This is a genomic window from Corynebacterium sp. HMSC067D03, assembly GCF_001811185.1.
Lineage (GTDB): Bacteria > Actinomycetota > Actinomycetes > Mycobacteriales > Mycobacteriaceae > Corynebacterium > Corynebacterium coyleae.
This window is the reverse complement of the sequence record NZ_KV803780.1, coordinates 38,707-154,049: the sequence shown is the minus strand read 5'-3', so window position 1 is coordinate 154,049 and position 115,343 is coordinate 38,707. Positions and strand designations below refer to the sequence as shown.

Below are 115,343 nucleotides of genomic sequence, written 5' to 3'. Positions count from 1 at the left end.
CGATCGCGCACCTGTCGCTGGCGTTTCTTGCGCCACACGCGGATCAGGTATTGCTGCCGATGGTGGCGCTGCTCAATGCGATCGGACTAGTGGTGATTTACCGGCTTGACCTCGCCGAACGCCCTGGATACGGGCCTTTGGCAGAGCGGCAGATGATGTGGTCGCTTGTCGGCGTGGGGCTGATGGTGCTCACCCTGCTCGTCGTGCGCGAGCACCAAGCGCTGTCGCGGTACTCGTACCTGCTAGGCCTGGTTGGCCTAATTTTCCTGGCGCTGCCACTGGTGTGGCCGCAGCCGGAAGGCCACGCGGATGCCCGCATCTGGCTGTGGCTTGGTCCGTTTTCTATCCAGCCGGGTGAGTTTTCCAAGATCCTGCTGCTGATCTTCTTCGCTCAACTGTTGGCGCAGAAACGCGCCCTGTTTACGGTGGCGGGTCGCAGGTTCCTGGGGTTGACGTTCCCGCGTGTGCGCGACCTCGCGCCGATTCTGATGGTGTGGGCGATTGCCATTTTGATCATGGCGGCATCCAACGACTTCGGTCCGGCGCTGCTCCTGTTCGCCACCGTGCTGGGCATGGTGTACTTCGCCACCGACCGCATCTCCTGGCTGGCCATCGGCCTGGCCCTCGTGGCCGTCGGTGGCTACGCGGTGTACCAGGTGAGCGGGAAGATTCAGGAGCGCGTGGCCAACTTCATCGACCCGTTCGCAGACTTTGAAGGCATTGGCAACCAGCCCGCCAACGCCCTGATCGGCCTGAGCTGGGGCGGTATGACCGGCACCGGTTTGGGCTACGGCCACCCAGAACTCGTGCCGGTGGCGCACTCCGACTACATCCTCGCCGCGATCGGCGAAGAGCTCGGCCTGGTCGGTATCGCTGCCGTGCTGTGTCTGTTCGCCATCTTCATCACCCGCGGATTCCGCACGGCGATGCAGGTGCGTGACTCCTACGGCAAACTGCTGGCTGCGGGCCTTGCGCTGACGATTGCGATCCAGATCTTCGTCGTCGCCGGTGGCGTGTCTTCCATGATGCCGATGACAGGCCTGACCACGCCGTTTATGTCTGCCGGTGGTTCGTCGGTGATGGCGAACTACATCCTGCTCGGCTTGCTGCTGCGCATCTCTAGCAGCGCGAACCGCCCGGCGGAGTACGACGAAAGCACACAGCGACGCCAGGTGGTGGGTGCCCGATGAACAAGTCGATCCGTTACGGCGCCGTCGTCTCCCTGCTGCTGATTACCGCGCTGCTTGTGAACTTCACCATCATCCAAACCATGCGTGAAGACGAATATGCCCAGGACCCGCGCAATTCCCGCACGGTGATGGAGCTCAAGCAGATCAACCGCGGCAACATCAAGGCCGGAGATCTGACGCTTGCAGAGTCGTTCAAGAACGAACAGACCGGCTACTTCCAGCGCACCTACCCGAACATGCCGTGGTCCTTCGCCCCGGTGGTCGGCTACGTGTCCGACCAGTACGGCACCGCCCAGCTTGAGGCGGGGCTCAATGGGGAGCTCACAGGTGAGGGTGGGTCGTCGTCACGCTTCCTGCGCACCGGGCTCGAGGATTCGAAGAAGGGCGACGATGTCGAGCTCACCATCGACCCGAACCTGCAGGCGCTCGCGTTCGACCAGCTTGCTCAGCCGGGTTACAACGGTGCTGTGGTGGCGCTGCGGCCGTCGACGGGCGAGGTGCTGGCCATGGCCTCGACACCGAGCTACGACCCGAACGAGATCGCCAACCCTGCTACTGCCGGCGACACGTGGGCGCGGGTGAACAACGACCCGGGCCGCCCGCTGCTCAACCACGCAACGCAGGAGCAGCTGCCGCCGGGATCGATCTTCAAGATCATCACGACTGCCGCTGGCCTGCGCAACGGCTACACGCCAGAGTCGCCGCTGACCGGCGACGCGCAGATCATCCTGCCGGGCACCGACAACCTGCCGCTGACCAACTACGGCGGCCAAGCCTGCGCGGGCGGCGGCCAGGTGCCGCTGCGCACCGCGTTCGGCTTGTCGTGCAACACCGCGTTCGTGCAGATGGCGCTCAACCTTGGGCCCGATGCGCTTCGCGACGCCGCCGCCCGCTTCGGCGTCGGCCAACAATACGACCTCGGCCTGCCCAACGCGGCAGGTTCCCTGGGTGACCTGCCCGGCGCGGCGGAGCTTGGCCAGTCCGCGATCGGCCAGCGCGACGTCACCATGACAGCCCTGCAGGCTGCAGTGATGACGGCGGCGGTGGCGAATAAGGGCCAGCGCATGAATCCGTTCGTGGTCAAGCAGGTGCGTGACGCCAACGGCAAGGTTTTACGTGAAACAAAGCCGAAGTCGCTCGGCGAGGCCGTAACGGAAGAGGAAGCCGCAACGATCACGGACTTGATGTACGGGTCTGAGCGCTGGACGTTTGGCTACGACGGCAACGGCTTCGCCTCGAAGACCGGTACCGCCGAGCACGCCGAGGGCGCCGCCCCGCACGTGTGGTACGTGGCGTTTGATCCGCAGAAGGACGTGGCGGTGGCGGTCGTCGTCAAGAATGGCGGCAACTTGGGCGAAGCCGCGACCGGCGGCCAGGTCTCCGGACCGATTGGCCGCGCCGTACTGCGCGCTGCACCAGCACCTGCACCCGTGGAAGGAGACAAGTGATGAACACCGAAAGCCGCGAGGACCTGCAGAAACTTATCGGGTCGAACTACGAGCTGCAGTGGATCATCGGCCACGGCGGCATGTCCACCGTATGGCTCGCCGACGACATCCACCACGAGCGCGAAGTGGCCATCAAGGTGCTGCGCCCGGAGTTTTCCTCCAACGAGGAATTCCTCACCCGCTTCCGCAACGAGGCCCAGTCCGCCCAGGGCATCAACTCCGACAACGTGGTGGCCACCTACGACTACCGCGAGGTGGAGACCGAGGGCGGGTTCACCGTCTGCTTCATCATCATGGAGTACATCCGCGGCGAGTCGCTGGCGGACCTCATTGCCCGCGAGGGCCAGTTGGATGAGGCGGTTGCGCTGGACGTGCTTGAGCAGGCCGCGCACGGTCTTGCGGTGATCCACCGCATGGGGCTGGTGCACCGCGACATTAAGCCGGGCAACCTGATGATCACCCAGAACGGGCAGATCAAGATCACGGACTTCGGCATTGCCAAGGCGGCAGCCGCGGTGCCGCTGACGCGTACTGGCATGGTGGTGGGTACTGCCCAGTACGTCTCCCCGGAGCAGGCCCAGGGCATGAAGGTGACGTCTGCCTCCGACGTGTATTCGCTGGGTGTGGTGGGCTACGAGATGCTCTCCGGCAAGCGCCCGTTCACCGGCGATTCTTCGGTGTCGGTGGCGCTCGCCCACGTGTCCGCCGAGCCGCCTGCGCTGCCGATTTCGGTGTCTGCCCCGGCGCGTGAACTCATCGAGATCGCGCTGCGCAAGACCCCCGGTCAGCGCTTCCGCGACGGCAACGAGTTCCAGCTCGCCATCGCCCAGGTCCGCCAGGGCCTGCGGCCTGCCCAGCCTGGTGGGAACACGCAGGTGGTGGCCATGGAGCCGTCCGCGACCGCGTCGACTCAGATGTTGGCCAACGTTGCCAGCGAACGCACTGCCCGTCCCGCCGGCGCGTACCCGCCGTCCGCAGCGCGAGCCGTTGCTTCTCGACGACCTCCCGCCCCGGCACCCAAACCAGCCCCGGCTGCTCCGGCTCCGCAGAAGAAGTCGGCGGCTGGGCCGGTCGTCGCTACGCTGCTCGGGCTCGCGCTTGTCGGTGTGATCGCAGCTTGGGCGTACACCGCAGGCGTGTTTGACCGTTTCACCGGCGGCTCCACCCCGACCACGACTCCGACCGTGGCCACCCAAACCGCAGTGGAGGAAGAGGAGCCCGAGACGGAAACCGTGGCTACCACCACGCACCACGAGCGCACCACGGTCACCGAGACGCACGCGCCCGGCACCGTGAGCTTCGTCGAGCCACCTGAGCAGCACGAACCTGCACCGGACGACGAGGCACCCGAAACAACCGCGCCGACCTCGGCAGAGCAAGCCCCCACGTCGGCACCGGCAACCAGCGTGGCACCAGCCCCGACGCAGGAGACGAATGCGCCGGCGCCTGGGATAGAATTGCCAGACCTTGAAAACTTGTTCGGAGGTGGCAGGTAAATGCTGATCGCGGACCGATATGAACTCGGCAACATCATCGGCACCGGCGGCATGTCAGACGTATATGCCGCCACTGACGTCGCGCTTGGGCGCGACGTTGCCGTGAAGATGCTGAAGATCGACATGGCGCGCGACGAGAACTTCCGCGAGCGCTTCCGCCGTGAGGCCCAGAACTCGGCTCGACTGAACCACGAGAACATCGTGGCGGTCTACGACACCGGGTCGGTGGAAACCTCCGGTGTGGACGTGCCTTACATCGTCATGGAGCGCGTCAACGGCATGAACCTGCGCGACATCGTGCGCAACGAGGGTCCGCTTACGCCTGAGCGTGCGGCGAAGCTGCTGCTGCCGGTCACCCGTGCGCTGCAGGCCAGCCACGACGCTGGCATCATCCACCGCGACATCAAACCCGCCAACATCATGGTCACCAACACCGGTTCGGTGAAGGTGATGGATTTCGGCATCGCCCGCGCGTTGGACGATTCCACCTCCGCCATGACGCAAACCTCCGCGGTGATCGGCACCGCGCAGTACCTCTCCCCCGAGCAGGCCCGTGGCAAACCTGCCGACGCACGCAGCGACATCTACGCGCTCGGCTGCGTCATGTACGAAACCGTCACCGGTGTACCGCCCTTTGAGGGCGAATCTCCCTTCGCCGTCGCCTACCAGCACGTGCAGGAAGACCCGGTGCCGCCGTCCGAGCGGATCCCGAACCCGCTGACGGACAACGAGGCCGTCAACGTGGATTCCGTCATCCTCACCGCGATGGCAAAACACCCGGCGGACCGCTACCAGACCGCCACCGAAATGGGCGAAGACTTGCAGCTCCTTGAGCACGGCAACGTCACCACCGCTGCGCGTAATCACCTGTCCGCCGCCGAGCACGACGCGGGTGCGCATGCTGTGGACAACACGGTTGTGGTTGGGGATGCGGTCAGTGGGCCGGCTCCGCGTCGCAGAGAAGCAATGGCTCCAGAGGCCGCACAGCACACCCGCTACGCCGACCACCGCGCCGCCAACGAGAAGACCTCCTCGAACACGCTGAAGTGGATCGCGGCGCTGCTGAGCCTGGTGCTCGTCGGCGCAGTGTCCTGGTTTGCGTACGACTACTTCTCCGAGGGCAACAAACCCGCCATCACGCAGGAAAAGATGGTGCAGATCCCCGATCTGACCGGCAAGCCGCGCAACGAAGCCGTCCAGGAACTCGAACGCCTTGGCTTCCAGGTCTCCGTCATGGACGAGCCGAGCCCGGACATCAAACGCGGCGACGTCATCGCAACCAATCCGGCAGCAGGCTCCGAACTGAAGCAGGGTGCGGTGGTGAAACTGACCGTTTCCTCCGGCAAGGAGATGACGGACGTGCCAGACGTGACCAACCTGACCACGGACGAAGCGATCGAGGAGCTGGAGAAGGCGGGCCTCGAGCTCAACCCGAACGTGCGCCGCGAATCCAGCGACAACATCGAAGAAGGCATCATCCTGGGCCAGCAACCCGCTGGCGGTACCCAGATTGCCAAGGGCTCGCGCATCGCGATCACCGTCTCCTCCGGCCCCGACATGGTCCAGGTGCCGTCGCTGGTGGGGCTGAACGTGGAGCAAGCCACCGCGACCCTGTCGTCGCTGCAACTGCGCGCCACTGTGACCAAGGTGGACTCCGAGCGTCCCGAGGGTGAAGTGCTCGCCGTCGCCGGTGAAAACACCGACGTGCCCACCGGCACCACCATTGAGCTGCGCATTTCCAACGGCATGCTGATGAAGATGCCGAAGATCACGCACCTCGAGCCGTCGGACGCTGAGCGCGTGCTGCGCGACGCCGGCTGGAGCGGCCGCATGGTCGCCGGGCCTACCGTGCCTACCGGCGCGCTTGTCGACGCCGGGCAGATCGGCCACCAAGAAATCCCCGCCGGCGACCTGATCCGCAAAGACCAGGCCATCAACTACAACCTGTGGAAGTTCGACGCCGGCGCCTTGCTGCCGCAAAATAACGCAGCTGCAGGTGAGGCTGATACAGTTTCACCCCAGAACGCTGTAAACGCGGCAAACGCGGTACGCAACATGGAACGCAGGCTCGGCCTGTAACCCCAGAAAGCAACGGAGACAACGATGCCTAAAGCGAAAGTAACCAAGGACCCGGTCCGCCCGGTCAGCAGCACCTCCACCGGCGTGTCCCGTACCCCTGTCAAGGTCAACACCGGTGGCACCCCAGTGTGGTACAAGGTCATCATGTTCGGCCTCATGATTCTCGGTCTGGCGTGGCTGATCCTGTACTACCTCGCCGGTGACCAAATTCAGTTCCTCGCCGAACTCGGCCCGTGGAACTACGCCATCGGCTTTACCGGCATGATCCTCGGTCTGCTGATGACCATGGGTTGGCGCTAAACCGGTTTTCCCTGCTTAAACGGGGCGTCGCGGAGTGTTTCCGCGGCGCCCCGTTTGTTTCATTTACCCCCGGATTCGGTGAATTCTACAACAGTTTTCTGCACAAACCTGTGCACTCGATTATCACTTTATCAGTGAGAGTTAAATCTCACCTCAACGTTTTCAAAGGAAAAGTCACCGAGAAAGGACCGCCCGTGCGCGCAATCCGTTCCGCCGTTGCAGCACTCGCAGCCGTCGCCATCGCCGGCTCCGCAGTCACCGCAACCGCTCAAACCCTTGAAGAGTCCTATCCGGAGACTCCGGCAACCAACGATGCACTGCCGATCATCCACACCTACCGTGGTTCCGACCACCTGAAGGCAAACGTCCTCAACCCACGTCCGGTCTGCAACTCCACCGAGGACTACCGCACCGTCGTGTACAAGGTGAAGGACAACTTCCTGCCGGTGGGCACCATCTCCACCACCAACCTGTCCGACAAGGCCATCCCGCTGTCCCAGGACCTGTCCCGTACCCAGTCCATCTCCGCGTCCGTCAACGGTTCTAAGACCGAGACGATCACGCTCGGTGGCTCTGGCTCCAAGGACGGCCTGCAGGGCAACATCGGCTACTCCCTGGCCAAGTCCCTCGGCTGGGACGTCTCCGGCTCGCTGAGCTGGTCCGTCGGCCAGCAAATCGGCCCGTACGAGGTGCCGGCAGGCAACACCGGCGAGGCCACCTACGGCTTCCGCACCGTCACCATGACCGGTACCCAGCAGCGCTGCCGCCCGAACGGCACCTGGGCAACCCCGACCGCCTGGATCGCCAACATGCCGGTTAAGAACGAGGTGCGTGTGAAGAACTACGCCACCCCGGCCGGCTCCTGGGCACCGAATAAGGGCGCACAGGTGACCACCCCGGTGGATAACCCGAACCCGGCGTACAACGAGGATGTCAAGAAGATCGAGACCGGCGCGAACCTCGATGACATTGACAAGGTTGAGGACGACAAGGCAGCAGACGTCACCAACAACGACATCACCGACGAGGGCACCAACATCATCGACGAGGTCGAAGAGACCAACACCGGTGAGGTTGAAGAGGTCGTCGATACGGAAGAGGGCGCTGTGCGCGAGCTCGACCTGCAGCCGCACTTCACCACGTCCACCTGGAAGGCTTCCGGCTTCGCAGGCTCCGTCGCACTGCGTGTGAAGAACGTCGGCGACAAGCGCTACTGGGGCGAGTTCCCGGCCGTGACCTTCCGCGTTGAGGTCGGCACCTTCGCCGGCCCGGAGGGCGTCGACCGTCTGATCACCACCACCCGCTACAACGGCTCCCACGTCCGTGACCTTGGCTACGACTTCGACCGCAACGTCCGTGTCTTCGAGGTCACCCTGTCCAACCCGGTCAACGCTGGCGACGACATGCTGCTCGCCGGCTTCTCCTTCGGCGACGGCAACACCAAGGAAGGCCGTCTCCACAACACCCTGACCGTCACCCAGACCGGCCGCCTCGCAGGCGACACCTCCCTGTACAACGACCAGAAGGTGTCCTCCCTCGACGCAACCACCTCTGACTTCGGTCGCCAGGTCCGCGGTACCTTCTAAACCCTTCTAAAACCGCGAAGCTGAAAACGCCCGTTGAGTCTGTTGACTCAACGGGCTTTATCTTGCGCTAGTTGTTCTGTGCCGCGCGCTTCTTCGCCAGCGACTCACGAACCCTGGTCTCAAGGTCAGCGTCGACCTTGCCCCAGTACTCGTAGACGCGCTCCTCGACGTCCTTGTTCTTAATAGCCATCATCTTGTTGGTGATGTTGTGGACGAAGCGCTCCTTCTCACCGTCGTCGAACACGTCGCGGTAGAGCGTGCCGGCCTGGCCGAAGTCGTCGTCCTCCGCATGCTTGACGTATGCGGCACGGACGAGGTCAGTGCCCGCCGGATCCGGGTTGACGTAGAGGTTCACCGCCTGATCGTAATCGGTGAAGTTGGAGGAAGAATCCTCGCCGTTGTCCAGGTAGCCGGCGCCCTTGTCGGTGCGGTTCGGCGTGTAGTTCGGCTCGTTCTCCTCGTTGAAGAAGTACGCCATGGAACCACGCTCAGAGTAGGTGTTCACATCATTGAGCGGTTGGTTGACCGGCAGGTCCTTGTAGTTCGTACCGATGCGGTAACGCTGCTGATCCGAGTAGGCAAACACACGCGCCTGCAGCATACGGTCCGGCGACAGACCCACACCCGGCACCAAGTTCGCCGGATCAAGCGCAAGCTGCTCGATCTGCGCGTGGTAGTTCTTCGGGTTGCGGTTCAGCACAAAGTAGCCAACCGGGATCAGCGGGTAATCCTTCTGCGACCACGTCTTGGTCAGGTCGAAGGGGTTGAAGCGGTAATCCTTCGCCTCCTCGAACGGCATGATCTGCACCTTGACGTCCCAGATCGGGTAGTCGCCCTCTGCAATCGCGTTGAACAGGTCCGCACGCTGGAAGTCCGGATCGGTACCGGCCTTCTCAGTGGCCTCCTCGTCGGTGAAGCACTCCCAACCCTGACGAGTCTTGAAGTGGTACTTCACCCACACCGGCGTACCTTCCTCGTTGATCCACTGGAAGGTGTGGGAGCCGAAACCATCCTGGTGGCGCGACGTCTTCGGGGTGCCGCGGTCGCCCAGGAGGTAGGTCACCTGGTGTGCGGACTCCGGGGTGCGGGTCCAGAAGTCCCACTGCATCTCGTCGTCACGCAAGCCCGAGTTCGGCTGGCGCTTCTGCGAGTGAATAAAATCCGGGAACTTCATGCCGTCGCGCAGGAAGAACGTCGGGGTGTTGTTACCCACAATGTCGTAGTTGCCGTCCTCCGTGTAAAAACGCAGCGCGAAACCGTGCACGTCACGCCAGGTATCCGGCGAGCCAGCCTCACCCGCGACCGTGGAAAAACGCGCCGCCATCGGCGTGACGGTGCCGGGCTGGAACAGCTTCGCCTTCGTATACTGCGACACATCCTCCGTGATGTGCAGCTCGCCGAATGCGCCGTGGCCCTTCGCGTGCGGAATACGCTCCGGGACGTTTTCCCTGTTGAAGTGGGCTAACTTCTCGATCAGGTGGACGTCGTTAAGCACATTCGCGCCCTGACGACCCTGCGTCACCGAAATATTCTCCGACGCAACCGGCTGACCACTCAACTCAGTGGTACGACCCTTGCCCGCAGGACGCTCGCCCTTAGCGACGATCTCCTCCGCCTTGCTCTTGTCAGTCACGACTTGCTCCTTACTTCACTGTTGTTGACATGTACCCCTCCCAGGGTAGGTACTTCCGCATGAACCGGTTGCCGAAACATTCGTAAGCAGCGTCGACGGTGGCTACCAAGTACGTTTTCTACGCTTCTCCACGTCGCCACCAGAAGGCGGCTCCACGTTGTAGCCGAGGTCTCGAAGCGCCTCCGCTGCCTCCGCAGGATGATCCCGAACCGCAGCGCGGAGCTGCTTGTCCAGCCACCCCTCTCGCGACTGCAGCAATTTGCTCTCCCACCCAGGTTTTCCTCGGAAGCCACATTCGCGGACAACGAAATATAAGAAGTCCTCCAGTGAAGGACGGAACCGTCGCCCTCCTACGGGAAAATGCAGGGCTTGTAGGTCGCCTTTGCGCCTGTCCTTGGCCTTTGTTCCCTCGAAGTTCGCCATAAGGGCAACACTTAACAACCCGGAGATCCCCGAAGAGTGAATATGCGCCGTAGGGGCAGAGGCATATCCGCGTTCATACTCGAACCTGATACCAGGTGAAGTGCGGACGCGGATCTCGAACTTGCTTCGATCGACGGCCAGATACTGTTCGCCTGAACCGATCGCGAGCTCATATTCGATAAAAACCTGATAGATCGCACTGTAATCAGATTTCGAAACCCCCTGGTCAGACTGTCCAGATCCGTAAACAAGTGGCAGTTGAAAACTACCGACAACGCGATCTTCATCCGTATTGGATTCGGCGTTGTACCGAACGTCGCGAATGGACGCGACTGGCAATACATCAAGCGCCAAGTCGAGTGCCTGCTGCAGGAACTCTACAGCCTCTTTCTCCACGCTTAACGCTCCCCGAGAAGTGACTCCACCCTGCGCAACTCGTCGTAGATGTCTCGCTGCTCGTAGGTGAACCCGCCTGACCAGGCAAGCTCCTTCAGCACGTCATCAGATGGCAACGCAACCCCCAAGGATTCAGTCAACTTCGCACGCAAATCGCGTTGGCGTGCTCGCAGCTCTGCATTGGTAAAGCGGCGCACTTTCAGCTTCATGAGAATCACCTTCTTCCTATTGGCTCTGATCCTAACCAACGGCAGCGACATTGCTCTCCCGTTATTCGAACACTAACTATCCACACCTGTGGATAACTCTGTGCACAACTCCACAGGCACCGTGGATGTGCTGGGGATTATTCGAAAATCCCAGGTAATTTCGGCGTGTCGTTTTCGCTGTTCGACGTGTCGTTCGAGGAACAACACGCGTGTAGTTCTCCACATTGTGGATAACGTTTGTGGATAACTCCGGTTAGTACACAGGGATCGTCGACGGCAACGTCAACACCCACACCACCGGCACCGCAGCCACCAACGCCGAACACGCCGCCACCCACCGCGTGCGCACATTCGGCGAGGTCAGCCACCACCCCATCACCGCACCCGCGACCAGACCCCCGAGATGCCCCCACAACGACACCGTCGGCGACATCAGCGAATACACCACGTTCACCGCCACCAGGGTGAGTGGGGCGCGCAGGTCGGTTGATCGTCGATAAGCAACTGCGATGAGCACCGCCATCAGCATGTACAACGCCCCCGACGCGCCCGCCGTCGGCGTTGTGAAATTAAACGCAAGCACGCTAATCGACGACCACAGCACCCCCGCGCAATACGCCACCGCAAACGGACCCGACCCCACAAAGCGCTCCACCTCCGCGCCAATGAACACCAACATGAACATGTTCAACACAAGATGTGTAATGTCCAGGTGCAGAAAACCCGCGCTCAACGTGCGGAGATAGCCCCAGTCGTACACCAACGGGCCAAACAGGATCATCTGCTCCCCCACCGGCGAATCCCAAATCACGTCCATCACACTTCTCGACTGCACCGCCGTCACCACAAACACCAACGTGCACAACGCAGCAATAACGGAGGTGGCCGGAGCATTCTTCAACGTGTTCTTCAGAGCGTTGGGGAACATGGCCCTCAGCGTACTTCGGACACGAAAAAGCCCCCGCCAACTGGCGAGGGCTGATCGAGGCGTGTCTTCTTACTTGACCTCGACCGAGTTGATCACAACGTCCTCAACCGGACGGTCCATGCGACCGGTCTGAACGTTCGCGATCTCGTCGACAACCTTCTTCGACGCCTCATCCGTGACCTCGCCGAAGATGGTGTGGCGGTTGTTCAACCACGGGGTAGCGTCCACGGTGATGAAGAACTGGGAACCATTCGTGCCCGGGCCCGCATTCGCCATAGCCAGCAGGTACGGACGATCAAACTGCAGCTCCGGATGGAACTCATCCGCGAACTGGAAACCCGGGCCGCCCGTGCCGGTGCCGGTCGGGTCGCCGCCCTGGATCATGAAACCCGGGATGATGCGGTGGAAAATCGCACCGTCGTAGAACGGGCCCTCGGTCGTGCCCTGGGCGTTCTTGGTGGCGTACTCCTGCTCGCCCGTCGCCAGGCCAGTGATTACCTCTACCGTCTTCGGCGCGTGGTTGCCAAACAGGTCAATCACGATATCGCCGTGGTTCGTGTGCAACGTCATCGTTTGTGTCTTCTGAGTCATGCCGACCAGACTACGCGGAATCGTCCGAGGGCGTTCGCCGGGTCGGCGGTTGGGCGTGCCGGGCCGTCCTGGGCTGTCTTGGTGTCCTGGGCTGTCCTGGGCGGTCCAGGACTTTGATCGCAAACCCAGCGAACCAATCCCAGCGAATCGTCGAAAATTGCCGATTCGCTGGGACTGGTTCGCTGGAAACTCGATCGGAGGCCTCGGCTAGCACGTTGCTCTTGTGCATCGGCTCCCCAGCGGATACTTTTAATCCAGCATCATAAACCGGGGGGTCATATGGTTGGGGAAAAGTTGACGCAATTGCTCGTCGGCCAGGCGGTCGCCGAGGCGGAAGCATGCGTAAAAGTTGCATCGCGTCGATACGTGCGCCTCGAAGCGTGGAACGCGCTGCGGCCGTACGAGCGCGAGTACTTACGCTGCTACGCAGCAGGTTCATCGGCCCATCGCTCGGTGTTGGTGAGTCGCTCGGCCGCCCGCCTACTGAACATGTGGACCATCCCGGACGGCAAGGAAGTCATCGAGCTCGCACAAACGCACGGTACGCCACCATCCACGAAAGACTGGCCCGACGGTCTGCGTTACCGTCACATGCGGATCCCTGAATCGGACGTCTACTGCATCCACCGGACCGACTGCATCGGTGCGGACCGAAAAATACAGGTGACAAGCCCAGAGCGCACCGCGATCGACATCGCGCGGTTTCACGGCGTGCGTCAGGGCGCGGTCGCGATGGACTGGCTTCTAAGCTTCGGCACCCTCCAAGAAAAGCGGAGACGATGGGAGACCATCCAAGCCAAAATTGCCCGTCTCAAGGGAAAACGAGGGATTGCGAACGCACGGCGGGCACTCGAACTTGCGTCTCCTTGGTCAGAGTCACCGTACGAGACCCTCCTGCGTGTGATCCTCCACGAAAACGGTATTGAGGTGGAGATGCAACTGTGGATCGGACCAGATTTCCGAGTCGACCTGATCTGGGGAAATCTCGTTATTGAGATCGATGGCCTCGATAAGTTCGAGAACAAGCCTCACGATGCCGTCCTCTCTCAACTCAAGCGCGAAACTTGGATTCGTGAGCAGGGATACGAGGTCATCCGATTTTTCACACGGGAGATACTCCGGAATCCGGAGGAATGCGTCCGCCGGATACGGGAGGCGAAAGCACGGGCAGACAAGCGCGGTGAGCCGCAAGTCGCCGCGACCCGGCAACGTCCAAGGCAACGCCAATCCCGATTCCCGTAAAGCGCGCCGCGCCGCACCCCTGAAACGAAAGAAACCAGCGAACTACACCCAGCGAATCGCGGTTTTCGGGCGGTTCGCTACAACTAGTTCGCTGGAAACTCGAAGCGGGGCGGGGGCACCGGCGCACCGGCGCACCGGCGCACCGGCGCGGCAAAGCACGCCCCGGCGCGACCGGAACCTACAGGCCGGCGACGACCTCGTCGCGGGCGGCGACCAGGTTACGCAGGGACGGGTCGACTTCGGCGTAGCCGCGGGTCTTCAGGCCGCAGTCCGGGTTGACCCAGAGGCGCTCGGTCGGCACATTCTTGAGCGCGGCACGCAGCAGGCCCGCGATTTCCTCGGTGGACGGCACGCGTGGGGAGTGGATGTCCCACACGCCGGGGCCGATTTCGGAGTGGAAGGTCTCGTCGATATCTTCCAGCAGTTCCATCTTGGAGCGGGCTGCCTCGATGGAGGTGACGTCGGCGTCGAGGCCGGCGACGGCGTCGATGATCTGGCCGAACTCCGAGTAGCAGAGGTGGGTGTGGATCTGGGTCGACGGCTTCGCGTTCAAGGACACGAGGCGGAAGGCGCGGACGGCCCAGTCGAGGTAGGAGGCGCGGTCGTCGGCACGAAGTGGCAGCAGTTCGCGCAGGGCCGGCTCGTCGATCTGGATGACGTTGATGCCGGCTTCCTCGAGGTCGGCGACTTCGTCGGCAAGGGCGACGCCGATCTGGTCAGCGGAGACGGACAGCGGCACGTCGTCGCGCTTGAAGGACCAGGCCAGGATGGTCACCGGGCCGGTGAGCATGCCCTTGACCGGCTTGTCGGACAGGGACTGGGCGTATGCGGACCAGTCGACGGACAGGGCCTTCGGGCGGGAGACGTCGCCGACGACGATTGGCGGACGGGTGCAGCGGGAGCCGTAGGACTGGACCCAGCCGTTCTCCGTGACGACGAAGCCGTCGAGGAGTTCGGCGAAGTACTGGACCATGTCGTTGCGCTCGGCTTCGCCGTGGACGAGGACGTCGAGACCGATCTCTTCTTGCAGTTCGATGACCTGCTTGATTTCGGCCTTGAGGGCTTCCTTGTAGTCGGCGTCGGAAAGGGAGCCTTCGCGGTGGTCGGCGCGGGCCTTGCGGATTTCCTGGGTCTGCGGGAAGGAGCCGATCGTGGTGATTGGCAGGGTGGGCAGCTTCAGCTCTTCGCGCTGGATCTTGATGCGCTCTTCGAAGGCCGGCTCGCGCTTGACTTCGCCCTCCGGCAGCTTTGCGACGCGGTCCACAACCGCCTGGTTGTGAATCGTCGTCGATTCTGCACGGGTGCGCACAGCGCGGTCGGACTGGGCGAACGCCTCGGCTGCGGCGTCCGGGCCGGCGACAAGTGCCTGGATCTCGGCGAGCTTCTCGTCAGCAAACGACAGCCACGGTGCGACCTCAACCGGCAGGTTGCGCTCGGCCTTGAGGGTGTGCGGCACGTGCTGCAGCGAGGTGGAGGTGGAGACGGATACCGGGCGGCCGAGGGACTCGAGGACCTCGGTGCGTTCGCGCAGGTTGGCGGCCCAGACGTTGCGGCCGTCGATGATGCCGGCGACGAGGTGGGTGGTCTCCGGGATGGTGGTGCGGATGCGCTCCGGGTAGTCGGCGTCGGCGTCGAGGGTCCACGGGGCAAGGTCGACGTGCAGTGCTTCTACGCCGAGTTCGCCGAGGACCGGCAGGGCCTCGCGGGCGGAGCCGTACGGGGTGGTCAGGTAGACGTTCGGGCGGTCCTCGCGGCCGAGCAGATCAGACCATGCCGAGCGCAGGTACTTGGCAATCTCGGCGTCCGGGGTGGACAGGTCGGCGACCACGGCCGGCTCGGCGATCTGGATCCACTCCACGCCGGCGTCCTTGAGGGCCTTAAATACCTCGGCGTAGGCGTCGACAAGCGCTGTCAGCAGCGACCACTCGGCAGGCTTGGACAGCGCAATGAGGGTGACCGGGCCGACGAGGAACGGGCGAACCTTGTGGCCGGCCTCGGCGGCTTCCTCGACGATGTGCAGGATGCGCTCCGGCACGGCCTTGATCTCCTGACCTGCCTCGATCTCCGGCACGAGGTAGTGGTAGTTGGTGTCGAACCACTTGGTCATCTCCAGCGGCACGCGGGTGGCGTTGCCGCGGGCGAGCGCGAACTCCTCGTCGAGGTCGGTGCCGCCCGGCACGAGCCCCACGGTCAGGGCGGTCTCGAGCACCTGGTCGTAGAGGGCGACGTCGGCGGGGATGGCGTAATCCTCGGTGAGGCCGAGGTCGCGCAGATGGTTGTAGTTGTTCACGCGGAGGGCGCGGGCGGTGGAACGGAACGTGTCGGCGTCGATACGCCCTGCCCAGTAGCTCTCAAGCGCGTGCTTCAGCTCGCGGTTCGCGCCGATGCGCGGGTAACCCTCGATGGTTGCCTTGGGGAAGGTGGTCATGGTTTGTCCTTTATCTATTGGATGCCGATGCGGTCCAAGAAGTCCCGCGTGACGGCCAGGTTGTTGTGGGTGTACACGTGGAGTCCGCCGGTGCCGGCGTCCAAAATCTCCCGCGCAAGCTTGGCGGTGAGTTGCATGCCGGTTTCGTATTCGTCGTCAGCTTCGAGCAATTGCTTCTCGACGACCTCAGGCACCTCCAACCCCGACAACTCACCCATCCGGCGCACACGCTTCAGGGAAGTCATCGGCATAATCCCCGGAATCAACGGGATACGCACACCAGCCAGGCGTGCTACCTCGACAAAGTCCAGGTAATCCTGCGCCTCGAAGAAAAGCTGCGTGATCGCGAAATCGGCACCCAGGCGCTGCTTAGTCAGCAGCACATCCAGGTCATGGTCGAAATTTCGCGACTCCTCATGCCCCTTCGGGTAGCACGCAACCGACAGCGCGAGCTTGCCGGCGGCGAGGCGAAACGCCTCCTCCTCCTGCACCTCCTCAATGAGATTGAGCAGGTCGGTGGCGTACTGCAGGTAGTGCTCCGGCATGCCCGTTTCGGGCAGGTCGCCGCGGAGTGCGAGGAAGCCGCGCACGCCGGCGTCGATTAGCGTGCGGATCCACTCGGTGAGCTCCTCGCGCGTACCCGCCGTGCAGGCCAGGTGAGCGATCGGGCGCAGGTCGGTGGTTTCCGCAATCCGGGAGATCACCGCGGCAGTGCCTTCGAGCCACTCGCTGCGACGCGAGCTGGTCACGGAGACGTAATCCGGGTTGTAGGCGGCCAGGCCGGCAATGAGTTCGTCCATCTTGGCCACGCTGTCGGAGGGGCGCGGCGGAATGATCTCAAAACTCAACGCAGTGCGCTGGCGCGGACGAGGGCGGCGGATCACCGGAGCGCCCTCGCGGTCGATGGGTGCCGAGGCGGAAAGCCGGGTCGAAGGGGAGGCTTCGAACATGGCGGACCTTTCTCTCGGCTGGCTGTCATCGGGACTTGTTGCACCGTGGTTAAACGGTGACTTGAAACTTATGTTGCCCGTTTCCGCGCCACAATCAAGGTTGTCTATTTTGCCCGTTTGCGCAGGTCATGCGGCCGGTTTTCGTGAATGTAAATACGGCAAACTGAACCGCTTGGTTCATTTTTGCGTAACGCTTGGTACGGAGCCGTTCTGCGGGGGCTTCGCTACGCTAGACACCGAACCAATCGAACAAAACTTGAACCCGCTAAACAAAGGAGCCCACATGAACCTCAGGACCATCGGCATGGCCTACGCCCTCGCAAACCAAGGCCTGAAGTACTTCCGCGACCAAAACGACAAACGCGAGCGCGACATTTACCAGTCCCTCATCGACACGCTTAAAGACGGCGACCTCTCCGACCTCACCGACAAATTCGACCGCGACCAACTCCAGGAGCTCTACGGCGCCGCCCGCGCCGAAGCCGGCGAAATCACCCGCCAGGCCCACGAGCGCCTCGACCGCCGCCGCGCCGCCTTCGACGCCGACGCTCCCCTGCGCGCCGCCCAACTCGCCTTCCTTAAAGACCACGCCAAGGAGAAGAAGGACGAAGGCCGCAGCGTGCTCGGCACCATCGGCTCTGTGATCAAGTGGTCGACGCTCAGCGCCGTCGCCGCAGGTAGCGCATGGGCTGCGTGGGAGTTCTTCCTCAAGGAAAAAATCGCTGAACTTCGCGACGACTCCCCCGCCGACCTCGACCTCGTCTCGGTCGCCGAGGGCGGCGCTGGTCGTGCTGGCGGTGCTGGCGCTGGTGGGACCTCCACGCTGGTCTACTCCACCACTACCGAGGACGACCGCGAAGCACGTTCGGCCGACGATTCTGACGATTCCGCAGGTCGCCACCGCCTGGAGGACTAGCGCCACGTCCCTTCCGGGCCCAGCCCCGTTCCCGAACGCCTATACGTTCGCGCGCCAGCCGGCCATGAGGTGGCGGACGAGGCGATCGCGCACGTCGGGGAGCAGATCGGCCAGGGGTGAGGCAAGCGGTCGGGTGGCCACGATCAGTTCGGTGGCGAGCTGCAGCGCGGTTTGGCCGGGGGCGACGATGTTGTGGGGCACGGCTTCGTCGATAAGCAATTGCACGTTGTGCATGAAGGTCTCGCGGCGTTCGACGATGATGCGGGGGCCGTCAGCGGAGGGTTCGGCGGCAAGGGCGGTGGCGAGCATGCCGACGCCGGAGTCGACGATGGCCCAGACGAAGCGTTCAAAGCTGCCTTGGGGGTCGTTGTCGAAGTCGGCGAGGGTGCCGTTGAGGAGGGTTTGGAGGTTGTCGATGTAGACGACGGCGCAGGCGTCGTAAAGCGATGCGCGTGAGGGGAAGTGGCGGTAGAGGGTGGCGATGCCTACTCCGGCGTCGGCGGCGATGCCTTCGAGTGTGATTTCGGAGCTGGGGCGGGTTTGGATCTGTTGGAGTGTGGCCGTGATGATTTGGTCGCGTTTTTTGCGGGCGTCTGCACGCATGGCACTCCCCACTCTGGGTTTGACAGTGATTGAATTGGGGAGCACCATATCACGAGTTAAGTGATAGTCCACCCTACGGTTAGGGGACCGAATGTCTGCAATCCTGTCGGTACAGGGCCTTGTGCTGCGCAGTGGTGACGAGCCGGAGTCGTTCGACATCGGCCGCGGTTTGACCCTGCTCAACACGGCGCGCGAGTCCGATTCGACGCTGCTCAGCCTCGCGCTGGCGGGTCGCTTCCGTCCTGCAGAGGGCACCATTCTGCTTGATAGCGAACCCACCACCCACCACGACCGCTTCCGCGATGTCGCGTTGGCGGGCGTGCCGGAGATCGACTCGATTGATCGTCTGGTGCGCGTGCGGGATGCGGTGCGGGAGCAGATTGCGTGGTCGCAGGGCTTTTTCAAGCGCACGCCGCATCGCTCGGAGGCGATTAAGGCGCATCCGTACGTGGAGAAGTGGTTGGAGCCGCTGCAGTTGGAGGAGCTGGATCTACTGGCCAAGGTCGGCGACATTACTCCGCTGGAGCGCTTCCGCTTGCGCGTGTTGCTTGCGTTGATTTCGCGTCCGGAGGCGAAGTTGCTCATTGTCGACGACATCGATCAGGTCCGTGACATGAAGTTGCGCAAGTTGCTTCTTAGCGACCTCCGCGGCGTCGCGGTCCACCTTCCCGTGATGGTGAATACGGTCAATGAGGAGGGGCTATGAGCGGCCTGCATATCGGAACCGATTTTCGGAAGTTTTTGAACGGCAAGCTCCCACCGCTTGCCCTTGTTGCCATCATGTTGCTGCCGTTGCTGTTCGGCGGTTTGTTTGTGTGGTCGTATTGGGATCCACTGGGCAATTTGTACAAGTTGCCGGTTGCGTTGGTGAACTCGGATGAGGGTGAGAACGGCGACCAGGTGGTTGACGAGCTGTTGGAGCAGCGTCCGTTGGATTTCCAGTTGGTCAGTGCCGAGGAGGCCAAGGAGGGCATTGCTAACGGCACGTATTACCTGGGTATGGAGATTCCGACGAACTTCTCTGAGGCTGTGACCAGCGTGAAGTCAGAGGATCCACATTCGGCGAAGATCAACATCACCTTGAATGAGACGAACGGTTTCATCCCGACGGTGTTGGGTGATAAAGCCGGTGAGGCGGTCGCGGTTGCGGTGTCGAACTCGGTTGGTGAGAAGGTGGTGGACCAGCTGTTCGTCGGCATTAATACGTTGTCGCAGGGCGTGCAGGACGCCGCAGATGGCGCGGGCAAGCTCGACGACGGTGCGAATAAGGCCAAGGACGGCTCGCAGAAGCTCAACGATGGCGGCACGAAGCTCAACGACGGTATCCAGCAGCTCAATGACAAGGTGCAGCAGATGCCGGGTGCGGTGGGCAAGCTCGACGGCGGTGTGGCCAAGTTGCAGGACGGTGCGGCGCAGCTTAATGACGGCATCACCACCGCATCCGGCGGCGCCTCCAAGCTCTCTAACGGCCTGGATCAGTTGCAGGCGGGTACCCAGCAGTTGGGTGCCGGTGCGACGAAGATCGCCGGTGGCGTGGATAAGCTCACCGGCTTTGCTGGCACGTTGAACCAGGCGCAGGCGGCGTTGGCTGACGTCAATGCGAACCTGGACCGCGTGATCGCGGATCTGGACCGCTCCCCTATCCCGGGCTCGAACGAGTTGGCCGCGCAAGCTCGTGGCGTGAAGGCACAGTTGAACGCTGGTCCGCTGCAGGCGGTGCCGGGCAACGACCTGGTTGGCCAGTTGATGCAGTTGCAGGCCGGTGCGCACGAGTTGGCCACGCAGTTGTCTGATCCGACCGCGCAGTACCGCGGCGGCGTGGATAGCGCCGTAGCGGGTGCCCGCACTCTTGCGGAGGGTCTGGCCCGCCTGCAGGACGGTTCGGGCACACTGCTGGCCGGCATTACGACGCTGAAGGACGGTACGTCGAAGTTGGTCGTCGCTGCGAATACGGCGACGGATGCGACCTCGAAGTTGGCGGCCGGCTCGAACCAGTTGGTGGTGGGCCTGAGCGATTTGAACGACGGCCTGGTGAAACTTTCTGACGGCACCGGCGAGCTCTCCATGAAACTTGCGGACGGCGCCAAGGAAGCCCCGAAGTGGGAAGGCGAACGCCTGGACAAGGCGATCCACGCCGCCGCGGATCCGGTGACCCCGCAGCACACGGGCGACAGCGTGACTTACTTTGGTAAGGGTTTGAGCCCGTTCTTCCTGGCCCTGTCGCAATGGTTCGGTGTGCTGATCACCTACATGATCATGAAGCCGTTTAGCCGCCGCGCCATCGACTCGGGCGTGAGCGCGTTCCGCGTGATGCTGTACACGATGATCCCTTCCGTGATCATTGGCTTTGCGCAGTCTGTGGCGCTGTGGGTGGTGCAGGTTGGTGTGCTGAAGGTGGAGCCGCAGCACCCGGTGGCGCTGTTCGGCGTGCTGGTGTTCGTGTCTTGGGTGTTTATCTCCGCGATTATGGCGTTGAACACCACGTTGGGCCCGGCGCCTGGCCGTTTGGCCACGATGGCGTTGATGTCGCTGCAGTTGGTGGCGTCGAACGGCCTGTATCCGCCGGAGGTGCAGCCTGGGTTTATCCAGTGGGTGCACACGTGGGATCCGATGCGCTATTCGGTGGATTTGGTGCGCTACGCCCTGTTCGGTGCGCCGTCGTATGACCCGCGTCTGTGGACTGCGCTTACGGTCCTGTTGTTCGTGGCGGCCCTGTCCATCGCCATTACGTGTTTCGCGCTGCGGAAGCGTCGCACGATGGCGTTCAAGGACCTGCACCCCGAGTTGACGGTGTGAGACGCCCCCTAGCCATCCTGCTGTCCGCCGCGCTTGTGCCGCTCGCGGTGCCACAGGCGCAGGCGTTGCAGTTGCGGTGCCACCCCGTGCATGTGATTCAGGCGGCGGGGTCCGGGTTTTCGCATTCGTGGCATCCGTCCGCGCGCGAGTCGCTTTTCGACGACACCTCCTCCCCCGCCGACGACCTCCAAACCCGCTTCGGCGCCCGGACGGTGTCCACGTTTCAGGTGAAGTACCCGGCCTCGCTGGGCCGCTTCAGCGTGTTCGGTACCTCGGGCAACGTCCCGGAAGGCACCGAGGCGGCCACTTATGGGGAGTCGGTGCGCTACGGCCGGGACGTGGCCACCTTGGAGATGGAGACCGTGGCCCGGCATTGCCCCGGCACCCGGTTCATTTTGATCGGCTACTCCCAGGGCGCCCACCTGGTCGGTGATGCAGCAGCGGAGGTTGCCGCCGGTCGCGTGCGGGGTGTGGGTGCGGATGACATCGCCGCCGTCCTTCTCTTCGCCGACCCCGCCCGCGCGCCGCTGGGTGACCCGGCGCCGCAGCAACCTTCGCGCCTCTACGCCGAACCACCTGCGGGCGTGCGCGGCCGCAACGGGGAGACAGTCCAGACCGGTGGCACGACGCTCAACCCCGCGTTCGAGGGCCTCGCCGGCACCCGCACCACGCCGTTTACCGGCTTGGAGGGCAAGGTGCTCTCCCTGTGCAACGGCGCGGACATGGCGTGCGCGACCGAGCCCACCAGCCCGCTGCGCACGCTTGCGGATGTGGCCATGCGCGATGTCACACCCGGCCCCTTCAACGCCATCACCGGCATCCGCGTCGCCCGCTTCCGCGACTTACGCGCGCAGGGGCTGCCGGTGCGCGAGGCGTTTGAGCAATCGGGCCTCTCACTTATCGACGCCACCCTCATCCCCCAAATCATCATCGAAGCCACCACCGCCGCCACTGCCCTCGGGCAGCACGCGGCGCGCACCAGCACCACTCCCCCAGCCGAACAAGCCGCCATCGCGCTGCTCGCCGCACTGCCGGAGTTGGCCAAGGAGGGCGTGACCTGGCCGTGGTTGTTCCAGGCGCTTGAGCCTCTGCGCGATCAGGCGGCGCAATTGCTTGACGACGACACCACCGCCTGGCTCGATCTCACCCTCGAAGTGTTTCGCACCATCCATGCTGTGGAGCAGTTCAGTTGGCAGCTGCATCGCCTTGGCGTGATCCCCCGCACCCCAACCGGCACCGAGGGCCGCCAGGCCTGGGCGCATAGCACCGTGGCGGCGTTGTGCGGGCAGGTGCTGGATGTGACCGGCCTGCGCGCCGCTTACGAGGATCCCCAGAACGCAGTGCTGGTGTCGTCGGCGCAGCGTGCAGGAGATTTCGGGCCGCGACACATGTCGTATTACAAGTTGGGCTTCACCGACATCCCCGGTGGGTTCAAGGTGGGCGGCCAGACGGGTTATGACTATGCGTTGGGGTGGCTTGACCGGGTGGTTCGTGGGGTCGTCGCAAAGTAAATGCGCAAGAGAAAACCCGCCGGGCTTTCGCCTGGCGGGCTAGCTCACTGCGGGTTTACTTGTCCTCAGCGGGCTTGTTCTCTTCGGTGCCCTTGTCCTTGGACTCCGGCATCTTGTCGGAGGAGCCCTTCATCAGGGTCTCGTTGCCGGTCGCCTTGCCCACCATGTAGGAGGAGGTGTACTCACCTGCACCACATGCGCGCATGACGCCGTCAACAGCGAGCAGACCCAGGGTGATCGCACCCAGAGCGCCAGCCGCGAGGCCGATCATCTGCGGGTTCTCGATAGCGAACGCACCCTGGATGCCAGCCGCACGCTGTGCACGGTTCTCGTCGTGGATGCCCAGACCGCGCTGGATCTGGTCGTTCGCCTGACGGATTGCCGCGTTGACCTGGGCGGAGACCTGCTCTAGGCCCGGGATCTGAACCTGCGACAGGATACCCAGCGGGATAGCCAGCAGCAGCGGCGCGGTCATGCCGACGATGCCAGCGATGCACGTGCCGTCGAGCTCAGAGGAGCCCTTGGTGGTCTGGTTGTTCGTCTCCTTGTTCAGGAGGAACTCGAAGTTGAACTCCTGAATGTCGTGGCTCTGTGCACCCTGTTCGGTGTAGCGGAAGAAACCGCTCGGAAGACCGCACTCAGCCGGGTTGAGCGGCTTGCCCTTGGCCTTCTGATCAGCAAGGCACTTCCTTGCCTTCTCAGCAAGATCCTTCGGGATGATCAGGTCTGCGCCCTTATCGGTCGGCACAAGCTTGGTGCCGTTGCTCTCGCCGACCACACCGACGTCCTTGACCGGATCCTTGAAGTACAGGTGAACAACAACGTCACCGTTCTTGGTGCTGTTGTCGATCGTGACGTCCGGGAGGTTCTTGTTCGAGCCAGCTGGAGCACCGTTCTCGGTAACGGAACCTTCCTTCACCACACCCAGAATCAGGTTGCGGACAATATCGCCGTTGGAGTTTCGCTCCTCGACGCGGATCGTCTCGCCAACCGTGCCCTTCTTCGGGGTGATGATGAACTTGCCGTTCTCGGTCTTCGTATCAGCGTGCTCGCCACCAGAAACCACAACGAAGGTGTTCTCCGGCTTGAGTGCCTCGAACTGACGCTCCTTACCCTCGATCACGTAGTCGCGCTGCTGGTAGGTAGCTGCGGACTTGCCCTGCGTGATCTTCAGACGGTAGCGGTTGATTTCCTTACCGTTCTTGTCGAGCTCAACGACCAAACCGGACTTGCCAGCTGCGTTGGACTTCGGCTTCAGAATCCACTGACCGTTGCTGTCCCTCGGTGCCTGGAAGAACTCAGCGCCTTCGAGGATCTTGAACGAGTTCTCCTGGTGCACCATCGTGGCGATGAACTCAGAGTTCGTCGAGACGGTGTACTCACGGTCCTTAACAGGTGCGTCAGTCAGCTCGAGCTCGTAGCGAGCCCAGACGCCACGCTTGTCCTTGACCTCGATAACAGCGGTGCCGGTCTCACCCTTCGGGCTGGTGATAATGAGCTTCTTATCGCGCTCCTGCACATCAACGAGGTTCTTGCCCTTGATGACCTCAAAGGTATCCGGGTAGTCCTTGACCTCGTTGAAGTTCACCTGTGCGGTGCCATTAACCGTCATGCGGCGCTTGATGGTCTCAACGTTAGCGTTGCGACCCGGAGTGACGTTGATGGTGTAACGCTCGTAGACGTATCCATCATCGGTCCGGTTCTCGATGACAACCTTGCCCTCAGCATCGGCCTTCAGGTCGAGTTTCAGGGTGTCCTTGCCATCCTCCGCATCACCTGCGATGAGGTCCTTGCCTTCGACGATGAAGAGCTTGTTGCCGCCCAGGTTGAGGAAGTTGTCCGCCGTGATGTTGTAGGTCATCTCACGGATCTGTGCTGGCTTCACGTTGGAGATGTACTTCGTGATGGTCTTGTATTCGACCTTGCCGTCAGTTACGAACGGCTGCTCTTCCTTGACGACGACGCGGCCGTCAGCACCCGGCTTGAAGTAGAGCTCAAAATCGTCATTTTCTTCAATCTTCGACTTCTCAGCCAGAAGATCCTTGCCCTCGACGATCTTCAGCTTGTTGCCCGGCGTCTGATTATCGCCAATGAAACCACGGAGCACACGAACGATCGAGCGATCAACAACATCGAGCTCGCGCTCTTCCTCGCTAACCTGACCAAGGTTTCGGGCAGGTGCAATGCGTACGGTCCACACTGCGGACAGAACTCCGTTCTTGTCCTTGATGTGGATGACAACGTTGCCACCCTTCTCGTTAACCGGAGTGCCGTCTTCGTTGGTCGGGTCGACGACAAGGGTCTTTCCGTCGTTGGTCTCAAAGATACGTGCGACGTCCTTGCCGTCGACGATCTCCCAGGTCCAACCGTCCTTCAGGTTGATCTCTGCAGACCCGTTGTTCTCAATCGAGTCGTCGCGCATGAACGGACCACCGTTCGGGTCCTTCACGATCTCCAGGGTGTAGTTGTACTCCACGCCCTTGTCGTCAGTAAAGACGATCTCGACGGTGCCCTCAGCGCCGTCCTTCGGCTTGATTACCCAGTTCTTGCCGTCTTCGCTCTTCTCCACCTTCTTCACCAGGTTCTCACCGGACGTGATGGTGTAGTCACCACCGCGACGCTCAATGAGTGCCGTGGAGGTGTTCAGGATCTGGCGAGTGACGTCGAACTCGGAGGTCGTGTTCTCGACGGTGACGATGTTCTCGCGGATGTTGCCGTTGTCCTCGGTAATGCGTACGACAACGTTGCCGCGTACCGACGGATCCTTGACCTCAACATTGAGCTTGTTCTCGTCCTCGACAACCTCGATGGAGCCCGGCTTCGGCTCGATGCGGTTGCCATCCTTGTCGACGAGGTACCACTCGTACTTCTCCTTCTTGTTCCACGGAACCTCGCGGACGCGGTTCTCGCTGCCCGGGTTGATCGTGTAGAAGAAGTTGTTGACCTTGATCTTCGTCTTGGTCTCGACGTTGATGGTGTCGCTGACCTTGACGCGGTAGATGTGCTGGTTGCCCTGGTCGTCGGTGATCAGGATCTCAACGTCGCCCTCGCCCTCGAAGCCCGGCTTCGGGGTGATCTTGAGCTTGCCGTCTTCGGTGCGCTCAACGATGACGATGTCCTGACCCTTGATGATCTCGAAGGTCCAGGAGCTACCCAGGTCCTTCGGAAGCTCAATGTCCTTGGACTTTTCGCCCTTGATGAAGCCAGCGAAGTGGTGGTATTCGCGGATCTCCTTGACGCTCTCGTAGACCTTCTCGCGGTAGTAGTTCTCCACGTGGGTCACGTTCTCGGTCACAGAGACCGGCGCCGGCGTGACAGTCTTTGTCGTGGTGACGGTCGTGCCCGGGACGTGCTTCTCGGTGGTCTTGACCGGGGTGGTCGTCACGGTCTCCACAACCGTGCTCGGCTCACGCGTGATCGTCTCGGTGACTGCGGTGACGGTCTCGGTGTACGTGGTCGGCTTGCCAGGCTTGGTTTCCGTGGTCACGTACGGCTCAGGCGTAACCACCGTGGTCTCTGTCTTCGGCGTGCCGTTGACGGTGGTGGTCACATTGTTGGTCAGTGGCGGCGGGGTCACGGTCGTGGTGACCTCTTCGCCCGGCACCGTGGTGCGGGTAACAACCGTGCTGCCCGGAACGGTGGTCTTCTCGTTCTTGGTTACCGGCGGCAGGGTACGGGTGGACGTGATCGTGGTAGCCGGCCGTGTCTTCGTCGTAACGGTTTCGACTGGCTTCTGCGGGACCGTCTCAGTGACGGTGCTCGGCGGCAGATTTTCCGTGGTGACCACGGTGGTCTCCGGCGGCGTGGTGTAGCTGGTAACGGTGATGTTGCCGTCCCAGTCCTTCTTGTTTGGGTTCAGGCCCGGCTGCTCGTTCGGGATGATGCGTTGGAACGTCAGGTTCAGGCGACGCGTCATCGTGTAGTTGTAGTTACGCGGCACGATGATGGTGACGTACGCGTTCTTCGGGTACTTCGCCTTGAAACCATCGAGGATCTTGCGGTCGGGAACCAGAGCGTAGTTTGGCTTTCCGCTCTTGGTGTCCACCGTGACGTGCACCAGGCTGAAGCCGGTAAGTGCACGGAACTGAGCGCCGTCAACAGTGACCGGGTTCTTGTCACCCGGGTCGCTGGTGTCCGGACGGCCGTCATAGATCGCGCCACGAACGTTGTTCAGGGACGTCAGGTCGTTGCCCAGCAGCGCACGGAGTACGGTGGTCTTGACCTTGATGGCGTGGGTCCTATCCTCGCCTTCCTTGTGCTTCTGGTAGTCCTCCATGAGCTTGGTGACGACGTTGATCGCTGCGTAGCGCACGTCCTCGTCGATGTACTCACCGTTGCCGTAACGACCGGAAGCACCGGTCAGCTTGCGGACTTCGTAGCCCGCCTTGGTGTTGTCCCAAGGGTTCGACAGGCCCCAGTCGATGCACCAACCGTTGCCGTACTCGGTCGGAAGCAGGCCGATCGAACCGTTTCGCTCGTTCTTGCTTTTCTTAACGGCCTCGAAGTATTCGTGAAGTTCCTTTTCACTCATCTTCTCGTAGGCGTTCACCGTGAGGTAAGAGTCTGCGACGGTTGCAGCAGTTGCCTCAGGCGCTACCACGGCGATCGTGCTAGCCACAGTGGTGGCGGAAATAAGCGCAGTCATGACGCGCTTCTTCAATTGTGCGTTCTTCAACGGCTTCAATCCTTACAACTCGGAGGAGATATTCGAAGCAGCCTTGAGATCACCTGAACACGGATCTCCAAACTGATAACTACATATTTAAGCGCAATATCGGCTTGGAGAATAGTCCGAAACCCCCTACAGAAAGCCAAAACGCCAGATCAACACCAAAAACTTAGAAACCTGACCCTCTGAACTGGACGTTTAGACAGTACTCAGGAAGAAAACTACAAGGTGATTTTCACCACAATCCGAGCAATTGTTCAACAAATCCTCAAAGAACGCCGAAAGCCCGAAGCCAAGTCGGCTTCGGGCTTTCAGGGATCAGAACGATCTACTTCTTGGATTCGTCCTTCTTGTCCTTTGCGCCAGCTTCCTCGGACGGCTTTTCAGCCTGGTCCTTGGAGCTCTTGCCGGAGGAACCGTACATCATCCATTCCTGACCGGTGGCCTCACCGATCTTGTAGGACGAGGTCATCTCCCCCTGGCCGCAGGCACGCAGCACACCGTCGATCAGGAACAGACCGAGCGTGATTGCGCCGAGGGAACCAGCGGCGAGGCTCAGCATCTCCGGGTTGGCGACGTTGAACGCACCCTGGAAGCCAGCTGCGCGGCGAGAACGGTCCTCGTTGTAGATACCCAGACCGCGCTGGATCTGGTCATTCGCCTGACGGATGGCGTCGTTCACCTGAGCGGACAGACCTTCAAGGCCTGGGATGCGAACCTGGGAGAGGATACCCAGCGGGATGGCCAGCAGCAGCGGCGCAGACAGGCCGACGATGGAGGCAATGCACTTGCCGTCGAGCTCAGAGGAGCCCTTCTGGCTGCCGTTGGTGTCCTTCACATTGATGGTGGCTTTGATGTTGACCTTGCGCTCTACGCCCTTAGCTGGGACGCCGTTTTCGACACCACCGATCCAGAGGTAGTCCCACTTACCGTTAGGGATTGCGCCCGGATCGACAATGATCTGGTCGCCTTCGCGCTTGACCTTATTCGGGTCGACCGGAACACACTTGGCGTCATTGCATACCTTGATCTCAACACTGTTGCTGCCGCCGGTGATGTTGAAGGTCCAGCCATCCTTGGCGTTACCCTTCGGCTCGCTGATGGAGATCGACGGCGTCGTGGTGTCGCCCTGCGATGTCGGCGGGATCTCGAGCTCGACGATGCGGACCGGGTTGCCCTCAGGGTCGCGCTCTTCAACGAGAATCTGGGCGTACTTCTGCTCAACCGGAGTGATCTGGACACTACCGTCCGGCAGCTTCTGTTCTTCGACGAGGTCGCGACCACGAAGGATAGTGAAGGTGTTGCCCGGGGTGCCTGGGTTGATCTTGCCGTCGAGCTTCTCGATGTAGACGCGACGCTCTTCCTTGAAGTTCAGCGGCTTCGGGTCGGACACGATCTTGATGGTGTGGCGCTTGACCACGACATCGTTACGCATCTCAACAACGGTCACGGTCTTGCCGACCGAACCCGGCTTCGGCGTCAGGATCCATTCGCCGTCCTTAGAGGGGTCAACCTCGACCCACTCGGAGCCGTCCTGAACAACGATCTTGTTCTCGTTGCGGCGGGTGATCTTGAAGGTGCCGTTCTCGGTGAGCTTGAAGTCGTTGTTGATGGTCGTGTTGCCGGAGTTCTTCTTCGTGCCATCAACGGTGAAGATGTAGCGGTACACAACGTGACCGTACTCATCCTTCACCTCAACAACAGCGCGGCCTTCCTTGCCGTCCTTCGGCGTGACGGCGAAACCGCCATCCTGCTTCTCAACAGCAATGATGTCCTCACCCTCGGTGATTTCGAAGGTGAAGTTCTTGTTCAGGCGGAAGTCGGCAGAAGCGTTGCCGACGAGTTTGATGTCGTCTTTCTGCACCTCAACCGGCTTGACGTTGAAGATGAAGCGCTGGAACGGCAGGTCACGAGAGTTGAGGTTCTCGACGACAACCTTGCCCTCAGCACCCGGCTTGAACTTAATTTGGCCGTTCTTCAGGTCAGAAGCCTCGAGGTTCACCAGGTTCTCGCCCTCGGTGATGCGCACGACCTGACCGTCCATCACACCAGAGAAGGTAACGAGAGAGTTCGACTCAACGTCCTTGACCTGCTCTTCGACCTCGCCCTTCTTCACGTGGATGGTGTAGGTGGCGATGAGCTTGCCCTGTGCGGTCTCCTCAACAACGATGTCGCCCTCGAAGCCCGGCTTCGGCATGATGCGGTAGACGCCGTCTTCCCGGATCACGGTGGCGTTCTCATCGTTCTTGGTGACCTTGATCGTGTTCGGGGTACCAGCTGCGTCACCCGGGGTGATCTTCACAGTGTTGCGATCGATGACGTCGTACTCGACGTTGCCCGGTGTGAAGTCTTCCTTCTCTGCCGGCTTCGCAATGAAGGTGTAGACGCCTACCAGGATGCGGTCCGGGGAGTTCTTGATGGTCTTGTACAGGTTGAAGGTCGCGGTGTCGTTGGTCTTGTTGGTGACCGTGAACTTGTTGCCCTCACGCTTGACATTCCAGTTGTCCCGGTTGTAAGCGGAACCTGCAGGCTCAAAGATGAAGCCGTCGCCTTCGGCCACGATCTCGCGGGATTCGCCCTCGACGATGTTGTGCGTCTGGACGTCGACCAGCTCGTTCGTACCGTGTTTGATGGTCAGGGTGTAGGTGTAAACGTTGCCGTCCTTGTCGGTGGCCTCGATGACAGCTTCGCCCTCAGCACCCGGCTTCGGGGTGATGATCCAGAAGCCCTCGTCGTCCTTCTCGATGCTCTGAATCAGGTCCTCGCCAGACTTGATCTGCGGCTTCTGCTCAACATCCTTGATCTCAAGCTTGTAGGAGTTGGCGTTACCAATCACGCGGGACTGGTTGAAGCGGTCTGCCAGCGCATCGATGTTGAAGATGTAGTTGCTCTCGTTACCGGTGCGCTTGCCGTTGATCTCCTCGTACACCTTGATCTTTGCGGTGCCACGGGAGTTCTTCTTAGCGGTGACCTCAATGCCACCTTCGACAGCCTTGGTGTCGATGATGCCGCCGCCTTCAACGACCTCGTAGTTCCAGTTCTTGTCAATCTGGATGGTCTGCTTCAGGTTGCCAGTACCAACGTTGAAGTAGTGGTTGTTCACCACTGCCTCAGTCTCAACGATCTTCTCGGTCTTCTCGTTGACCACGTTGATGATGTATTCGTGGCGGTTGCCCTCAGCGTCTACGACAACGATGCGAACCGTGCCGCGGCCTTCCTTGACCGGCGTGATCTCCAGGACAGCCTTGCCGTTGACAATCTTCTTCTCAACCTTGACCAGGCCGTTCGAATTGTCGACGAACTCGATTTCCCAGTTGCCGAGCTTCTCAACCTCGATCTGGCGGGACTTCTCGGACATGTTGAAGTCGATGGCGTACTTGTAGTTGCGGATGTAGCGCTCCACAATCTTCGTACGCTCGACCTCGGTGACGTTGGTCTTGGTGACATGAGCAGTCACTGTCGTCGTCTTTGGCGCTGCGGTGACAGTTGCGGTCTCCGTCTTCGGCGTTGCGGTGACAGTTTTAGTCGTGTACACCGGCTCAGCCGTCTTCGTCACATACTTGGTCTCCTTCGGAGCATCCTCAGTGACAGTCGGGGTAATCGTCTTGGTCGTGGTGGTCAGAACCGGCTCATCGACGTAACGGGTGACGGTCTTCTGCGGGGCAGTCTCGGTCACCGTGGTCGGCTCGACCTCGCGGGTGTAGGTCTCGGTGTTGTGCTCAACACGCGGACGCTTCGTGGTGGTCACGGTCTTATCCGCCTGCACCACAGTTTGGGTCGTCGTTACGTCCTGCGAGACAACCTCGGTCTTGGTGATGGTCGGCTGCTCAACGACCTCCTCGTGGTGCTCAGGCTGGACGTAGTGAGTCACCGTCGAGGTGCCTGCCGGACGGGTGACAGTCGTCGTGACCGGATCAGCGGTCTTAGTCACCGTCTCGCGGACGATGTTCTTCTTCGGCTCGTAACCCTCAAGACCCGGCTGCGCAATGATAATGATGCGCTGGTTGGTCGGCTCCTTGGTCAGGTCCTCGTAGACGTTGTAGGACTTCGGCACCAGAACGGTGACGTACTCACCGGTCTTGACCTTCAGCTGGGAGAACGCCTGCTCATTCTTGTACAGGAAGAAAGCAGACTGACCAATCGGGTTGCCGTAGTTACGGCGAATCTCAAAGCCCGTCCACTTCAGGAACTCATTGGCGGAAACCTCAGGCGGCTTCGTGCCGGACTGGAACTTAAAGTCGCCCTGAATCAGGCCACGCATCTTGTCCAGCTGTTCCAGGTTGTTGGACAGCAGTGCCTGGAGAGCGAAGTTCTTCTTACGAACTTCCTCGGTCTGGCCAGCGTAGTAGCTGTCCAGCATGGTCTTGGTCAGGTTGATGGCGGCCTTCTCAATGTCCGGGTGGATGTTGAGATCGCCGCCCATGTTGCCGTTAAACCCGTAATAACCAGAGGTGCCGTCCAGACGACGAACATCAAACTGGGTGTAGTGCTGCGGCACGTCCAGGTGGGCATCGATGCACCAGCCCGGACCGTAGGCCGTAGTCATCAGGTCCATGCTGCGGTTGACCTTGAGCGTCTTGTTGTACTGCAGTGCAGCGTCGTAATCGCCCTGATCCAGTGCTGAGTAGGCGTTTGTAATACGCGGGTCAGCGTCAGCGGTCGGAGCTACGACCGTTACGCCACCAAAAGCCACCGTGGCGGAAACCAGGGTGGCCATGACGCGCTTCTTCAGATGTGCGTTCTTCAACGGCTTCATTCCTTACAACTCGGAGGAGATATTCGAAGCAGCCTTGAGATCACCTGAACACGGATCTCCAAACTGATAACTACATATTTAAGCGCAATATCGGCTTGGAGAATAGTCCGAAACCCCCTACAGAAAGCCAAAACGCCAGATCAACACCAAAAACTTAGAAACCTGACCCTCTGAACTGGACGTTTAGACAGTACTCAGGAAGAAAACTACAAGGTGATTTTCACCACAATCCGAGCAATTGTTCAACAAAGCCCATTTCAGGCGCTGAGAGGGCCTGGGCTTTTGTCGCCGCGCAGGCGCTTCAGCACATTTTCAGCGGAAATCAAGCACATCGGTACGCCCACCCCAGGAACGGTCGTGGCTCCGGCGTAGTACAGCGCTCCCAGCTTCTTCGAAGCATTCGCGCCGCGCAAAAACGCCGACTGCTTCAGCGTGTGCGCCGGCCCGATCGCCCCACCCGACCACGCGTGGTAGCGGTCGCGGAAGTCTGCAGGACCGAGCGTTTGCTTAACGACGACCCTCTCGCCCAGGCCCTCAACCCCACACCACTTCTCGATCTGTGCAATGGCGGCGTTGGCAATCAGGTCCACCTGCGGGGAGGCCTCATCGCGGTACATGTTGCCGTGGCCGATCGTCTCCTCGGCAGCGACGGGCACAAGCACGAACAGGTTCTCGTCGCCTTCGGGCGCCACGCCGGGGTCGGTCGCGCTCGGCTTGGACACGTAGATCGACTGCGACGCCCCCAACGGCCGCACCGCAGGTTTGCCCTCGAAGACGGTGGCGAAGTCATCGTCCCAGTCCTCGCTGAACAGCAGGTTGTGGTGCGCCAACTCGGGGATCTCACCCTTCACACCCAGCATGACCAGCACGGTGCCCAGGCCCGGGTCACGGCGGGAGAACCACGACTCGTCGTACGTGCGCAGCTTCGGCGGCAGCAGCCGGGTTTCGGTGTGGTGCAGGTCGGCACACGAGATGGTGAGGTCGGCGGGGATGAGGGTGTCGTCGATAAGCGAGATGCCCGTGGCCCGCCCACCGCTGTACGTGATGGAAGCGACGTCCGCGTTGAAGCGGAACTTCACGCCCTGCTCGAGCGCCAGCTCGTAGAGCGCATCCATCACCGCCGCGAACCCACCCTGCGGATACAGCACGCCCTGGGTGAGGTCCGTGTGGCTCATCAGATGGTACATCGACGGCGTGCGCGCGGGATGCGACGACAAAAACACCGCAGGGTACGTCAGCATCTGGCGCAGGCGCGTGTCCTTGAACTGGCCTGCGACGAAGCGATCCAGCGGCTCGACCAGGTAGCGCAGCAACTTGCCGTACTGGCCGCGGATCTTGGCAAAGGGCTTCAGCGTGGAAAAGGTGGTGTAGAGGAAGTAGCGCAGCGCCAAGTCATAGGTCTCGGCGGCGCGGTCGAGGTAACTGGCCAGTTGGGCGCCGGCGCCGGGCTCGATGCTGTTGAAAAGCCGGATCGCGTTGTCGCGGCCCGACTCCACATCGATCGGGTCGTGGTTCTCGGGGAAGATGCGGTATGCGGGCGTGAGCGGCTTGAGATCCAGCACGTCCTCGGTGCGCTTGCCAAACAGTGCGAAGAAGTGGTCGAAGGCATCCGGCATGAGGTACCAGCTCGGGCCGGTGTCGAAACGGAAACCTTGGACGGTTTCGTTGCCGGCGCGGCCGCCATGCGAGCCGAGGCGCTCGACCACCGTGACCTCGTAACCCTCCCGCGCCAGCAGCGCCGAGGTAGCCAAACCGGCAGCACCCGCGCCGATCACCACAGCCGTTGTCACAGCCCTGTCCTCGCAATCGCCTTCGCCGTCAGCGCAACCTTGCGACGCTGCGGCACGCTGATGCGCTGCTGCGTCAACTGTGCGGCCGGGGTGCGCTCCACGATCTCGGTGAGTTCACGAAACAGCGCCTCCGCGGCCGCCACTCCCCCACGCACCCCGCGGGGCAGCAACGGGATCGTCTCTAAGGCCTGGTCAAGTTCGGTGTGGATGGTGGTGGTGATGGCGTGCTTGGTGTCGTCGTCAAGCATGCGCCCAAAGTACGCCCGCCCGAGACTGCCCTGATCCTCCCCGAAATCGCGCAGGAAGTTGATGCGCTGGAACGCCGCACCAAGCGCGCGGGCGCCACGCTGAAGTTTCTCGGGATGGGGTGTCTGGCGCTCTGGGAAGAAAATGTCCAAACACATCAAGCCAATCACCTCGGCCGACCCATATATATAGGTCTCCAACTCCGCCGGGGAAAAAGCGTGCGGGTTGAGGTCCGCGCGCATCGACGCGAAAAACGCCTCGAGGTGCTCCGCGTTGAGGCGACAACGCCGATACGTATTCGCCCACGCGTGCAGCACCGGATCCGTGTGAAAGCGCTGGTTAGGGGCCTGGAGTACCTGCTCCTCGTAGGCGTTAAGCAGGGTCTCCGGGTCTGCATAGGCCTGATGCGCGGCACCGTCGACGATCTCATCTGCGATACGCACCACCGCGTAGAAATTACGAATATCGCGCCGCACCCCCGGTGCCAACACCTTCGTAGCCAACGAAAAACTCGTCGAATACTGCGCAATCACCTGAGCAGCCGCACGATCCGCCATCGTGTCGTAACGGGAAAGGTAAGAGTTCACGCAGGCGCTTTCTATTTGCAGACTTTTCCGGGAGCTTACCGCGCAGCAACCGCTGCCTGGGCCCCTGGTGACCACCAACGCCAAAGGCCAGGTCCCCGGGAGGACCTGGCCTTTGTGTTCCTGTGGAGCATAGGAGAATCGAACTCCTGACATCCTGCTTGCAAAGCAGGTGCTCTACCAACTGAGCTAATGCCCCGTGCCCTTTCGGGCTGTGGGCCTAGCAAGAATCGAACTTGCGACCTCATCGTTATCAGCGATGCGCTCTAACCGACTGAGCTATAGGCCCTGGGAACGAATAGGAATATTACAGAGCACTGCTATAACCGCCAAATCGCCAGGTTGTTGCGTGTTTTTATGCTTATCGTCTAGCTGCTTGTGCATTGCTACTAGACGACCCGCCTGCACCCTCCACATATCCCCAGGTGATGTTGGCGATGGTTTTCAGTATCAGCGTGATCGTCTGGTTCGCCGGAACGGGAGCTAGACGATCAGGGCACAACAACCGCACTCCAACGACACCTCAACGACACCCTCGCGGAACGGGGGTAATTTGCGGGGGTAGGAGGCCTGCACAAATTGGTGAACAATCCGCCCAACCTGGCCTTTTCGCCACTCAGCAGCGCCCCAAGACGGCGCCAAAACCTGTTTTTATACGAGCGTGACAGGCAAAACTCCTGGTGAGGGCCAGATCCCAAGTTGTATACCCATCCGTATGCAAATCAATGCATAGTTTGCTGCTTCTCCGGATTGTTGAACGAACCGAACCGGAGCGCAAAAGATCGTTCAACAACCCAACGCGACAGCCCTAAAATCAGCTCGGATTGATGAACAATCCGCACGATAAACGGGGTGAAAACGTTGAACAATCCAAAATAAACGTTGAACAATCCGGCCTCGAAAGGGCCGAAAATTCGACGGGTTTACCAGCGCATACTTGGTGCATAAACTCGAGGGCAGCAAAGGAAATGCGGTGTTTACCGCAAACACCGCAGATAAGTAAGGAGCAGGAAAATGCGCGCAGCACTTCGTACCGGTCTCGCAGCAGCCCTCGCCGCCACCGTCGCCTTCGGTGGAGTTGTTCCGGCTAAGGCTGCAGAGCCTGCTGACGTTGTCGTCGATAATCAAGCGATCTCCGCGGAGCTCATCGACTCCGACGGCGACGGCATCCCCGACCTCTGGGAGCGCAACGGCGTTGTCCTCGAGGACGGCACCGTGCTTAACCTGCCTGCTTACGGTGCGGACCCGAGCCGCCCGGACCTGTTCCTCCAGCTCAACTGGATGGAGTCCGAGTACAAGACCCTCGGCTGCGACGTCGAGCCTTCCGAGGCTTGCGCCAACGCCAACACCAAGGAATACGGCGTGAAGGCCGAGTCCCTGCAGGAAATGGTTGATCTTTTCGACGACCACGGCATCAACCTCCACGTCGACGCCGGCGAAACCTTCAACAACATCCCCGGCTACGAGGCTCGCGGCGGTGAGACCCTGAAGTACGTCAAGAACTACTTCGAGAACGAAAGCCAGGGTTCGAAGCTGCTGAACAACATCGACGAGATGCTCGGTGAGCGCCAGAACATCTTCCGCATCGGTGTTATCGGCGACCAGATCGACGCCTACAACCTGTCGTCCGGCGCCTCGCTGGTCAACGACACCTCGTTCTTCGTGGCTAACCACCGCTTCATGAACTCGGAAGAGATGCTGCGCAACACCATCCTGCACGAGCTAGGCCACACCCTCGGCCTGCGCCACCAGGGTGCGCACGCGGTGGTCAAGGACATCCAGGGCATGCGTCTGGATACCTCGGCCTACAAGTCGGTGATGAACTACGACTACCAGTTCGACTACTTCAACTACTCGGAGAAGCCATACCTGCTCGACACCCCGTTCGGTGTGCGCGAGGTTCCGGCGGACTGGGAAGCACTGGCCATCAACGCTTGGCGCATCGGTGCCCGCGGTGTTGCCTCGGCTCCGTCGCAGGAAGGAGCGGTCAACGACCCGGCTCCGAAGGAGCAGCCTGAGGAGGAGAAGCCGGCAGAGCAGCCAGCACCTGAGGCCGAGAAGCCCGCCGAGAAGCCAGCCGAGCACGAGCAGCAGGCTGAGCAGAAGGACAAGCCGGCTCCGGTTGTTGAGAAGGACGTCAACGTCGCGGCGATCGTCGCCCCGATCGTGGCAATCCTGGCCTTGATCGGCATCGGCTTCGCGGTGATGAACATGATGCCGGGCCTGGGGTTCTAACCCAGCGCAGGCCAGCACAAGTTAGTGAAGCGTCCTGGATTTAGTTCCTACCTTTGCTAAGGAAGGATTGGTCACTACATCCAGAACGTATTCCGTCGAATTCAAGGAAAAGGCGGTCGATCAAATCGTTGAGATAGTCCGTGTTGAATCTTGCTCGTTGCAACACTCTCATGAAGAAGTTGGGGTACTGCTTGGCGTAGCCCCTCACACGTTGCGCTCGTGGTTCCGCGAATTGATTGTGCTTCGCGGCCAGATGATCTCTTATAGAGAACTCTCGTCCATTAGAAACCCCTGACCCCAAGGCCTCCCACGAGTACCTTTGAAGTCTTGAGTCGGACCCTTGCGGGGCCAGTGACTGCCCCAGAGTTACCCGCCCATCTCGATTGCCGCTCAATCAGCTCCAGTCTGTTTTTATCGAATACACAGTCTAAACTCATACATTAACGTTATATGTTAAATCAATAAGAATAGCGCAGCATCAGTTGCGGGGCTGGACAGCATTTAGAAGATTTTATACCGGATGACTTTTCATCCCACGGTTTGTTCACCTCCGTCCGAGAAAGGGAATTATGCCGCAAACACAGAAGAAACTACTTTCCGGCTTTACTGCGGCGGTGATTGCATTGACAGCCACCACCGCGATCGGAACTGCTAACGCGGATACGCCCGCAGCCGATGAGTCTGTACAAAGCGCCATCGAAAAAACGAAGATTGAGCAAAATGCTGATCTTTCCTCGACTGAGGAAGTCACCTTCGAGCCATCTATTTCCAATTACTCTGCAGATGGACTCACCGCAGCTCCTGGAGCAAGTGGAGCATACGTAGGTATCAACGTAAACGGTAGTGGACTTCATGTAGATACTGTCTACGTGAATTACTTTTCTGGGGCTGAGCTTGAAAACTCCACAGTAGAAGACATGGAGCTTGCCTGGTACGAAGGCGGCCAGCGACGCACAGAAACTACCGGCCCTGATAGTGGATGGGTGCGTGCTACTCGTAAGTGGGATTTTAACCGCAGCATTGACGCTGGCCCTATGTGTGGACGCGTCAAGGTTGAAGGAAAGTGGAGTAACTACGCCTGCGTAGAAATCAAACCTTAGGAAACCGCAAAAAGGGCGAGGAGCTAATGACGTCCTCGCCCTTTTTGCAATCTTTTCTACATCCTGCCCTTTTGCTTATCGACATCAGTGCGCAAATCCGTTTTATCCACCGATCGGTACCCGTTGGCGAAACCCCGCAGAATTTTGACTACCCACCAAATCACGGTAACTACGATGAAAACAAGGATCGCATAGACGAGAAACTCCTGCATCGAGAAATTAATTGTCGGCCTCCTATCAGATACAGCAATTACAAAAACTCACCGCAATAGTAAGGCGGACGGTTATCTGACGCACGGTTGTGAAATTATTCGTATCCAATCCGTTATGTAGCAATCTGTACAAAACCGGGGACAGTTCACAAGCCAGCACAGAAAAGACTTAACGCGCCCCGGGAGGTACGACCCGGGGCGCGTTTTGGTGTCGTCGATAAGCGCTATTTTGCCCTGTTAGACATGGTGTAGCGCACACCACCGACGAGGTCCGCGACGGCGTTGTACATGATCGCGGTCAGCGGCGCCATGATGGACATGAACACCACACCGGCCAGGCCGAACAGGGCCGCGGCCATCATGGCGAGTTTCATGTCCACCACTTGGTCGCCGCCCACGCCGCCGATGAGCGAGTTGATGGACTCGACCACCCCGGCGCGGTCCAGCGCGAGGTACACCAGCACTGCGGCGAGCATCCAGGCGATGAACCCGAACAAGGCAAGCAGCGTCGCAACCTTAAAGACGGATCCGGCGCTGACGTTCCGGATTGTCACTTTGCGCGCGGCCATGGGCTACTCCTTCGCATCGTCGAGGGTCTTCTGGCCGGTTGCCACGGCAGTGGCTTCCTCTTCGCCCTCGTCTTCGACGTTGCGGTCAATGGCAAGCAGTTCCACGCCGTCGTTGAGGTCCACCAGGCGCACGCCCATGGTCGCGCGTGACGACGGACGGATCTGGTTGACCTCAGTACGAATCACGCCACCCGCGGAGGTGATGGCGAAGATCTGGTCCTCCTCGGTCACGGCCAGGGCGCCGATGAGCTTGCCGCGCTTCGGGGTGTACTTGAAGGTCATCACACCCATGCCGCCGCGGCCCTGGGTGTTGTACTCCTCGATGGCGGTGCGCTTGCCGTAGCCGCCGGAGGTGGCCACGAGCAGGAACTGGCCGTCTTGGACGACGGTCATGGCGAGCAGTTGGTCGTCGCCACGGAAGCGCATGCCCTTCACGCCGGCGGTTGCGCGGCCCATCGGGCGCAGCTGCTCGTCGTCGGCGGAGAAGCGGATCGCCTGGCCCTGTTCGGAGACGAGCAGGATGTCATCGTCCTCACCGACAAGCGATGCGCCGATGAGGGCGTCGCCTTCGTTGAGGTTCAGGGCGATCAGGCCAGAGGAACGTGCGGATTCATAGTCGGTCAGGCGCGACTTCTTCACACGACCATCGCGGGTGGCCAGCACCAGGTACGGGGCGTCCTCGTAGGACTGGATCTGGATGACCTGGGCGATCTTCTCTTCCGGCTGGAACTCCAGCAGGTTAGCCACGTGCTGGCCGCGGGCCGTGCGGCCTGCTTCCGGCAGTTCGTAGGCCTTGAGGCGGTAGACGCGGCCGAAGTTGGTGAAGAACAGGATCCAGTCGTGGGTGGAGCAGATGAAGAAGTTCTTCACCACGTCGTCCTGCTTCAGCTCGGCGCCACGCACGCCCTTGCCGCCGCGCTTCTGGCTCTTGTAGGCGTCCACCTTGGTGCGCTTGGCGTAGCCGGTGGAGGTGATCGTGACCACGACGTTCTCGCGAGCGATGAGGTCCTCTTCGGTCACATCGCCGGTTGCGGCAACGATCTGGGTGCGGCGCTCGTCGCCATACTTGTCGACGATCTCACCCAGCTCCTCGCCAACAATCTGACGCTGGCGCTCCGGCTTGGCCAAGATGTCCTTGTAGTCGGCGATTTGTTCCTCGATGGCGGCAAGGTCGTCGACAATCTTCTGGCGCTCCAGCGCTGCCAGGCGGCGCAGCTGCATGGCTAGGATTTCGTTGGCCTGGATCTCGTCGACATCGAGAAGCTTCATCAGGCCCTGGCGGGCGTCGTCGACAGTCGGCGAGCTGCGGATCAGGGCAATGACCTCATCCAACGCATCCAGCGCCTTGACCAGACCACGCAGGATGTGGGCGCGCTTCTCGGCCTCGTCCAGGCGGTACTGGGTACGGCGGACGATGACTTCGATCTGGTGCTTGACGTAGTAACGCAGCATCTGATCCAGGCGCAGGGTGCGCGGCACACCGTCGACGATGGACAGCATGTTGGCGGAGAAGTTCGTCTCCAGCTGGGAGTGCTTGTACAGGTTGTTCAGCACCACACGCGGCACAGCGTCGCGCTTGAGGGTGACCACGATGCGCATGCCCACACGGTCGGAGGACTCGTCCTCGATCTTGGAGATGCCCACCATCTTGCCGTTGGTGACCTGCTCCGCAATATTATGGATGAAGTTATCCGGGTTGACCTGGTACGGCAGCTCGGTGATCGTGATGACCTGGCGGTTGCCAATCTCCTCGATTTCCGTCACACCGCGCATGCGGATGGAGCCGCGGCCGGTGGTGTAGGCGTCCTTAATACCCTGATCGCCCACGATGAGGCCGGCGGTTGGGAAGTCCGGGCCCTTCACGCGCTCCATGACGGCGTCGAGCGTGGTCTGCTCGTCCGCGTCGTGGTTGTCCAGGATCCACTGGATCGCGGCCGCCAGCTCATTCAGGTTGTGCGGCGGGATGTTGGTGGCCATACCCACGGCGATGCCGTTGGAGCCGTTCATCAGAAGGTTCGGCACACGGGACGGCAGCACGGCTGGCTCTTGGGTCTTGCCGTCGTAGTTCGGGTTGAAGTCGACGGCGTTTTCGCGGATGTCGCGCACCATCTCCATGGCCAGCGGAGTCATCTTGCACTCCGTGTAACGCATAGCAGCTGGGCCGTCGTTGCCCGGCGAGCCGAAGTTACCCTGGCCATCCACCAGCGGGTAGCGCATCGCCCACGGCTGCGCCATACGCACGAGGGTGTCGTAGATAGCGCTGTCACCGTGCGGGTGGAAGTTACCCATGGTGTCTGCCACCGGCTTTGCACTCTTCACGTAGGAGCGCTCGGGGCGGTAGCCGTTGTCATACATTGCGTAGATGATGCGGCGGTGGACCGGCTTCATGCCGTCGCGCACATCTGGGAGTGCACGACCGACGATCACGCTCATGGCGTAATCGATGTAGCTGGTCTGCATCTCCTCGTTGATGTCGATTGGTTGAATGCGGTCCAAGCCGCCAGTGGTGTCATCAGCCATGTGATTGAGTCTAGCGGGCTTCTGTGGCTTTTTCCGCCACGACCATGGATCGCCGTGGTATCAAAGTGGTATGGCTATGACGCTCCGGTTGACCGCAGACGAAGACAAAGCGCTCGTTTTACTCGCATCCGCATGGGGTTGCTCCAAGCAGGAAGCCGCGCGCCGTGCGGTGGTCTCCTCCGCAACGCGTTTGCTTGACGACGCCACCGTCACCGACCTCGCACGCTCCCTCATCCCCGGCTACACCGCCATGGAATCACGCATCCGGCAGGCCCGCTCGTGATGGGTTTCAGTGCAGAGCAGTTGCTGGCCATCGCTGACGAGTACTGCGACTTCCACGGCTGCCACATCACGTCCTTCGGGTTCCTGGCGGCGTGTGCTGCCGTGCCAGGCTCCCGGTTCCACGGCGTGCCGGTCTTCGACTCGGTGGACGCCGCAGCCGAGGCCTTGTCCTCTTCTATTACTGCGCTCGCACCGCTGTCGTCTGGCAACGAGGGATTCGCCGTGGTTGCCGCAGAGGTGTATCGGCGCTGGGCGGGATAAACGGGATAAATCCGAAAACTCGCATTACAGGTGTCTAGGGGTATAGTCGAAAAGTTCTTATAACTTATTGGAGGCAGCCATGAAGTTCAGTCGCACCGCAATTGCGGTCGCCACCACCGCCGCGTTGTTGGGCGGCGGTGTTGCCCTGCCCCACTCCCCCGCAACCGCCGCCACCTCTCAAGCCTTCCTGTCCGGACTCACGTGGCCGGTCAAGCAGGTTACGCCCGGCGGTACCGTGGAGATCACCCCGCAGGGCTCCATCCCCAGCAACGTGCGCTTCGAGGGTTCCGACGACTACCTGGGCTACCGGTTCAGCACCAACCCACGCACCGGCGTGGTCACCATGCACGTCGCCGAAGACGTGATCCCCAACCAGCGCACCCAGTTCATGATCACCGGCAGCGACGGCGTGCGCGCACGCAGTTTCCCCATCATGATCCACGTCGTCGACACCATCGGCGAGATGGCAAAGAAGTATCCCCTGTCGTACTACCCAGCGTTCACCGTCGAAGACAGCTCCGATTCGGTGCTCTCCGTAGCGCAACTGCAGGGTGACTTCCCCGAAGGCACCCGATTCGAAGTCACCGCTCCCGACCATTTCAAGGTCACCGCAGCCGCCAACGGCGATCTGTCTGTCACGCAGCTCGATCCGGTCAAGCCAGGCTCCAAGAGCGCAGCCAGCGTGAAGGTGGTGTACCCCGACGGCTCGTTCCGCAACGTGCGTGCAGATATCTACGCCTACTCCAAGAAGTCCAGCGAGTCGCTTGGCAGCGGTGCGTCTATCGAGGACTTCTTCAACAACATCTACGACAACGCCTTCACCCCGAAGTGGCACGACAAGACAATGAGCGGCAGCGAGCAAGCCTCCACCGCGTTGGCGGACGCCCTGCCCGAAGGCACCACCTTCAAGGCACGACCCGATCTCAACCCGAGCATCTTCCGCTTTATTGATGTCGATGTTGACGAGGCCAGCGGGGTTGTCGTCGTCAAGCCAAAGCGCCCACTGACAGCACCCTGGACCTTCCAAATCCCAGTCGAGGTCACCACCCCGGACAACCTCGTCGGCATCGGATGGGCAACATTCACCGTCACCGAAGACGGCAAGTGGAACTCCGAAACCTTCACCGTGAAATACCCCGCCGCGAGCGCCACCACCACGGAAATCGCCACAGCCAAACCGGTCGGCGACTTCCCCGAAGGCACCACGTTTGAGATCAACCAAACGCCCCCAGCCGGCTGGCAGGTGAAGATCGACCGCCACACCGGCGAAATCAACCTGACCCCGCCGCAGCGCACCAGGGCCGGCACCACCGTGACCATGCCGGTAACCGCTCGCTTCCCCGACGGGTCGCGCACGTACCTTGAGACCAACTTCACCTTCATCAAACCCGAGGTGGAACAGGCATCCGTGACCACCGTGCGCTACCCCACCGCAAGACTCCTTCCCGGGGAAAGCGTGACCGTGGAGCCAAACAACTGGCCGGACGGCGCCGTAGTGAGCATCACTAACTTGGTCGTCCGTGACCTCACGTTTACGGCCGACACCTCCACGGGTGCCATCACCATCACAGCAGGTAAAAACGCGGACGTTGCGCAAATTGCGGCGAATGTGGTGGTGACCTACAAGGACGGCTCGCAAAACACGGCCCGCCTGCCAATCGCCATCCGCAGCAACACCACGACCACAACGCAGCCTTCTGATGCGCCTGGTCCTGGTTCGCCCGCACCTGCGCCTGCGCCTGCGCCGAAGCCGGGGACGCCGTCCACCGCCAATCCGGCACCCGCGCCTGCGCCTGCACCGACTCCTGGCGGTACGGACAAGGAGGGGTCCAGCACCGGCGGCATCATCGCCATCGTGCTCGGCGTCCTGGCCCTGCTCGGCGCCGCAGGGTTCGCAGTGACACAGATGGGTTCATTGCCCTTCTAACGATCCCGAGCGCTTAACATGTCTGCCATGAAGAAAATCGCCACCGCCGCCACTGCGATTGCCGTGGCCGCTGCCGTCGTCACCACGGTCGCACCAGCTCACGCCGAACCCGCCGTCACGCAGCTCTCCACCACGAGCTCCGGTGGTTCCTCCAAGCCGAACTACCGTCCGGACTACGACAAGGACCTCGACGTGCCAGAAAAGCGCCCGCTTGAGGGCTCCTACACCGGCTCGGCTCCGATCTCGTTGACCATCGCGTTAGTGACCACGCTGGTTGCCATCCAGGCCATCGTCGATTTCGTGCCGCCAGTGCGCCAAGCTGTCGACGACGTAGCCAAGCAGTTCAACCTCACCCACGTCGTGGGCTCCTCCGAGAGCAACCGAATCTTCCCGGCACAGTTCATTACGTCCCAGGTCACGCAGGCGATTGACCAATTCCAGAAAAATCCTCCGTCGTTTAAGTAACGCCCCGCAACCGCGTATGTTACGGTTGTGAACTGTTGTGGTTGCAGTGACTTATGGGGCTGCGGAGGAAGAACTGCAACCAAAAAGACCGCGTCCAGTCCTGGACGCGGTCTTGTCGTTTACCTCCGGTTCTAGCCCCAGTAATAGAAGTTGTACTGACTCAGGTACTCAAGCACAGGGCCGATTGCGGCAGCACCGATTTGGGTAGCATTCACCTTCGGTCCGAAGGACAGGACACCTGCGGCGTAGCGGCCATTCGGCCCCTCAACCCACACTGGGCCGCCGGAATCGCCGTGGTCCGAAATGTTCCGGAACCGGAACACCAGCGGACTTGGAGTATCGATGTAGTAGCCACACGACAAGCCGCTGCGCCAACCTAGACGGCAAAGCTTCGGCTCAGTCCTATCGATTGCCGGCAAACCAGCAACACCCTGCACACGGCCAACACCTGGAACGGTCGGGTCAATCTGCACATTGGGGTTATCAAGGAAAATGACTGCGAAATCAGCATCGACCCCAATCCGATTCGGCATGCCGGTCGAAGAGATAAACCGACCCGCATACATGAGCTGGTTATTGGGAAGCATCACAAACGCACGGTCCCCTGTCACACCGCAGTGACCGGCGGTCAGGTTGAACACACGGTTAGTGTTCTGCTGGCGCAGCATCCACCCAAAACTGCATTCGCCTTTAGGACGACCCGCCTGGTCAAACACCGTATATTTGGCGCCCGGCGCCACCTTGCCCAGATTGACAAGCCGTTCGAAGCCCTGGGACTGGCGGTACACCTCGGTGTTGCGCATACCAGCGGTTACACGCGGTGCAGGCTTCTGCGGCTGCTGCGAAGGCCGAGGCTGCGGCGCAGGGTTGGGCCTCTCCCTGTCCGGTTGCGTAATGTTCTGCTGCCCTGGGTTTTCTGAACTTAACTCCCCCGATGACAATCCGCCGATGAGTCCGAGAACCGTCAGAATCGCGATGACCATACCTGCGATCTCAGGAAGCCGAGAAGCGATGTCTTTAAAATCAGGCATAACGTTTCCTGTCAATTAGTGCCGAAGATACTGAAGACTATATCCCCGCTCCCTGACCGCTGCTCGTTTTCCCGCAAACAAAAATCATGTCGTACGCCAAGTACACTGCCCACTATGAGTGATCTATCCAAGCTTCTCGACGCCTCCACCCGGTCCAAGCTCGTCGAGGACCTGACCCAACTGACGGAAACCACCGTGGCCAACCAGTCCGGCCTGACCGGCATGGCCCTCAAGTCCGCCATCGCCGCAGGTAAGAAAGCTGATGCAGACGCCGTGAGCAAGGGACTGAACAAGTTCCTGCCGGACCTCGTCGAGTCGCTGAACCCGCACTGGAACGCCTTCAAGGCAAGCGGCCAGCAGGACTTCGGTGGGTTCCTCGCCGCGAACGAGGACTCCGTGATCGATTCCGTCCTCAAGGCTGGTGATACCGCCATCGAATCCATGCCCAGCGCGCTGAAGAAGGTCTACTCCACGCTGCGCGGCAAGGCGAAGAAGATTGTGAGTCCGGCGTTGCCGGACCTGGGGCGTGTCGTCGAAAAGTACGCGTAGCGCAAAGCGGCCGCAGCACCCCACAACCACCAACGCCCCGGCACCTCCACCAAGGGAAGTGCCGGGGCGTTGCTGTACGCGCCTACAACCTAGACGTCGAGGAAGCGGACGTCCTTCGCGCGGCGGGTGATGAAGCTGCGGCGTGCCGCGACGTCGTCGCCCATCAGGATGGAGAACAACTCGTCGGCGCGCTGCGCGTCCTCGAGCTCCACGCGGCGCAGGATGCGGGTCTCCGGGTCCAGGGTGGTCTCCCACAGCTCCTTGGCGTTCATCTCGCCCAGACCCTTGTAACGCTGGATGCCGTCATCGGTGTTGATCTTGCGGCCGGCCTCCAGGCCCTCCGCCAGCAGCTCGTCGCGCTCGCGGTCGGAGAAGGCGTAGCCCGGCTCGCCCTTGCCCCACTTGAGCTTGTACAACGGCGGGTTAGCCAGGTACACGTGGCCGTTCTCCACCAGTTCCGGCATGAAGCGGAATAGCAAGGTCAGCAGCAGGGTGGCGATGTGCTGGCCGTCCACGTCAGCATCGGCCATGAGCACGATCTTGTGGTAGCGCAGTTTCGCAATGTCGAACTCTTCGTGGATACCCGTGCCCAGGGCGGTGATGATGGCCTGGACCTCGGCGTTCTTGAGCACGCGGTCCATGCGGGCCTTCTCCACGTTCAGGATCTTGCCTCGCAGCGGCAGGATCGCCTGGTACTTGGAGTCGCGGCCGCCCTTTGCGGAGCCGCCTGCGGAGTCACCCTCCACGATGAACAGTTCGGACTTTGCAGGGTCCTTCGAACGGCAGTCCGCCAACTTGCCCGGCAGGCCACCGAGGTCCGTCGCAGACTTACGACGAACCAGGTCACGCGCCTTACGCGCCGCCTGACGAGCCTGCGAGGACGCCACCGCCTTGTTCACGATGACCTTCGCCTCAGCCGGGTTCGCGTCGAACCAGTCGGACAGGTTCTCGTTGATGGCGCGCTGGACAAAGCCCTTGACTTCAGTGTTGCCCAGCTTCGTCTTCGTCTGGCCCTCGAACTGCGGGTCAGCCACGCGTACGGAGACGACAGCGGCGAGGCCCTCACGGCAGTCGTCGCCAGTAAGATTCGGCTCCTTGTCCTTGAGCAGCTTGTGCTCGCGGGCGTAGCGGTTCATCAACGTGGTCAGCGCGGCACGGAAACCTTCCTCGTGCGTACCGCCCTCATGCGTGTTGATGGTGTTGGCAAAGGTATGGACAGACTCCTTAAACGAGCTGTTCCACTGCATCGCCACCTCAGCCTCGAGGCCGTCACCCTTCTGGTCGAAACCGACGATGGTCGGGTGGATGGCGGTCTTCGACTTGTTCAGGTAGTTGACGTAGTCAATCAGGCCGTCTGGGTAGTGGTAGACAACCTTCTTCTCGCGCTTCTTCTTGACGTCCGGCGCAACCTCATCGCCAGCCTCAACCGGGTTTCCGTCGCCGTCCTTATCAACCTCGGACGCATCGACGGTCTCGGTGGAATCGTCGAACGAGTCGCCGCCGATCAGCGCAGCGGTGTCGCCCTCTTCGGCGATCGCCTCGAGCTCAAGTTCCTCGTCAGTGACGCGCTGGTCCGTCAGCGTGATCGTCAGGCCCTTGTTCAGGAACGCCATTTCCTGTAGGCGGCGTGCGATGGTGTCGTAGTTGAACTCGACCGTCTCAAAAATCTCCGGGTCCGGCCAAAAACGAATCGCCGTACCAGTACCGCGGGCATTACCGCCCTCTTCCAACTCATCCGGCACGGCCATGTTGAAGCGCTGGTACCAGTGCCTACCGTCACGCTTAATATCCGCCTCAACGCGAGTGGACAGCGCGTTCACCACGGAAATACCCACACCGTGCAGGCCACCGGAAACCGCGTAGGACTCCGAGTCGAACTTGCCGCCGGCGTGCAGCTGGGTCATAACCACCTGGACAGTCGGGGCGCCGGACGGGTGCATCTCCACCGGAATACCACGACCATTATCGACGACCTCAACGCCGCCATCTGCCAACAACGTCACATCGACCTGGTCGGCGTAGCCCGCCATCGCCTCGTCGACAGAGTTGTCCACGACCTCCCACACCAAGTGGTGCAGACCACGCACACCAGTGGAACCGATGTACATACCTGGGCGCTTACGCACCGCCTCAAGGCCCTCGAGAATAGTAATCGACGACGCGTCGTAATGGGGTTGCTGTTCAGCCACTGCGGGACGCTCCTCCATGCGTGAAATATGGGCCCTAAGCCCGTTGAACTCGTTTCATCTTACACGCCGAGGGGGACATAACGGGCACCCGTCCAACCCGCGAGCGGGCGTTTCACGGCCCAATTTCACGTTTTCGGGTTTTAAAGGACAGTCAATCCGTCAAGGAAATCTTGTTGCTGGGCGATCACAGAACGAAAGCGGTTGTTTTGTCGGATAACCTCCGCAACGTCCTCGTCGATATAGCTCGCGATACTAACGAGGTTATCCGCATCACTATTAAAGTTGTGCCGTCCGAGAAGATGTTCATGATGAGCGATCCGGTTCCGTAACTTGGCAAACTGGTTTAATTCGTTCCTCAGCTGGGAACGCTTGCCTTGATAGTTCGGAAAAGCCTCAACCAAACACGGCTCCCATAGCGTCTGTTCGTAGTTGAGATAGCCGCGCCCTGGACCCGAGTCTCCGTTATTCAACAAGCTAAGCCACATTCCTAGAGAAACTTTTCCTACAAAATAGTCCCCCGAAATAGCAGAACTGGGACGCTTCCGTTTAATCTCACTCAGTTTCTGTTCAAATGCACGGTAGTCTTTTCGCGTCAGAAGGATGTACTTGCTCTTGAGCTGATTCCCTTCTTCGGAAGACGATATGGAGTCTTCTCCATTCATCACTAACGTATGCCAACCGTCTTCGTGGTCTATATCGAAGTAGTCGCACAGTTCGTCGTTCATAGCGTTGCGGACGAGAACCTCCACCAGCGCCACTGCGGGCCAAAAAGACCCCGCGATTTGTGAGTCCCAGAAATACAGTCGACTTGCAGCCCGGTTAATTCTTTCAGAAAGTTCGAGGTGTTGTTCCGCCCTTGGTAAGCGATCAACTGGCGCTTCCTGTCCATTCTTTCCTGGCGTTAAAACATAATCCCGAAACGTTGACATTCTCGGCGAAGAAGCGATGAGATTCATATTCAGATCGCTGAAATTCATTTCCACCCCCAGAAATTTCAAATGCCCCGAGCGTCCTGAAAACTCAGAACCTTCGCCGTTACTGGCTCAATCTGCGGGGCTTACATGGAAAACAATAAGCGACACTTTTCCCCAACGCAAGCTCTAACTGCGTGAGGGTATTGACATTCAAATCAGTAACCCCTACCCGTAGGTATCCCGCGGGCCGCGGCCTTTGACGTGCAGCGGCCCGTAGCGCCAACTTTTCGTCTTCGGTCCGTAGATGTGCAGTTTGGTCACCACGTCCGGCCCGACTTTCTCGGCGATGGCGCGCAGCACTTCGCGCTGCATGTACTTCATCTGGGTCGCCCACGCGGTGGAATCACAACTCACGTGCACTTCGTCGCCCTTGATCATCTCCACGTGCGTGTGCTGTGCGATCTTCTCCCCGACCAGGTCCTCCCAGTGCCCCATCACCCAGCCATGCGCCATCTTTTCGGTCCAGTCGCGTTTGCGCACCTCTTTGCCCAGCAGGTTGGCAAAGGAGGAGACTTTGTAACTCCTCGGCAGCGCGCGTCCGTCCAGGCCGGTGGGAATCCCCCGAACATCTGCTTGTCGACGACCCCCTTCCGGCAAGTCCAACCCCGGCACCGTGATGGTGCGGTGGTCGTCGATAAGCGTTGGCTTGTTGCGCCTTGGAATCACACTTGTGCCCTGCCGGGAGAGGTCCGGCAGGCGGCCGCCGCGTTTGCGGGCGGTGGCGCGCAGGTTGTCGAAGGTGGTTTTAATGAGATCGCTCAATCGAACTCACCCCATCCTCCATGGTCACGGCGTAGCGGGCGGTGACGGCGTCGTCGAGGTTGCCGGGCAGATCGTCGCCAACCGCAGCGGTAATCAGGACCTGCTCGGCCTCTTCGGCCACGTGAACGAGGCGCTCGCGGCGTTTGGCGTCGAGTTCGGCGAAGACGTCGTCGAGAATCAGCACCGGATCCTTGCCGTCGCTGGACAACAATTGGTATTCGGCCAGGTGCAGTGACAACGCATACGACCAGGTCTCCCCGTGCGAGGCGTAACCTTTCGCAGGGTTGTCGCCGAGCATGAGCGCCAGGTCGTCGCGGTGCGGGCCGACCAGCGTGATGCCCCGGTCGATCTCCTCCTTGCGGCGCCGCCCCAACTCCGTGAGCATCGCCGCCTCAAACACCGCAGGGTCCCGCGAGGGCCCGCCGGCGAGCTCCGTGACAGCTTTGTCCAGCGTAGAGCGGTATTCCACCGACGCCGGCCGCGATTCCGGCGCCACCGAGTGGTACGCCTCCGCGATCAGGGACCCAAGCGTATCGACGAGCCCATGCCGCCCCGCCACCACCTGCGCCCCAAAATGTGCAAGCTGGCCGTCCCACACGTCGAGGGTGCTCAAGGCGCTGGCGCCGTCGTCGTCACCATAGCCCCTGCGAAGCGCCATGTTTGAGTGCTTGAGCAGTGCGTTTCGTTGGCGCAGCACCCGCTCATAATCCGCGCGGGCCCCGCCAAGACGCGGCGTGCGCAGCGCCGCCAGGTCGTCCAGGAAGCGACGCCGCTCCGCCGGCTCACCATTGATCAGCCGCAGGTCCTCCGGCGAAAACATCACCGTGCTCAACACGCCCAGGATCTCCCGGGCGGACTTCAACTTCGTGCGGTTGATCTGCGCCTGGTTCGCCCCATGCGGCTTGATCAGCAGGTGGGTTGTGAGTTCGCGGCCGTCGTTGACCGTGGTGACCGAGACGCGCGCGTTCGGTTTGTTGCTGGCTACGAGCGGTGCATCCGTAGATACCCGGTGGCTCGACAACGTGGATGTGTAGTGCACAGCCTCCACAATGTTGGTCTTGCCATGGCCGTTGCGCCCGGCGATCACCGTCACCCCCGGCTCGAGCTTGAGATTCAACTCGGGCCACGAGCGGAAATCACGCAGATCAAGCTCGCGGACGTGCATACAGACCGCCCGCGACTAGCCCGGCAGGCGAACCGGCATCAGCAGGTACGTGAAGTACGTATCCGGGGTGGGGAACGTGCCGTTCTCGTCCGCCTCCGGCAGCTCCTCCGGCTCCGGGATCATGATCGCCGGACGCGACGGCTCCGTGAAGCCGAACACCACGCGGTTCGTGCCAATCACCGACAGGCCCTCGCGCAGGTAGCCGGCGTTGAAGGCGATGAGCAGTTCGTCGGCACCGGTGAAAGCAGCGTCGATGGTCTCCTCAGCCGCACCCGAATCCGCGCCGGAGGAAAACAGCGTGACCTGGCCTTCCTTGAAGTGCAGACGCAGCTGCGCGTTGCGGTCCGCGACCAGGCTGACACGACGGATCGACTCCATCAGCGGCGCAACCTCAACCGACGCGATCGACGTGTGCTCCTTCGGCAACAGCGGCTCCACATTCGGGAACTCCGCATCCAACATGCGAGTTGTGGTTTCGCGGTTGCCGGTGTGCAGGCCAAACAGGCCCTCGCCGCCAATGTTGTCCTCGGAACCGACAGCGATCTCCACCGGCTCGTCGATACTCGTGTCCAGCGTACGAGCGTTATCCAGCAGCGTCTTCGCCGGAACCAGCAGATCCGCCTTCACGTTCGCGCTCGCCGGCTCCCACGTCAGGTGACGCTGCGCCAGACGGAAACGGTCCGTGGCGGTAAGGGTGACATTCTCGCCGTCGATCTCCACATGGATACCCGTGAGCATCGGCAGCGTGTCATCACGACCTGCCGCCGCAGCGACCTGAGTGACAGCACCCGTGAGCGACGCCGGCGAAATGCGACCCGTGACCTGCGGCAAGTGAGGCAACTGCGGGTAATCATCCAAGGACATAATCGGCAGCTCAAAGCGTGCCGCAGCACCCTGCAGCACCAGCTTCTGACCATCCGTGGTCACCTCAACCGGCTTATTCGGCATGTTCGCCACGATGTCCGCCAGGAGCTTGCCCGCTACAGCGACACGACCCGGGTTAGACACCTCCGCGCCGATACGCACACGCGTGGACACCTCGTAGTCAAAGCCCGCGAATTCCAAACCATTGTCATCCGCAGTGATGACCACCGCGCGAAGCACCGGCTGCGTGTTCTTCGTCGGCAAACTGCGCGCAACCCACGCCGCGGCGTCAGAAAGGTCGTCCCGTTCGACGCGGAACGACACGTTGTTGTCACCGTTGATGTCAACCATGGCGGCGCAGACTCCTTGCACGTGGGTAGGGGCCGGATGTAATTACGCAACCACTCTAGGCGGGCACCCCGACACACGCCATTTGCGGGTGCCAGTTTTGTCATTCGCTCTTTGCTTCTCGACGAAGCCCCGGCGAGTTCTGCACACCCTCTCTTTCTCTTAGAAGAATTACAAGTAAATAGATGGGAACAACAGTAAGTCCTGGGGAATCTGTGGATTACACGTTATCTGCGCCGGTCATCTCGGCGATCCGTCTTGTGATTCAGGGTGTGGATAACTTGTGGATAACTACCTTCGCCTGTGGATAGATTTCTGCGCTTTTTGGAATTACACATTTTGTCCCGAGCTATCCACCGTTTGTACACATCTCGCTCCCCAGCCGGTCAAAGGCGTTTTGTGACCAAGATCGCCTAATTACAACGGTGTAATTACACAGGTGTGGATAGGTCTGTGGATAGATCTAGGTTGGGTGGGGTTTGGCGTGGTTTTGGTGTGTTGTTGAGGCTCCCTGGCTGACACATTCCGCCAGAATCTGTCAGCCGTCGGCATCGCTGCTGGTCAGAAATGAACCCTGACAAATTTTGTGAAGTTTGTCAGGAAACGCCGTGCGGGAGGCGCGACAACCACAAAAAAGGGAGCCCACCGGAGTGGACTCCCCTATTAACTCAACCCTATTAACTCAACCGCCTACCGCGCGCGGGCCCGGTTCTTCACCAGTTGCGTGAGCTCCTGGATCTCGTCGTAGGTGCCACGGTTTTCTGTCATTTCCTTGCGGATCTTGCGGTCGGCGTACATGACGGTGGTGTGGTCTTTGCCGCCGAACTCGTCGCCGATCTTGGGCAGTGACAGGTCGGTGAGTTCGCGGCAGAGGTACATGGCGATCTGGCGGGCGTGCGCTACCTGACGGGTTTTACCTGCGCCGACGAGCTGCTCCATGGTGACTTCAAAGTATTCCGCGGCGGCTTCTTTGATGGTGGCGGCGTTGATGTTCACGTCGCCTTCGTCGGGAAGAATGTCGCGCAGTGCTACCTGCGCAACTTCCATGGTGATTGGCTCGTTGATCAGCGAAGAGTAGGCGGAGACGCGGATTAACGCGCCTTCGAGTTCGCGGATCGACGACTCAAACTGCGACGCGATGAGTTCGAGCACGGCGTGGTCGACTTGGGTGCCGTCGGCGGCAGCCTTCTTCATCAGAATGGCGATGCGGGTTTCTAGGTCTGGTGGCTGAACGTCGGTGATCAGGCCGCCTTCGAAGCGCGTACGCAGACGGTCTTCCAGCGTGGTCAGCTGCTTCGGCGGGCGGTCGGACGACAGGATGATCTGCTTGTTTGCCTGGTGCAGCGCGTTGAAGGTGTGGAAGAACTCTTCCTGGGTGCCTTCTTTGCCTTCGAGGAATTGGATGTCGTCGACCATCAAAATGTCCAGGTTGCGGTAGCGCCGCTTGAAGGATTCTTGGCGGTCGTCGCGCACGGAGTTGATGTAGTCGTTGGTGAATTCCTCGGACGACACATATTTAATACGCAGCCCTGGCTGTAGGACGCGCGCGTAGTTGCCGGCGGCGTGCAGCAGGTGGGTTTTGCCGAGGCCGGAGCCGCCCCAGATGAAGAGGGGGTTGTAGGCCTTGGCGGGGTTTTCGGCGACGGCGACGGCGGCGCCGTTGGCGAAGCGGTTTGAGGAGCCGATGACGAAGTTTTCAAAGGTGTATTTCGGGTTGAGGCTGGCTTCGCGGTCGGGGTCGTGAGCTGGCTTTTCGCGCGGGATGCGGCGGTCCACTGTTGGATGAGCAGCTGCTTCTCGACGACGCCCCTCAACCTGAGCGGCATGCATCCGCGCCAGCTCATCGAGGCCCATTGGGATTTGTTCGCCGGCGGCGGGTTGTTCTGCTTCGTACTCCCCCGCCACGGTTTGGGATTGGCCCCAGGAGTGCTGCTGGACCGGCGGCGTGGGCGGCTGCACCGGTTCGGGTTCGGGTTGTGGTTCAGGCTCGGGCTCGGGTGCGGCGACGGAAACGGCCAGGTTGTAGGGCAGTCCGGTGTGGGAGGTCAGCAGCGCTGTGATGTGCGGGGAAAGGGAGTCTTCGACCACGTTTTTGGCGGCTTGGTGTGGTGCGGAGAGGAGGGCGTAGCCGTCGACAAGTACGACTGGCTTCATGAGCCGCAGGTAAGCGCGCTGCTGCGGGGTGAGTGTCGGGACCGAGGACGAGGGTTGCTCGGAGAGTCTGAGGAGTTCGTCGACGATGCCACGCCAAAGATCCTCGAGGTGTTGATCCGCCAAGGTCCGCTCCAGTCTGTCAATTTCCTGTAATTCCAAATTCACCGCTTGATCCACAAGCGCTGAGGATGATCGGCTTGGCTCTCACCTGCCGATCCACAATGTTATCCACAGGTGTGGACAGCTTCGCATTCGGGAGTTGTCCACAGGTGCATTTTCCTCTGTGGATAACTGTGTGAATTACAGAAACCTGACCTGCCCTGCGGAAATGACCGTCGAACCGGGAAAGTCTCAACCATTACTTCACAGTTATCCACAGGGCTGTGCATGAACAGCCTGTGTGATTGTGGTGTTGAAACATTGTTACCCCGCCCGACCTCGCAGTGTCTAACGTTTTGTCATTCACCAAACTGTGGACAACTCCTGTCGTCGAACATGTGTCCCCATACTCACAGCTGCTCCGCAGGAAACTTCGGCGATTCGTTGCCCGACCTGCGAAAAAACACAAGCTTGTAATTACGGGGGCACCCGTTCGGGCCAGATGAGAAACCCGGAGTGTTGATTTGGCCGCGGCCGCAAATCTCGCGTAGTCTTATCCCCGTCTTCACGCCAGTTACCCCTGGCGTGCTTCACGAGAGCACCGCCCCCGCCGGGCACCGGGCCGCTTACCAAGGCGAGCCGGCGAAGGCGCTGCACGCGACTGCGCACCGATCCACTGGTGCCGAACCGCAATCTCGACGCACTCGTTTCAACTTTGGAACGGCTACTACCCCGGGAGGCTTTCACGAGCCGTCGGCCGTTCATGACCGCACAAGGAGTCCACCGTGTCTAAGCGGACTTTCCAGCCGAATAACCGTCGCCGCGCACGCAAGCACGGCTTCCGCGCTCGTATGCAGACCCGCGCCGGCCGCGCAATCGTTTCCGCGCGCCGCAAGAAGGGCCGCGCGAACCTTTCCGCGTAGTCTTACGCAACCATCGTGCTACCCCGCCCGCACAAACTCACTTCATCCGCCGACTTCAAAACGGCGATGAAGCAGGGAGTGCGCGCGGGGTCTCGCACATTAATGGTCCATGTCTACCCACGCCCGGACGAGGTCATCACAGGTGGCCCACGTTTCGGGCTTGTGGTGTCTAAGCAGGTCGGCAACGCCGTGACCCGCCATGCGGTGTCGCGGAAGTTGAGGCATGTGGTGGTGCAACGTGGGGTCGTCGATAAGCTGCCGCGCAATTACGACGTCGTCATTCGCGCCCTGCCGAAGTCTGCCACCGCAACCAGCGATGACCTCGCGCGCGACATGGAGCGCGCCATTACCAAAGCGATGAACCGCTAATGGCGTACTACAACTTCGCCGGCGGCGAAATCCCCGCCGCCCGCGGACCGGCCGCCAAAGCGCTGGTCGGGCTGATTCGCGGCTACCAAAAATACCTCTCACCCCTTAAAATGGGCGGGACCTGTCGTTTTCTGCCGGTATGCAGCGCGTATGGGCTCGAAGCTGTGTCTCGGCACGGCGCTCTACGTGGTGGGATGCTGGCGGCGGCCCGGATCTGCAAGTGCGGACCCTGGCACCCGGGGGGCTACGACCCTGTCCCGGGCAGCATCGAATTGAGTGAGGAGTAACACCGAAACGTGCTGAATTTCATTTATTGGCCGATTTCCTGGGTGCTGAAGTTCTGGCACGAGGTTCTCGGCTTCATCCTTCCGAAGGATTCAGGTATTTCCTGGATCCTCGCCATCGTGCTGCTGACATGCACGGTGCGTCTGCTGCTGCTGAAGCCGATGGTGAACCAGATGCGGTCCACCCGCAAGATGCAGGAGATGCAGCCGCGGATGCAGGAAATCCGCGAGAAGTACAAGGGCGACCAGCAAAAAATTGCGGAGGAGACGCAGAAGCTCTACCGCGAGATGGGTACCAACCCGCTGGCATCCTGCATCGTGCCGCTGGTGCAGATGCCAATTTTTATTGGCCTGCTGCACGTGCTGCGTTCCTTCAACCGCACCGGTGACGGCGGCGTTGGTCTTGGTTTCACGGTTGAGCAGAACCGCAACACCGCCAACTACGCCTTCCCGCCGTCGGACGTGCAGTCCTTCCTGGACGCGGACTTCCTCGGTGTGCCGCTGTCGGCGTACATGTCGATGCCGGAGGAGATGTTCGCAGCCTTCGGTAACGCTGACCTGACGCGCGCGAACATCATCGCCGTCTGTGCCCCGCTGGTCGTGCTGTGTGCTGCGTTTACGCACTTCAACGCTCGCATCATGATCAACCGCCAGGCCGCCCGCAAGGCTGCCGGCAAGACCGCGAAGCCGCAGGGCGAGATGGCCGCGATGATGGAATCCCAGATGGGCATGATGAACAAGATGATGCTCTGGTTCTTCCCCATCATGATTCTGGCCACCGGTGTCATCTGGCACATCGGCCTGCTGTTCTACATGCTGACCAACAACGTGTGGACCTTCTTCCAGACCCGTTTCCTGAACAACAAGATGGACGCCGAGGAGGCTGCCGAGGAGGCCCGCAAGGTGGAGATGAAGCGCACCACCGCGCCTGCCCCGGGTGCCCGCAAGGTGGATCGCCGCACGAAGAAGCAGCGCAAGCAAGGCAAGTAAGCATTTGCTTATCGACGACGCCCCGGCTTCACCCGGGGCATTTTTCATGCCCATATATATGGTGTGGGGCCGTGTCGTGGAGCCGACTACAGTGTTGTGCATGTCGGATACGTCCCCTGCAGCCGCAGCCCAAGTTTTCGGAGATCGCCTCGCATTAGCCGAGGCCTACCACCAGTCGCTGGCCACCACAGCCGCCGAGCGTGGCTTTATTGGCCCCAAGGAAGTCGCGCGCCTGTGGGAGCGCCACATCCTGAACTGCGCGGTGATCTCGGAGGCCTTCCAAGAGGGGCTGAAGGTGGCTGACATCGGCTCCGGCGCCGGGCTGCCCGGCATCCCGCTGGCGATCGCTCGGCCGGACCTGAAGATCACGCTCATCGAGCCGCTGCTGAAGCGCTCCACCTACCTGCGCGAGATCACCGAGGAGCTCGGCCTGGACAACGTCACCGTCATCCGTGGCCGCGCCGAGGAGCAGCCGAAGGCATCCTTCGACGCCGTGACCTCCCGCGCCGTGGCACCCTTGGGCAAACTTGCCGGCTGGTCGCTTCCGCTGCTGCAGGGCGGTGGGGCCATGATCGCCATGAAGGGCGAATCCGTCGCCGAGGAGCTGGAACGCGACGCCAAGCTCATCGCCAAGGCTGGCGGTAAGGATCCCGAGATTCTCACCGTGGGTGCGACTACGCTTGAACAGCCAACCACCCTAATCCGCATCACCCGCAAGAAGAAGGGGGAATAAGTGGATCACTACGATGACACGCCTTTGATGGAGGAGGCGATGCGGGCGGCGAGGGTGTCGTCGAGAAGCGAAACGCTCCCGCGACCCGACCAGCCGCGCGTGATCACCGTTGCCAACCAAAAAGGCGGCGTCGGCAAAACCACAACCAGCGTCAACCTCGCGGCGTCACTGAGCCGCCAGGGCATGAAAGTGCTGGTGATCGACCTGGATCCGCAGGGCAACGCCTCCACCGCGCTCGGCGCCGAGCACACCTCCGGCACCACCTCCAGCTACGAGGTGCTCATCGGTGAGGCCGACGCCGCCGATGCCGTGCAGGCGCACGCAGACAACGAGAACCTGTTCTGCATCCCCGCCACCATCGACCTCGCCGGCGCGGAAATCGAGCTGGTGTCCATGGTGCGCCGCGAATACCGGCTGCACGACGCCATCCGCCGCGGTTTCATGCAAGAACACGGCTTCGACTACGTCTTCATCGACTGCCCACCCTCGCTCGGGCTGCTGACCATCAACGCGATGACCGCCGTCGACGAAGTACTCATCCCCATCCAATGCGAGTACTACGCACTCGAAGGCGTGGGGCAGCTGCTGGGCAACATCGGCATGATCCGCGAACACCTCAACCACAACCTGCACATCTCCGCGATCCTGCTGACCATGTACGACGCCCGCACGCGCCTCGCGGCCGACGTCGCCGACGAGGTCCGCGGCCAATTCGGCCAAGTTGTGCTGAACAACGTCATCCCCCGCTCCGTGAAGGTCTCCGAAGCGCCGGGCTACGGCCAGACCGTCATCGACTACGACCCCGGCTCCCGCGGAGCACTCGCCTACTTCGACGCAGCCAAAGAACTCGCGCTGCGCGGCGACTACCAACCCCACCCCACCACCGGCCCAATTGGCGTGAGCCCGGAAGTCTCCGCCCAACTCGACAGCTCTTCCGAGGAGGACTAAACCATGGCAGAACGCAAAGGCGGCCTCGGCCGCGGACTGGCAGCACTGATCCCGTCGGCACCCGCAGACATTGACAAGAACGGCAAAACCCCCGGCATCGGCGGCAACGCCTCCGACGTGATCTTCGGCAAGCAGGACAAGGGCGCTGGTTCTGGTGCTGCGAAGAAGGGAGCGCCTAAGGGGGCGCCGAAGGGTGCGCCGCGGGCTGTGAAGGGCGCGCCGACCGTTACTGCGAAGCAGGACAACGTCATGCAGCCGGTGCCGGTGGGCGCCCGATACCAGGAAATCCCGATCGGCCAGATCATCCCGAACCCGAAGCAGCCACGCCAGGTCTTCGACGAGGATGAGCTCGCCGAACTGGTCCACTCCATCCGCGAGTTCGGCCTCCTCCAACCCATCGTCGTACGCGACACCCCCGAAGGCTTTGAACTCATCATGGGCGAGCGCCGTTGGCGCGCCTCCTCCAAGGCAGGCCTCAAGCACATCCCGGCGATCGTGCGCGAAACCTCCGACGAGGACATGCTCCGCGACGCACTGCTGGAAAACATCCACCGCGTGCAGTTGAATCCACTCGAAGAAGCTGCCGCCTACCAGCAACTTCTCGACGAGTTCGGCGTCACCCAAGAACAACTCGCCGACCGGCTCGGCCGCTCCCGCCCCGTGATCACCAACGCGATCCGCCTGCTCAAGCTGCCGGTTCCGGTGCAGCGCCGCGTCGCCGCCGGTGTGCTGTCCGCCGGCCACGCCCGTGCGCTTTTGGGCATCAAACTTGGCGACGACACCACCGACGCCCAGGCCCAACTCGCCGACCGCATCGTCGCCGAAGGCCTGTCCGTGCGCGCCACCGAAGAGGCCGTATCCATGATCAACGCAGGCGGCAAGGTGCCCGACAAGCCGAAGCGCCAACCTCTCCCCCAGCCGGAGTACCTCACCCAGGCCGCCGACTCGCTTGCCGACATCTGGGACACCAAAGTCTCCGTCACCATGGGCAAGCGCAAGGGCAAGATCGTCGTCGAGTTCGGCGACAAGGACGACTTCGAGCGCATCATGGGGCTCATCCAAGGCACCGACTAGGGGTTTTAGGCGGCTGGTTTGGGCGGTTGGTTTGGGTCGCCTGTGCGCCCGCGGTGTCCGCATGCCCGCTGTCGGCCTGCCACGCTGCCTAGCGGTGTCCGCCACCGGCAGCCGGTTCTGACAGATTCTGCCGGACTTTGTCAGGGTCGTGTCTGACCTGCACGTTTACCTGCGGCTGACAGATTCTGCCGCAATGTGTCAGTGACTGGGTGCCGGCCGACGGGCGACGGGCGACTGCTGCCGCGATAGAGGTCGCGATCGAGGCCGTTGCCGCTCCCCTCACCAAAAAAGTTCCACGGAAATCGGCAGATCGCGTTAGGTCCGGGAACTATTTTCGGCCCGCGACGGCGCGACCTGGGTGAATTGAACTATTTGGGCCCGGAAAGCCGAAATAGTTCCCAGGACGGGAACTATTTGGGTAAAAGAGGCCTGGGAGGGCGCGAGAGCCGGGAGGGCGGTTAGGCCTGCTCTTCGCGCAGGAGCTCCTTGAAGGAGTAGGTGCCTGTCGGGCGGGTGTCGTGGTCCAGCAGGTAGAGGCGCTTCACGGCGACGACGACGGCTTCGGCGATGGCGTCGCGCTGGGCGGGGTCGGTAAGTACGGCCAGGTCGCCCGGGTTGGTGAGGTAGCCGGCCACGAGCTCCACCGACGGCATGCGGGTCATCCGCAGCATCTCCCAGGTGCGGGCGTGGTTTCGGCAATTCTGCAGGTCAGTGCGGGCGGCGATCTCGCGCTGGATGTAACCGGACAGGGTTTCGCCGGTCATCGAGGAGCTGCCGTGCTCGGAGCCGAAGTAGAAGGTGGCAACGCCGTTGGCCTTCTCGTTTGGGTAGGAATCCAGACGCAGTGAGATCAGCAGGTCGGCGTTGAAGCCGTTGGCCAGGTCGGCGCGGTGCTTGTTGGACGGGTTGTCGCCGCGCGGGCGGGACAGGATGGTTTCCATGCCGGTGGCGACCATGCGGCCCTCGATGCGCTGGGCGAGGTCCCAGAGGATCTCCTCCTCCGTGATGGGACCATACGGGCCCTCCACAACCAGGCCCTTGTCGGAACCACCGAGGTCAGGGTCGATGACTACGCGCTTACCGGCGAGGTTCGGGCCGGCCTGGCGGACGGTTTCGCGCTCACGGATCGCCTGGGCGGAACCTCCGGTGATGCGGCGGCCAAGCAGGGACAATGCATGCAACGTGTCGGGGCCGCAGACACCGTCGTCCTCCAAACCGGAGTTCAACTGGTAGTTCATCAACGCTTCGTAGGTCGCGGGGCCGAAGCGGCCGTCGATGCGGTTGGCGTAGAAGCCGAGCTCGTGAAGCTGTGTCTGCAGCTGACCCACGTCGTCGCCGACCATTTCTTGGCCCGGCTGGTAGCTCAGCACGCGTGCGCCCAACGTGTAGGAGGCTTCGCGCAGCTCGCGAAGCGTCAGGTCGTCGATGGAGCCAGACGGCAAAATGCCGCGAGATTGTTGGAAGGCTTTGAGGGCTTCGGCGAGGGTGTCGTCGAAAAGCATCTCGCTTTCGGTGAAGCGACGCGTGCTATCGATTTCGCCTTCGTATCCGTCGAGGAGACCGAGGCGGGCCAGCGACAACCGAACCTCGGCAACCCGCGTGCTGGAGTCGCCAACGTGCAGCAAGTCTTGCACTAAGCACCTAACTTTCCCGGTCGAAAAAACAAAACCAACTACAACAGCTTACGCGTCGAGCTGCGCCTGGATCTTAGCGACGATCTCCGACTTCGGACGCAGACCCACAAACTCATCGACGCGCTTACCGTCCTTGAACAGCAGCACGGTCGGAATGGACATGACCTGGAACATTGCGCCCAGGGTGCGCTCGTTGTCCACGTTGACCTTGGCTACCTTAACCTGGCCTGCCATCTCCGACGCGATCTCATCGAGCAACGGGGAGAGTTTGCGGCACGGGCCGCACCACTCTGCCCAGAAGTCCACGAGAACCGGGGTGTCGGACTCGATGACCTCGCTCTTGAAGGTGGCCTGGGTGACATCTACTGGTGCGCTCATGGCCGTTAGTTTACAGCTCCGCGAGATAGTGCTGTGCGTCCAACGCGGCACGGCAGCCCGAACCAGCCGCCGTGATGGCCTGACGGTAGGTCTTGTCCACCAGGTCACCGCAGGCGAACACGCCGGCGACGCTGGTGCGTGTCGACGGATCCTCCACCGACACGTAACCGCCCTCGTCTACAGCAACCTGGCCCTCCAGGAAGCCGGAACGCGGATCGTGGCCAATAGCAACGAACAACGCGGTGGCATCCAGGACGGACTCTTCGCCGGTTTCCACGTTGCGTACGTTCAGTCCGCCAACCTTGCCGTCTGCCTCAACGACGGACTCGACGACGGTGTTGGTGACAAACTCGATCTTCTCGTTCTGTCGCGCGCGCTCCAGCATGATGGCGGAGGCACGGAAGTTCTCCGAACGGTGGATCAGGGTGACCTTGTAGCCAAACTTGGTCAGGAAGGTTGCTTCCTCCATTGCGGAGTCGCCACCACCGACGACGGCGATGTGCTGGTCTTTGAAGAAGAAACCGTCGCAGGTGGCGCAGGTGGACACGCCACGGCCGGTCAGTTCGGCCTCGCCCGGGATGCCCAGGTGGCGTGGGGCTGCACCGGTGGCAAGGATGACGGCGCGGGCGTGGAACTCCTCGTCGTCCACGAACACTTTCTTAATCTCGCCGGAGAAGTCCACGCGGTCTACCAGTTCAGGGCGCAGGTCTGCACCAAACTTTTCGGCCTGCTCGCGCATGTTGCCCATCAGGTCTGGGCCGAGCACGCCCTCGGGGAAGCCGGGGAAGTTCTCCACGTCGGTGGTGTTCATGAGTTCGCCGCCGAACTCGTAACCCTCGAATACGAGGGGCTTGAGCTCGGCGCGAGCGGCGTAGAGCGCGGCGGTGTAGCCGGCCGGTCCGGAGCCGATGATGATCACATCGTGGATGGTGTCTACATCGGTGCGGGCGGTGGCGGGTTCCGTTGCGGAATCGCCGCTTTCGTCGGTCTGCGGGGTAACGAAATTGAATCCGGAGAAGTTCATATCGGTGAGTCTAGCTGCTTGTTAACCTCTCCCCGATTGCTGCAGCTACTGCCTCCCGGGCACGGTATCTCCGGGACTTCACGGTGCCCGGTTTCACGCCTAATTCGTGGGCGGCGTGCTCGACGGACATGCCTGCGACATCGATCAGCCACAGTGCCTTACGCTGCCCCGACGGCAACACGTTGAGCGCCTGGCGCATCGCGATGGTGCGTTCCATGGCCTCCATGGGGTTGTAGGCGAGGTATTTGTTCATGTCGCTGCTGACGGCCACGGCGTCGTCGTCAAGACTCGCCTGTGCGCCCGCGCGCGTGAACTTGCGTTGGTGGTCGATGGCGGCGTTGATGGTCATGCGGTGCAGCCACGTGGATAGCTTCGCTTCCCCGCGGTAGGTGTGCAGGCTGCGTGCCGCCTTGAAGAACGCGTCCTGGACGATGTCCTGCGCGTCTTGGTCGTTGCGCGTGTAGTTGCGGGCCACGTAGTACATGGCTTTGTGGTGGCGTTTGACGATCTGCCTGAACGCTCGTCGGTCCCCGTCGAGGTATTGGGCGACTAGAGCCCGGTCATTGCGGTAATCCATGATTCCCCCCAGAAAAGTGTTGACCCCCAGTGTGCACGACCCCCGCCCCGAAGGGAAGGGGTCAATTGCACAATCTATTGGACATCCACATGCCCTGCTAACGAAACTTCCGAAATTTCGAGCGGTTTCTGTTCCGCCGGGGTGAAGGAGATGATGACCTCGGTCAGCGCGCCGGTGTAGTCCACATCGGCACTGATCTGGCCGGTGCGCACCGTGCCCTCCGACAGCACCACAGGCGCTTGACCACCCGCGGGCACGCCGGAGATGGTGAAGGTTGCGCCGGTTGCGCCGGAGGCGTCGATAAGCACTTGCTCGAGGTCGAACGGCTGACCGTTGCTTTGCTTGACGACGAGATCCCCTCCGACCTCCCACTTCGTGGCCCGATCACCGTCAACGGCGGCGTGAGCATCAGAGCCGGAAGAGCCAGCAGAGCCAGCGGCAGTGGCCTCCAGCGGTGCGATGAGCACGGGTACGCGTGGGGCGGGCGCCACGGAGGATGTCGCGACGGCTTCCTCTTCTTCCTCCCCGGAGACGATGTCCACCAGGTAGGTCGTCAGCACACCGATCGCCACTGCGGCAGCCACGGCCACCAGGGTGACCAGCGCGATTGTCAACGGCTTGGTGCGGCCGCTGCCGAAGCCACCGTGGATGACGTCCGGGTCCTCCACGTGCTCGGGCACGGGCTCGACGGACTCGGGCACCTCGACGACGGGGATGGTGTCGGTCGGGGTGTCGTCTTCCTCGCTGTGGCGGCGCGAGCCCGGCAGGTTGGCTGCTTCCTTCAGGGCGGTGGCGATTTCGCGGAAGGCGGCTTGGTCGACGGCGTCGGCGTCGACAAGCGCTCGCGTGCGTGCGGTGATCTCGGCGAGGTCGTCGGAGGTGACGTTGGAGGTCAGCAACTCCAGGGCGGCGGCGAACGCCTCGGCGTCGGTCGGCTTTGTCGCATCCGGCAGGACGGCCGGGAATGCGAGGCGCACGATGCCGTCTGTATCAATACGCAACTGCTGGCGGTTGTCCAGACCCAGCGGCACGCCGGCCTCGTGCGCGGTGGCCAGCGCAGCAGCCAGCGGCACGAGTGCATTGGCGACGGCCTCCGTGTGCAGCGTCTGGCCCGACTCCGCAACAGCCTTCACCGAGGAGCCCTCGATCCAGTCGGACACCACAACGGCGCCGGAGCGGAACGACAGGATCTCCACGTGGTCCGGCAGCGCCGGCAGGTGCATGTTGACCAGCTGGCGGGTACGGCGCGCGATACCGGCGGCCTGGAGGGCGGCCTCGCGCGGGGTGGCGGGCGCCATGGGGGCGGCACCGGTGGTGTCCACGAACGTCAGGGCGACGTCCCGTCCGGTGGCAATCTCGCGGGCCTGCCAGAAGCGTGCGCTGGAGGTGGCGCCGTGGTCGCGGATGAGGCGGAACCGGCCGTCGGACACGGACGCACCTGGCACAAGGCGTGGGCCGCGGACGACACCGGCGGACATCGGCGGTGGTACCGGGGAGGCGTTGAAGGTGTCGGCGGCGAGGAACTGGTTGGACATCTCGCGCGGGTCCACCTGGCCCACTTCGAGGCCGCGGTCGGCATCCGCGGTGATGAACCGGCCCAGGCCCGGAATGCGGCCCACGGCGGAGCCCAGGTTCTGCACCTCAGGCAGGCCGGAGCGCGACAGCACGACGCCGGTGACGATGAGGAACAGCACGCCGAGCAATGCGATCTCGATCAGCGATCCCAGCGACGGCGCACCGATCATGCGCCCAAGGGCTTCCGGGAGGTGGAGGCCGGCGACGTCGCGAAGCAACCAGCGCACGCCGAACACCGCGGCAACACCGACGGCGGACGCACCGATGGCCCACAGGGACGTGCGTAGCACCTCACGGAACTGCAGGGTGCCAAGCTTGCGGCGCAGTAGCAGCGCACCGATGATCGCGCCGGCCACGAAGCCGAACCCGTTCGCGGCGCCCAGCAGGATGACCACGTGGCCCGGCTCGCTGGCGATGGTCGGCGCCAGCATGGACAGCGCAATTTTGGTGCCGGTGATGCCGGCGATGATGAACGTCGGCGTCCAGGCCTCCTCGCGCGCGTAGAACACACGCAGGTGCAGCATGACCAGCGCGTACGGGATGAGCGTGAACGCGGCGGCGCTGATGGTCAGGCCGAGGGTGTAGGCGGCTTCGTCGCTAAATGAGCCGTAGGCGAACAGGGCGCTGGCGATGTCAGGGCCGAGCGCCGTCATGAACACGATGATCGGCAGCAGGGCGATAAACGTCAGTTTGGTGCCCATGGTCAGGTCGTGCACAACGGCCTTGTCGTCGCCATCGGCGGCGTTGCGCGACAGGCGCGGCATGATCGCGGTCAGCAGGGTCACGCCGATGATGCCGTATGGCATCTGCAGCAGCATCCAGTGCTGTTGGTAGATGAACTGTGCCGCCGGGTCCGCCGCGAACGCGATGCGGGTGGTGATCACGTAGCCCAGCTGGCTGATCGCCACGTAGGTGATGATGGCCAGGGCCATGCCGCCGAACTGCTTGAGGCGCTCGTCGATACCCCACAGCGGTCGCAGGTCGATGCCCAGTTTCCGCAGTGCGGGCAGCATGATCAGGCACTGCACCACTACGCCTGCGGTGGTGCCCAGGCCAAGCAGCAGGACGTGCGGATTGCTTATCGACGACGGCGCCGCCGGATTCAACGTCCCCGGCAACGCCATATACGCCACCAGCACGGCGATGGAGACGACGTTGTTCGCCACCGGCGCCCACGCGCCTGGCCGGAAGTGTTCCTTCGTGTTCAGGATTGCCATGAACAGGGAGAACATGCCGTAGAAGAAGATCTGCGGCAGCAGCAGGTAGGCAAAGGATGTGGTTTGGACGAGGTTGCCTGTGGAGTCCTCGTCCAGCATCATCTCGGTCAGCCACGGCGCGCCGACGACGGCGAGCAGCGTGACCACCGTCATCAGTGTGAGCGTGAGCGTGAACAGGCGACGGATGAAGGCGGCGCCGTGGTCGGCGTCCTCTTTCTCCGCGCGGACCAGCACCGGCACGACCAGTGCGGTGAGCACCGATCCGAGCACGATCTCGGTGATCAGGTTCGGCAGCGTGTTGGCGGTGTTGAACGCGGAGGCGACAACCTCGCCGAGCGCCGCACCGATGAGCACGGTGCGGATGAAGCCGGTGATGCGCGAGATCAGCGTGGCAATTGCCATGGAGCCGGTGGCGCGGACGACCTTTTCGCCCTCGCTGGGTTCGGTGTCCTCGGCAGGCTCGGCGGGCTCGGCGACCGCAACGCTTGTCGCGGCTGTGGCGACAGCGGCGGCGTCGTCAGCCGTCGGCGGCGGGGCGATGGTCTCGCCCTTGGGGCTGGTGGTCAGCAGGGACTTGTCCGGCAGGCCGGTTGCCGCCGGGGTGGGCGGCTTCGGCTCGCGCGGGGCCGGTACTGGCGCCGGTGGTGCCGGGGCGACGATGCGGCGGCGCAGGCCAGCCTCGGGCTGGCTGTTGTCCTGTGCTGTCACGGCTGTCTCCGTTCACGTGGGTTGCTGGGTGGTGGGCGTTTGGTTGGGCGCCTGTTCGGCGGTGCTTTCCTGCGGGTGATGAGCAGGAGCGCCAGCATCGCGGCGATCAGCGCGCCGGCGAGCGCCCACCCGCCGAGTTGGAGCCCGGCAGTGCGCACGGAGATGTCCACCGGGCGCGAGATCGGTTGGGCCGAGGCACCCGCGAGGTAAAGCTGCAGGTCGGTGCCGCGGTTGTTGTCGGGCAGGTCGGCGATCATCTGGACGGTGACGGAGCCGCGTGCGGGGATTTTCAGCGTCCCCGGCACGTTCAGTTTCGCGCCCTCGGGCCCCCAGTATCGGATCTGGGTTTGGACCGGCAGCGGCATGCCGTTTTGGGCGACGATGAGCAGTGGGCTTGACGACGACGCCCTGGTGTACACGTTTCCCGGCGGAATCAACGTCACGGAATCGCGCAGATCGTTCAGCGTTGCCCGGCTGGCGGCGAGGCGGTCGCCGGTGGCGCGCACGGCGTCGTCGTAAAGCGAAAGTGCCCTGCGTCTGTTGGTGCTGAGCGCGACGAGCATGTCGCGGCGCAGCGGCAGGGTGAAGCCGTAGCGGGTCAGCGCGATGGCCGGGTCGGGGGCCATGAGCGCGGTGATGTCGTTGATGAAGCTGTTTTGCTGTGTGACCTGCAGGATTTCCGCGTCGGTGAAGGCGGCGGGGTCCGAGAATGTGGCCGTGGTGTCGGCGGGTGGGACCTCCGGCGGGGCGGCGAGGTAGTCGCCGAACGAGATCGGGCGGGAGGTTCCGTCGGCGATCAGGCCCGCGACCGTGCCCAGGAGCACCGCGGCGGTTTTCGCGTCCCACGTTGCCGGCGGGTTGATCATCACGGGTTGGGTCGGTGCGTCGCCCTCACCCGTGGTGGCGCTCTGGGCGGCAAGCCGCATTGCTGCTGCGGCGTTCACATCGCGCGCGGTATTGGAATCCCGGGTGTAGTCGAAACGCAGGCCCGGGTTGGAATACCCCGGCGTGTCCGGGTACTCCCCCGTCGCCGCTAGCACCGCGGCCAGCGAATCCTGGTACCCGACCTCCATCACGCCGGCAGTGTTCCACGTGAAACGTTGCGCATCCGCAGGCTTTGCGACGAGCACCTGCACCGGCACCTCCGGCACCGGCGCCGCCGCGCCCGAGAAGTCTGCGAGCTCCGCGCGTTCGAGCGCGCTCTGGTGGGAGTTGGCTTCGGCGTCGGGCGCGCTGTCAGCTTGGGCCGCCTCCCACGCGGCGTGCATCCCGCCGTCGAACACCGTGGAGCGGGTGTGGTCCGCCCAGCCAAGCGCCGGCCCGGCGCCCGCCTCGATGTAGCCGGTGCCGGCGACCACCGTATTGATCGTGCCTGCCGTGCCCAGCACCCGCTGCAGCACAAACGGGCCGCGCTCGACGGCCTCGCGCATCAGCCACGGATCACCCGTACGCGCCACCGCGTTGAGGTCCGCGTTCGCCCACGGCAGCGCCACGGTGCAGCCGGTCGCGGCGATCTCGCGCACTTTGTCCAGCCACGCCTTCGCGTCCTCGGCCCCGGAACCTGGGGTGCGGTGCGTGTCGTCGTTCGAACCCCAGCTGTCGCGCAGACGCTTCGGTTCCTCCACCACGGCGGGGCGCGAATCACTGACGGTGTAGCCGCCGGTCATGCGGTCCACTGTGTCCACCAGCGCCGGGTCGAGCGCCATGCAGGTGGCGTAGCCAACCTCAGGGGTTTCCACCGCCTTGCGGTACTGCTCCACCAGGGTGTCCAAGCGCCCGCCGGGCGCGAGTTGTTCCGCCAGTGCGTCGCTCTGCAGCACCAGCGGCGGGTCCTCGGGGGCCTCGCCGGTCTCTCCCGGCACGATATTCACCGGAGCGGAGACCGGGTACAGGGCGGTCAGCCCGCCCGGTTCGACGTCGTCGGCCGACCCGCGCACGGCCAAGTGGAAGCGGTCGGTGTCCAGGGTGGCGCTGGTGTCGTCGATAAGTTGCAGCATCATCGGGTACACGCCGATGCCGCCGGGCGCGGTCATCTGCAGCGACAGCTCGGCGCTTTCGCCGGGGCGCAGCCGGGTATCCACGACCACCTCGTCGCCCACAACGCTGTACTCCCCCACCCCGGCGACGGCGGCCACGCGCTGCTCGGAGACGGAGCCCACCGGCGCGGCGCGACGCGTGAGCACTTTGAGGCCCTCGAGGGTTGTGTCGGTCTGATTGGTCACGCGAAGTTTCACGTGAAACGGATCGTGCGCGGAGACGACTGCGGGGGCGTCGATAAGCGACACGCGCGCGAGCTGGCCCTCACCCGGGCGCACCGCCGGGTTGACCCACTGCTCCGCAACCTCAGGGTTCTTCGGGCTCACCGGCACCGCAGGCACCGCGCGAGCCGGGGTCGCTGACGGGACCGCCAGCGCCACCGCAACCGCGGCCGCAGCTAGACGGGAAATCGGCCGAATCATCGCGGGGTAGACCTTCCGGCGGCGACTTCCTTCCGAGCCAGCTCAGGCATCCGGTCAAACGCGATACGCGCCAGTTTGCGCTCGTCGGCATACGCAAGGTGCTCCATCAACTCGCTCATGGGCACCCAGGCCACTTCGGTGACCTCCGGGTCTTCGTCGTTAAACACGCCGTCCACAAACCGCAGCAGGTTGTGGTGCACCGTCTTGTGGATCCGTACTCCGTCGGACACAAACCAGTAATCAATGGTGCCCAGGGTGTCGAAGGCCTCGCCGGTAATACCGGTCTCCTCCCAGACCTCACGCTCTGCGGTGCGCCACTGGTGCTCGCCATCCTCGACGTGGCCCTTCGGCATCGACCACAACAACCGCCCACGGCGATCCAGCCGGCCAATCAGCGCGACGTAGATGCGGCTCATGTCTACCTTGCCGTCCGGGCCGACAGCCTCCGCCATACCGGAGACCACCAGACCACCGGCCGAGGTCTCGTCGCGCACCTCCATCGAAGAGTCGTGCTGGCGGTTGTACTGCGAATGACGGCGATGCTGGTTGCGGTTTCGGTTCCGCTGATTCCCGCGCCCGCCCCTCCGGCGGTTGTTCGGGTTACGGCGACGGTGTTGCTTCTTCTTCGGCTTGTCGCCGCCTTCTGATTGGTTCTTGTCTTGGCCCTGCTGGTTTTTATTCTGGCCGCCGCGGCGCTTCCGCGGACGACGCCGCCCGCCGGATCCCCCCTTACCGCTGGGGGGACCCGGTACAGGCCGCGTGTTGTCACTCATTCGTGCCATGCTATCCGGCTTCAGGCCGGTTGTGGTACTCCACGCGCGGGGGTGGCGGGTATCGTGTCCAAGGTGACAAAGCTTTTCGACATGCCCGATCCGAACGACCCACTTGCCCCCGCCGCGTTGATGGCCCGAGCGCAGGGGGTCGTCGAGAAGCAATCTGCCCTGCTGGAGCCGCTTGCCCGACTCTTCGCCGAGCGCGGCGAGTCCTTATATATTGTTGGCGGTTCCGTCCGCGACGCCATGCTGGGCCGCGGGGTGCACGATTTGGACTTCACTACCTCCGCCCGACCTGCGGTTATCCAGGAAATTCTCGCGGAGTGGGGCGAGAAAGTGTGGGACACCGGCATCGAGTTCGGCACCGTCTCCGCGATCCGGCACGGCGAAACCGTGGAAATTACGACGTTCCGCTCCGATCTTTACGACGGCGTCACCCGCAACCCCGAAGTCACCTTCGGCGACACCCTCGAAGGCGACCTCGTGCGCCGCGACTTCGCCTGCAACGCGATGGCCATCGAGCTCTCGCTTGTCGACGACCACCTCGCCCCCACCTTCCACGACCCCGTCAACGGCCTGTCTGACCTGGTCGTGGGCGTGCTGGACACCCCGCAGGAGCCGGAGGTGTCGTTCCGCGACGACCCGCTGCGCATGCTGCGCGCCGCCCGCTTCGTCTCCCAACTGGGCTTTACGGTGGCCGACCGCGTCTTCGACGCCATGCGCGACATGGCCGGTGAGATCCAGCGCATCACCGTCGAGCGCGTCCAGGCTGAACTGGACAAACTCATGCTTGGCGCCCGGCCATGGGAAGGCATCGACCTGCTTGTGGCCACCGGTGTTGCCGAGTACATCCTGCCCGAGATCCCCGCCCTGCAACTCGAGACCGACGAGCACATGCAGCACAAGGACGTCTACCGCCACTCCCTGACCGTGCTGCGCCAGGCCACCGAACTTGAAGACGCGGACGAAGGCCCTGACCTGAAGCTGCGCTGGGCGGCGCTCATGCACGACATCGGCAAACCCGCCACTCGCGCGCCGAAGGAAGGCGGCGGCGTGACCTTCTACCACCACGAAGTGGTCGGCGCGAAGATGACCCGCAAGCGCCTCAAGGCCCTGAAGTACCCGAAGCACGTCATTTCCGACGTGGGCCAGCTCGTGTTCTTGCACATGCGCTTCCACGGCTTCGGCGAGGGTCAGTGGACCGATTCTGCCGTGCGCCGCTACGTCACCGACGCCGGCGAATTGCTGCCTAAGCTTCACAAACTCGTTCGGGCCGACTGCACCACCCGCAACCCCAGGAAGGCCGCGCGCCTCCAGCGCACCTACGACCACCTGGAGGAGCGCATCGCCGACATCGCCGCCAAGGAGGACCTCGCTCGCGTGCGCCCGGACCTGGATGGCAACGAGATCATGCAGATCCTCGGCCTCAAACCGGGCCCGGAGGTTGGCAAGGCGTGGAAGTATCTGAAGGAACTGCGCCTCGAGCGTGGCGAGCTCGACCACGACGAGGCCGTCGCCGAACTCAAAACCTGGTGGGAGAACGAGAATGCCTGAGTACTTCTACGCCGATCGCCTCTTCAACGCCCTGGAGCGTGTTGATCCCGAGCCGGGCATGTTGCTCGTCGCCGCTCCCGGCATGTACTCCCCCGAGTTCGCCCGCACCGTGGTGCTCATCATCGAGCAGAGCGCGGATCGCACCCTCGGCGTCGTGTTGAACCGACGCAGCGAGACCGCCCTGGCGAACGTGATCCCCGCGTGGGCCGACCTCGCCGCAAAGCCGCAGGCCGTGCACATCGGCGGGCCCGTCCGCCCCGAGGCCGCAGTCTGCCTCGGCGTCACCTCCCCCGGCGTGGACATCGACGCTAACCCGTACTTCCAGCGCATGGCCAACCGCCTCGTGCTGCTCAACCTCAACGTTGAACCGGAGCTTGTCTCCGCCGACATCGACGGCGTCCGCATCTTCGCCGGCTACGCCGAGTGGGAGCCGGGCCAACTCGACGACGAGATCCTCCGCGGCGACTGGTTCGTTGCCCCCGCACTGCCCTCCGACGTGATCGCTCCGGCGGGTGCGGATTTGTGGGGGGACGTGATGCGTCGCCAAGCAATGCCCTTGCCTCTGTTTGCCACCTTCCCGGCGAATCTGGAGGACAACTAATTGGGTGTTTCACGTGAAACAAAGCGGCAGATCCGCCTCGGCCTGAAGGACTCGTGGCTCGTCTGCCTCGGTTTGGTGCCGCTCGGGCTGGCGTTCGGGTTGCTGGTTACGCAAGCCGGTTTCGCATGGTGGTGGGCTCCGATCTTCTCCATGATCATCTATTCCGGCTCGATGGAATTCCTCGCCATCAGCATGGTGACCAGCGCGTTCGGCGTGTTCTCCTCCGCGCTGACCGCGTTCATGGTGAACTTCCGCCACATCTTCTACGGCCTCACCTTCCCCCGCGACGTCGCGCGCCCGGGCCTGCCGCGCCTGTACCTCACCTACGGCGTGACCGATGAGCTCTACGCCCTGACGTCCACGCTCGTCGCTAATGGCACGCGCCTGACTCATGCCCGCTTGATGACCAGCGCGATGCTGATCAACGCGTCGTGGATCCTGCCGGGCATCATCGGCGCACTCGTGGGCAACCTCATCCCAGAGGACATCGAAGGCTTCGAATTCGCTCTCACCGCCCTGTTCGCCGTCCTCGCCTACGAGGCATTCCAAAGCAGCAAGGACCTCTCCGCCCCACTCATCGCCGGCGCGCTGGCCGTGGTCGCGGCGTTCATCTTCCCCGACCAGATGATCATCATCGGCCTCCTCGCCTACTTCGGCGTGCTGTTGCTGCGGTTCTGGGCACCGCGTATCGACGACCTCCTCACCTGGCAGGTGAAATAAATGAGCACCCTCGGACTCCCCGACGGCGTCACCCTCGGCATGGCGGCCGCCGTGATCATCCCGGCCGGCATCGTGACGTTCCTGCTGCGCGCCCTGCCGTTCGCGCTCACGCGGTACCTCAAGGGCAGCCCGTTCATCGACTTCCTTGCCGTCCTCATGCCCGTCGGCGTGATGACCGTCCTGGTCGTGTACACCATCGCCGGCGAAGCCGGAAACCCCGGCCGCTTCTGGTCCGCCCTCGCGGCTTTGGTGATTACGTTCGTGCTCCACGCCTGGCGACGCCGCGCCGACCTCTCCATCTTCGCCGGCACCGCCGTGTACATGCTGCTGGTGAATCTGGTGGTGTGAGGGGTTCGCCCGTTTTGTTGTTAACGGGTGTCATGCTTAACTGACTAGGCTCAGATATCTGACAGCTCATATTCAGTTTCGGGTAAGGAGACCCCAATGAAGCGCCGTATTTTTGCAGCCTCCGTGGCAGCCACCACCGCCCTGTCGCTCGCTGTTGTTCCAACACAGTTCGCCCACGCGCAAACATCCTCCATCGCGTACTTTAATTGCGTCGCCACACTCAACGACCTTGATGAGAAGCGTGCTGAGGCGCCGACAGATGATGTAGACAAGTTTGCAAAAGATTTCTACGAGAGCATTGTTGATAATTTTGTCGAAGAGCTTGATGTCAAAGGCTCGTCTAACGAAGGCACGTGCATGAATGTGCTGCTGCACCCAAAGAATGCATATCGCCCTGGAACCATCGCGTTTTTGGTTCTGGCTCCGATTGCGGTCCTAGCTCTGCTGTACACCGCAGCAGGCAAGATCCCGGGTGTTGAGCTTCCCTCGCTTTCTAGCCTTCCCCTCTAGATCAAATGAGTCTCTGGCTGTGCGGCTGAGGATTCACTTTGCCCAGGTCACGCTACTATTGAGATGATCCGAGGGCTGTTGTGGTCGCCCTTCTCCAATTTGACTTCTGCAACGAATGTGAAGTTCTGTTTTAATGCGTGTGTCAAGTCAATTGACAGAAGTAATCCGCCTCACAGTAGGAGTGTCCTATGAAGCGCACTACAGTAGCAGTTTTGGCAGCGACTACCGCACTGTCGCTCGCCACCGTCCCGGCACACGGTATTACCGTCGACGAAGCCCGCGCCCAGGACGAAGCGCGTAATGCAAAAGAAGTCGAGAAGCTAATCAAGAAGTGGGACGAAAATGGCTACGGAGCCATGCCTAACACCTATGAGGCTGGCTACATGGCTGGTGGCTCGGTGAAGGCTGGGTCTTCGGGTGAGCAGGCATACGGAGCTACTCAGGCCGGCTGGGTTGCCACCTGGATTGCAGTATCTGCCGCGGGTTTGGGCTTGATCGCATTCGCTGCGAAGCAGGCGGGTGTCCTGCCACCACAGATCGCGGGACAGCTCCCGTTCTAAACCGCATCGGTTCTTGCACGTGACTCCTCTCCCTTGCGGAGGGGAGTTTTTCTCTGCCCGAGCCATGCTTAGTCGTCGAACCCTCCCCCGCTTTCTGCCCAGGTCTGCGCGTTGTCGCGGCGCCGTGGCAGGGAATAGTTGTCCGAGACGTAGCGGGTGCCGTCTTGGTAGATGAAGTGCACGTCGCTGCCGTCCTTGACGGTTTCGAGGTAGCCATCGGTAACCAAGGAGTGGCAGGCGGAACAGAGTGGCAGCAGGTTTTCTAGATCGGTCATGCCGCCCTCGGACCACTCTTTGATGTGGTGGATCTCGATGAACCGCGAGTGCGTGCAGCCGGGCGCGGCACATTGCCCACCCCACATGGTGAGCAGAGCATTGACCTGTCCCGGCGTGGCGAAGCGGGAAGAGCGGCCGGTGTTGATGATCAGGCCGTCGTCGTCGACAGTAGAAACGCGCAGGTCAGCATTCGCGATCAATCCAACCAGTGCCTCGGAGCGTGCGCCGACGTTGTTGGGCATGTAGGCGCGGCCGTCCTTAGTCACCAGTACGTTGACATGTGCGCCTGGCGTTGTCAGTGTGCTCTTGGGCTGGCTGCGGGTCATGTGCACCATGCCCATGAAGGCCTGCAGCAGCATCCGACCGATCGGCATGCCGTAGCCGGACGCGGTCTTACGTGCCTTCTTTGCGGGTTCGACGGCGTCGGCTTTCTGCAGCATGTCCCTAATAGAGAGCTCGGCGACCCGACCGTCTTCGTGGCGCAATGCATCCTCGAGCATTTCCTCCATCTCGTAGTAGGCGATCTCCCCGAGTTTCAGCGCGGCGATGAACGCGGCGCCATCCGAGGCGTTGAGCACCCCGTGGAGGGCAATCTCGCCGTTATCGCGGGTGTGTACGCGCAGGTAGTGGTCCGGCTTCTCGCTATCACCATTCCCTGGTTTGTCGTATCCACTGAGTGCGATTTCGAGTTCGTGGTAGCCGAGTTCCAGGGCCATGTCGACAAGTTGGCGCTCTACCGCCGGGGTTAGGTAGCGCAGCAGTAAGCGAACCACGGAGTAGCTGATCTTGCCTGCAGAGAACTGCTGCTGAAGGTACAGGAACTCGCCGAGGCGGCAGCCGACGTGAACATATTCGTGCGCTGTGGAGATCGAGATCCCCAGGCGACGCGTCAGAAACTGCGCCGTGGTCCGTGCCCCCATCTGCGGTGCGAAACCGCCCTCCTCAAACGCGCGTATCGACGACAACAGCTCCGCCTTACAACGCGTCATGCTTCTGTGCGACTGCTCGATTGCATCCGTAAGCAACTCCGCAAACGCACTAGGTTCAGTGCACTTCTCCTCCACTGCCGTTGTCATTGTGGTCCCCCTTAAGGCCGTATGTATGTTCGATAAAGCAAAGCATACAACCCGCCACGACACGGCTGTGACCTGCAAAAACAACGTTTTCTATGTGCGCTATAAAACGCACTAAAACCGAACGAAAAAACTCCGCATTGCGGACAATTCCGACCACCCCAATCGTTGGGTCGGGCCAACTAATTCGGGCGCGTGGGGTCGTCGTCAAGCATCCGCAACTCCGCATTGCGGACAAGTGGGGACGCACCAACTAATTCCGAAAATGAGGAGAACCTTCATTGGTAGTCGGCTTAACTCTGATGAGCCGGAGAAAATGGGCAGTCTTATCGTTGCTGCAAGCTGCAGCGTTACGCAAATTTGTAAAGAATATAAATCATCCCTACAGTCAATAGTGATCTAAAATACATTTGTCCAGTCCGCTGGCAGAATCACACAAATATCTACTGAGGAGTCCCCATGAAGCGTCGCTTGACGGCAGCCGCTCTTGCCGCTGCAACCACTGTTTCTCTTGCCATGGTCCCTGCAGAGGCCGCAACCAAGCCAAACAATGAGGCAGAAGAGGTGCGTCAGGCCGTTGAAGCTGTCAAGTTGCTCGGCATCATTGCGGATAAGGGAACAGGCGCTGCTCCAAACACCGAACCTGTCGGCAATATGATGGCTGGGTCCATTAAGGCTGGTTCTTCGGGTGAAGAGGCTTACCGCGCAACTCAAGCTGGTTGGGCTCTCACCTGGATCGCTATTTCTGTTGCAGGTCTCGGTCTGATCGGCTACGGCGCTAAGGCTGCTGGCATTCTGCCGCCGCAGGTCGCCGCTGCTCTCCCGTTCTAAGCAAGAGCTGAAGCGCCACTCTCCCGTCGGAGTGGCGTTTTTTCATGCCCGCAACTCCGCATTGCGGACAAGTGGGGACGCACCAACTAATTCACCACGCGGTACCAGAGGCGCTTGCCTTCCTTCTTCGGCGGGACGAGTTTCACGCGGACCGGCTGCGGCAGGGTGAAGTCGTAGCCGCCACTCTGGATCTGGCGGCGGATCTCGCGGGCTTTGAGCGTGTCGCCGACGTCGATCCGATGCGAGCGCTGGCGTAGGGGGCGCTTGAAAATCTGCCGACGAACCGCGCTGGGGAGTGCACCGGGACTGGCGGGGATGTCCTTGTACTTCACTACCCCATTGGGCGTGGTGGCCTCGATCGTCGCAACGGACATGTATCTGACGGTCGAGTCCACACCCGGGATGTGGGGGGTGATGTGGATGGTGCGGATGACGCCGTCGATAAGGTCGTGGCGGAATCCGATGGGTGCGCGACCTGGGAAGATCATCCGGGCGATGAAGAACAGCACCAGGATCGGGAGGAAACTCTTGCCGTAGAACCCGATGATTTCAAGCGGGCCAGGCAGGAAGGGGCCTATGGTGTCGAAAAAGCTACCCATAGGCGAAGAATAAAGCTAGTGCGGGAACTTCGCTCGGGCTTCGGACCAGAGGCCTTCGAACTCCTCGGCGGTGAGGTGGCGGGCGCTGATGCCTTCCATCGCGTCGTAGGTGCGCGGGTGTGGCACGGTGCCCATGGGTTGGTTGGCCTGCCCGATGACGCGGCCGTCGACGTAGATGCCGGTGATGGTTTCGGCGGGGTCGAGTTCGATCATGCGGAGCATGGTGCAGCTTTGTTGCGACACCTCCTCCAGCTCAGCAATATTCAGCAGCTCGCCGCCGAGTTCGGGGACGTTGTAGTGGATGCGGACGTAATGTTTCACGTGAAACTCTTTCTGGAGACGTAAGCGGAACAGATCATCAACTGTGCCATGTGATAGATCATTAGCGGAATAATAAGCACGCCGAGTTGGGCGCCGCCGAAGATGACGGTAGCCATCGGCAGGCCGGTCGCAAGAGATTTCTGCGTGCCACACATCTGCACGGCCACGACGTCCTCGCGCGGGAATCGCAGCGCCTGTGGCACGACGCGGGTCAGCCACAGCATGGCGAAGACCAGCACCACGGAGAACACAATCAGCAGCACGATTTCAAGCGCGGTCACGTTCGACCACACGCCGGAGACGACGCCCTTGGAAAAGGCGGAGTAGACCACCATCCAGATGGATCCGCGGTCCACGATCTTGGTGGCCTTGGACTTGGCTAACTCCCCCAGCCGTTTGTGTGCCAGCTGGCCGAGCATGAACGGCAGGAGGAGTTGCAGGGCGATGTCGGTGAACACGGTGGCGTCGATGTGCACGCCGTCGCCTGCGCCCATCAGCCACATCACGAGCAATGGCGTAGCGACGACACCCACCAACGACGACCCCGACGCCGCCACAACAGCACCGGACACGTTGCCTCGTGCGATGCCGGTCAGCGCCACGGAGGACTGGACGGTGGACGGCACGAGGGTCATGAAGAGTAGGCCCTGGTAGAGGTCCTCGGAGATGAACCCGGTGGTGGGCCGCGCGAGCAGGCCGATCAGCGGGTATGCCACGAAGGTAAACGCGAGGATGAGGGCATGGAGGCGCCAGTTGGTGAGGCCCCGGAGGGCTTCTTGCGTCGATAGGCGTGCGCCGTAGAGGAAAAAGAGTAGCGCGATCGCGAGTTTGACGGCCACCCCAAAGCCGTCCGCGAACGCGCCGCGCGCCGGCACGACGAAGGCGAGGATCGCAGCAACAACGATGCCGACGAGGAGAGGATCGAGCTTCTTCATGTGGCCGAGTCTACGGCCAGCAGGTTAGCTCGCCGGGTTTTGAGCTTCGACCTTGTCGCCGGCTTCGATGACCTCCACCTCGCGCAGGCCGGAGATGGCGGGGCCGGAGACGCGCTCGCCGGTCGCAATGTTGAAGACGGAACCGTGGGCGACGCACTTAACGGTCTCGCCCTCCACCTTCGTGATCTTCTTCTGCTGGTGCGGGCACACCGCCGAGTATGCGACGAACTGGCCGGCGGACGGCTGGGCGATGATGAACTTGTCCAGGATCACCGCGGAGCCGACCGGCACGTCGGTCTTCGCAATTTCTTCGGGGGCCTCTTCCCCGCAGGCGGCCAGGAAGGCACCGGCGAAGGTAGTGGCGGTGCCGAGCAGGAACATGCGACGTGAACAGGTCATGATGCGATCGTAGCTTGCTTCATGGCGCCCACGTAGTCGGAAAGTTCTCGCTTCAGCCCGTCCATGTTTTCCACGCGATTATCGACGACATACTTATCAATAATGTTCGTAATCGCCGACCCGGTGATCGCGCCAGCGGCCCCAGCGGCGATCGCGTCGCGCACGTGCTCGGGACGGGAGATGCCGAAGCCGAGCAGCACCGGTGCGCCGCCGAAGGACTGCACACTATCGACGACCTCACGCAGGCCCTCCACCGTCGCCTCATTCTCCGCGCCGGTGACGCCGTCGCGAGAAATGGCGTAAATGTAGCCACGGGACTTCGCAGCCACGCCCTCGAGGACCTCGCGGGAGGCCTTTGCCGGGGCGATGAAGATCGGGTCGATGCCGGCGCGTTCGGCGGCGGCGGTGAAGGGGTCGGACTCGCGCACGGGGACGTCGGGAAGCAACACGCTATCGGCGCCGGCCTTCTTGAACTCGGTGTAGAAGCGGTCGAGGCCGCGCGTGTGGGCGACGTTGGCGTAGATCAGCATGCCGATCGGCAGGTCCGGGTAGCGTTCGCGGATGGTGCGCACCTGGTCGAGGGACTGCTGTACGGTCGCTCCCCCACGCAGAGCGCGGACGTGGGCGCCCTGGATGGCGGGGCCGTCGGCGACCGGGTCGGAGAATGGCACGCCGAGCTCGAGTGCGTCGGCGCCTGCTTCGACGATGGCGGAGATGAGCTCCACCGCGTCGTCCGGGTTCGGGTCGGACAGCATGATGAAGGGGACGAACGCGCCCTCCCCCTTGGCAAAGAGTTGCTCGTAGCGCGACATTTACTTGTTCTCCTTCTGCTCGAGGGTTGCTCGCACGTGTGCGATGTCCTTGTCGCCGCGGCCGGATAGGGCGACGAGAATGTTCAGCGGCTCGGCATCGGCCGGGTGCTCGGCGGCGCGCTTGAGTGCGTAGGCCAGGGCGTGCGAGGATTCGAGCGCGGGGATGATGCCTTCGTGGCGGGATAGGGCCTGGAAGGCGTCGAGGGCTTCGTCGTCGGTGACGGGCACGTACGTCGCGCGGCCGGACTGGGCGAGGTAGGCGTGCTCCGGGCCGACGGCTGGGTAGTCCAGGCCGGCGGAGATGGAGTAGGACTCTTCAACCTGGCCGTCGCTGTCACGCATGAGGTACGAGCGGGTGCCGTGCAGGATGCCGATGGTGCCCTGGGCGATGGCGGCGCCGTGCTTGCCTTGGCCGAAGCCTTCGCCGCCGGGTTCGGCGCCGACCAGTTCGACGCTGTCGTCGTCAATGAAATCGGCGAACATGCCGATGGCGTTGGAGCCGCCGCCGACGCAGGCGACGACCACGTCCGGCAGGGCGCCGGTGCGCTCGAGGATCTGGGCGCGGGCCTCGGTGGAGATCACGCGGTGGAATTCCTTGACGATCTTCGGGAACGGGTGCGGGCCGGCAGCCGTGCCAAGGAGGTAGTGGGATTCGTGGAAGGTTGCGGTCCAGTCACGAAGCGCCTCGTTCACCGCGTCCTTCAGGGTGCCCGCGCCGGATTCCACGCCGACGACCTTCGCGCCCATCAAGCGCATGCGGTACACGTTCGGCGCCTGGCGCTGCATGTCGGTCTTGCCCATGTAGATCACGCAGTCCAGGCCAAGCAGCGCACAGGCAAGCGCGGTTGCGGTGCCGTGCTGGCCGGCGCCGGTCTCCGCGATGATGCGGGTTTTGCCCATCTTCTTCGCCAACAGCGCCTGACCGATCACCTGGTTGGTCTTGTGGGCGCCGCCGTGCACGAGGTCCTCACGCTTGAGGAAGATGCGCGCGTTGCCGTCGATGGGCAAGTTGCGGCATTCGGTCAGCGGGGTTGGGCGGCCGAGGTAGTCGCGCAGGAGGGAACGGTATTCGGCCATGAAGGCCTCGTCGTTAAACGCGTCGACGAAGGCTTGCTCGAGTTGGTCGAGCGCTGGCAGGAGGGATTCGGGGACGAACTGCCCGCCGAATTCGCCGTAGTACGCAGGGAGGAGAGTCATGGGGTGTCCTTTAGTCGTGGTAGTTGCCAATGGTGTCAAAGCCGCGTCGCAGCGCGCCCGCGTCTTTGTGGCCATTGGGGTCTTCGAAGCCGGAGTTCAGGTCGAGGCCGGCGCATCCGACGCGCAGCGCATCGGTGAGGTTGTCGGGGTTGAGGCCGCCCGCGAGAAACGCCTTCTCCTTCACGGCGTCCGGCACGCGCGTCCAGTCGAAGCGCTCCCCCGACCCGCCGTCGTGGGCATCGAGCACGAGCTTGTCGACGACCCCAGCAACCGCCTCGGCCACCTTTTCGCCATCCGGCTGCGTCATGGAGACTGCACGCCAGACCTCGACGTCGACCTCCTTGCGCACGGATTCGATGAGCGCCAGTTCCGCCTCGACGGAGCCCTGGTACGGCGCGTGGATCTGGACAGCGGCGATGCCGGGTTGGACGAGCTCGTCGTAACCCGAGGTGCGGCGGGACACCGCGACGTAGTCGAGGCCGGGCTCGGCAGCGATGATGTCGGCGGCTGTTTCACGTGAAACATTGCGCGGGGAGGCGTCGTCGAAAATGAGCCCGCCGTAGACCGCGCCGCACGCCTTGGCGGCCTGGGCGGCGGAGGCGGATCGCAGGCCGCAGACTTTGTTCGGGCCGTAGACGAGCTCGCGGCAGGCGCGGTCGATGTCCGGCTGGGAGGTCAGTTGGCTGCCGACCAGGAATGCGTCGGAGTGGCCGCCGAGGCGACGCACGGTTGCGGTGTCGCGAATGCCGGACTCGGAGACCACCACTGCCCCATCGGGAGCGAGCTCGGCGAGGCGGGCGGAGCGGTCGAGGTCGATGGAGAGATCGTGAAGATTGCGGTGGTTCACGCCGAAGATCTTCGCGCCGAGCTTGATCGCGCGCTGAGCTTCGTCCTCGTTGATCACTTCGGTGAGCACGTCCATGTGGAGTGACTCGGCGATGGAGGCCAGGTGCGCGTACTCGTCGTCGTTAAGTACGGAGAGCATGAGCAGGATCGCGTCGGCGCCGAAGTAGCGTGCGGCGTAGATCTGGACTTCGTCGACGATGAAGTCCTTGCACAGCACCGGCAGATGTGTCGTTGCGGCGACGGTGGCCAGGTGGTTGTAGTCGCCGTTGAAGAAGTCCGGCTCGCACAGCACAGAGATGCCCGCGGCGTAACGCGAGTACACGGAGGCGATCTCGCCGGGCTTGTAGTCGTCGCGAATCGGCCCGAGCGAGGGCGACGCAGATTTGCACTCCATGATGAATGCGGTGCCGGGGCGCGACAGGGAGTCGTACAAGGACCGTTCGGAATAACGTAACGTGTCGAAATCAACGTGTGCAACGCGTTCACGAATAACGTCAAGGTGACGTTTTCGGTTCTCGACGATATTGGTCAAAATCTTAGCCACTGTAGTCAGCCTCCTCGTGGGTGGCGAGCCAATCGGCCACCGTGCCGTTTGCAAGCAACTGCTTCGCATGCTCGGTACCGGCGGCCAGCGAATCAGCGATGCCGTAGAGGTAGAACATCGCACCCGCGGAAACAGCGACGGCGTCGCGGTGGGCAGCCGGGCCCTCCCCCGCAAACGTGGCGCGCATGAACGCGGCGTTCTCGGCACCGTTACCGCCACGCAGGTCCTCCAGGCTGTGGCGCTCCACGCCGAGCTCCTCAGGCGTGACCGTGTAGTGGGTGATCTCGCCGTCCTTGAGCTCCCAGACCTCGGTATCGCCGTGGACCGCGATCTCGTCGGTGCCCGCGCCATGGACGACGAGCGCACGATTCCGGCCCAGCTCACGCATCGTTTCCGCAATCACCTGGCCCAACTTCGGGTTGGCGATGCCCATGATCTGGAACTCCGGGCGTGCCGGGCTGAGCAGCGGACCCATCGTGTTAAACAGCGTGGACACGCCGAGCGCCTTGCGGACCTGCTGCACGAACGCGATCGCCGGGTTGTACGCCGGGGCGAACAGGAACGTGAAGTTGGAGGACTCGAACTGGCGCACAGCACGATCCGGGTCGAGGTCCAGCGGGATGTTCAGCGCCTCGAGCACGTCTGCGGAACCGGACTTCGAGGACACGGAGCGGTTGCCGCACTTGATCATCTTCACGCCACCGGCAGCTGCGGTAAGCGACGCGGCGGTGGTGATGTTGATTGTGTTCGCGCCGTCGCCACCCGTACCGGCGGTGTCCATGATCCCCTCCCCCGTCACCGGGAACGGGCGCCCGGCGGCAAGGAACGCGCGGGCCGCACCGGCGATGTCTGCAAAAGTTTCGCCGCGCGTGCGGATCATGGCCAACAGTGCGGCGATGTGCACGTCGTCGTAGTCGCCGACGGTCAGCGGGGTAAATGCCTCGATGGCCTCCTCGAGGGTGGGCTCGGGGTTGTCCATGAAGCGGCGGAAGATCTCGAGTTGGCTAGTCATTGTCGCGGCCTTTCTGTAGCAATTTCGTCACACAGTGGTCCAGGATTTGCGGGCCAGAGGGGGTGAGGATGGATTCGGGGTGGAACTGCAGTCCGATGGACATGCCGTCGTCGGTTTCGGCGGCCATGATCACGTCGCCGATCTCCGTGCCGGTCCACGCCAGCGGCGTAATACCGGGTGGCGCGGTGGTGGCGCCGAGGGAGTGGTAGCGGGCGACGGGGACGTGGCGGCCGTCTGTAAGCACCATGCTTTGCGACGACCCATGCACCGGCCCGCACGGCTCAACCCGCCCACCAAAGTGCTCCACCAACGCCTGAAAGCCCAGGCAGATGCCCAGAATCGGGATCCGTCCCTGGGCGCGTTCGATGACCTCCATCATGCAGCCGGCGTCGGCCGGGTAGCCCGGGCCGGGCGAGAGCACGATGAGGTCCGGGTTGGCGTTCAGCACCGTGTCGGCGGTAACGGTGTTGCGGTAGACCACGGTGTCGTAGTCGGCGAACGCGTCCACCAGGTTGTACACGAAGGAGTCTTGGTTATCCAGCAGGACGATCATTTCTTCACCTCCAGGTCGCGGCCACCGGCGAGTGCGTGCAGGACTGCGTAGGCCTTGTGCAGAGTTTCGTCAGCCTCGGACTGGGGCACGGAGTCGCGCACAACGCCCGCGCCGGCCTGCACGATGGCCTTGCCATTGGCCACGAAGGCGGAGCGGATGACGATGCAGGTGTCGAATTCGCCGTCGCCACGCAAGTACCCCACCGCACCGCCGTAGGAGCCGCGGCGCTTGGCTTCCACGGAGCGCAGCAGTTCGGTCGCGCGCAGCTTCGGCGCGCCGGTGAGGGTGCCCATGTTCATGCACGCGCGGTAGGCGTCAAGCGCGTCGAGGTCCGCGGCCAGGGTCGCGGTGACCCGGCTGACCAGGTGCATCACGCGCGAGTAGCGATCCACCTGCAGCAGGTCCTGCACCTTGCGGGTACGCGGCTCGGCCACGCGCGCCATGTCGTTGCGGGCCAAGTCCACCAGCATGGTGTGCTCGGCAACCTCTTTGGCGTCGGTGCGCAACTGCAGTTCCATGCGCGTATCCAGCTCGTGGTTGACGGTGCCGTCCGGGTTCAGCCCGCGCGGGCGCGTGCCAGCAATGGGATACAGCTGCACCTGGCGGGTGGTCGGCGAGAACTTCAGGTTCGACTCCGGCGAGGCGCCGAACAGTTCGTACCCCTCGCCGCGGATGTAGAACATGTACGGCGAGGGGTTCGCGGCACGCAGGCGGCGGTACGCACCGAAGGCGTCGTCGCAGTCGGCGGTGAAGCTGCGCGCCGGCACGACTTGGTAGATGTCGCCGTTGTAAATGTTGCCCTGCAGCTGCTCCACCACCCCACGGAACTCCTCGTCCGGCATATCCGCCTCGGCGACGAGGGTGCCGGTGAGGGGGGTTGGGTCGGTGGGTGCGGGGGCGTCGTCGATAAGTGCTGCGATCTCGGTGAGATCAATGCCGTCACCTGCAGCATCAACCCCGGCGAGGTAGGCCGTGCCGGTTTGGTGGTTCACGCGCAGCACCACCTCGGCGAGCACGAACTCGTAATCCGGGTAGGTGTTGTCGCCGTCCGCGACCTCGGGCAGGCGCTCGAACGTCTCCAGATAGTCAAACGCGAAACCGCCCGCGAGCAGCGGAAAGTCCTCATTGCCCTCGGTAGCGGTCAACTTGCGCAGCACATCCATCGTGGACGCCGCGGTCAGGCGCTCGCGCTCGTCCTCCACATCAACGCGCGGAAACTCGTGCTCGAGCCCGATCTCGTTCGCAATAATCTCGCCCGACGGCGTCAGCGGTGTCAGGGTCACGCGGTTGCCGGAGCAAGTAATGCGTATCGACGACCGCAGCACCGCCAACGACTGCAACCCCGAACGTGTCGTGATGTCAGCGGACTCGAGCAACACCGTGTCGGTTGCGTCGAGGCCGCCGATGTGGGCGAAGAGGCTTGCCACATCCTCGTGGTAGCGCACCTCTTGACGGGTGAATTTCATGTGATCCTCGGTTCTGTTCTTGCTTGCACCGAGGGATAAAAAAGGGCCCGCGGCGCTTGGGGGACAAGCTGGCGGGCCGTGACTTCGCTAGGTGGCGCGCCAGTTAGGCGAGCCACCACCATGTTTGGGAAGTCATGTACGTCACAAAAAGGAAGTGTAGCCGAGGATCCGGCTTCGCGGGCTCATTTTATTCGTTGTTGTCGGCGTGGTCGGCGGCTCGTCGTAAAGCATCAAGGTTCACCGCGGGCTTCTCCTCTTCTTGCGCAGGCGCCTGCTCGCGCGCGTGCTCCACCAACGTTGCGGCGCGCGCACCGAAGTTGCCGCCCACGGACGCCGAAATCACCGCCGCTACCGCCGCGATCGCCGGCATGACCCACATCCAGCCGGAAGCGATGAACGAAAACGCTGCACCGAACGCGAGCGCCAACGCGGCCAGCACCCAGAACGGACCCGCTACCTTATGCGCCTGGTTCCAAATGCCTTCGTCCTTGCGCACAGCCGGCACGTGGAGGCCGATCCACTTGTTGCCGGGCAGCTTGCCCGCAGAGGCGAGCGCGCCGGGGATGAACAGCGCAAGCGTTAGCAACGAGAAGATAATGCCGAGGACAACGTTAAGGGAGCTCATGTTCGCGAACGGACTCATAGCCACTAAGCATACGACCGCACACTCACCTGCAAAAAAATATGATCAAAATGCAGTAGATTGCATAAATACGGGCTACGCTAGGCCCATGCAAAAGAAAATCCTCCACTCATTGCTGTTCTGGGTGGTTGTAGCGATTGCCTTGGGCTTCGCCTGCAGCTTCTTCTTCCCGGACTGGCTTGCCCGCGTCTTTGTCACGTTCAACGGGCTGTTCTCTAACTTCCTCGGCTTCTTCGTCCCGGTCCTTATCTTCGCCCTCATCGCACCCGCCATCGCGGGTCTGGGCCAGGGTGCGGGCAAGTGGCTCGGCGTCACCGCCGGTGTCGCATACGGCTCCACGTTCATCTCCGGCCTGATCGCATGGTTCACGGCGTCCACGCTGTACCCGAGGCTTCTGGACGGCAAGACCCTCATCACCGATGTCGCCGACCCCGATGCCGGCGGCCTCTCCCCTTACTTCAGCGTTGAAATGCCGCCACCACTGGAAGTCATGTCCGCGCTGCTCCTCGCCTTCGTCGTCGGCCTGTCCATGACGGCAGTGAAGTCCGACAACCTGTTCAAGGTGCTCGGCGAGCTCAACGACATCGTGCTCAAGGTCGTGGTCACCTTCGTCATCCCGCTGCTGCCGCTGTTCATCTTCGGCACCTTCCTCAACCTGGGCATGAACGAAAACTTCGGAGACACCATGGCGGCCATGGGCGTAGTCCTCCTGCTCTCCGTCGTGATGACCGTCGTGATCGTCCTGCTGCAGTACCTGGTCGCAGGCACCGTCGCTGACGTGAACCCGTTCAAGGCGCTGAAGAACATGCTGCCGGCATACTTCACCGCACTGGGCACCTCGTCCTCCGCCGCGACCATCCCGGTCACCTACAAGTCCACCCTGAAGAACAAGGTTGACGAGGACGTCGCCGGCTTCGTGGTCCCGCTCTGCGCGACGATTCACCTGTCCGGCTCGATGATGAAGATCACCCTCTACGCGCTCTCCATCGTGTTTATGGCCAACCTGGATATTTCCGCCGGCCAGGTCATCGGATTCATCCTCCTGCTGGGCATCATGATGATCGCCGCGCCGGGCGTGCCGGGTGGCGCCATCATGGCCGCTGTCGGTCTGCTGCAGTCCAACCTCGGTTTCGACGAGTCCATGGTCTCGCTCATGATCGCGTCCTACATCGTCGTTGATTCCTTCGGCACCGCCGCCAACGTCACCGGCGACGGCGCGATCGCCCTGATCGTGAACAAGTTCGCTGCGGGCAAGATCAAGAACGATTCGCTTGACGACGACACCGTCACCACCCCGGCGGACACCCAAGCAGGCGCTGCCCGCTAGTCCCCCACTGATTTGAGACGACCGCCCTTCGGGGCGGTTTTCTTTTGCCTTGTTGCTCTTCGAGGTGTTTCACGTGAAACATCAGGTGCTCACTGTATCGAGATGGCTCCTCACTGTATGAAGTGACGCCCTCACTGTAAAAAGAGAGGTGAAAATGGGTCCTCACTGTATTGAGTGATGCCCTCACTGTAAAAAGTGAGTACAGTGAGAGCATGAGTGAGCGGATGGATGACATCATGGCCAGGCTGCGGCGCCAGCGGAATGATGATCACTGGATTGAGGCGAAATCCGGTACGGGGAAGTTGGATACAGCCTTTTGGAAAGCAGTGAGCGCCTTTGCAAATACGAAGGGTGGCCTGATCGTCCTTGGCATTGAGGAAGATCAGTCGACCGGTACGTTCCAGCCAGCCACTGATTTTGACTCTCGTGCGATGAATGATCGACTCATCAGTGCTTTGAGGGTCGACCAACAGAAGCCTCCGGTGACGCCGATACCCGAGACTGTCGTCGAACTCGATGAATACCAGGGTTCGCCGGTGATCTTGGTTGAGGTGCGGCCGATGCGTACCGATGAGCGCCTCGGAAAGCAGATGCCGTGTTACGTGACCTCGCAAGGACTCCGGGATGGCGCGTACAAGCGAGTACTGGATGGCGATCAGAGGCTTTCCAGCTACGAGATCTTCCAGCTCATGAATCTCTACACGCCAGATTCCTCGGAGTTGCTGCCTGTTCCTGGGGCGAACCTCGATGACCTGGATGGCCAGATGTGGAACGGGCTGATCCAATCTTTGGAGAAGAGGGGATCCCGGATCCGGGTGGGAACAAGAACCGATGCAGAGGTTCTGGAGCGACTGCATGTGCTTGATGCAGAGGGCGTACCAACCCTTGCGGGCGCGTTGGCATTGGGCAGCTATCCGCAGCAGTTCTTCCCGCAGCTCTTCATCGATGTCGCAGTGCACCCGACGACGGAGAAGTCGACGTCTGAGACACGCTTCCTTGATCGGGCTCACTGCGACGGTCCGCTTCCCCTGGCGGTCGAGGATGCGATTAAAGCTGTCGTGCGCAATCTCCGGGTTCGTACTGTGGAAGTTGGGGCGAATATGGTCGACGAACCTGAGATTCCAGAGATTGCTCTGCGTGAAGCGATTGTGAATGCCGCGATGCACCGTGACTACAGTCCGCAGGTTCAGGGGCGGCAAGTGCAGGTTGATGTGTACCCGGACCGGGTCGAGGTAAACAGTCCCGGCGGACTGTGGGGAGATCGCACCGAAGACAATATCGACGAGAACAGGTCGGTAAGCAGGAACCCTTCGCTCGCGAACTTGCTGAGCAACCTTCCAACGCCTTCGGGCTCGATGCGCGTGGCTGAAAATCAGGGAAGTGGTATTCAGCGGATGAAGCAAGGGATGGAAGGCTATGGCCTGCCCCAGCCGGTGTTCGATGCGAAGATCGGAGAGTTCACCGTCATCCTCTACAGGTTCGGGATCCTCGATCCTGAAATGTCGGCATGGCTGGAGTCGGTCGCGCCTGACAGCACTCGAGAGGAACAGATCGCGCTGGCGATTGCCAAGGGTTTGGGTGCTGTGTCCGTGAAGGAGCTCCGGAAGCACCTTGGGCTTGATAGTGACGATGCACGCAGTCTGTTGAGTGATCTCGTCACACGCGGGCTGCTCGGTCCGGGCCACACGCGGGATTCGTTTGTTCTTTCAAGCAGCGGCATCGAACTCGATGAAACGGACAACAAACTCATCGCCTACCTGGCCCAAGTTGGAGAGGCAGCAGCACGCGATATCGCGGACCACCTAGACGTGAGTGTCAATACCCTGCGCCCAAGACTCCGCAGCATGGTGGATGTGGGTGAAATTGTGCCCACTGCCCCACCGACAAGCCGCAAGCGAAAGTATCGCCTCCCCAACTAGGCGCACCGTTTCACGTGAAACATCTGCCCGCTCCCCCAATGGCGTAGTGTCATTCGCATGTCCTTCGAGATCGTCACCACTCATTTCGTGGCGCACGAGCCGGACCTCGACGGCGCGTACGAGCTCTACCTGAACCGCATCCGGGCCAGCGGCGTCGAGATTGCGGCGGTGTCGCCGCACCCCCACCCCATCGAGGACGAGTATGTGCTTTGGGATCTCCGCTGCCAGGCCGCGTACGACAACCTCGCCGCGCCGGAGGACCTCCAGCTCTACGAGCTCAACGCGCTCGTGGACTTCTCCACCACGAACCGCGACGAGGCGCTTGACTACTTCTTTTTCGAGGATATGGGCGGCCCCACGCGGTTCGCGGCGGCACTCGGCGGCCTGTCGGACCTCACGCTTCGCGACGAGCCCACCGGCCCCCTCTCCCTCACCACCATCGTTTATCTCGGCGCCTCGCAACACATGGCGGTGGCGCAGCAGCTTTTCGACGACACCCTCGCCGCCCTCAACGCCGTCGCCTACCAACCCTTCGTCGCCCCACTCGAGGGAACCGAACATGCTGATCTTGTCGGCCCGCTCTGGCTTCGCGACGCCACCTTGAACATCATCGGCAAAGGCGACGGAATCTTCTCCCCCGGCAAGGACGCCTGGGCGGGTTGGGTGCTGACCTCAGACAGCAACAACACCGCCGAGCTTCAACTGCGTGAGCGCATCGAGCCTGACGCAGTGGTGATTAGCCGGGCGGTGTCTGAACCGTTCTAGCGGGCTGTACCCGCTGGCGGTGTTGGCTTAGTTGGTCGGTGCGGTGGCTGCGCTGCCAGCTGCATCGTCGGCAGCGCCACCTGCTGCACCGTCAGCCGGAATGGAGTTGGTCACTACCTCGTCGGAAATGACCGCGTCGCTCGGCGCCAACGGATCCTCGGAGACAACAGCCGTATCGGAGACGACCACATCGCCGGTGGAGTCCGTGCCACCCGTGCTGCCCGTGTCACCTGCGGTGGCGCCACCGGTGGTGACGGCGTCGCTGACGTCGGAGACCACACCGTCGGTCGGGGTGGTCACGGAGTCGGTGGCGTCCTCCGAGTCGTTGCAGGCGGCCAGTCCGGTTGCGCCGAGAACAAGAGCGGTAGCGGCGGCTGCAATACGAGTGTTGGTCATGTTTACTCCTTCGCTAATTGATTCGCACGAGTTGATTCGCTCGGGCGTCGTACCCGTCGCTATTCACTTGTACGGGCCGAATCTGTGTTGCGAGTTGGAGAAATCACACAGGTTTCGTGTTCTTCACTGACGTTTGCGTCCCCACTCCGTCACGCGACGGTGAAAACAGCTGTTCTCGGGAACTTTCCTCCCCCACCGCACCCAAATAATTCACTTTCGCCAGGAGCCCACGGAGCAAGACCGAAGAAAGTTCCACATGGCAACGCAAAACCCGGCCCCCCATCTAGGGACCGGGTTGAATTTGTAGCGCCTAAGCGCGCCGACTTAGAACGGCAGTGCTGGGAGCTGAACGCCCGGGATGGCACCGGAGAAGGCAGCGGCTGCGCCGAGCAGTGCGACGAGAGCGACTGGAACGCCGATCAGGACACCAAGGAAACCAGCCTTGTAGTCGTCATCCTGAACTCCTGCCTTGATGCAGACGCCAGACGGGGTGGAGCTGTTGATCTTTTCCTTCTTGAGGCTGTCCTCAACCGCTTTCTTGCGCTCTGCCTTCTCAGCTGCGGTTGGAGCATCTTCAACCCACTTCCAGGCCTGCTCAATACCTTCGACGCACTTCTGGTATGCCTTGGAAGAGCCAAGCTTCTCTTCAGCGGCGATGGCTGGGGTTGCGACTGCGGTCAGGGACAGGGTTGCCGCGACAGCGGCGGTAGCGATGCGCTTCATGTTTTTCTCCTTGAGATTTGGTGTGTAGAAGGTATTAAACGTGTGTCAAGGGCATTCCGCAGGCAAATCGACAAAAAACTTTCACGACGTTAAAAAGACCCAGCCCCAACTGGGGGAACTGGGTCTTAAACTCTGCGTCTAAGCGCGCCGACTTAGAACGGCAGTGCCGGGAGCTGGACACCCGGGATGGCGCCGGAGAAGGCCGCGGCTGCGCCGAGCAGTGCGACGAGGGCGACCGGGACGCCGATCAGGAGGGCGAGAGCTCCGGACTTGTACTCGTCGTTATTAACGAGCTTCTTTACGCAGACACCGGTAGCGGTGGAGCTGTTGTTCTCGCCGAACTTAGCCTTTTGGATCTCATCCATTCCACCCTTGACGATTCCGTTGTCCGTCTTGTCCTCGATCTTGCCCTTGTTGTTGAAGAACCGGTCGGCATCCACCTTGCAGTCCTTGTAGTACTGAGAGGAACCCGTTTCAGCGGCGATGGCTGGGGTTGCGATTGCGGTCAGGGACACAGTTGCTGCGACAGCGGCAGTTGCGATGCGCTTCATAGCCTTCTCCTTCGATCGTTGGTTCTGCGTTGCGGAGGCTAACGCTTGGTTGGGAGATCGCGCAACGCGGTCTGGTCGTTACATTCAGTGCATCGCCAAAACAACAAAAGACCCGGTCTCCCACCAGGGAGCCGGGTCGAAGTACCGCGTCTAAGCGTGACTTAGAACGGCAGTGCCGGGAGCTGAACGCCCGGGATGGCGCCGGAGAAGGCAGCAGCAGCGCCGAGCAGTGCGACGAGTGCGACCGGGACGCCGATCAGGAGACCGAGCATGCCGGACTTGTAGTTGTCGTCCTTGATGAGCTCCTGGATGCAGTCGCCGGTGGACTTGGTTTCCTTAGCCTTGGTGTCGTCAGCCTTAGCGTTGCTGTCCTTGACCTCGACGGGCTTCTCTTGCTTCTTGCACTGCTTGAAGCGCTCGGAGGAGCCGACCTTGGTCTCGCCGGCCTTGTCACCCTCCTGCGGGGCGATGGAGATACCGTCGTTGCCCGGGTTCTGAGCCGGAGCGTCGGCAGCGAAGGCCGGGCCGGCGACGAGGGACAGGGACAGGGTTGCAGCTGCGGCTGCGGTGGTGATGCGCTTCATTGGGTTCTCCTCAATGTGATGGGTTGAACATGCCAGGGCTCTGACATGTGTAAAACTAACATCGCTTGCACTGCGGCGTGTGTTACTTCGTCGCTAAAATTTTTTTGTATGGCGAATTTGAGCGAGATCGCAGCGGTTGTTGGCGTCACGGCGTTGGTGGGGCTTGGCGGTGCGGCTGTCGGCTACAACATGGTCGATGTGCCGGAGATTTCGCAGGTCACGATGCAAACGCATGGCGCGCCGAATGCGATTATCGACGACCCGCAGCAGGTCCTCTCCCCCGACGACCGCGCACGTCTCGAGCGTGACACTGCACGCATTGATGCGCCTGAGGTGGTCACGGATTTCCACTACATGGTGTTCAAAACGAACCACAAGAACGTCCTCGACGACGTTGAGGCGCTCCTGCGCACCCAGTACCCGGACCTTGTCGATCAGTCGAAGGGCGAGAACGGCCACCTTGCGGACGGCGCGCTCATCGTCGGCGTTGGCCTCGACCCGCGGCAGGCGTTTGTGTACGGCGGCGAGGATGTGACTCGCGAGCTCATGCTTGACGACGACTCCCACCTCACCGATCTCCAAGACGCCATGAAACCCGGCGTGAAGGACGGCAATATCCCGGCCGGGCTGTTCCGTACCGCGAACCAGGCCATGAACGCCGAGGCACTCGCCCAGAAGCAGGTGGACGACGCGACTGATGATCAGATCGGCGCGACCATCGGGCTTGGCGTCCTCGGTGCCGGTGTGGCAGGCGCTAGTGGGGGTGGGTTGTTGGCGGTGCGGGGGCGTCGTCGAAAAGCAGTCGCCCAGGCGCGCAAGGACTACGACACCGTGACCAGCGAATACACCCGCCTCGCGGGACGGCTGGACGAGGTGGACGTGCGGGCGAACTCGCTGACGTCCGCGTTTGCCGATGAAACCCTGCGCCGCCAGTGGGCGGAAGTCCGTGACCGCTTCCTGAGCATGAACGAGTTGGTCCACGGCGCGGCGGGGCTGAACGCGATCAACATGAACGACGACAAGGACGTGTACGAGCACCGCAGGCAGTTGGCGGACGCGGCCGAATCCGTCAAGCACGTGTCTAAGGCGGAGGAAAACATCGACAGGCTTTTCGCCGTCGAGCATGGCGACGCCGCAGCGCGCCGGGCTGACCTGACCAAGATCCGCGAGGACGTGCTGCGGGCGCGCAGTGAGGTGAAGGGCAAGGAGCTGAAGCGGGAACTCGACCTGCTGATGGGGCGGATCGAGGCGCTTGACGCAAACCCGAACTCCCCCACCTTCCTCGATGACTTCGTGCGCGTGCTCGGCGATTACCGCGTGATCTTGGACCAGGTGAAGAAGAAGCAGTTCAGCGACGTGAAGGAGAAGCAAAAGCTGCGGGCACCGGCGGTGTACGAGACTGGGTTCTGGTACGGCGGGTACGTCCCATACGTGCACATGCACTCGTGGCACGCGGCGAACGTGCAGGCGGCAAAGGCGTCGTCGTCCTCCTCGAGTGGCTTTAGTGGCGGCGTGTCCTCGTCGGGCTTTTCCGCTGGTGGCGGTAGTTCGTCATTCTAAGAAATTTTGAGGTGACAGTCGTCACAAAACACAGTTAGGGCTTTTCCTTTATTAGGTCCGTGTTTATGCTTAGGCGCGGAGAAATTCGAAGCGCAAACCCGCCACTGAGAACACGCAGTGGCGGGTTTCCTTATGCCACGACCTAGTAGGTAGGTAGGCGTACCGTGAAGGTATGTCTGTCGAAATTGGCAAGGTCAAGAAGATTTTGGGTGACCTCATGTCAACCGGAACCGAACGCGAAGCGCTGTACAAGCACTTCCACCAACACCCCGAGCTGTCCATGCAGGAGCATGCGACCGCGGAGCGGATCGTAAAGGAACTGGAATCCTCAGGTATCCGGGTAACCCGGGTGGGGGAAACAGGGGTGGTGGCGGTCGTCGATAATGGCGAGGGCCCAGTCGTGGCCATGCGCGCAGACATTGATGCGCTGCCGGTCAAGGAAGCCTCTGGCAAGGACTATGCCTCCACGGCCACGCAGGTTGACGCCAAGACCGGCGTGGAGGTTCCCGTCGCCCATGCGTGCGGCCACGATGTTCACCTCATGTCGCTGCTCACCGCGTTGCAGGCGTTCAACGCTCACAAGGACCAGTGGTCCGGCACATTTATCGGCGTCTTTCAGCCCGCCGAGGAGACCGCTGAAGGTGCCCGCGCGATGCTCGCTGCTGGTTTAGAGGAAGCAATGCCACGGCCCGATGTGTACCTGGGCCAACACGTGCTGGCCAGCCTGCCCGGCGGACACGTGGGCACGCGACGCGGACCGGTGCTGTCCTCCGCATTCTCGGTGAAGGTCACGGTGCACGGCAAGGGCTCCCACGGTTCGATGCCGGAATTGGGAGTGGACCCGGTGGTGCTTGCCTCCACCATCGTGATGCGCCTGCAAACCATCGTCTCGCGCGAGGTAGCAGCCAAGGAAACCGCGGTGGTGACCGTCGGTGCGATCCACGCGGGCACGAAGTCCAACATCATCACGGACTCCGCCGAACTGCTCATCAACACCCGCGCATACAGCAGCGAGGTCAGCGAGCACCTCAAGGAAGCCATTGAGCGCATCGTGCGCGCGGAATGCGTCGCCGCCCGCAGCCCGATGGAACCCGAGTTCACCTACTACGACCGCTACCCGCTTACCGACAACGACGGGGACGCTACCGACACCGTCCGCGAAGCCTTCGACGCATACTTTGGCGACGAATCCTGCGACCTCGACGCCGTACCCGCCTCCGAGGACTTCTCCACCATCCCCGACGCGCTCGGTGTCCCCTACACCTACTGGGGCCTGGGAGGCTTCGCGGACATGAGCAACGCCGTGGGCAACCACAACCCGGCGTTCGCACCTGATCTCCAGCCCACACTCGACCGTGGCACCGAAGCAGTCGTCGTTGCTGCTTCCGCCTGGTTGACCGTGCCGGTCTCGGCGGATTAGTGGAGTTTAAAAATTTATGCAGCGGCCAATGGGGGGCATGGGCCGCTGCAAAGGACCCGAAGGCCCTGGGTGGGGACTATGTCCCCCAAAGGGAGCCCGCGCCTCTCGCACTCTAAATGGGGGGGGGTGGGTGAGTGCTCAGCCGGTTCTCGGGGGGTGTAACCGTGGGCGGGGCTCCGGCTCAAATATAGATCATGTGTAAATGGCTTGTCTAGTCTTAGTGCAAAATACTGCTAAACATGCAGGTAGATAGCGTGGTGTTGCGGTGGTGGGGTGCGGTTACGGCAGTTCCACGCCACACTGCTTGAGGATCGTTTTGGGCAGGCGGAAGCGAGCGGCCATGCGAACAGGTGTGCTAATTTTGTGCTGAAGATTCTCGGCACCTATTAAACTGTCGGTTAATAAAACTGCTGGTTACGAAAGAAGCAGACGGAGGCGAGAAAGTTGCCATTGGAAATCACTGTCACCAATAGTGAAGAGCTTCTTGAAAGGAAGCGAGAGTGTTTGGCATCTCTAAGGGCCACCACTCGCCTTCCCCATGCTGAATTTCAAGACCTCAAGGTGCTGGCGAATGCCGGCATGTTGAGCGAGGATGAGCGGACCGTGTACGACGAGCTGCAGACAGTTCTCTTACTGCTCGGTGAGGGTCGTTTTGGGAGTGCATGATGCGGCAGGGCGGTTTCTCGGCGACGTAAGAGACACGTTACTTGAGGCGTTGCCGCTGGCATGCAGAGCGGATTTACAGGCGAAAGCCAAGCTAAACATCGACAAGAATATCGTGGTGGGTGATTTCAAGGCTCCTCTCGTTCACGGTGCTGGACAACCTGAGGGCTCAGTGCGCAGGGAAGACTACAGTCAACTCTTTCACGTGATTATCAATTACGAACTGTCATCCGATTCGTCGGAGAAGTTCCTAGCCGTAAAGAGCAGCAAATTCGAACTGCGGGTTGCTACGTCGCCGGGCACACGTTTCGAGTTTGAGCGTGACTACACCAGCGCGCCCTGTGCGCATATCCACTACTCAGGGGTCGCACGGTTGCTCAGTCCAGCGTTAATGCAGAACTTTCAGGACAAATCAGGCAACCCGAGGAAGAAGGGCCGCCTAGATGAATTGCACTTACCTGTGGGAGGAAAGCGTTTTCGTCCGTCGCTTGAGGACTTCCTCTATTTTGTGATCAGCGAATGTGGATTCCGCGGGAGGCCAGGATGGGAACCTGCACTACAGGAACGACGCCGAGTATGGCTTTCTAAACAGGCTTCTGCGGCAACCCGAGATCATCCCGAAGCTGCTGCAGAGGCGCTCAGGGACCTCGGGTTTACCGTCACTCCCCCGAAGGGGTTCACTACGCCTAAAGCAGATGCGCAATGGTGAATTGCCCGTTAGCTACGGCAGTTCCACACCGCACTGCTTGAGGATCGTTTTGGGCAAGCGGAAGCGAGCAGTCATGCGGGGGTCGACGATCTGGCTGATCTGGGTGTCGCCAACCAGGGATAGCAGCATGAGGGCGTCGGTGGCGTCGAGCGCGGATACGCTCACGAGCCAATCGCGCATCATGCGGGTGGACTCCTTGACGGCGTCCATCAGTTCGATCTCGGAGGAGATGGCGTAGACCGCGTCGCCGGAATCCAAGAACGGCAGCGGCAGCGGGCGGCCTTCGAGCACCGTGACGCGGCTCTTCACCTCGGCCTCGATCTCGGCGCCACAGACTGCGACTTCGCCATCGCCCATGACGGCGTGGACGTCGCCAAGGCTAAGGTTCGCGCCGTCGACCTCCACTGGCAGGTACAGGGTGGAGCCGGCGACGATCTCCTTCGTGTCCATGTTGCCGCCGTGCTGGCGCGGCTCACCGGTGGGTACCGACTCGGATGCCGGTGCGGTGCCGATGACGCCGATCATTGGGCGGATGGGGATGGTGATGTCGTCAGAAAACTGCGCCTTGCCATCGCGGATCGGGACGATGCGGGTGCGCTCCTCCACCGTGCCGGGCAGCGCGCCGAAATCAGGGTGGGTGGTCATGGTGGCCTGCTCGCCGACCTCGATGCTGAGGATCTCCACCTTCAGTGTGTCGCCAGGGCGTGCTCCCTTGACCGCGATTGGGCCGGTGGCTGGGTTGACCTTGTCCCAGCCGACGGTGCTGAACAGCTGGGACTCGTCGGTAATCGTGTTGGAGAAGCAGTCAAGGGTTCGAACCGTAACCTCGTCGCCGCTTTCCACATGAAGGCGCGGCTCTTGGTCCGGAGACAGGGCCAATACACACGCGTTGGAATCGATGGAGTGCATCCTTTTACCTCTCTTCGAAGGAACAACCACTGGATTGCCTCTGACCATAGTTGGAAACAGAAATTCGCAGGTGAAGGTTGTGAAAAGGGTGGGTGCGTTCAAGGTATTAGGAGCAAGGAGCCTCATTATCGACGAGGCCCGCGAACGTTTGGCGCGTGAACCCCTCGACCGGTGCTGCCGAATGTTTCACGTGAAACCCGGCTGTTGTAAGGGCGCTGGCGGCAGTGGCGGTGGCGATAACGAAGTCGCGACTTGACCCCCCGAGTTTCCCGGTACCAAATACGCGGAACACGAGAGCACCGGCTCTGCGAAACACTGAGACCAAAGACCTGCATTGGTACTTCGGGCATTTGGTATCGATTCAATGATTGCTCAGTAGATCATCTATGTTTGGGTTTACGCACACCACGTCCTCTCCGGTTCGCCGTGACGGCGTGGTTTTCTCAATCCAAGGGGGTAATGGATGGGTTAAGGGTCAAAAGGGGACGCGGACATTTTGACCCTTAACCCTAGGCGCCTAAAAACGCTTGAGAATAGCGGAATTCCTTCCGCCTACTCGCACTCTAAATGGGGGGTGGGTGAGTGCTCAACCGGTCTCGGGGGGGGATGGACCGTGGACGGAGGGGCCCAAAAGCGGATATAGACGATCGCCCTGAGTGTGTCTACACCTAGAGCAAAAAAGTTTTTCGGTGCAGGCGGGAGGGTGCTATGGGATGATAGCCGGCATGACCATTCAGGCCCGGGCGCTGACATATAAGCGTGAAAAGGAGCAGTCGGCCGCGATCCGTTTGTTGCACGCGGACAACGCCCCGGTGCTACTCGCGGTCGTGGCGGAGCACTTCCCGCGAGGCGCAGAGGTCCGACCTGCGGAGCAGCTCTATCAGCTCATGGCTGAGGACTTCGCGGTGTTGCGCGGTATCTTCGAGCTCCCGAAAACACCCCAGGCGTACTGCAACGACTGGGTGAAAGCCGGGTGGCTGGTGCGCAAGTCCGGCACCAGGGAAACGGGTGAGACGCTTGAACCAAGCGAGCAAACGCTCACCGCGCTGCAGGTGATGGACCGTGTCAGTGCACCGCGATCGGCGGTGACGGCGAGCCGGGTGGCGTCGATAAGCAATGCCCTGCAGGCGCTCGCGCGGGACACGGACCCGAACATCGACTCCCGCCTGAGGCACCTCGAGGCCGAACGCGCCCGCATCGAGGCAGAGATCGAGCAGGTCGAGCGCGGGGAATTCGAGCTGCCCTCCCCCGCCACCGTGCACGAACGGGTGGGCGACATTCTGGAGCAGGCGAATGCGATCCCTGGCGATTTCGCGCGCGTGCGGCACGAGCTGGAAACGCTCAATACGCAGCTGCGCCGCCAACTGCTGGATCCGGAGGGCTCGCGCGGCGACGTGCTGGACGAGATCTTCGCCGGCGTGGACTTGATCGGGGAATCCGATGCTGGCAGAAGCTTCAACGCGTTCTACTCGTTGGTGGTCGACCCGGAACGCGGCGCGTGGTTGGACACGTGGATTGGGCAGGTGCTCGAGCGCGCCGACAACACCGCGATGACACACGAAGAGCGGGCGAAATTCCGCAGGCTGTTCCGCGACATGGAAGACGCCGGCTACGAGGTTAACCGCATGATGACGCGCCTGGCCCGCAACCTACGCAACTACGTGGCCAGCGAACAGTTTGCCGAGGACCGCCGAATGATCGAGCTTTTACGCGACACCCGCAAGCTCGCCGCCGACGCCGCGGAGCGCGAGGAGCTTGCAGCCACCCACAAGATGGACACGCCCTTGCAGCGCATCGGGATGCAGATCACCTCGGTGGCGCAGATCAAGCTGGCGGACCCGGGTGCGGAGGTCATCACCACTGCGGTGGAGGCGTTTGAACCCGGCGAGGGCGACGCGGAGGCGCTCTACCAGGCGGTACGTGAAAGCGAGATCGACTTGGAAGAGCTTATCGCGGCAGTTGGGGAGACAGTTGGGATGGCCGGAGGGGCGTCGATAGGCAAGGTGCTCGAGCGCCATCCCGCCTCCCAGGGGCTGGGGTCGGTGGTGGGCCTTGTGTACCTGGCCCTGAAGCATGGGGTGCGGCAGGACGGCAGCGAAGAGGTGCGCTTCGAGGAAGACGATGGGAGCATTCGCTTGGCGACGGTCCCGCGGTGGCATTTCGACGCCGCAGCAGTAAAGGAGATGCAATGACGGAACCGCTGTGGACGGGCGACACGGGCACCCTGTCCGAGGAAACCCGGCGCGCACTGGTGGACCTGCTCAAAGGTCCGCTCATCACCGCTGACCGGAAGAAGGAAACCTGGCACGCCATCACCACCGACACGGAGACGCTGCGCTCTCGGCTGCACGATGTGTTTTTGGAGCTGGTTGTGGACGAGGACGCCGGCATCGCGTTCACTCGCCACGTCCGCCCGGACGACGAGGACGTGAAAGTGCCGCCGGTGTTGCGCACGGAGGCGCTGACGCACTTGCAAACCGCGATCCTGCTGCAGCTGCGCCACGAGCTGGGCATGTCTACCCCAGGCGAGCGCGTCGTGGTGGGAGAAGATGAGTTGTATGGCGCCATCAGCTACGTCCGTGCGGTGGACAACCGTGACGAGTCCGGGTTTAAGAAGCGCTTCACCGCGGCGGTGAACACCATCCGCAAGTACAGCCTGCTCACCGACACGGAGACCGAGGGGCGCTGGGAGGTCTCCCCTGTGCTGCGCCACATCTTCGACGCTGACACGGTCCACGCGCTGCGCGAGGAGTATCTGCGCCTGGCACAGGAAGGGGAAGAACAGTGACAGAGCAGTTCCGTCTTGCGCGCGTGCAGCTGGTCAACTGGGGCACGTTCGACGGCTACTACGACATCCCCGTCGGCGAGCGTGGGTTTTTGATCACCGGCGCGTCCGGCTCGGGCAAGTCCACGCTTATCGACGCCTTCTCCGCCGTACTAGTCCCGCCTGGCAAACTGCGGTTCAACGCCGCCGCCCAGCAGGAAACCGGCCGTGACAAGGGGCGCAGCCGCGTGTCCTATATCCGCGGTGCGTGGCGCCGCAGCGAGGACCCGGCCACCGGCGAGATCCGCAGCCAGTACCTGCGCTCCGGAGCGACAGCCAGCATTGTCGCGCTGACCTACCGCGCCGGCAGCGAGGTGCTCACGCTCGCCGCGATCTACCGCCTCAACGCGGGCCAGCAGCAGGAAGCGCAGGTGAAAACGCTCTACGGCATCTTCCCCAGCGAGGTGGACGTGGACGGGTTTGTGCCGCTGCTGCAGAACTCCCTGGACAAGCGCAAGCTGGAGGCGAAGTACAAGACCGCTGGCGTGACGTTCACGGAGCAGTACTCCGTGTTAGCCAACCGCTTCCGCTCGAAGCTGGGTATCGGCAGCGAGGAAGCGCAGATGCTGCTGCACCGCACGCAGTCCGCGAAGTCCCTGTCCAGCATGGACGAGCTGTTCCGCAACTACATGCTGGACGTACCGGACACGTTCCAGGTCGCGGAGGACGCCGTGGCCACGCACGAGGACCTTCGGCAAGCGTACGAGCGGCTCGAGGACGTGCACCAGCAGATTGAGACGCTCGCTCCCCTGCCTGGGCTGAACACCAAGCTCAAGGACGCGCAGGCGACGCAGGAGAACACCGCCGCGCTGTCTGCCGCCCTGCCCAACGTGCGGCGCGCGATTGAGGCGAAGCAGTTGCGCGAGCGCATCGACGTCAGCTCCGCCCAACTCGCCGCACTGGAGGTACAGGCGCAATCCCTCGAGGCCCGCAAGGAAGCGCAGCAGGAGGCGGTGCAGCGCGCCGTGGTGCAGAGAGAGCAGGTTGCCGGGCAGAGCCTGGGCGAGATCGAGCGCAACATCGCCCGCGAGGAGCACGAGCTTGTTGCGCGCAAGGCGAAAGTGCGCGACCTGGCGGCTCTGGTGCAGTTAGACGGGGCGTTGGACACCGAGCGCTTCGCAGAGCTGAAAGCACAGGCGTCGGCGGAGCTGGCGGCCGCGCCGGAGCAGGAAGAACGCCTGCGCGAAGAGTGGTTCAAGGCCCGAAGCGAACACGAGAGGCTTGCTGGCGCGGAGGCGTCGGTGGGGGCGGAGTTGGCGTCGTTAGGCAACCGCTCCTCCAACATTGACCAGCGCTACGTGGAGGTGCGCGCGCAGCTGTGCGCGGATACCGGGCTGACGGTGCGTGAGCTGCCGTACGTGGGCGAGCTTATCGACGTGCTGCCCGAGCAAGCCGAGTGGGAACCCGTGATCCAGCGCCTGCTCGGCGGGTTTGCCGCGACCCTTTTGGTGCCGGCGGAGCGTGAGCGCGAGGTGAGCAGCTGGGTCAACGGGCGCCACTTGGGGATGCGGCTGGAGTACCGCACCGTGCCCGAGGGCGTGGAGGTCCCGCGCGGGCCGAGGAACCCGCTCAGCCTGTTTCATAAGGTGCGCGTGGTGGAGCACCCGATGCGACCGTGGCTGATGCGCATGCTGGCCACCACCTTCGACTACGCCCTGGTGCGCACCGTGGACGAGCTGGAGAGGCAGACCCAGCGCGCGGCCACCATCGACGGCTTGGAGCGCAACCCGGCCGATAGGACCGGCTCCGCCAGGTACGTGAAGAACGACCGGCTGCGCCTGGGCGAGCGGCGCAACTACCGCCTCGGCTCCTCCAACCACGCCAAGGTGGAGGCGCTGCGCGCGGAGCTGGCGGAGGCGAAACGCGCGACCACTGCGGCGGGCAACCGCCTGGCGGAGGTCAAGCGCAAGCAGGAGGCGCTGGCCAGCGACGTTGCTAAGGCCCGGGCTGTCGACGCCATGGAGTGGGCCAGCGTGGACACCGAGAGCGTCGAGGAGCAGTTGGCTGGCCTGCGCGCGGAGCTTGAGCGGCTCACCTCCTCCCCCGAGGCCAAGGAGCTGGAGCGGGCGTGGCGTGAGGCGTCTGACACGCTTAAGGCCACCGAGCTGGAGTTACGCGGCGTGCGCGACGAGCTCGCCGTGGCCAAGCGGGCGCTGCAGGACGATCAGGCGCGGCTGAAGAGGATCGAGTCGGAGCACGTGGAGGTGGACCCGGCGCTGGCGGAGCAGCTCGAGGCGATGCTTGCGGCCACCACGCGCCGCCTGACCCCGGAGAACTTGAGCGACAGCGCCTTCAAGGTCACTGCGCAGCTGGACGCGCAGGCGAAGCAGGCGGCGAAGACGATCACGGACTCCAGCAATGCCGTCGTGAACATCCTGTCCAACTACAAGTCCCAGTGGTCCGCGGAGTCCGCGGAACTGCAGGCTACGGCCGATTTCGCCGGCGAGGCCATTGCGCGGCTGGAGATGCTGCGCTCGGACCGCCTGCCGGAGTTCCGCGGCCGCTTCCTGGACCTGCTCAACGGCCAGTCCGTGATGCACCTGAACACGATTTACAAGGAGCTGCAGCGCGCGAAGGGCGACATCGAGACCAACCTCGGCCCCATCAACGCGTCGCTGCGGCGCTCCCCCTACACCGAGGGGCGCTACCTGCAGATTGAGGTCCGCGACAACCGCGACCGCGTCGTGCGTGATTTCCTGCAGGACCTGCGCGAGGCGACCGCCGGCAGCTTGAGCAAGGCGGACGAGAAGACCGCCATTGAGCGCTACCACCGCCTGGCCAAGATCATGGACCGCCTTGGCTCCTCCGAGCGCGCGGACCGCAGTTGGCGCACCGTCGTGCTGGACACTCGCCGCCACGTGAAATTCGTGGGCAACGAGGTGGACGCCGAGGGCACGGTGCACAACACCCACGTGGATTCCGCGTCCTTGTCCGGCGGCCAGGCGCAGAAGCTCGTGTTTTTCTGCCTCGCCGCGGCGTTGCGTTACCGCCTGGCGGGCGTGGACGCGGACGTGCCCCGCTACGCCACCGTTGTGCTGGATGAGGCCTTCGACCGCGCTGACCCCGTGTTCACCCGCACCGCGATGGACGTGTTTGAAAGCTTCGGTTTCCACATGGTGCTGGCCACGCCGATGAAGCTGATTAAGACTCTCTCCCCTTACGTCGACGGCACCATCGTGGTCCACTACACCGAGGACCCCGTCGCGCGTTCCACCTTCGAGCTCATTGATACCCATGCGTCTGCCTGACCAGCTGCCCGTCAAGTTCAACATGGAGCTTTTGCTTCTCGACGAACCTTCGGCCACCTCCGTTCCCCTGCATCCCCCAACACGCGCGCAGGTGCTCGCCGACGAGGCTGGTGCCCGCGAGTTCGTCCGCGCCTGGCAGGCATGGGAGCCCGCCGGAGAGGTGGAGTGGGCCACCCGGTCTTGGGCGGGTCTGGGCAAACAGGACGTGCCCGTACGCGTGACGCTGTCCGGGTGGGACCGTATCGCGGAGGTGGCCGGCCGCGCCGGGGAGGTTGCGCTGGCCCGCGAGCGGTTTGCGGTGTTGGTTGGGGTGTTCCCGGATTGGCCGGAGTTCCGGGAGCGGGCGGCGCGCTCGTGGTCGTCATGGCTGGTGTTGTCGGACGACGACTTCGCCCGCCTGTGCCTCGCTCTGCGATGGTTTCACGTGAAACCTTCCTCGGGCCTGCGCGCACGCGCCGTGCCCATCGAAGGGCTGGACACGAAGTGGATCGCCGCTCACCGGGGGCTGCTGCAGCGCTTGCTTGGGGTGGCTGACCTGGGACTTGCCGAGGGCGACCGGCTGATGCGCGTGCGGTTCCTGGATGGCACGCTTGCGCCCGCGCCGGGGTTGCTCGATGTGGCTGTGCCGTTCGGGTCGTTGGCGTTGCCCGACGGTTTGTTGGTGATCGTGGTGGAGAACAAGGAGACGTTCCTGGCACTCCCCCGGGCGTCCGAGGGGTCGGGCGCGGTGCTGGTGTGGGGCTCCGGGTACACCGCCGGCGCGCTTCCGGAGCTGCCGTGGGTGCGCGCGGCGCGCCGGGTCCTGTACTGGGGTGACGCGGATGCGGACGGCTACGCCATCCTGAACGCCCTTCGGTCGCGTTTAGCTGCCGACGGAGCTTCTGCCCCCGTTGTCAGCGTGACCATGGACGTGGAGACGGTGGAGCGCTTCCTGCACCTCGCCGTCGACGACCCCGGCGACACGACCCGGGTGCTCCCCCACCTCACCGACGACGAAGAACGCGCCCGCCGGTTCCTGGTCGCCTCCGGTGCGAAGCGGTTGGAGCAGGAGCGTGTGTCCCTGGAGTGGGCGCTGGCGATGCCGGAGTTCGCGTCGGTGTGGGGGTCTTGTGCTTCCACTGCGGAGTAGTACTATGTGTGGTACTGCTGGTTCCCATGGGGGACGATATCCAAAAGATCCTGGACGCGATGCAGCGTTCCGGCAACAACATTCGTTACGCCGATCTTCGTAAGGTCTGCGACCACTTCTTTGAGAAGCGGCCCAACAGCGGCGGAGATCACGACACATACAAGACACCCTGGGTTGGCGATCCGCGCGTCAATATCCAGAACCGCCGCGGAAAGGCGAAGCCGTACCAGGTCAAACAGGTGCTGGCTGCGGTGAAGAAGCTAAAAGAGCAGGAGTAGACGATGACTGAACGCTTGTCGGATAAATACACCTACCAAACCTTCTGGTCTGAGGAGGACGCTGAGTACGTGTCCACCGTTGCCGAGTTCCCGTCCTTGAGCTGGCTCGATGAGGACGCCCAGCGGTCAAGTGCTGGACTTCGGAAGCTTGTCGCCGAGGTAATCGCGGACATGCAGCAAACCGGTGAGCGTATCCCCCAGCCGTTCGGTCAGCGCGACTTTTCCGGACGGTTCAACGTGCGTGTCAGCAGTTCCCTCCACCGCCGTCTTGCCATGGACGCTGCGCGGGAGGGTGTGTCCTTGAACGCGTGGGTGACGCAGAAGCTCGCGAGCGCGTAGACGGGAACTTCGGTCGGGATGAGCGCTGTCCGGGTCAATATCCAGCCCCGCATGCTTGCTTGGGCGGTGGATTGCACTGGCCTGCCAGAAGGCGGAGAAGCGGTTTCCAAAGCTTCCGCAGTGGCACTCGGGTGAGAGTCGCCCAACGCTGAAACAGGCGAGGGAGCTCTCGAAGCTCGCTCGCATTCCTTTCGGCCGATTGCTGTTGGATGAGCCGTCGGGTGAGCGAGTGGGTGTGACGGACTTTCGGACCGTCGGCAACAAGGCGATGGGTACCGTGAGTGCCGATTTGCGGGAGACTATCCGTTCGAGCCAGAGCAGGCTCGCGTGGTACGCCGAGTTCGCTGCTCAAGAGGATATCGCTCCACCGACAATGTATGCCTCGGCCACGGTCGAGCATGACCCGGTTGAAACGGCAGAGCGAACTAGGGAGCATCTTGGTGTCGAGAGAGGCAAACCACTCCCGGGAAGCGACAAGGTAAGTGAGCTCGCTGCAGCCATGGAGGAAAACGGAATCCTGGTGGCGAGAAACTCGATCGTCGGTAACACCACTTCGAGGAGGCTCAGCGTTGGCGAGTTCCGGGGCTTCACGATCGAAGACGGCGGCTACGTCTTGGTGTTTGTTAACACCGCGGATGCCAAAACTGCCCAGTTGTTCAGCTTGGCCCACGAATTGGGCCACGTTGTTCTTGGGCGCACTGGTATCTCTGATCACTCTGAGCATGCGGACGTCGAGCGTTGGTGCAACAGGTTCGCGACCGCGGTGATTGCACCGCTGGAGGCAGTGGAGCAGGACCCCACCTCACGCGCAGAAGCTAGAGACGCGGCCGGGTTACTCGAAGCACATCCATCCGACAAGCGTGAAAGCGGGGGCGCTCCCCCATTTCGCACAATGGTGCGCTTGCGCGTAGGCAGCCGTTTCTTCGACTCGATCACTCATGCATGGAGCCATGGGCAAATTGCGGATAGCGAAGTGTCCCGCCACCTCGGCGTCAGCACCTATGCGTCACTCTTTAAGCTCGTGAGAGCGTAAGGCAAAGTACCATTAACCACTACTTGCCCTGCAAGCCCCGCGTTTGACCTTTATCTTCAACCGCATGGGAACTTTCATCATCTCGCTGATTGAGGCAATTGCGGCTGCCGCCGCAGCGATTTTGGCGGCCATGGCACTGAAAACCTCGAATAAGGCCAATGATCTCGCGGAGAAAATGCGGGATGACAACCAAAAGTTCAAGGATGAGGAACGCGAAAAGGACGACGAGCAACGGCGCAACGCGGTTGCGATGAGTGTTTACGCCTACTGGGCGAAGCGGGACGACAACCAGTGGGGAGTGGTGATCAGTAACAAGGGCCCGCGTGCGACGGTGGTGAAGGACTTCCGGGTGGAGGTCAAGTGCAAGGACAAAGACAGGACCTGTCACGAGTCGCACCAGATGGTCGCACTGCCCGTGGGCGAGTTCTTCATCGAGCACAAAACGACGAAGTACGGCTGGGGCAACCTCGTCTCCATCAACGAGAACGAGCGGTTCAAGCCCGTGGTGTACGCCAACACGTGGCGCGTGGACAAAATCAGCTTCATCGACCATCTCAACGAGCAGTGGACCTACACGCCTGAGACTGGCTACACCCACCAGCCGGCCAGCTAGCCAAGAAGCCACCACCGTTTCACGTGAAACGTCACGCAACCAACCCCCACTCAAACACCCGTCCGATATAAACCTCCCCCGCATCGGGCGCGCCGGATAACCTGCCTAGTATGTCTTCTCCCACGCAGGAAGCAGCGCAGGAAGCGCGCACCGATAATGCGGCGAACTCCACCGCCTACGCGCCCGGCCTCATGGTCAAGGTCCGCGATGAGTTGTGGCTGATCACCAGCGTCACCCAGTCCGTGGACGGATACCTGCTCAAGGTCCGCGGCCTGTCGGATTACGTCCGCGACACCACGGCGAGCTTCTACACCGCCATCGACGACGTCGAGGTCTTCGACCCCGCCAACGTGGAGGTCGTCCCGGACCGCTCCCCCGGCTACCGCACCACGCGCCTGTGGCTGGAGACCACCCTGCGCCAAACCCCGGTGCCCCTCTACCAGGAGGAGCTGTCGGTGGCGGACCAGATGCTCATGGATCCGCTGGATTACCAGCTCACCGCCGTACGCAAGGCGCTTTCCGACGACAACCTCCGCCCCCGTGTCCTCATTGCGGATGCCGTCGGCCTGGGCAAGACCCTCGAGATCGGCATGATCCTCTCCGAGCTGATCCGTCGCGGCCGCGGCGAGCGCATCCTGGTGGTCACGCCGAAGCACATCATGGAGCAGTTCCAGCAGGAACTGTGGTCCCGCTTCGCCATCCCGCTGGTGCGCCTGGACTCCACCGGCATCCAGCGGGTGCGCCAGATGCTGCCGGCCAGCCGCAATCCGTTTACCTACTTCCCGCGCGTGATCGTGTCCATGGACACGCTGAAGAGCCCGAAGTACCGCGCGCAGCTGGAGAAGGTGCGCTGGGACGCGGTGGTGATCGATGAGATTCATAACGCCACGAACGTGGGCACCCAGAACAACGAGCTGGCCCGCACCCTCGCCTCCACCACAGAGGCGCTCCTGCTCGCGTCCGCCACTCCGCACAACGGCAAACCGGAAAGCTTCAAGGAGATCCTCCGCCTGCTGGACCCCACGGCGGTGCTACCGAACGGGGAGATCGACAAGGACGCGGTGTCCCGCCTGGTCATCCGCCGCCACCGTCACAGCGACGAGGTAGCCAGCGTGGTCGGCGAGCAGTGGGCGGAGCGACTGGAACCTAAGACGATCCTCGTGGAGGCCTCCGCGGAGGAAAATGCCGTCGCGGGGGAGCTGGAGCAGACCTGGATCCACCCAGACAACGCAAAGACCAACCCGGCCCAGGACCGCCTTTTCCCGTGGACTCTGGTCAAGGCGTTCCTCTCCTCCCCCGCCGCGCTGGGAGAGACCATTGAGAACCGCCTCAAAGAGATCCCCACCAAAGAAAGCAACCAACGGAAAGCCCTAGAGCACCTGGCGCAACTGAACTCAAACGTCACCGACCTCTCCTCCAACAAATACCGGGAATTGGTCAAATATTTGCGAAAAATCGGAGTTGGTAAGGGGAAGAAGACCAGGGCGGTGGTGTTCTCGGAGCGCGTTGCGACGCTGTATTGGCTTCGGGAGAACCTCGTAAGAGACCTAAAGATGCCGGCCGGTGCGGTCGAGGTCATGCACGGCGAGCTCTCGGACGAAGAGGAGATGCGCCTTGTAGGGGAATTCAAGCGCGAGGGCTCGAAACTACGCATCCTGATCACCGGTGACGTGGCATCCGAGGGTGTGAACCTACACACCCTGTGTCACAACCTGATCCACTACGACATCCCGTGGTCGCTGATCCGAATCCAGCAGCGTAACGGCCGCGTGGACCGCTACGGGCAGATGGAGCCCCCGCAGATCGCTGCGCTGCTGCTGGACACGAAGCAGGGTGGTTATGTGGGCGAGTTACATGTGCTGACCAAGCTGATCAACCGTGAGAACGAGGCACATGCGTTGCTTGGCGACGTCGGCTCGCTCATCGGTAAACACACCGTTTCCGGCGAGGCGGATGAGATTCGCCGGGTGATCCAGAACCAGGCTGGCTTCGATGAGGTGGTCAAGTCTCCTGAGCAGGTTGCAAGCGCGGATGCGCAGTCGGAGGAGGATCTCATCGATCTGTGGATGTCGGGCTTCGGGCTTGACGACGAACCTTCGGAAAACCCCGTTTCCGACCCAAGTGCCCCGCACACGACCAGCCTGTACGCCTCGGAGATTGCCTACCTGGAGGACGCACTGAACGAGGCCTTCTACGGCGCGCCGGAGAAGGCGCTCGCCGCCAACGGTGTCGCCTACGAGCTGGGCAAAAACGGCGTGGCCGAGCTGGCCCCGCCGGAGGACTTGCGCCGCCGCCTGGACGTGCTGCCCCAGGACTACTTGGCGGACCGCAAGGTGCGCGAGAAGTTCCTCCTGGCCACCAACACTGCGGTGGGCAACGAGATCCTGCGCAACGCGCGCACCGGCCAGGACGGTTCCACGTGGCCCAAGGCCCACTTCCTAGGTCCGCTGCACCCGGTGACGGATTGGGCCGCCGACCGAGCGCTGGCGTCGTTGTCGTCTGGCCAGATCACCGCTATCGAAGGTGACGTGGAGATGCCCACCGTGCTGTTGATGGCCACGCTGACCAACAAGCGCGGCCAGGTGGTCTCCCGCGCGTTTGTCACCGTCGCCGGCGGCATGCTGCCCAAGACCATCGAGGACCCAGTGGCCTGGCTGCGCGGCATCGGGCTGACCGAGAACGCCATCAACCCGGAAACGCTCAAACTGCCGGACAACGCGCAAGAGCTCGTCGCCAAGTCTGTGGAGATCGCCGGTAACCAGCTGCAGCCGATGATGGCCGCCGCCCGCAACCACGCATCCAGCCGCATCGAGTACTGGATCGACCGCGCCGACCGCTGGCAGCACGCCAAGGACGACAGCCAGCAGGTGCTGCGCGTTGGCCGATCCGCGAACCTGATTGCTGAGGAGCGCGCGCTGATCGCCTCGCTTGAACCAGACCGTGAACTTATCCGCCCGCTCGTCCTCGTTCTGCCGAAGGAGCAGTAGATCAATGGCTACCTACGACTCAATCATCAACGTTGATGAATGGATCAATGATTACTACTTCACCGCTGATGAAGGGGAGTCCTTCACTAAGAGATTGGGTAAGCGCGTTTCGGAGTGGAAACAGTTAGAGAAGGAATCCAACATCCCCTCCCCCGTTAAACGCTTGCAGGCGCGGCGTAATGAGTTACAAAAAGCCTTCGCCACCAAAGTCGAAACCGCCGAGCTCGTGCGTGCCACGTTTAATTACGGCACCCCTACCAAACAGCATTACACCCGCGCCGGGGACACGTTTGTCTACCACGGCTGGGTGGGTAACGCTGGCACCCTGGTGGTCGTCAGCGCTGCACCGGAGAAGCCGAAGGACGGTGACCAAGAAGTTGAACTCCGCACCACCGAGGAAGACCTGACCACGCTCCCCGTCACCGGCGGCATCGCCGCGGAGGGCAAGGAACCGGAGCAGGCGAAGGTGTCCAAGCTGGTCGGCGACCTCTTCCTCGCCGCCGAACCCCCGGAGTTCATCGTGGTCCTCGCCGGTGCGTGGGCCGTACTCGCCGAGCGCGAGTCCTGGCCGCTGGGCCGCTACCTCGCCGTGAACCTGCAGCTGGCGGTGGAGCGCAACGACACCAAAAAGGCCGGCGAGCTCGAGCGCGTCGCCGTCATCTTCGCCCGCGAGAACTTGGAGCGCGCCGCCGACGGCACCACCTGGTGGGCCGAAACCCGAGAGGAATCCCAGCAGCACGCCGTAAAGGTCTCCGGCGACCTGCGCGACGCGGTGCGCGAGTCCATCGAGATCATCGGCAACGATGTCCTCAACCGCCGTCGGGAGCAAAACCTGCCCATCGACTGCGTCGACGGCAACGAGCTGGCGCACCAATCCCTGCGCTACCTCTACCGCATCCTCTTCCTGCTGTTCGCCGAGGCCTCCCCGGAGCTGGCCATCCTGCCCACCGGCGCACCGGAGTACGTGGAGGGCTACGGCCTGGACCGCCTCCGCGACCAGATCCTCAACCCGCCCGTGACCGACAAGGCGCGCCGGGGCACGCACCTCTACGACTCGCTGCAGCTGCTGTTCACCCAGGTCAACGACGGCCACGAGCCGCTCGAGACCGCGGGCGCCGACCAGGACGCGCAGAACGAGGGCCTGACCTTCCGCAACCTCGAAGCGGACCTGTTCAAGCGCGAGGCCACCTCGCTTATCGACGAAGTTAAGCTCTCCAACGACGCGCTGACCCGCGTCCTGCAGAACCTGCTGCTGTCGAAGGTCTCCGCCGGCAAGGACCGCGGCTTCATCTCCTACGCCACCCTGGGTGTGACGGAGCTCGGCCAGGTCTACGAGGGCCTGATGTCCTACCACGGCTTCATCGCCCAGGAAGACCTCTACGAGGTCGCGCCGAAGGGCGACGCCTCCAAGGGCTCCTGGGTATTGCCCACCCATGCCGCGGACACCGTGCCGCAGGACAGCTTTGTCATGGAGACCAAGCAGATGGAGGAAGGCGGCACCTCCAAGGTGCGCCGCGAGCACCCGGCCGGCTCCTTCGTCTTCCGCCAGTCCAGCCGCGACCGCGAGCGCTCCGCGTCCTTCTACACCCCGCAGGTGCTCACCGAGTTCACCGTCGGCCAGGCTATCGAGGTGCTTCAGGAAGAAGGGCGCATCGAAACATCCGATGACGTACTCAGCCTGACCATCTGCGAGCCCGCCATGGGCTCCGGCGCCTTCGCCGTGGAAGCCGTGCGCCAGCTCGCGGAGCTGTACCTGAAGCTGCGCGAGGACGAACTGGACGCCCAAATCGACCCCGAGACCCGCGCCGTTGAGCTGCAGAAAGTCAAGGCCCACATCGCACTGCACCAGGTCTACGGCGTGGACCTCAACCCCACCGCGGTGGAGCTCGCCGAGATCTCCCTGTGGCTGGACACTATGACCAGCCAGCTCAAGGCACCGTGGTTCGGCCTGCACCTGCGCCGCGGTAACTCGCTCATCGGTGCGCTGCGGTCGACCTACTCCACCGCACAGCTGAAGAAACGTGAGTGGCTCACCGCCGTGCCGCGCCGGGAGCCGGTACAAAACCTGGCCGAGGCTATCGACGCCGGCGAACCCAAGGACATCAACGTTGCTGGCCGCATCCACCAGTTCCTCCTCCCCTCCTCCACCTGGGGCGCGGCCGCGGACGCGAAGGACCTGAAGACCCTGGCCAAGAACGAGATCACCGCCATGAAGGCGTGGAGGAGGTCCGTGACCCGCAAGGCACCCACCAAGGAGCAGGCGAAGAAGCTGACCAACCTGGCCGCGCGCGTGGAATCCTTGTGGGCCATCACGCTGTCGAAGATGCGCATCGCTGAAGATCAGATCCGCCGCGACATCGATCTCTGGGGCCGCGAGACCGAGCACAACGCGAAGAATGTCCGCCGCGAGCAGATTGAGCGCGAGCTGCTTCACGACGCCGAAGGTGCCTACCTGCGCCTGCGCCTAGTGATGGACGCCTGGAATGCCCTGACTTTTTGGCCACTCACGGCCACCGATGAGCTGCCAGACTTCGACGAGTGGTTGGTTACGCTCAACGACATTTTGGGTACCGAGATCACCGCACGTGATGCGGCGCAGGGACAGCTCGGCCGCGCCGACAGCTGGGATGACCTGGTTCAGCTCGAGCGCACTGAGATCGAACTCTCCGGCGCACGCAAGATCGAGACTGTGTTGGAGAAGCACCCATGGCTGAACACCGTGCGCAGAGTCGCCTCGGAGCAGGGCTTCTTCCACTGGGATCTCGACTTCGCGGCTGTCTTCGCCCGCGGTGGTTTCGACCTCCAGGTGGGCAACCCGCCGTGGGTGCGGCCCCGCACTGACCTGGACGCGCTCTACTCCGAAGCTGATCCGTGGTTCTCGCTGGCGCACAAGCCGACCCAGGCCGCGAAAAAGGTGCGCCGAGAACGGTGGAACGAGGACACCGCGACTCGAGCGACTGTGTTCAGCGGCCTCGGCGAGTCGGTTGCGACTTCGGCAGTACTTAAGGACACCGGCCGGTACCCGCACCTCGTCGGCCAACAACCTGATCTGTACCGCGGATTCATGGAACGGACTTGGGGAAATACTTCACCCGACGGCGTTATTTCTCTCATACATCCCAAGAGTCATCTCACCGAGTCCAAAGCGACCGCCTTACGCCGCGCCTCATATCACCGCTTGCGTCGACTTTGGCATTTCACCAACAAGCTCGGGTTGTTCGACATTAATAAAGATGAAAAGAATTTCGATGTCTCGGTTTACGGAGAGTCGCGCGACAAAATTGGTTTTAGCTTCTGCGGCAGCGCGCACCACCCGATCACTGTTGAACAGTCTTTAGCGCACGACGGCGAAGGACCTCTTCCATCTTTCAAGGATGAAAATGACAATTGGGACCTTCGGCCCCATCGCGATCGCATTCAATTTGTGAATCTCGATACACTTGAACTTTGGCGCTCGATACTCGAAGACGAGGAAACGCCACCCCAGGAAGCGCGAACGATTTATACCGTAAATCAACAGGCCGCGAGAATTCTGGCGCACCTGGGCCAGCTGCCCAGGATTGAGCGGCTCGGTCTGCAATATGCTCGCGGTTGGGACGAATCAATTGACAAAAAGAAGGGCTATTTTGAGGCAGAGTGGGGGTGTCCCCGAACTCTGAACGATGTAATCCTTCAAGGGACACATTTAGGGGTTGCAAACCCATGCAATAAGCAGCCGGACCCGTCGTTGAAGAAGGACAACTGGGAAAGTCTCGATCTAGAGGATCTAGGTAGAGATGCAATCGCGGCTACTGGCTATAAGCCAGATCGATCTGCGAAACCGACGTACGATGCTGACTACGCAGAATGGGAACTTGAGGGGAGGGCGGTTTCAGCTAGATACCCATTCAGAATCGCATGGCGCCAAATGTCTGCACCAAGCGGGTTCCGTACTCTCTACCCGGCAATAATCCCGCCGAGGGTAGCTCATGTCAATGGTGTCATTTCAGCAGGCTTGCCGGACGGTTCACAGAATTCCCAGGTTGTAGTGGTGGCTGGTGCATTCATGTCATCGCTGCTTGTCGACTTCTTCGTGAGATGTGCCGGAACACACTTATGGCCAAGCCTCATTGAGCGTGTTCCAATCTGGGTACTCAACGAACTCAAGAGCGACGTTTCTAAAGCCTACCTTCGCCTCAACTGCCTCACCGAGGCCTATGCCCCGTTGTGGGAGGAGGTTGTGGGGCAACCTTGGGGCGTCGATACGCCTTTGCGTAAGGATGAGGAGCGGCGTGCTGCGCAGGTGGAGATTGATGCGATTGTGGCGTTGTCGTTGGGTGTGACGGCGGATGAGTTGTGCATGATTTACCGGACGCAGTTTCCGGTGATGCGTCGTTATGACCAGGAGGATCGGTTTGATGCGAATGGTCGGAAGGTGCCGAAGGAGGTTGTGAAGGCGGACGCGAAGTTGAAGGACGGTGCGGAGTTGTCGGTGGCGGATCGGACGTGGACGCATCCGCAGTCGGGTGTGGAGTACGTGTACGAGTACCCGTTTAGGCAGCTGGACCGGGAGGCGGATATGCGGGAAGCGTATGCGCGATTTGAGGGGGTGGTGGGGTGACTACTTGGTCCAGGATTAACTCATCGGGACGGAGCGTGGCACAGAGTGTGAGGCAAATGTTCAGAAGACTGAAATGGTAGCGGTGTGGTGAGTATCTGGTAGCGCTTCAGTGAGTATCCGGTAGCGGAGGCTCAACCTGGGCTCGGCACCGGCGACAAGCCGGTCAAGGATTCAAGAATGGCCTCGTTGTCAGGGGCGGATTTGATTCCGGCGCTCCGAAGGCTCGGTACTGGTTGGTACCTGGACAGCGGAGCCGGGCCGACTGCACGGCCCCGGTTGCATCTATTAGTCGTGTGAGCAGCCTACTGAGGCGGTGTCTTTGCGCATGGTGAAGACTTCTATGCGGATTCGGTGGCCGCTATGTTGCAACCGGCTTTCCGTCAGCGATATTCGCAACTGCCCGCAACACAACGGGGCAGTGACTCTTTGGCGCTGAGAGTGCTCGGGCCCCAGGCTGCCCAGAATGTCCCATCACCACTGTTGTCGGCCTGGTATCGAGACAGCGGAGCCCTGCAGTACCGAGTACGCGGAGCACAGGTACCAACTACGCGGAATCGCGGTATCAACTACCCTCCGAATCGACAGGCATCAAGAACGGGCTTGGGCCGCTCCTGAAGCGAGATGAACTGCAGCCGGACTTGGCTCAAGTAGCTGCCGAAGAGTCGGGCCGACCGTGGAGGCTTCCGCGGCGTACCACCATTTTCATCAGCGGACTCCATCCGGAACGCGCCCCACCCGAATGAAGCGGATACAGCAACCATCACCCCATGCAATTAGAGCCGCTACCGGATGCTCACTGAAGCGCTACCGGATAGTCACGACAC

Annotated in this window: 93 protein-coding genes and 2 tRNA genes (1 of these 95 running past the window's edge); 48 read left to right on the top strand and 47 right to left on the bottom strand. The window is 62.2% G+C overall.

What is annotated here, in order from left to right; translation table 11 throughout:
- The 6 genes from HMPREF2785_RS00625 to HMPREF2785_RS00600 all read left to right on the top strand — a co-directional run.
- On the top strand, nt 1-1,190 hold the 3' portion of the coding sequence (locus HMPREF2785_RS00625) for an FtsW/RodA/SpoVE family cell cycle protein (RefSeq protein ID WP_070449915.1). 154 nt of this gene lie to the left of the window's left edge; the window shows 1,190 of its 1,344 coding nt (coding positions 155-1,344); its start codon lies off the left edge, out of view; the stop codon is at nt 1,188-1,190.
- Nucleotides 1,187-2,638, top strand: coding sequence for a penicillin-binding transpeptidase domain-containing protein (locus HMPREF2785_RS00620; RefSeq protein ID WP_070613812.1), 1,452 nt, complete (start codon nt 1,187-1,189; stop codon nt 2,636-2,638). Before HMPREF2785_RS00625 ends, HMPREF2785_RS00620 begins: the two co-directional genes overlap by 4 nt.
- Nucleotides 2,638-4,134 (top strand): serine/threonine-protein kinase, encoded by a 1,497-nt coding sequence (locus HMPREF2785_RS00615; RefSeq protein WP_070449909.1) that lies wholly within the window; start codon nt 2,638-2,640, stop codon nt 4,132-4,134. Before HMPREF2785_RS00620 ends, HMPREF2785_RS00615 begins: the two co-directional genes overlap by 1 nt.
- Nucleotides 4,135-6,213, top strand: coding sequence for a Stk1 family PASTA domain-containing Ser/Thr kinase (gene pknB, locus HMPREF2785_RS00610; RefSeq protein ID WP_070613810.1), 2,079 nt, complete (start codon nt 4,135-4,137; stop codon nt 6,211-6,213). It abuts the gene before it with no gap.
- A 24-nt stretch (nt 6,214-6,237) separates the two neighbouring features.
- Nucleotides 6,238-6,513, top strand: a complete 276-nt coding sequence (gene crgA, locus HMPREF2785_RS00605) for a cell division protein CrgA (RefSeq protein ID WP_070449902.1) — start codon at nt 6,238-6,240, stop codon at nt 6,511-6,513.
- A 194-nt stretch (nt 6,514-6,707) separates the two neighbouring features.
- Entirely contained in the window at nt 6,708-8,099 is a 1,392-nt protein-coding gene (locus tag HMPREF2785_RS00600) for a hypothetical protein (RefSeq protein WP_070613809.1), read from the top strand.
- Nucleotides 8,100-8,166: 67 nt separating this feature from the next.
- Here HMPREF2785_RS00600 and HMPREF2785_RS00595 read toward each other — a convergent pair whose 3' ends face one another.
- From HMPREF2785_RS00595 to HMPREF2785_RS00575, 5 genes are all read right to left on the bottom strand, one after another.
- Nucleotides 8,167-9,732, bottom strand: a complete 1,566-nt coding sequence (locus HMPREF2785_RS00595; protein ID WP_070613807.1) for a catalase — start codon at nt 9,730-9,732, stop codon at nt 8,167-8,169.
- Between the two features lie 102 nt (nt 9,733-9,834).
- Entirely contained in the window at nt 9,835-10,551 is a 717-nt protein-coding gene (locus tag HMPREF2785_RS00590) for a hypothetical protein (protein ID WP_070613805.1), read from the bottom strand.
- A 2-nt stretch (nt 10,552-10,553) separates the two neighbouring features.
- Complete coding sequence (locus tag HMPREF2785_RS00585; RefSeq protein ID WP_070449894.1) at nt 10,554-10,760, bottom strand: hypothetical protein; 207 nt, start codon at nt 10,758-10,760, stop codon at nt 10,554-10,556.
- Nucleotides 10,761-11,013: 253 nt separating this feature from the next.
- Entirely contained in the window at nt 11,014-11,688 is a 675-nt protein-coding gene (locus HMPREF2785_RS00580) for a rhomboid family intramembrane serine protease (RefSeq protein ID WP_070613803.1), read from the bottom strand.
- Between the two features lie 69 nt (nt 11,689-11,757).
- Nucleotides 11,758-12,279 (bottom strand): peptidylprolyl isomerase, encoded by a 522-nt coding sequence (locus HMPREF2785_RS00575; protein ID WP_070421945.1) that lies wholly within the window; start codon nt 12,277-12,279, stop codon nt 11,758-11,760.
- A 294-nt stretch (nt 12,280-12,573) separates the two neighbouring features.
- Between HMPREF2785_RS00575 and HMPREF2785_RS00570 the strand changes: the two genes are divergently transcribed.
- Nucleotides 12,574-13,521 carry an endonuclease domain-containing protein gene (locus tag HMPREF2785_RS00570; protein ID WP_167594483.1) on the top strand — a complete coding sequence of 316 codons (948 nt, stop codon included), beginning with the start codon at nt 12,574-12,576 and terminating at the stop codon, nt 13,519-13,521.
- A 178-nt stretch (nt 13,522-13,699) separates the two neighbouring features.
- Here HMPREF2785_RS00570 and metE read toward each other — a convergent pair whose 3' ends face one another.
- Nucleotides 13,700-15,949 carry a 5-methyltetrahydropteroyltriglutamate--homocysteine S-methyltransferase gene (gene metE, locus HMPREF2785_RS00565; protein WP_070613801.1) on the bottom strand — a complete coding sequence of 750 codons (2,250 nt, stop codon included), beginning with the start codon at nt 15,947-15,949 and terminating at the stop codon, nt 13,700-13,702.
- Between the two features lie 14 nt (nt 15,950-15,963).
- Nucleotides 15,964-16,899: a methylenetetrahydrofolate reductase gene (locus tag HMPREF2785_RS00560; protein WP_070613799.1), complete on the bottom strand. Its 936-nt coding sequence runs from the start codon at nt 16,897-16,899 to the stop codon at nt 15,964-15,966.
- Between the two features lie 283 nt (nt 16,900-17,182).
- Here HMPREF2785_RS00560 and HMPREF2785_RS00555 point away from each other — a divergent pair, with 283 nt between their 5' ends.
- The gene (locus HMPREF2785_RS00555; RefSeq protein WP_070613797.1) at nt 17,183-17,815 is read left to right on the top strand and encodes a hypothetical protein; all 633 of its coding nucleotides are present in this window, start codon (nt 17,183-17,185) and stop codon (nt 17,813-17,815) included.
- Nucleotides 17,816-17,854: 39 nt separating this feature from the next.
- On the opposite strand, the gene HMPREF2785_RS00550 is transcribed toward HMPREF2785_RS00555, so the two are convergent.
- A complete protein-coding gene (locus HMPREF2785_RS00550) occupies nt 17,855-18,418 on the bottom strand; it encodes a TetR/AcrR family transcriptional regulator (RefSeq protein ID WP_070449881.1) in 564 nt (187 codons plus the stop codon).
- 91 nt (nt 18,419-18,509) lie between these two features.
- Between HMPREF2785_RS00550 and HMPREF2785_RS00545 the strand changes: the two genes are divergently transcribed.
- The 3 genes from HMPREF2785_RS00545 to HMPREF2785_RS00535 are packed head-to-tail and all read left to right on the top strand — an operon-like array spanning nt 18,510 to nt 22,725.
- Nucleotides 18,510-19,124, top strand: a complete 615-nt coding sequence (locus HMPREF2785_RS00545; RefSeq protein WP_070613796.1) for an ATP-binding cassette domain-containing protein — start codon at nt 18,510-18,512, stop codon at nt 19,122-19,124.
- Nucleotides 19,121-21,214, top strand: a complete 2,094-nt coding sequence (locus HMPREF2785_RS00540) for a YhgE/Pip domain-containing protein (RefSeq protein WP_070421938.1) — start codon at nt 19,121-19,123, stop codon at nt 21,212-21,214. The genes HMPREF2785_RS00545 and HMPREF2785_RS00540 overlap by 4 nt, the downstream gene beginning before the upstream one ends.
- The gene (locus HMPREF2785_RS00535) at nt 21,211-22,725 is read left to right on the top strand and encodes a cutinase family protein (protein WP_070613795.1); all 1,515 of its coding nucleotides are present in this window, start codon (nt 21,211-21,213) and stop codon (nt 22,723-22,725) included. The genes HMPREF2785_RS00540 and HMPREF2785_RS00535 overlap by 4 nt, the downstream gene beginning before the upstream one ends.
- Nucleotides 22,726-22,780: 55 nt before the next feature.
- On the opposite strand, the gene HMPREF2785_RS00530 is transcribed toward HMPREF2785_RS00535, so the two are convergent.
- The 6 genes from HMPREF2785_RS00530 to HMPREF2785_RS00505 form a co-directional block, all read right to left on the bottom strand.
- Nucleotides 22,781-27,400: a hypothetical protein gene (locus HMPREF2785_RS00530; protein ID WP_141750598.1), complete on the bottom strand. Its 4,620-nt coding sequence runs from the start codon at nt 27,398-27,400 to the stop codon at nt 22,781-22,783.
- Between the two features lie 322 nt (nt 27,401-27,722).
- On the bottom strand, nt 27,723-32,141 hold the full coding sequence (locus tag HMPREF2785_RS00525) for a hypothetical protein (protein ID WP_141750597.1): 4,419 nt from the start codon (nt 32,139-32,141) through the stop codon (nt 27,723-27,725).
- 266 nt (nt 32,142-32,407) lie between these two features.
- Nucleotides 32,408-33,940 (bottom strand): phytoene desaturase family protein, encoded by a 1,533-nt coding sequence (crtI, locus tag HMPREF2785_RS00520; protein WP_070613792.1) that lies wholly within the window; start codon nt 33,938-33,940, stop codon nt 32,408-32,410.
- Nucleotides 33,937-34,743, bottom strand: a complete 807-nt coding sequence (locus HMPREF2785_RS00515) for a phytoene/squalene synthase family protein (protein WP_070613918.1) — start codon at nt 34,741-34,743, stop codon at nt 33,937-33,939. Before HMPREF2785_RS00515 ends, crtI begins: the two co-directional genes overlap by 4 nt.
- Before the next feature lie 153 nt (nt 34,744-34,896).
- Nucleotides 34,897-34,969: transfer RNA gene (locus HMPREF2785_RS00510), tRNA-Ala, on the bottom strand.
- A 16-nt stretch (nt 34,970-34,985) separates the two neighbouring features.
- A tRNA-Ile gene (locus HMPREF2785_RS00505) sits at nt 34,986-35,059 on the bottom strand.
- A 725-nt stretch (nt 35,060-35,784) separates the two neighbouring features.
- Here HMPREF2785_RS00505 and HMPREF2785_RS00500 point away from each other — a divergent pair.
- Nucleotides 35,785-37,005 (top strand): hypothetical protein, encoded by a 1,221-nt coding sequence (locus HMPREF2785_RS00500; protein ID WP_070613790.1) that lies wholly within the window; start codon nt 35,785-35,787, stop codon nt 37,003-37,005.
- A 569-nt stretch (nt 37,006-37,574) separates the two neighbouring features.
- The gene (locus HMPREF2785_RS00495) at nt 37,575-38,105 is read left to right on the top strand and encodes a hypothetical protein (protein WP_070613788.1); all 531 of its coding nucleotides are present in this window, start codon (nt 37,575-37,577) and stop codon (nt 38,103-38,105) included.
- 436 nt (nt 38,106-38,541) lie between these two features.
- Here HMPREF2785_RS00495 and HMPREF2785_RS00490 read toward each other — a convergent pair whose 3' ends face one another.
- Both HMPREF2785_RS00490 and gyrA read right to left on the bottom strand, forming a co-directional pair.
- Nucleotides 38,542-38,886 (bottom strand): DUF3566 domain-containing protein, encoded by a 345-nt coding sequence (locus tag HMPREF2785_RS00490; RefSeq protein ID WP_070421925.1) that lies wholly within the window; start codon nt 38,884-38,886, stop codon nt 38,542-38,544.
- Nucleotides 38,887-38,889: 3 nt separating this feature from the next.
- Nucleotides 38,890-41,406: a DNA gyrase subunit A gene (gene gyrA / locus HMPREF2785_RS00485; protein WP_070613786.1), complete on the bottom strand. Its 2,517-nt coding sequence runs from the start codon at nt 41,404-41,406 to the stop codon at nt 38,890-38,892.
- A gap of 70 nt (nt 41,407-41,476) precedes the next feature.
- Between gyrA and HMPREF2785_RS00480 the strand changes: the two genes are divergently transcribed.
- The 4 genes from HMPREF2785_RS00480 to HMPREF2785_RS00465 all read left to right on the top strand — a co-directional run bounded on the left by HMPREF2785_RS00480 (nt 41,477) and on the right by HMPREF2785_RS00465 (nt 44,341).
- Nucleotides 41,477-41,689, top strand: a complete 213-nt coding sequence (locus tag HMPREF2785_RS00480; protein ID WP_070421923.1) for a CopG family transcriptional regulator — start codon at nt 41,477-41,479, stop codon at nt 41,687-41,689.
- Entirely contained in the window at nt 41,689-41,949 is a 261-nt protein-coding gene (locus tag HMPREF2785_RS00475) for a TetR family transcriptional regulator (protein WP_371440469.1), read from the top strand. Before HMPREF2785_RS00480 ends, HMPREF2785_RS00475 begins: the two co-directional genes overlap by 1 nt.
- A 79-nt stretch (nt 41,950-42,028) precedes the next feature.
- Nucleotides 42,029-43,876: a Rib/alpha-like domain-containing protein gene (locus HMPREF2785_RS00470; protein ID WP_070613784.1), complete on the top strand. Its 1,848-nt coding sequence runs from the start codon at nt 42,029-42,031 to the stop codon at nt 43,874-43,876.
- Nucleotides 43,877-43,903: 27 nt separating this feature from the next.
- Nucleotides 43,904-44,341, top strand: coding sequence for a hypothetical protein (locus HMPREF2785_RS00465; RefSeq protein ID WP_070613782.1), 438 nt, complete (start codon nt 43,904-43,906; stop codon nt 44,339-44,341).
- A gap of 131 nt (nt 44,342-44,472) precedes the next feature.
- On the opposite strand, the gene HMPREF2785_RS00460 is transcribed toward HMPREF2785_RS00465, so the two are convergent.
- Nucleotides 44,473-45,372, bottom strand: a complete 900-nt coding sequence (locus tag HMPREF2785_RS00460) for a chymotrypsin family serine protease (RefSeq protein ID WP_141750596.1) — start codon at nt 45,370-45,372, stop codon at nt 44,473-44,475.
- 114 nt (nt 45,373-45,486) lie between these two features.
- Between HMPREF2785_RS00460 and HMPREF2785_RS00455 the strand changes: the two genes are divergently transcribed.
- The gene (locus HMPREF2785_RS00455; protein WP_070421918.1) at nt 45,487-45,921 is read left to right on the top strand and encodes a DUF6918 family protein; all 435 of its coding nucleotides are present in this window, start codon (nt 45,487-45,489) and stop codon (nt 45,919-45,921) included.
- 89 nt (nt 45,922-46,010) lie between these two features.
- On the opposite strand, the gene gyrB is transcribed toward HMPREF2785_RS00455, so the two are convergent.
- From gyrB to dnaA, 6 genes are all read right to left on the bottom strand, one after another.
- Entirely contained in the window at nt 46,011-48,128 is a 2,118-nt protein-coding gene (gyrB, locus tag HMPREF2785_RS00450; RefSeq protein ID WP_180952351.1) for a DNA topoisomerase (ATP-hydrolyzing) subunit B, read from the bottom strand.
- A 122-nt stretch (nt 48,129-48,250) separates the two neighbouring features.
- Nucleotides 48,251-49,093 carry an Abi family protein gene (locus tag HMPREF2785_RS00445; protein ID WP_141740798.1) on the bottom strand — a complete coding sequence of 281 codons (843 nt, stop codon included), beginning with the start codon at nt 49,091-49,093 and terminating at the stop codon, nt 48,251-48,253.
- Between the two features lie 156 nt (nt 49,094-49,249).
- Entirely contained in the window at nt 49,250-49,846 is a 597-nt protein-coding gene (locus HMPREF2785_RS00440) for a DciA family protein (RefSeq protein WP_070613778.1), read from the bottom strand.
- A complete protein-coding gene (gene recF / locus HMPREF2785_RS00435; protein WP_070613777.1) occupies nt 49,830-51,011 on the bottom strand; it encodes a DNA replication/repair protein RecF in 1,182 nt (393 codons plus the stop codon). The genes HMPREF2785_RS00440 and recF overlap by 17 nt, the downstream gene beginning before the upstream one ends.
- A 15-nt stretch (nt 51,012-51,026) precedes the next feature.
- Entirely contained in the window at nt 51,027-52,226 is a 1,200-nt protein-coding gene (gene dnaN, locus HMPREF2785_RS00430; RefSeq protein ID WP_070421914.1) for a DNA polymerase III subunit beta, read from the bottom strand.
- Between the two features lie 687 nt (nt 52,227-52,913).
- Complete coding sequence (dnaA, locus tag HMPREF2785_RS00425; RefSeq protein WP_070613775.1) at nt 52,914-54,500, bottom strand: chromosomal replication initiator protein DnaA; 1,587 nt, start codon at nt 54,498-54,500, stop codon at nt 52,914-52,916.
- A gap of 761 nt (nt 54,501-55,261) precedes the next feature.
- On the opposite strand from dnaA, the gene rpmH reads away from it, so the two are divergent.
- From rpmH to HMPREF2785_RS00390, 7 genes are all read left to right on the top strand, one after another.
- Complete coding sequence (gene rpmH / locus HMPREF2785_RS00420; protein WP_070421912.1) at nt 55,262-55,399, top strand: 50S ribosomal protein L34; 138 nt, start codon at nt 55,262-55,264, stop codon at nt 55,397-55,399.
- Nucleotides 55,400-55,414: 15 nt separating this feature from the next.
- The gene (rnpA, locus tag HMPREF2785_RS00415) at nt 55,415-55,768 is read left to right on the top strand and encodes a ribonuclease P protein component (protein ID WP_070568233.1); all 354 of its coding nucleotides are present in this window, start codon (nt 55,415-55,417) and stop codon (nt 55,766-55,768) included.
- A complete protein-coding gene (yidD, locus tag HMPREF2785_RS00410; protein WP_070421910.1) occupies nt 55,768-56,055 on the top strand; it encodes a membrane protein insertion efficiency factor YidD in 288 nt (95 codons plus the stop codon). The genes rnpA and yidD overlap by 1 nt, the downstream gene beginning before the upstream one ends.
- Before the next feature lie 9 nt (nt 56,056-56,064).
- Nucleotides 56,065-57,042 (top strand): membrane protein insertase YidC, encoded by a 978-nt coding sequence (gene yidC / locus HMPREF2785_RS00405; protein ID WP_070483320.1) that lies wholly within the window; start codon nt 56,065-56,067, stop codon nt 57,040-57,042.
- 100 nt (nt 57,043-57,142) lie between these two features.
- Complete coding sequence (gene rsmG / locus HMPREF2785_RS00400; RefSeq protein WP_101732845.1) at nt 57,143-57,775, top strand: 16S rRNA (guanine(527)-N(7))-methyltransferase RsmG; 633 nt, start codon at nt 57,143-57,145, stop codon at nt 57,773-57,775.
- Nucleotides 57,776-57,802: 27 nt separating this feature from the next.
- Nucleotides 57,803-58,723: a ParA family protein gene (locus HMPREF2785_RS00395; protein WP_092102887.1), complete on the top strand. Its 921-nt coding sequence runs from the start codon at nt 57,803-57,805 to the stop codon at nt 58,721-58,723.
- A 3-nt stretch (nt 58,724-58,726) separates the two neighbouring features.
- Complete coding sequence (locus HMPREF2785_RS00390) at nt 58,727-59,797, top strand: ParB/RepB/Spo0J family partition protein (protein WP_070613771.1); 1,071 nt, start codon at nt 58,727-58,729, stop codon at nt 59,795-59,797.
- A 458-nt stretch (nt 59,798-60,255) separates the two neighbouring features.
- Here HMPREF2785_RS00390 and HMPREF2785_RS00385 read toward each other — a convergent pair whose 3' ends face one another.
- The 7 genes from HMPREF2785_RS00385 to HMPREF2785_RS12120 all read right to left on the bottom strand — a co-directional run bounded on the left by HMPREF2785_RS00385 (nt 60,256) and on the right by HMPREF2785_RS12120 (nt 70,142).
- Nucleotides 60,256-61,431: an N-acetylmuramoyl-L-alanine amidase gene (locus HMPREF2785_RS00385; protein ID WP_070613769.1), complete on the bottom strand. Its 1,176-nt coding sequence runs from the start codon at nt 61,429-61,431 to the stop codon at nt 60,256-60,258.
- A 48-nt stretch (nt 61,432-61,479) separates the two neighbouring features.
- The gene (gene trxA, locus HMPREF2785_RS00380) at nt 61,480-61,809 is read right to left on the bottom strand and encodes a thioredoxin (RefSeq protein WP_070421904.1); all 330 of its coding nucleotides are present in this window, start codon (nt 61,807-61,809) and stop codon (nt 61,480-61,482) included.
- A 10-nt stretch (nt 61,810-61,819) separates the two neighbouring features.
- The gene (gene trxB / locus HMPREF2785_RS00375) at nt 61,820-62,833 is read right to left on the bottom strand and encodes a thioredoxin-disulfide reductase (protein ID WP_083284712.1); all 1,014 of its coding nucleotides are present in this window, start codon (nt 62,831-62,833) and stop codon (nt 61,820-61,822) included.
- A 10-nt stretch (nt 62,834-62,843) separates the two neighbouring features.
- Complete coding sequence (locus HMPREF2785_RS00370; protein ID WP_070421903.1) at nt 62,844-63,410, bottom strand: RNA polymerase sigma factor; 567 nt, start codon at nt 63,408-63,410, stop codon at nt 62,844-62,846.
- Nucleotides 63,411-63,484: 74 nt separating this feature from the next.
- Nucleotides 63,485-66,910, bottom strand: a complete 3,426-nt coding sequence (gene murJ / locus HMPREF2785_RS00365; RefSeq protein WP_070613767.1) for a murein biosynthesis integral membrane protein MurJ — start codon at nt 66,908-66,910, stop codon at nt 63,485-63,487.
- Entirely contained in the window at nt 66,907-69,369 is a 2,463-nt protein-coding gene (locus tag HMPREF2785_RS00360; RefSeq protein ID WP_070613765.1) for a DUF6049 family protein, read from the bottom strand. Before HMPREF2785_RS00360 ends, murJ begins: the two co-directional genes overlap by 4 nt.
- Nucleotides 69,366-70,142, bottom strand: coding sequence for an NUDIX hydrolase (locus HMPREF2785_RS12120; protein WP_083284711.1), 777 nt, complete (start codon nt 70,140-70,142; stop codon nt 69,366-69,368). Before HMPREF2785_RS12120 ends, HMPREF2785_RS00360 begins: the two co-directional genes overlap by 4 nt.
- 129 nt (nt 70,143-70,271) lie before the next feature.
- Between HMPREF2785_RS12120 and HMPREF2785_RS00350 the strand changes: the two genes are divergently transcribed.
- The 6 genes from HMPREF2785_RS00350 (at nt 70,272) to HMPREF2785_RS00325 (ending at nt 74,435) form a co-directional block, all read left to right on the top strand.
- On the top strand, nt 70,272-71,696 hold the full coding sequence (locus HMPREF2785_RS00350; protein ID WP_246821121.1) for a CCA tRNA nucleotidyltransferase: 1,425 nt from the start codon (nt 70,272-70,274) through the stop codon (nt 71,694-71,696).
- The gene (locus HMPREF2785_RS00345) at nt 71,689-72,297 is read left to right on the top strand and encodes a YqgE/AlgH family protein (protein ID WP_070613763.1); all 609 of its coding nucleotides are present in this window, start codon (nt 71,689-71,691) and stop codon (nt 72,295-72,297) included. Before HMPREF2785_RS00350 ends, HMPREF2785_RS00345 begins: the two co-directional genes overlap by 8 nt.
- Nucleotides 72,298-73,017, top strand: a complete 720-nt coding sequence (locus HMPREF2785_RS00340; RefSeq protein ID WP_070613761.1) for an AzlC family ABC transporter permease — start codon at nt 72,298-72,300, stop codon at nt 73,015-73,017.
- Nucleotides 73,018-73,365, top strand: coding sequence for a branched-chain amino acid transporter permease (locus HMPREF2785_RS00335; RefSeq protein ID WP_070421897.1), 348 nt, complete (start codon nt 73,018-73,020; stop codon nt 73,363-73,365).
- Nucleotides 73,366-73,461: 96 nt separating this feature from the next.
- A complete protein-coding gene (locus HMPREF2785_RS00330) occupies nt 73,462-73,875 on the top strand; it encodes a hypothetical protein (RefSeq protein WP_070613759.1) in 414 nt (137 codons plus the stop codon).
- 188 nt (nt 73,876-74,063) lie between these two features.
- The gene (locus HMPREF2785_RS00325) at nt 74,064-74,435 is read left to right on the top strand and encodes a hypothetical protein (protein ID WP_070613758.1); all 372 of its coding nucleotides are present in this window, start codon (nt 74,064-74,066) and stop codon (nt 74,433-74,435) included.
- Nucleotides 74,436-74,503: 68 nt separating this feature from the next.
- Here HMPREF2785_RS00325 and HMPREF2785_RS00320 read toward each other — a convergent pair whose 3' ends face one another.
- A complete protein-coding gene (locus tag HMPREF2785_RS00320) occupies nt 74,504-75,787 on the bottom strand; it encodes an HNH endonuclease signature motif containing protein (RefSeq protein ID WP_070613757.1) in 1,284 nt (427 codons plus the stop codon).
- 456 nt (nt 75,788-76,243) lie between these two features.
- On the opposite strand from HMPREF2785_RS00320, the gene HMPREF2785_RS00315 reads away from it, so the two are divergent.
- Nucleotides 76,244-76,615, top strand: a complete 372-nt coding sequence (locus HMPREF2785_RS00315) for a hypothetical protein (protein WP_070568273.1) — start codon at nt 76,244-76,246, stop codon at nt 76,613-76,615.
- Between the two features lie 86 nt (nt 76,616-76,701).
- On the opposite strand, the gene HMPREF2785_RS00310 is transcribed toward HMPREF2785_RS00315, so the two are convergent.
- The 11 genes from HMPREF2785_RS00310 to HMPREF2785_RS00260 all read right to left on the bottom strand — a co-directional run bounded on the left by HMPREF2785_RS00310 (nt 76,702) and on the right by HMPREF2785_RS00260 (nt 85,942).
- Complete coding sequence (locus HMPREF2785_RS00310; protein WP_070613756.1) at nt 76,702-77,214, bottom strand: hypothetical protein; 513 nt, start codon at nt 77,212-77,214, stop codon at nt 76,702-76,704.
- 15 nt (nt 77,215-77,229) lie between these two features.
- Nucleotides 77,230-77,535, bottom strand: a complete 306-nt coding sequence (locus HMPREF2785_RS00305; protein WP_070613755.1) for a hypothetical protein — start codon at nt 77,533-77,535, stop codon at nt 77,230-77,232.
- Complete coding sequence (locus HMPREF2785_RS00300; RefSeq protein ID WP_070613753.1) at nt 77,532-78,470, bottom strand: bile acid:sodium symporter family protein; 939 nt, start codon at nt 78,468-78,470, stop codon at nt 77,532-77,534. The genes HMPREF2785_RS00305 and HMPREF2785_RS00300 overlap by 4 nt, the downstream gene beginning before the upstream one ends.
- Before the next feature lie 24 nt (nt 78,471-78,494).
- On the bottom strand, nt 78,495-78,869 hold the full coding sequence (locus HMPREF2785_RS00295; protein ID WP_083279367.1) for a Rieske (2Fe-2S) protein: 375 nt from the start codon (nt 78,867-78,869) through the stop codon (nt 78,495-78,497).
- Nucleotides 78,866-79,681, bottom strand: coding sequence for a tryptophan synthase subunit alpha (trpA, locus tag HMPREF2785_RS00290; RefSeq protein WP_070613751.1), 816 nt, complete (start codon nt 79,679-79,681; stop codon nt 78,866-78,868). Before trpA ends, HMPREF2785_RS00295 begins: the two co-directional genes overlap by 4 nt.
- On the bottom strand, nt 79,682-80,878 hold the full coding sequence (trpB, locus tag HMPREF2785_RS00285; protein ID WP_070613749.1) for a tryptophan synthase subunit beta: 1,197 nt from the start codon (nt 80,876-80,878) through the stop codon (nt 79,682-79,684). It lies immediately after the preceding gene.
- Between the two features lie 10 nt (nt 80,879-80,888).
- Complete coding sequence (gene trpCF / locus HMPREF2785_RS00280) at nt 80,889-82,268, bottom strand: bifunctional indole-3-glycerol-phosphate synthase TrpC/phosphoribosylanthranilate isomerase TrpF (protein WP_246821115.1); 1,380 nt, start codon at nt 82,266-82,268, stop codon at nt 80,889-80,891.
- On the bottom strand, nt 82,261-83,280 hold the full coding sequence (gene trpD, locus HMPREF2785_RS00275) for an anthranilate phosphoribosyltransferase (protein WP_070449785.1): 1,020 nt from the start codon (nt 83,278-83,280) through the stop codon (nt 82,261-82,263). Before trpD ends, trpCF begins: the two co-directional genes overlap by 8 nt.
- On the bottom strand, nt 83,273-83,833 hold the full coding sequence (locus HMPREF2785_RS00270; RefSeq protein WP_070613747.1) for a glutamine amidotransferase-related protein: 561 nt from the start codon (nt 83,831-83,833) through the stop codon (nt 83,273-83,275). Before HMPREF2785_RS00270 ends, trpD begins: the two co-directional genes overlap by 8 nt.
- A complete protein-coding gene (locus tag HMPREF2785_RS00265; protein WP_070613746.1) occupies nt 83,830-85,299 on the bottom strand; it encodes an anthranilate synthase component 1 in 1,470 nt (489 codons plus the stop codon). Before HMPREF2785_RS00265 ends, HMPREF2785_RS00270 begins: the two co-directional genes overlap by 4 nt.
- A 187-nt stretch (nt 85,300-85,486) precedes the next feature.
- Nucleotides 85,487-85,942 carry an SdpI family protein gene (locus HMPREF2785_RS00260; protein WP_224213302.1) on the bottom strand — a complete coding sequence of 152 codons (456 nt, stop codon included), beginning with the start codon at nt 85,940-85,942 and terminating at the stop codon, nt 85,487-85,489.
- Nucleotides 85,943-86,030: 88 nt separating this feature from the next.
- Here HMPREF2785_RS00260 and HMPREF2785_RS00255 point away from each other — a divergent pair, with 88 nt between their 5' ends.
- The 3 genes from HMPREF2785_RS00255 to HMPREF2785_RS00245 all read left to right on the top strand — a co-directional run bounded on the left by HMPREF2785_RS00255 (nt 86,031) and on the right by HMPREF2785_RS00245 (nt 89,953).
- Nucleotides 86,031-87,269, top strand: coding sequence for a dicarboxylate/amino acid:cation symporter (locus HMPREF2785_RS00255; protein WP_070613744.1), 1,239 nt, complete (start codon nt 86,031-86,033; stop codon nt 87,267-87,269).
- Nucleotides 87,270-87,481: 212 nt separating this feature from the next.
- Complete coding sequence (locus HMPREF2785_RS00250; protein WP_070613915.1) at nt 87,482-89,188, top strand: ATP-binding protein; 1,707 nt, start codon at nt 87,482-87,484, stop codon at nt 89,186-89,188.
- Nucleotides 89,189-89,245: 57 nt separating this feature from the next.
- Nucleotides 89,246-89,953, top strand: a complete 708-nt coding sequence (locus HMPREF2785_RS00245) for a hypothetical protein (protein ID WP_070421883.1) — start codon at nt 89,246-89,248, stop codon at nt 89,951-89,953.
- A 27-nt stretch (nt 89,954-89,980) separates the two neighbouring features.
- On the opposite strand, the gene HMPREF2785_RS00240 is transcribed toward HMPREF2785_RS00245, so the two are convergent.
- The 4 genes from HMPREF2785_RS00240 to HMPREF2785_RS00225 all read right to left on the bottom strand — a co-directional run bounded on the left by HMPREF2785_RS00240 (nt 89,981) and on the right by HMPREF2785_RS00225 (nt 92,207).
- Complete coding sequence (locus HMPREF2785_RS00240) at nt 89,981-90,349, bottom strand: hypothetical protein (RefSeq protein ID WP_070613742.1); 369 nt, start codon at nt 90,347-90,349, stop codon at nt 89,981-89,983.
- 324 nt (nt 90,350-90,673) lie between these two features.
- On the bottom strand, nt 90,674-91,072 hold the full coding sequence (locus HMPREF2785_RS00235) for a hypothetical protein (RefSeq protein ID WP_070483283.1): 399 nt from the start codon (nt 91,070-91,072) through the stop codon (nt 90,674-90,676).
- Nucleotides 91,073-91,224: 152 nt separating this feature from the next.
- Nucleotides 91,225-91,623, bottom strand: a complete 399-nt coding sequence (locus tag HMPREF2785_RS00230; protein ID WP_070483282.1) for a hypothetical protein — start codon at nt 91,621-91,623, stop codon at nt 91,225-91,227.
- Between the two features lie 161 nt (nt 91,624-91,784).
- Nucleotides 91,785-92,207 carry a hypothetical protein gene (locus HMPREF2785_RS00225; RefSeq protein ID WP_070613740.1) on the bottom strand — a complete coding sequence of 141 codons (423 nt, stop codon included), beginning with the start codon at nt 92,205-92,207 and terminating at the stop codon, nt 91,785-91,787.
- A gap of 108 nt (nt 92,208-92,315) precedes the next feature.
- On the opposite strand from HMPREF2785_RS00225, the gene HMPREF2785_RS00220 reads away from it, so the two are divergent.
- From HMPREF2785_RS00220 to HMPREF2785_RS00205, 3 genes are all read left to right on the top strand, one after another.
- A complete protein-coding gene (locus HMPREF2785_RS00220) occupies nt 92,316-93,767 on the top strand; it encodes a DUF5129 domain-containing protein (protein ID WP_070613738.1) in 1,452 nt (483 codons plus the stop codon).
- A gap of 172 nt (nt 93,768-93,939) precedes the next feature.
- Nucleotides 93,940-95,187, top strand: coding sequence for an amidohydrolase (locus HMPREF2785_RS00215; RefSeq protein ID WP_070613736.1), 1,248 nt, complete (start codon nt 93,940-93,942; stop codon nt 95,185-95,187).
- Nucleotides 95,188-95,845: 658 nt separating this feature from the next.
- Nucleotides 95,846-96,559: a hypothetical protein gene (locus HMPREF2785_RS00205; protein ID WP_070613734.1), complete on the top strand. Its 714-nt coding sequence runs from the start codon at nt 95,846-95,848 to the stop codon at nt 96,557-96,559.
- A 12-nt stretch (nt 96,560-96,571) separates the two neighbouring features.
- On the opposite strand, the gene HMPREF2785_RS00200 is transcribed toward HMPREF2785_RS00205, so the two are convergent.
- Nucleotides 96,572-97,468, bottom strand: a complete 897-nt coding sequence (locus tag HMPREF2785_RS00200; RefSeq protein WP_070613730.1) for an acetamidase/formamidase family protein — start codon at nt 97,466-97,468, stop codon at nt 96,572-96,574.
- Nucleotides 97,469-98,193: 725 nt separating this feature from the next.
- Here HMPREF2785_RS00200 and HMPREF2785_RS00195 point away from each other — a divergent pair.
- From HMPREF2785_RS00195 to HMPREF2785_RS00150, 10 genes are all read left to right on the top strand, one after another.
- Nucleotides 98,194-99,660, top strand: coding sequence for a DUF3375 domain-containing protein (locus HMPREF2785_RS00195; RefSeq protein WP_070613913.1), 1,467 nt, complete (start codon nt 98,194-98,196; stop codon nt 99,658-99,660).
- Nucleotides 99,657-100,256, top strand: coding sequence for a DUF4194 domain-containing protein (locus HMPREF2785_RS00190; RefSeq protein ID WP_070568318.1), 600 nt, complete (start codon nt 99,657-99,659; stop codon nt 100,254-100,256). Before HMPREF2785_RS00195 ends, HMPREF2785_RS00190 begins: the two co-directional genes overlap by 4 nt.
- Nucleotides 100,253-103,540 carry an ATP-binding protein gene (locus HMPREF2785_RS00185; RefSeq protein ID WP_070613729.1) on the top strand — a complete coding sequence of 1,096 codons (3,288 nt, stop codon included), beginning with the start codon at nt 100,253-100,255 and terminating at the stop codon, nt 103,538-103,540. The genes HMPREF2785_RS00190 and HMPREF2785_RS00185 overlap by 4 nt, the downstream gene beginning before the upstream one ends.
- Nucleotides 103,527-104,669: a DUF3322 domain-containing protein gene (locus HMPREF2785_RS00180; RefSeq protein ID WP_070421871.1), complete on the top strand. Its 1,143-nt coding sequence runs from the start codon at nt 103,527-103,529 to the stop codon at nt 104,667-104,669. Before HMPREF2785_RS00185 ends, HMPREF2785_RS00180 begins: the two co-directional genes overlap by 14 nt.
- Nucleotides 104,670-104,695: 26 nt before the next feature.
- Nucleotides 104,696-104,947, top strand: coding sequence for a toxin HicA (locus HMPREF2785_RS00175; protein ID WP_070421870.1), 252 nt, complete (start codon nt 104,696-104,698; stop codon nt 104,945-104,947).
- 3 nt (nt 104,948-104,950) lie between these two features.
- Nucleotides 104,951-105,286 carry a type II toxin-antitoxin system HicB family antitoxin gene (locus HMPREF2785_RS00170; RefSeq protein WP_070421869.1) on the top strand — a complete coding sequence of 112 codons (336 nt, stop codon included), beginning with the start codon at nt 104,951-104,953 and terminating at the stop codon, nt 105,284-105,286.
- Nucleotides 105,287-105,563: 277 nt separating this feature from the next.
- On the top strand, nt 105,564-106,319 hold the full coding sequence (locus HMPREF2785_RS00165; protein ID WP_246821114.1) for an ImmA/IrrE family metallo-endopeptidase: 756 nt from the start codon (nt 105,564-105,566) through the stop codon (nt 106,317-106,319).
- A 64-nt stretch (nt 106,320-106,383) separates the two neighbouring features.
- Nucleotides 106,384-106,932 (top strand): hypothetical protein, encoded by a 549-nt coding sequence (locus HMPREF2785_RS00160; protein WP_141750594.1) that lies wholly within the window; start codon nt 106,384-106,386, stop codon nt 106,930-106,932.
- 110 nt (nt 106,933-107,042) lie between these two features.
- A complete protein-coding gene (locus tag HMPREF2785_RS00155; protein ID WP_070422099.1) occupies nt 107,043-109,919 on the top strand; it encodes a DEAD/DEAH box helicase in 2,877 nt (958 codons plus the stop codon).
- Between the two features lie 4 nt (nt 109,920-109,923).
- On the top strand, nt 109,924-114,519 hold the full coding sequence (locus HMPREF2785_RS00150) for an Eco57I restriction-modification methylase domain-containing protein (RefSeq protein WP_070613722.1): 4,596 nt from the start codon (nt 109,924-109,926) through the stop codon (nt 114,517-114,519).
- Nucleotides 114,520-115,343 lie beyond the last annotated feature (824 nt).

Bases quoted from the DNA above. Each gene is read 5' to 3' on its own strand.
- HMPREF2785_RS00515 (WP_070613918.1), bottom strand. From the start codon at position 34,743: ATGGCGGATCGTGCGGCTGCTCAGGTGATTGCGCAGTATTCGACGAGT.
- HMPREF2785_RS00260 (WP_224213302.1), bottom strand. From the start codon at position 85,942: ATGAGTCCGTTCGCGAACATGAGCTCCCTTAACGTTGTCCTCGGCATT.
- HMPREF2785_RS00235 (WP_070483283.1), bottom strand. From the start codon at position 91,072: ATGAAGCGCATCGCTACCGCCGCTGTCGCGGCAACCCTGTCCCTGACC.
- pknB (WP_070613810.1), top strand. From the start codon at position 4,135: ATGCTGATCGCGGACCGATATGAACTCGGCAACATCATCGGCACCGGC.
- HMPREF2785_RS00360 (WP_070613765.1), bottom strand. From the start codon at position 69,369: ATGATTCGGCCGATTTCCCGTCTAGCTGCGGCCGCGGTTGCGGTGGCG.
- HMPREF2785_RS00620 (WP_070613812.1), top strand. From the start codon at position 1,187: ATGAACAAGTCGATCCGTTACGGCGCCGTCGTCTCCCTGCTGCTGATT.
- HMPREF2785_RS00575 (WP_070421945.1), bottom strand. From the start codon at position 12,279: ATGACTCAGAAGACACAAACGATGACGTTGCACACGAACCACGGCGAT.
- HMPREF2785_RS00270 (WP_070613747.1), bottom strand. From the start codon at position 83,833: ATGATCGTCCTGCTGGATAACCAAGACTCCTTCGTGTACAACCTGGTG.
- crgA (WP_070449902.1), top strand. From the start codon at position 6,238: ATGCCTAAAGCGAAAGTAACCAAGGACCCGGTCCGCCCGGTCAGCAGC.
- HMPREF2785_RS00255 (WP_070613744.1), top strand. From the start codon at position 86,031: ATGCAAAAGAAAATCCTCCACTCATTGCTGTTCTGGGTGGTTGTAGCG.
- HMPREF2785_RS00195 (WP_070613913.1), top strand. From the start codon at position 98,194: ATGACCATTCAGGCCCGGGCGCTGACATATAAGCGTGAAAAGGAGCAG.
- HMPREF2785_RS00300 (WP_070613753.1), bottom strand. From the start codon at position 78,470: ATGAAGAAGCTCGATCCTCTCCTCGTCGGCATCGTTGTTGCTGCGATC.
- gyrA (WP_070613786.1), bottom strand. From the start codon at position 41,406: ATGGCTGATGACACCACTGGCGGCTTGGACCGCATTCAACCAATCGAC.
- yidD (WP_070421910.1), top strand. From the start codon at position 55,768: ATGGCGTACTACAACTTCGCCGGCGGCGAAATCCCCGCCGCCCGCGGA.
- rsmG (WP_101732845.1), top strand. From the start codon at position 57,143: ATGTCGGATACGTCCCCTGCAGCCGCAGCCCAAGTTTTCGGAGATCGC.
- HMPREF2785_RS00395 (WP_092102887.1), top strand. From the start codon at position 57,803: ATGGAGGAGGCGATGCGGGCGGCGAGGGTGTCGTCGAGAAGCGAAACG.
- metE (WP_070613801.1), bottom strand. From the start codon at position 15,949: ATGACCACCTTCCCCAAGGCAACCATCGAGGGTTACCCGCGCATCGGC.
- recF (WP_070613777.1), bottom strand. From the start codon at position 51,011: ATGCACGTCCGCGAGCTTGATCTGCGTGATTTCCGCTCGTGGCCCGAG.
- HMPREF2785_RS00315 (WP_070568273.1), top strand. From the start codon at position 76,244: ATGAAGCGTCGCTTGACGGCAGCCGCTCTTGCCGCTGCAACCACTGTT.
- trpA (WP_070613751.1), bottom strand. From the start codon at position 79,681: ATGTCGCGCTACGAGCAACTCTTTGCCAAGGGGGAGGGCGCGTTCGTC.
- HMPREF2785_RS00470 (WP_070613784.1), top strand. From the start codon at position 42,029: ATGAAGTTCAGTCGCACCGCAATTGCGGTCGCCACCACCGCCGCGTTG.
- HMPREF2785_RS00345 (WP_070613763.1), top strand. From the start codon at position 71,689: ATGCCTGAGTACTTCTACGCCGATCGCCTCTTCAACGCCCTGGAGCGT.
- HMPREF2785_RS00335 (WP_070421897.1), top strand. From the start codon at position 73,018: ATGAGCACCCTCGGACTCCCCGACGGCGTCACCCTCGGCATGGCGGCC.
- HMPREF2785_RS00240 (WP_070613742.1), bottom strand. From the start codon at position 90,349: ATGACCAACACTCGTATTGCAGCCGCCGCTACCGCTCTTGTTCTCGGC.
- trxA (WP_070421904.1), bottom strand. From the start codon at position 61,809: ATGAGCGCACCAGTAGATGTCACCCAGGCCACCTTCAAGAGCGAGGTC.
- HMPREF2785_RS00225 (WP_070613740.1), bottom strand. From the start codon at position 92,207: ATGAAGCGCATCACCACCGCAGCCGCAGCTGCAACCCTGTCCCTGTCC.
- HMPREF2785_RS00320 (WP_070613757.1), bottom strand. From the start codon at position 75,787: ATGACAACGGCAGTGGAGGAGAAGTGCACTGAACCTAGTGCGTTTGCG.
- trxB (WP_083284712.1), bottom strand. From the start codon at position 62,833: ATGAACTTCTCCGGATTCAATTTCGTTACCCCGCAGACCGACGAAAGC.
- HMPREF2785_RS00310 (WP_070613756.1), bottom strand. From the start codon at position 77,214: ATGGGTAGCTTTTTCGACACCATAGGCCCCTTCCTGCCTGGCCCGCTT.
- trpD (WP_070449785.1), bottom strand. From the start codon at position 83,280: ATGACTAGCCAACTCGAGATCTTCCGCCGCTTCATGGACAACCCCGAG.
- HMPREF2785_RS00175 (WP_070421870.1), top strand. From the start codon at position 104,696: ATGGGGGACGATATCCAAAAGATCCTGGACGCGATGCAGCGTTCCGGC.
- HMPREF2785_RS00370 (WP_070421903.1), bottom strand. From the start codon at position 63,410: ATGGATTACCGCAATGACCGGGCTCTAGTCGCCCAATACCTCGACGGG.
- HMPREF2785_RS00350 (WP_246821121.1), top strand. From the start codon at position 70,272: ATGGCCCGAGCGCAGGGGGTCGTCGAGAAGCAATCTGCCCTGCTGGAG.
- HMPREF2785_RS00190 (WP_070568318.1), top strand. From the start codon at position 99,657: ATGACGGAACCGCTGTGGACGGGCGACACGGGCACCCTGTCCGAGGAA.
- HMPREF2785_RS00245 (WP_070421883.1), top strand. From the start codon at position 89,246: ATGTCCTTCGAGATCGTCACCACTCATTTCGTGGCGCACGAGCCGGAC.
- HMPREF2785_RS00330 (WP_070613759.1), top strand. From the start codon at position 73,462: ATGAAGCGCCGTATTTTTGCAGCCTCCGTGGCAGCCACCACCGCCCTG.
- HMPREF2785_RS00220 (WP_070613738.1), top strand. From the start codon at position 92,316: ATGGCGAATTTGAGCGAGATCGCAGCGGTTGTTGGCGTCACGGCGTTG.
- HMPREF2785_RS00480 (WP_070421923.1), top strand. From the start codon at position 41,477: ATGGCTATGACGCTCCGGTTGACCGCAGACGAAGACAAAGCGCTCGTT.
- HMPREF2785_RS00160 (WP_141750594.1), top strand. From the start codon at position 106,384: ATGGGAACTTTCATCATCTCGCTGATTGAGGCAATTGCGGCTGCCGCC.
- HMPREF2785_RS00200 (WP_070613730.1), bottom strand. From the start codon at position 97,468: ATGCACTCCATCGATTCCAACGCGTGTGTATTGGCCCTGTCTCCGGAC.
- HMPREF2785_RS00390 (WP_070613771.1), top strand. From the start codon at position 58,727: ATGGCAGAACGCAAAGGCGGCCTCGGCCGCGGACTGGCAGCACTGATC.
- HMPREF2785_RS00230 (WP_070483282.1), bottom strand. From the start codon at position 91,623: ATGAAGCGCATCGCAACTGCCGCTGTCGCAGCAACTGTGTCCCTGACC.
- HMPREF2785_RS00550 (WP_070449881.1), bottom strand. From the start codon at position 18,418: ATGCGTGCAGACGCCCGCAAAAAACGCGACCAAATCATCACGGCCACA.
- HMPREF2785_RS00325 (WP_070613758.1), top strand. From the start codon at position 74,064: ATGAAGCGCACTACAGTAGCAGTTTTGGCAGCGACTACCGCACTGTCG.
- gyrB (WP_180952351.1), bottom strand. From the start codon at position 48,128: ATGGAGGAGCGTCCCGCAGTGGCTGAACAGCAACCCCATTACGACGCG.
- HMPREF2785_RS00615 (WP_070449909.1), top strand. From the start codon at position 2,638: ATGAACACCGAAAGCCGCGAGGACCTGCAGAAACTTATCGGGTCGAAC.
- HMPREF2785_RS00180 (WP_070421871.1), top strand. From the start codon at position 103,527: ATGCGTCTGCCTGACCAGCTGCCCGTCAAGTTCAACATGGAGCTTTTG.
- HMPREF2785_RS12120 (WP_083284711.1), bottom strand. From the start codon at position 70,142: ATGAGTGACAACACGCGGCCTGTACCGGGTCCCCCCAGCGGTAAGGGG.
- HMPREF2785_RS00295 (WP_083279367.1), bottom strand. From the start codon at position 78,869: ATGACCTGTTCACGTCGCATGTTCCTGCTCGGCACCGCCACTACCTTC.
- HMPREF2785_RS00585 (WP_070449894.1), bottom strand. From the start codon at position 10,760: ATGAAGCTGAAAGTGCGCCGCTTTACCAATGCAGAGCTGCGAGCACGC.
- HMPREF2785_RS00495 (WP_070613788.1), top strand. From the start codon at position 37,575: ATGCCGCAAACACAGAAGAAACTACTTTCCGGCTTTACTGCGGCGGTG.
- HMPREF2785_RS00455 (WP_070421918.1), top strand. From the start codon at position 45,487: ATGAGTGATCTATCCAAGCTTCTCGACGCCTCCACCCGGTCCAAGCTC.
- HMPREF2785_RS00475 (WP_371440469.1), top strand. From the start codon at position 41,689: ATGGGTTTCAGTGCAGAGCAGTTGCTGGCCATCGCTGACGAGTACTGC.
- HMPREF2785_RS00555 (WP_070613797.1), top strand. From the start codon at position 17,183: ATGAACCTCAGGACCATCGGCATGGCCTACGCCCTCGCAAACCAAGGC.
- dnaN (WP_070421914.1), bottom strand. From the start codon at position 52,226: ATGGTTGACATCAACGGTGACAACAACGTGTCGTTCCGCGTCGAACGG.
- HMPREF2785_RS00155 (WP_070422099.1), top strand. From the start codon at position 107,043: ATGTCTTCTCCCACGCAGGAAGCAGCGCAGGAAGCGCGCACCGATAAT.
- HMPREF2785_RS00465 (WP_070613782.1), top strand. From the start codon at position 43,904: ATGAAGAAAATCGCCACCGCCGCCACTGCGATTGCCGTGGCCGCTGCC.
- HMPREF2785_RS00540 (WP_070421938.1), top strand. From the start codon at position 19,121: ATGAGCGGCCTGCATATCGGAACCGATTTTCGGAAGTTTTTGAACGGC.
- HMPREF2785_RS00580 (WP_070613803.1), bottom strand. From the start codon at position 11,688: ATGTTCCCCAACGCTCTGAAGAACACGTTGAAGAATGCTCCGGCCACC.
- HMPREF2785_RS00265 (WP_070613746.1), bottom strand. From the start codon at position 85,299: ATGAAATTCACCCGTCAAGAGGTGCGCTACCACGAGGATGTGGCAAGC.
- HMPREF2785_RS00490 (WP_070421925.1), bottom strand. From the start codon at position 38,886: ATGGCCGCGCGCAAAGTGACAATCCGGAACGTCAGCGCCGGATCCGTC.
- HMPREF2785_RS00170 (WP_070421869.1), top strand. From the start codon at position 104,951: ATGACTGAACGCTTGTCGGATAAATACACCTACCAAACCTTCTGGTCT.
- HMPREF2785_RS00460 (WP_141750596.1), bottom strand. From the start codon at position 45,372: ATGCCTGATTTTAAAGACATCGCTTCTCGGCTTCCTGAGATCGCAGGT.
- HMPREF2785_RS00545 (WP_070613796.1), top strand. From the start codon at position 18,510: ATGTCTGCAATCCTGTCGGTACAGGGCCTTGTGCTGCGCAGTGGTGAC.
- HMPREF2785_RS00150 (WP_070613722.1), top strand. From the start codon at position 109,924: ATGGCTACCTACGACTCAATCATCAACGTTGATGAATGGATCAATGAT.
- HMPREF2785_RS00250 (WP_070613915.1), top strand. From the start codon at position 87,482: ATGAGTGAGCGGATGGATGACATCATGGCCAGGCTGCGGCGCCAGCGG.
- trpB (WP_070613749.1), bottom strand. From the start codon at position 80,878: ATGACTCTCCTCCCTGCGTACTACGGCGAATTCGGCGGGCAGTTCGTC.
- HMPREF2785_RS00215 (WP_070613736.1), top strand. From the start codon at position 93,940: ATGTCTGTCGAAATTGGCAAGGTCAAGAAGATTTTGGGTGACCTCATG.
- HMPREF2785_RS00560 (WP_070613799.1), bottom strand. From the start codon at position 16,899: ATGTTCGAAGCCTCCCCTTCGACCCGGCTTTCCGCCTCGGCACCCATC.
- HMPREF2785_RS00500 (WP_070613790.1), top strand. From the start codon at position 35,785: ATGCGCGCAGCACTTCGTACCGGTCTCGCAGCAGCCCTCGCCGCCACC.